116 protein-coding genes, 1 tRNA gene and 1 pseudogene (2 of these 118 cut by a window edge) are annotated in these 115,343 nt (G+C 38.8%); 46 read left to right on the plus strand and 72 right to left on the minus strand.

What is annotated here, in order from left to right; all coding sequences use genetic code 11:
- The 13 genes and pseudogenes from CCAL9328_RS01840 to bioD all read right to left on the minus strand — a co-directional run.
- On the minus strand, positions 1–231 hold the 5' end (the start) of the coding sequence (locus CCAL9328_RS01840) for a transaldolase (RefSeq protein ID WP_169971974.1). It extends 768 nt beyond the left edge of the window; only the first 231 of its 999 coding nucleotides appear in the window; it begins with the start codon at positions 229–231; its stop codon lies off the left edge, out of view.
- A gap of 2 nt (positions 232–233) precedes the next feature.
- On the minus strand, positions 234–860 hold the full coding sequence (serB, locus tag CCAL9328_RS01845) for a phosphoserine phosphatase SerB (protein WP_169999877.1): 627 nt from the start codon (positions 858–860) through the stop codon (positions 234–236).
- Between the two features lie 14 nt (positions 861–874).
- Positions 875–1,369: a chemotaxis protein CheW gene (locus CCAL9328_RS01850; protein ID WP_169936714.1), complete on the minus strand. Its 495-nt coding sequence runs from the start codon at positions 1,367–1,369 to the stop codon at positions 875–877.
- Positions 1,370–1,379: 10 nt separating this feature from the next.
- On the minus strand, positions 1,380–3,704 hold the full coding sequence (locus CCAL9328_RS01855; RefSeq protein ID WP_169936716.1) for a hybrid sensor histidine kinase/response regulator: 2,325 nt from the start codon (positions 3,702–3,704) through the stop codon (positions 1,380–1,382).
- Between the two features lie 8 nt (positions 3,705–3,712).
- Entirely contained in the window at positions 3,713–4,666 is a 954-nt protein-coding gene (locus CCAL9328_RS01860; protein ID WP_169971975.1) for a chemotaxis protein, read from the minus strand.
- Positions 4,666–5,388, minus strand: a complete 723-nt coding sequence (locus CCAL9328_RS01865; RefSeq protein WP_169999920.1) for a UDP-2,3-diacylglucosamine diphosphatase — start codon at positions 5,386–5,388, stop codon at positions 4,666–4,668. The genes CCAL9328_RS01860 and CCAL9328_RS01865 overlap by 1 nt, the downstream gene beginning before the upstream one ends.
- 17 nt (positions 5,389–5,405) lie before the next feature.
- The gene (gene argC / locus CCAL9328_RS01870; RefSeq protein ID WP_169999878.1) at positions 5,406–6,410 is read right to left on the minus strand and encodes an N-acetyl-gamma-glutamyl-phosphate reductase; all 1,005 of its coding nucleotides are present in this window, start codon (positions 6,408–6,410) and stop codon (positions 5,406–5,408) included.
- A gap of 2 nt (positions 6,411–6,412) precedes the next feature.
- A complete protein-coding gene (gene greA / locus CCAL9328_RS01875) occupies positions 6,413–6,901 on the minus strand; it encodes a transcription elongation factor GreA (RefSeq protein WP_169936722.1) in 489 nt (162 codons plus the stop codon).
- Between the two features lie 68 nt (positions 6,902–6,969).
- A complete protein-coding gene (lpxB, locus tag CCAL9328_RS01880) occupies positions 6,970–8,016 on the minus strand; it encodes a lipid-A-disaccharide synthase (RefSeq protein ID WP_169999879.1) in 1,047 nt (348 codons plus the stop codon).
- Positions 8,017–8,065: 49 nt separating this feature from the next.
- A complete protein-coding gene (locus CCAL9328_RS01885) occupies positions 8,066–9,646 on the minus strand; it encodes a peptide MFS transporter (protein ID WP_169999880.1) in 1,581 nt (526 codons plus the stop codon).
- A 37-nt stretch (positions 9,647–9,683) separates the two neighbouring features.
- Positions 9,684–10,838, minus strand: a pseudogene (bioA, locus tag CCAL9328_RS01890) (adenosylmethionine--8-amino-7-oxononanoate transaminase); the annotation flags it as partial.
- Positions 10,839–10,850: 12 nt separating this feature from the next.
- Complete coding sequence (locus CCAL9328_RS11250; protein WP_349304183.1) at positions 10,851–11,027, minus strand: hypothetical protein; 177 nt, start codon at positions 11,025–11,027, stop codon at positions 10,851–10,853.
- The gene (gene bioD / locus CCAL9328_RS01895; protein ID WP_169999881.1) at positions 11,020–11,703 is read right to left on the minus strand and encodes a dethiobiotin synthase; all 684 of its coding nucleotides are present in this window, start codon (positions 11,701–11,703) and stop codon (positions 11,020–11,022) included. The genes CCAL9328_RS11250 and bioD overlap by 8 nt, the downstream gene beginning before the upstream one ends.
- A gap of 116 nt (positions 11,704–11,819) precedes the next feature.
- On the opposite strand from bioD, the gene surE reads away from it, so the two are divergent.
- Both surE and CCAL9328_RS01905 read left to right on the plus strand, forming a co-directional pair.
- Positions 11,820–12,596 (plus strand): 5'/3'-nucleotidase SurE, encoded by a 777-nt coding sequence (gene surE / locus CCAL9328_RS01900; protein ID WP_169999882.1) that lies wholly within the window; start codon positions 11,820–11,822, stop codon positions 12,594–12,596.
- Positions 12,597–12,608: 12 nt separating this feature from the next.
- Positions 12,609–13,259, plus strand: a complete 651-nt coding sequence (locus tag CCAL9328_RS01905) for a tRNA threonylcarbamoyladenosine dehydratase (RefSeq protein WP_169999883.1) — start codon at positions 12,609–12,611, stop codon at positions 13,257–13,259.
- Here the strand turns inward: CCAL9328_RS01905 and CCAL9328_RS01910 are convergent, their stop codons facing one another.
- The 19 genes from CCAL9328_RS01910 to CCAL9328_RS02000 all read right to left on the minus strand — a co-directional run bounded on the left by CCAL9328_RS01910 (position 13,260) and on the right by CCAL9328_RS02000 (position 33,786).
- Entirely contained in the window at positions 13,260–13,829 is a 570-nt protein-coding gene (locus CCAL9328_RS01910; RefSeq protein WP_169936735.1) for a MotE family protein, read from the minus strand.
- Complete coding sequence (locus CCAL9328_RS01915; RefSeq protein WP_169936737.1) at positions 13,822–14,268, minus strand: flagellar export protein FliJ; 447 nt, start codon at positions 14,266–14,268, stop codon at positions 13,822–13,824. Before CCAL9328_RS01915 ends, CCAL9328_RS01910 begins: the two co-directional genes overlap by 8 nt.
- Positions 14,265–15,515, minus strand: coding sequence for an adenylosuccinate synthase (locus tag CCAL9328_RS01920; RefSeq protein WP_169936739.1), 1,251 nt, complete (start codon positions 15,513–15,515; stop codon positions 14,265–14,267). Before CCAL9328_RS01920 ends, CCAL9328_RS01915 begins: the two co-directional genes overlap by 4 nt.
- Positions 15,516–15,527: 12 nt before the next feature.
- Positions 15,528–16,391 (minus strand): ATP phosphoribosyltransferase regulatory subunit, encoded by an 864-nt coding sequence (locus tag CCAL9328_RS01925; RefSeq protein ID WP_169936741.1) that lies wholly within the window; start codon positions 16,389–16,391, stop codon positions 15,528–15,530.
- Between the two features lie 11 nt (positions 16,392–16,402).
- Positions 16,403–20,503: an EAL domain-containing protein gene (locus tag CCAL9328_RS01930; RefSeq protein ID WP_169999884.1), complete on the minus strand. Its 4,101-nt coding sequence runs from the start codon at positions 20,501–20,503 to the stop codon at positions 16,403–16,405.
- Positions 20,504–20,598: 95 nt separating this feature from the next.
- Entirely contained in the window at positions 20,599–21,624 is a 1,026-nt protein-coding gene (selD, locus tag CCAL9328_RS01935) for a selenide, water dikinase SelD (protein WP_169999921.1), read from the minus strand.
- Positions 21,624–22,223 carry a sulfurtransferase-like selenium metabolism protein YedF gene (gene yedF / locus CCAL9328_RS01940; protein ID WP_169999885.1) on the minus strand — a complete coding sequence of 200 codons (600 nt, stop codon included), beginning with the start codon at positions 22,221–22,223 and terminating at the stop codon, positions 21,624–21,626. Before yedF ends, selD begins: the two co-directional genes overlap by 1 nt.
- A gap of 57 nt (positions 22,224–22,280) precedes the next feature.
- On the minus strand, positions 22,281–23,369 hold the full coding sequence (locus CCAL9328_RS01945; RefSeq protein WP_169936747.1) for a methyl-accepting chemotaxis protein: 1,089 nt from the start codon (positions 23,367–23,369) through the stop codon (positions 22,281–22,283).
- Positions 23,370–23,483: 114 nt separating this feature from the next.
- Positions 23,484–23,669 (minus strand): sodium-dependent tyrosine transporter, encoded by a 186-nt coding sequence (locus CCAL9328_RS01950; RefSeq protein WP_169936749.1) that lies wholly within the window; start codon positions 23,667–23,669, stop codon positions 23,484–23,486.
- Between the two features lie 542 nt (positions 23,670–24,211).
- Positions 24,212–24,952 carry a winged helix-turn-helix domain-containing protein gene (locus CCAL9328_RS01955; protein ID WP_169936751.1) on the minus strand — a complete coding sequence of 247 codons (741 nt, stop codon included), beginning with the start codon at positions 24,950–24,952 and terminating at the stop codon, positions 24,212–24,214.
- On the minus strand, positions 24,945–25,724 hold the full coding sequence (gene fdhD / locus CCAL9328_RS01960) for a formate dehydrogenase accessory sulfurtransferase FdhD (RefSeq protein WP_169999886.1): 780 nt from the start codon (positions 25,722–25,724) through the stop codon (positions 24,945–24,947). Before fdhD ends, CCAL9328_RS01955 begins: the two co-directional genes overlap by 8 nt.
- Before the next feature lie 51 nt (positions 25,725–25,775).
- The gene (locus CCAL9328_RS01965) at positions 25,776–26,720 is read right to left on the minus strand and encodes a formate dehydrogenase subunit gamma (protein ID WP_169936756.1); all 945 of its coding nucleotides are present in this window, start codon (positions 26,718–26,720) and stop codon (positions 25,776–25,778) included.
- Positions 26,717–27,349, minus strand: a complete 633-nt coding sequence (fdh3B, locus tag CCAL9328_RS01970; protein ID WP_169999887.1) for a formate dehydrogenase FDH3 subunit beta — start codon at positions 27,347–27,349, stop codon at positions 26,717–26,719. Before fdh3B (CCAL9328_RS01970) ends, CCAL9328_RS01965 begins: the two co-directional genes overlap by 4 nt.
- A gap of 10 nt (positions 27,350–27,359) precedes the next feature.
- Positions 27,360–30,173 carry a formate dehydrogenase subunit alpha gene (locus CCAL9328_RS01975; RefSeq protein WP_169999888.1) on the minus strand — a complete coding sequence of 938 codons (2,814 nt, stop codon included), beginning with the start codon at positions 30,171–30,173 and terminating at the stop codon, positions 27,360–27,362.
- A 31-nt stretch (positions 30,174–30,204) separates the two neighbouring features.
- Complete coding sequence (locus tag CCAL9328_RS01980) at positions 30,205–30,378, minus strand: twin-arginine translocation signal domain-containing protein (RefSeq protein WP_169936762.1); 174 nt, start codon at positions 30,376–30,378, stop codon at positions 30,205–30,207.
- A gap of 54 nt (positions 30,379–30,432) precedes the next feature.
- Complete coding sequence (locus tag CCAL9328_RS01985; RefSeq protein WP_169936764.1) at positions 30,433–31,155, minus strand: TorD/DmsD family molecular chaperone; 723 nt, start codon at positions 31,153–31,155, stop codon at positions 30,433–30,435.
- Between the two features lie 340 nt (positions 31,156–31,495).
- The gene (nspC, locus tag CCAL9328_RS01990) at positions 31,496–32,638 is read right to left on the minus strand and encodes a carboxynorspermidine decarboxylase (protein WP_211436820.1); all 1,143 of its coding nucleotides are present in this window, start codon (positions 32,636–32,638) and stop codon (positions 31,496–31,498) included.
- Between the two features lie 42 nt (positions 32,639–32,680).
- The gene (locus tag CCAL9328_RS01995; RefSeq protein WP_169999889.1) at positions 32,681–33,295 is read right to left on the minus strand and encodes a non-canonical purine NTP pyrophosphatase; all 615 of its coding nucleotides are present in this window, start codon (positions 33,293–33,295) and stop codon (positions 32,681–32,683) included.
- Entirely contained in the window at positions 33,292–33,786 is a 495-nt protein-coding gene (locus tag CCAL9328_RS02000) for a tetratricopeptide repeat protein (RefSeq protein WP_169936772.1), read from the minus strand. The genes CCAL9328_RS01995 and CCAL9328_RS02000 overlap by 4 nt, the downstream gene beginning before the upstream one ends.
- A 97-nt stretch (positions 33,787–33,883) precedes the next feature.
- Here CCAL9328_RS02000 and CCAL9328_RS02005 point away from each other — a divergent pair, with 97 nt between their 5' ends.
- Genes CCAL9328_RS02005 through CCAL9328_RS02020 form a run of 4 tightly spaced genes read left to right on the plus strand, consistent with a single transcriptional unit; the run spans position 33,884 to position 37,101 of the window.
- On the plus strand, positions 33,884–35,185 hold the full coding sequence (locus CCAL9328_RS02005; protein WP_169999890.1) for an MFS transporter: 1,302 nt from the start codon (positions 33,884–33,886) through the stop codon (positions 35,183–35,185).
- A gap of 15 nt (positions 35,186–35,200) precedes the next feature.
- Complete coding sequence (locus tag CCAL9328_RS02010) at positions 35,201–36,340, plus strand: BaiN/RdsA family NAD(P)/FAD-dependent oxidoreductase (RefSeq protein ID WP_349304184.1); 1,140 nt, start codon at positions 35,201–35,203, stop codon at positions 36,338–36,340.
- Between the two features lie 10 nt (positions 36,341–36,350).
- Positions 36,351–36,812, plus strand: coding sequence for a ribonuclease domain-containing protein (locus CCAL9328_RS02015; protein WP_169936776.1), 462 nt, complete (start codon positions 36,351–36,353; stop codon positions 36,810–36,812).
- Positions 36,802–37,101, plus strand: a complete 300-nt coding sequence (locus tag CCAL9328_RS02020) for a barstar family protein (RefSeq protein WP_169936778.1) — start codon at positions 36,802–36,804, stop codon at positions 37,099–37,101. The genes CCAL9328_RS02015 and CCAL9328_RS02020 overlap by 11 nt, the downstream gene beginning before the upstream one ends.
- A gap of 45 nt (positions 37,102–37,146) precedes the next feature.
- Here the strand turns inward: CCAL9328_RS02020 and CCAL9328_RS02025 are convergent, their stop codons facing one another.
- Positions 37,147–38,343 carry a molybdenum cofactor synthesis domain-containing protein gene (locus CCAL9328_RS02025; RefSeq protein ID WP_169971989.1) on the minus strand — a complete coding sequence of 399 codons (1,197 nt, stop codon included), beginning with the start codon at positions 38,341–38,343 and terminating at the stop codon, positions 37,147–37,149.
- Positions 38,344–38,493: 150 nt separating this feature from the next.
- Between CCAL9328_RS02025 and yedE the strand changes: the two genes are divergently transcribed.
- Positions 38,494–39,555, plus strand: a complete 1,062-nt coding sequence (gene yedE / locus CCAL9328_RS02030) for a YedE family putative selenium transporter (RefSeq protein WP_169936782.1) — start codon at positions 38,494–38,496, stop codon at positions 39,553–39,555.
- Positions 39,556–39,596: 41 nt separating this feature from the next.
- On the opposite strand, the gene CCAL9328_RS02035 is transcribed toward yedE, so the two are convergent.
- Positions 39,597–40,031 carry a molybdopterin synthase catalytic subunit gene (locus tag CCAL9328_RS02035; RefSeq protein ID WP_169936784.1) on the minus strand — a complete coding sequence of 145 codons (435 nt, stop codon included), beginning with the start codon at positions 40,029–40,031 and terminating at the stop codon, positions 39,597–39,599.
- Between the two features lies 1 nt (position 40,032).
- Positions 40,033–40,260: a MoaD/ThiS family protein gene (locus CCAL9328_RS02040; RefSeq protein WP_169971992.1), complete on the minus strand. Its 228-nt coding sequence runs from the start codon at positions 40,258–40,260 to the stop codon at positions 40,033–40,035.
- 196 nt (positions 40,261–40,456) lie between these two features.
- Here CCAL9328_RS02040 and CCAL9328_RS02045 point away from each other — a divergent pair, with 196 nt between their 5' ends.
- Positions 40,457–41,671, plus strand: a complete 1,215-nt coding sequence (locus CCAL9328_RS02045) for a saccharopine dehydrogenase family protein (protein ID WP_169971993.1) — start codon at positions 40,457–40,459, stop codon at positions 41,669–41,671.
- A 29-nt stretch (positions 41,672–41,700) separates the two neighbouring features.
- Here the strand turns inward: CCAL9328_RS02045 and CCAL9328_RS02050 are convergent, their stop codons facing one another.
- The 3 genes from CCAL9328_RS02050 to CCAL9328_RS02060 all read right to left on the minus strand — a co-directional run bounded on the left by CCAL9328_RS02050 (position 41,701) and on the right by CCAL9328_RS02060 (position 44,231).
- The gene (locus CCAL9328_RS02050; RefSeq protein ID WP_194239574.1) at positions 41,701–42,195 is read right to left on the minus strand and encodes a low molecular weight protein-tyrosine-phosphatase; all 495 of its coding nucleotides are present in this window, start codon (positions 42,193–42,195) and stop codon (positions 41,701–41,703) included.
- Positions 42,196–42,229: 34 nt separating this feature from the next.
- Entirely contained in the window at positions 42,230–42,700 is a 471-nt protein-coding gene (locus CCAL9328_RS02055) for an MARVEL/CASP family protein (protein WP_169936790.1), read from the minus strand.
- 127 nt (positions 42,701–42,827) lie between these two features.
- On the minus strand, positions 42,828–44,231 hold the full coding sequence (locus CCAL9328_RS02060; protein ID WP_169936792.1) for a carbon starvation CstA family protein: 1,404 nt from the start codon (positions 44,229–44,231) through the stop codon (positions 42,828–42,830).
- Positions 44,232–44,439: 208 nt separating this feature from the next.
- Between CCAL9328_RS02060 and CCAL9328_RS02065 the strand changes: the two genes are divergently transcribed.
- Complete coding sequence (locus CCAL9328_RS02065; protein ID WP_169936794.1) at positions 44,440–45,267, plus strand: ABC transporter substrate-binding protein; 828 nt, start codon at positions 44,440–44,442, stop codon at positions 45,265–45,267.
- A gap of 33 nt (positions 45,268–45,300) precedes the next feature.
- Here CCAL9328_RS02065 and traT read toward each other — a convergent pair whose 3' ends face one another.
- Entirely contained in the window at positions 45,301–45,876 is a 576-nt protein-coding gene (gene traT / locus CCAL9328_RS02070; protein WP_169936796.1) for a complement resistance protein TraT, read from the minus strand.
- 157 nt (positions 45,877–46,033) lie between these two features.
- Between traT and CCAL9328_RS02075 the strand changes: the two genes are divergently transcribed.
- The 5 genes from CCAL9328_RS02075 to CCAL9328_RS02095 are packed head-to-tail and all read left to right on the plus strand — an operon-like array spanning position 46,034 to position 50,141.
- On the plus strand, positions 46,034–46,261 hold the full coding sequence (locus CCAL9328_RS02075) for a FeoA family protein (RefSeq protein ID WP_169936798.1): 228 nt from the start codon (positions 46,034–46,036) through the stop codon (positions 46,259–46,261).
- A complete protein-coding gene (gene feoB, locus CCAL9328_RS02080; protein ID WP_169999891.1) occupies positions 46,252–48,771 on the plus strand; it encodes a ferrous iron transport protein B in 2,520 nt (839 codons plus the stop codon). The genes CCAL9328_RS02075 and feoB overlap by 10 nt, the downstream gene beginning before the upstream one ends.
- 22 nt (positions 48,772–48,793) lie before the next feature.
- On the plus strand, positions 48,794–49,102 hold the full coding sequence (locus tag CCAL9328_RS02085) for a hypothetical protein (protein ID WP_169936802.1): 309 nt from the start codon (positions 48,794–48,796) through the stop codon (positions 49,100–49,102).
- 30 nt (positions 49,103–49,132) lie between these two features.
- Positions 49,133–49,951, plus strand: coding sequence for a DUF4198 domain-containing protein (locus CCAL9328_RS02090; RefSeq protein WP_169936804.1), 819 nt, complete (start codon positions 49,133–49,135; stop codon positions 49,949–49,951).
- A 49-nt stretch (positions 49,952–50,000) separates the two neighbouring features.
- Positions 50,001–50,141 carry a FeoB-associated Cys-rich membrane protein gene (locus CCAL9328_RS02095; RefSeq protein WP_169936807.1) on the plus strand — a complete coding sequence of 47 codons (141 nt, stop codon included), beginning with the start codon at positions 50,001–50,003 and terminating at the stop codon, positions 50,139–50,141.
- Between the two features lie 263 nt (positions 50,142–50,404).
- Here CCAL9328_RS02095 and fdh3B (CCAL9328_RS02100) read toward each other — a convergent pair whose 3' ends face one another.
- The 6 genes from fdh3B (CCAL9328_RS02100) to CCAL9328_RS02125 form a co-directional block, all read right to left on the minus strand.
- Positions 50,405–50,965 (minus strand): formate dehydrogenase FDH3 subunit beta, encoded by a 561-nt coding sequence (fdh3B, locus tag CCAL9328_RS02100; protein WP_169936809.1) that lies wholly within the window; start codon positions 50,963–50,965, stop codon positions 50,405–50,407.
- Positions 50,966–50,975: 10 nt separating this feature from the next.
- The gene (locus CCAL9328_RS02105; protein WP_169999892.1) at positions 50,976–53,927 is read right to left on the minus strand and encodes a formate dehydrogenase subunit alpha; all 2,952 of its coding nucleotides are present in this window, start codon (positions 53,925–53,927) and stop codon (positions 50,976–50,978) included.
- Positions 53,928–53,935: 8 nt separating this feature from the next.
- A complete protein-coding gene (locus CCAL9328_RS02110) occupies positions 53,936–54,142 on the minus strand; it encodes a twin-arginine translocation signal domain-containing protein (RefSeq protein ID WP_169936813.1) in 207 nt (68 codons plus the stop codon).
- Between the two features lie 475 nt (positions 54,143–54,617).
- A complete protein-coding gene (locus tag CCAL9328_RS02115) occupies positions 54,618–55,331 on the minus strand; it encodes an amidohydrolase family protein (RefSeq protein WP_169999893.1) in 714 nt (237 codons plus the stop codon).
- The gene (locus CCAL9328_RS02120; RefSeq protein WP_169999894.1) at positions 55,324–57,000 is read right to left on the minus strand and encodes a 4Fe-4S binding protein; all 1,677 of its coding nucleotides are present in this window, start codon (positions 56,998–57,000) and stop codon (positions 55,324–55,326) included. The genes CCAL9328_RS02115 and CCAL9328_RS02120 overlap by 8 nt, the downstream gene beginning before the upstream one ends.
- A gap of 149 nt (positions 57,001–57,149) precedes the next feature.
- The gene (locus tag CCAL9328_RS02125; RefSeq protein WP_169972000.1) at positions 57,150–58,664 is read right to left on the minus strand and encodes a flagellin B; all 1,515 of its coding nucleotides are present in this window, start codon (positions 58,662–58,664) and stop codon (positions 57,150–57,152) included.
- A gap of 193 nt (positions 58,665–58,857) precedes the next feature.
- Between CCAL9328_RS02125 and topA the strand changes: the two genes are divergently transcribed.
- From topA to pseH, 10 genes are all read left to right on the plus strand, one after another.
- On the plus strand, positions 58,858–60,966 hold the full coding sequence (topA, locus tag CCAL9328_RS02130) for a type I DNA topoisomerase (RefSeq protein ID WP_169999895.1): 2,109 nt from the start codon (positions 58,858–58,860) through the stop codon (positions 60,964–60,966).
- 16 nt (positions 60,967–60,982) lie between these two features.
- Positions 60,983–61,501: a YfcE family phosphodiesterase gene (locus CCAL9328_RS02135; protein WP_169999896.1), complete on the plus strand. Its 519-nt coding sequence runs from the start codon at positions 60,983–60,985 to the stop codon at positions 61,499–61,501.
- A 43-nt stretch (positions 61,502–61,544) separates the two neighbouring features.
- Positions 61,545–62,384 (plus strand): biotin synthase, encoded by an 840-nt coding sequence (locus CCAL9328_RS02140; protein ID WP_169936824.1) that lies wholly within the window; start codon positions 61,545–61,547, stop codon positions 62,382–62,384.
- Positions 62,385–62,399: 15 nt separating this feature from the next.
- Positions 62,400–63,575, plus strand: coding sequence for a cation:proton antiporter (locus tag CCAL9328_RS02145; protein WP_169936826.1), 1,176 nt, complete (start codon positions 62,400–62,402; stop codon positions 63,573–63,575).
- Positions 63,575–64,852, plus strand: a complete 1,278-nt coding sequence (locus tag CCAL9328_RS02150) for a citrate synthase (protein WP_169936828.1) — start codon at positions 63,575–63,577, stop codon at positions 64,850–64,852. Before CCAL9328_RS02145 ends, CCAL9328_RS02150 begins: the two co-directional genes overlap by 1 nt.
- On the plus strand, positions 64,846–65,628 hold the full coding sequence (locus tag CCAL9328_RS02155) for a 3'(2'),5'-bisphosphate nucleotidase CysQ family protein (RefSeq protein WP_169999897.1): 783 nt from the start codon (positions 64,846–64,848) through the stop codon (positions 65,626–65,628). The genes CCAL9328_RS02150 and CCAL9328_RS02155 overlap by 7 nt, the downstream gene beginning before the upstream one ends.
- A gap of 62 nt (positions 65,629–65,690) precedes the next feature.
- Complete coding sequence (gene pseC, locus CCAL9328_RS02160) at positions 65,691–66,821, plus strand: UDP-4-amino-4,6-dideoxy-N-acetyl-beta-L-altrosamine transaminase (protein WP_169972005.1); 1,131 nt, start codon at positions 65,691–65,693, stop codon at positions 66,819–66,821.
- A 1-nt stretch (position 66,822) separates the two neighbouring features.
- Positions 66,823–67,503 carry a pseudaminic acid cytidylyltransferase gene (pseF, locus tag CCAL9328_RS02165; RefSeq protein ID WP_169972006.1) on the plus strand — a complete coding sequence of 227 codons (681 nt, stop codon included), beginning with the start codon at positions 66,823–66,825 and terminating at the stop codon, positions 67,501–67,503.
- A complete protein-coding gene (pseG, locus tag CCAL9328_RS02170; RefSeq protein WP_169999898.1) occupies positions 67,496–68,365 on the plus strand; it encodes a UDP-2,4-diacetamido-2,4,6-trideoxy-beta-L-altropyranose hydrolase in 870 nt (289 codons plus the stop codon). The genes pseF and pseG overlap by 8 nt, the downstream gene beginning before the upstream one ends.
- On the plus strand, positions 68,347–68,811 hold the full coding sequence (gene pseH, locus CCAL9328_RS02175) for a UDP-4-amino-4,6-dideoxy-N-acetyl-beta-L-altrosamine N-acetyltransferase (protein ID WP_169936838.1): 465 nt from the start codon (positions 68,347–68,349) through the stop codon (positions 68,809–68,811). Before pseG ends, pseH begins: the two co-directional genes overlap by 19 nt.
- Positions 68,812–68,876: 65 nt before the next feature.
- Here the strand turns inward: pseH and CCAL9328_RS02180 are convergent, their stop codons facing one another.
- Both CCAL9328_RS02180 and CCAL9328_RS02185 read right to left on the minus strand, forming a co-directional pair.
- Positions 68,877–70,433 (minus strand): DUF3373 family protein, encoded by a 1,557-nt coding sequence (locus CCAL9328_RS02180; protein ID WP_169999899.1) that lies wholly within the window; start codon positions 70,431–70,433, stop codon positions 68,877–68,879.
- Positions 70,434–70,450: 17 nt separating this feature from the next.
- On the minus strand, positions 70,451–70,789 hold the full coding sequence (locus CCAL9328_RS02185; protein WP_169936842.1) for a hypothetical protein: 339 nt from the start codon (positions 70,787–70,789) through the stop codon (positions 70,451–70,453).
- Positions 70,790–71,156: 367 nt separating this feature from the next.
- Here CCAL9328_RS02185 and pseI point away from each other — a divergent pair, with 367 nt between their 5' ends.
- Complete coding sequence (gene pseI, locus CCAL9328_RS02190) at positions 71,157–72,185, plus strand: pseudaminic acid synthase (protein WP_169972009.1); 1,029 nt, start codon at positions 71,157–71,159, stop codon at positions 72,183–72,185.
- Between the two features lie 47 nt (positions 72,186–72,232).
- On the plus strand, positions 72,233–74,284 hold the full coding sequence (locus CCAL9328_RS02195; RefSeq protein WP_169999900.1) for a motility associated factor glycosyltransferase family protein: 2,052 nt from the start codon (positions 72,233–72,235) through the stop codon (positions 74,282–74,284).
- Between the two features lie 38 nt (positions 74,285–74,322).
- Here the strand turns inward: CCAL9328_RS02195 and pseB are convergent, their stop codons facing one another.
- Both pseB and dcd read right to left on the minus strand, forming a co-directional pair.
- Entirely contained in the window at positions 74,323–75,309 is a 987-nt protein-coding gene (gene pseB, locus CCAL9328_RS02200) for a UDP-N-acetylglucosamine 4,6-dehydratase (inverting) (protein ID WP_169936848.1), read from the minus strand.
- Between the two features lie 356 nt (positions 75,310–75,665).
- Positions 75,666–76,226, minus strand: coding sequence for a dCTP deaminase (gene dcd, locus CCAL9328_RS02205; protein WP_169936850.1), 561 nt, complete (start codon positions 76,224–76,226; stop codon positions 75,666–75,668).
- 67 nt (positions 76,227–76,293) lie between these two features.
- On the opposite strand from dcd, the gene CCAL9328_RS02210 reads away from it, so the two are divergent.
- From CCAL9328_RS02210 to CCAL9328_RS02230, 5 genes are all read left to right on the plus strand, one after another.
- On the plus strand, positions 76,294–76,500 hold the full coding sequence (locus CCAL9328_RS02210; protein WP_169936851.1) for a tautomerase family protein: 207 nt from the start codon (positions 76,294–76,296) through the stop codon (positions 76,498–76,500).
- An 83-nt stretch (positions 76,501–76,583) separates the two neighbouring features.
- Positions 76,584–77,285 carry a molybdate ABC transporter substrate-binding protein gene (modA, locus tag CCAL9328_RS02215; protein ID WP_169936853.1) on the plus strand — a complete coding sequence of 234 codons (702 nt, stop codon included), beginning with the start codon at positions 76,584–76,586 and terminating at the stop codon, positions 77,283–77,285.
- Positions 77,286–77,291: 6 nt separating this feature from the next.
- Positions 77,292–77,951: a molybdate ABC transporter permease subunit gene (locus CCAL9328_RS02220; protein ID WP_169999901.1), complete on the plus strand. Its 660-nt coding sequence runs from the start codon at positions 77,292–77,294 to the stop codon at positions 77,949–77,951.
- 64 nt (positions 77,952–78,015) lie between these two features.
- Positions 78,016–78,465 (plus strand): acetyl-CoA carboxylase biotin carboxyl carrier protein, encoded by a 450-nt coding sequence (gene accB, locus CCAL9328_RS02225; protein ID WP_169936857.1) that lies wholly within the window; start codon positions 78,016–78,018, stop codon positions 78,463–78,465.
- On the plus strand, positions 78,465–79,796 hold the full coding sequence (locus CCAL9328_RS02230) for an acetyl-CoA carboxylase biotin carboxylase subunit (protein WP_169936859.1): 1,332 nt from the start codon (positions 78,465–78,467) through the stop codon (positions 79,794–79,796). Before accB ends, CCAL9328_RS02230 begins: the two co-directional genes overlap by 1 nt.
- 43 nt (positions 79,797–79,839) lie before the next feature.
- Here CCAL9328_RS02230 and CCAL9328_RS02235 read toward each other — a convergent pair whose 3' ends face one another.
- A complete protein-coding gene (locus CCAL9328_RS02235; protein ID WP_169972012.1) occupies positions 79,840–80,664 on the minus strand; it encodes a peptidyl-prolyl cis-trans isomerase in 825 nt (274 codons plus the stop codon).
- Between the two features lie 76 nt (positions 80,665–80,740).
- Between CCAL9328_RS02235 and gltX the strand changes: the two genes are divergently transcribed.
- The 5 genes from gltX to CCAL9328_RS02260 all read left to right on the plus strand — a co-directional run bounded on the left by gltX (position 80,741) and on the right by CCAL9328_RS02260 (position 85,464).
- Positions 80,741–82,111: a glutamate--tRNA ligase gene (gene gltX, locus CCAL9328_RS02240; RefSeq protein ID WP_169936864.1), complete on the plus strand. Its 1,371-nt coding sequence runs from the start codon at positions 80,741–80,743 to the stop codon at positions 82,109–82,111.
- A 9-nt stretch (positions 82,112–82,120) separates the two neighbouring features.
- The gene (locus CCAL9328_RS02245) at positions 82,121–83,377 is read left to right on the plus strand and encodes a malic enzyme-like NAD(P)-binding protein (protein WP_169999902.1); all 1,257 of its coding nucleotides are present in this window, start codon (positions 82,121–82,123) and stop codon (positions 83,375–83,377) included.
- Positions 83,378–83,429: 52 nt separating this feature from the next.
- On the plus strand, positions 83,430–84,077 hold the full coding sequence (gene upp, locus CCAL9328_RS02250) for a uracil phosphoribosyltransferase (RefSeq protein WP_169936868.1): 648 nt from the start codon (positions 83,430–83,432) through the stop codon (positions 84,075–84,077).
- 160 nt (positions 84,078–84,237) lie between these two features.
- Complete coding sequence (locus CCAL9328_RS02255) at positions 84,238–84,786, plus strand: NAD(P)H-dependent oxidoreductase (protein ID WP_169936870.1); 549 nt, start codon at positions 84,238–84,240, stop codon at positions 84,784–84,786.
- A gap of 3 nt (positions 84,787–84,789) precedes the next feature.
- Positions 84,790–85,464: an MqnA/MqnD/SBP family protein gene (locus CCAL9328_RS02260; protein WP_169936872.1), complete on the plus strand. Its 675-nt coding sequence runs from the start codon at positions 84,790–84,792 to the stop codon at positions 85,462–85,464.
- 15 nt (positions 85,465–85,479) lie between these two features.
- Here CCAL9328_RS02260 and CCAL9328_RS02265 read toward each other — a convergent pair whose 3' ends face one another.
- The 9 genes from CCAL9328_RS02265 to CCAL9328_RS02305 all read right to left on the minus strand — a co-directional run bounded on the left by CCAL9328_RS02265 (position 85,480) and on the right by CCAL9328_RS02305 (position 93,521).
- Entirely contained in the window at positions 85,480–86,199 is a 720-nt protein-coding gene (locus tag CCAL9328_RS02265) for a thioredoxin domain-containing protein (RefSeq protein WP_169972014.1), read from the minus strand.
- Positions 86,200–86,259: 60 nt separating this feature from the next.
- Positions 86,260–88,080: a selenocysteine-specific translation elongation factor gene (gene selB, locus CCAL9328_RS02270; protein ID WP_169999903.1), complete on the minus strand. Its 1,821-nt coding sequence runs from the start codon at positions 88,078–88,080 to the stop codon at positions 86,260–86,262.
- The gene (gene selA, locus CCAL9328_RS02275; RefSeq protein WP_169999904.1) at positions 88,077–89,402 is read right to left on the minus strand and encodes an L-seryl-tRNA(Sec) selenium transferase; all 1,326 of its coding nucleotides are present in this window, start codon (positions 89,400–89,402) and stop codon (positions 88,077–88,079) included. The genes selB and selA overlap by 4 nt, the downstream gene beginning before the upstream one ends.
- 140 nt (positions 89,403–89,542) lie before the next feature.
- Positions 89,543–90,040, minus strand: coding sequence for a redoxin domain-containing protein (locus CCAL9328_RS02280; RefSeq protein WP_169972016.1), 498 nt, complete (start codon positions 90,038–90,040; stop codon positions 89,543–89,545).
- A 16-nt stretch (positions 90,041–90,056) separates the two neighbouring features.
- Entirely contained in the window at positions 90,057–90,740 is a 684-nt protein-coding gene (gene modB / locus CCAL9328_RS02285) for a molybdate ABC transporter permease subunit (RefSeq protein ID WP_169972017.1), read from the minus strand.
- The gene (locus CCAL9328_RS02290; RefSeq protein ID WP_169999905.1) at positions 90,733–91,599 is read right to left on the minus strand and encodes a sulfate/molybdate ABC transporter ATP-binding protein; all 867 of its coding nucleotides are present in this window, start codon (positions 91,597–91,599) and stop codon (positions 90,733–90,735) included. The genes modB and CCAL9328_RS02290 overlap by 8 nt, the downstream gene beginning before the upstream one ends.
- Positions 91,596–91,985, minus strand: coding sequence for a TOBE domain-containing protein (locus CCAL9328_RS02295; protein ID WP_169972019.1), 390 nt, complete (start codon positions 91,983–91,985; stop codon positions 91,596–91,598). The genes CCAL9328_RS02290 and CCAL9328_RS02295 overlap by 4 nt, the downstream gene beginning before the upstream one ends.
- Positions 91,982–92,734 (minus strand): molybdate ABC transporter substrate-binding protein, encoded by a 753-nt coding sequence (gene modA / locus CCAL9328_RS02300; protein WP_169999906.1) that lies wholly within the window; start codon positions 92,732–92,734, stop codon positions 91,982–91,984. Before modA (CCAL9328_RS02300) ends, CCAL9328_RS02295 begins: the two co-directional genes overlap by 4 nt.
- Position 92,735: 1 nt before the next feature.
- Entirely contained in the window at positions 92,736–93,521 is a 786-nt protein-coding gene (locus CCAL9328_RS02305) for a TOBE domain-containing protein (protein ID WP_169936891.1), read from the minus strand.
- A 158-nt stretch (positions 93,522–93,679) separates the two neighbouring features.
- Between CCAL9328_RS02305 and CCAL9328_RS02310 the strand changes: the two genes are divergently transcribed.
- From CCAL9328_RS02310 to CCAL9328_RS02320, 3 genes are read left to right on the plus strand one after another with little or no spacing between them, the layout of a single operon-like run.
- Entirely contained in the window at positions 93,680–94,381 is a 702-nt protein-coding gene (locus CCAL9328_RS02310) for an MlaA family lipoprotein (RefSeq protein WP_169999907.1), read from the plus strand.
- Position 94,382: 1 nt separating this feature from the next.
- Entirely contained in the window at positions 94,383–94,979 is a 597-nt protein-coding gene (locus CCAL9328_RS02315; protein ID WP_169999908.1) for an MlaC/ttg2D family ABC transporter substrate-binding protein, read from the plus strand.
- A 5-nt stretch (positions 94,980–94,984) separates the two neighbouring features.
- On the plus strand, positions 94,985–97,438 hold the full coding sequence (locus CCAL9328_RS02320; RefSeq protein WP_169999909.1) for an efflux RND transporter permease subunit: 2,454 nt from the start codon (positions 94,985–94,987) through the stop codon (positions 97,436–97,438).
- On the opposite strand, the gene CCAL9328_RS02325 is transcribed toward CCAL9328_RS02320, so the two are convergent.
- Complete coding sequence (locus tag CCAL9328_RS02325) at positions 97,435–98,010, minus strand: BON domain-containing protein (RefSeq protein WP_502707293.1); 576 nt, start codon at positions 98,008–98,010, stop codon at positions 97,435–97,437. The genes CCAL9328_RS02320 and CCAL9328_RS02325 overlap by 4 nt on opposite strands.
- A 79-nt stretch (positions 98,011–98,089) precedes the next feature.
- Here CCAL9328_RS02325 and CCAL9328_RS02330 point away from each other — a divergent pair.
- Positions 98,090–98,187: transfer RNA gene (locus CCAL9328_RS02330), tRNA-Sec, on the plus strand.
- Between the two features lie 17 nt (positions 98,188–98,204).
- On the opposite strand, the gene tsaD is transcribed toward CCAL9328_RS02330, so the two are convergent.
- From tsaD to CCAL9328_RS02365, 7 genes are read right to left on the minus strand one after another with little or no spacing between them, the layout of a single operon-like run.
- A complete protein-coding gene (gene tsaD / locus CCAL9328_RS02335; RefSeq protein ID WP_169999910.1) occupies positions 98,205–99,203 on the minus strand; it encodes a tRNA (adenosine(37)-N6)-threonylcarbamoyltransferase complex transferase subunit TsaD in 999 nt (332 codons plus the stop codon).
- A complete protein-coding gene (locus tag CCAL9328_RS02340) occupies positions 99,200–100,495 on the minus strand; it encodes a M99 family carboxypeptidase catalytic domain-containing protein (protein WP_249317981.1) in 1,296 nt (431 codons plus the stop codon). Before CCAL9328_RS02340 ends, tsaD begins: the two co-directional genes overlap by 4 nt.
- A gap of 2 nt (positions 100,496–100,497) precedes the next feature.
- Positions 100,498–101,736, minus strand: a complete 1,239-nt coding sequence (locus CCAL9328_RS02345; RefSeq protein ID WP_169999911.1) for a uracil-xanthine permease family protein — start codon at positions 101,734–101,736, stop codon at positions 100,498–100,500.
- Positions 101,723–102,820, minus strand: coding sequence for a 1-deoxy-D-xylulose-5-phosphate reductoisomerase (gene dxr, locus CCAL9328_RS02350; protein ID WP_169972024.1), 1,098 nt, complete (start codon positions 102,818–102,820; stop codon positions 101,723–101,725). The genes CCAL9328_RS02345 and dxr overlap by 14 nt, the downstream gene beginning before the upstream one ends.
- Complete coding sequence (locus CCAL9328_RS02355; RefSeq protein ID WP_169936903.1) at positions 102,814–103,545, minus strand: phosphatidate cytidylyltransferase; 732 nt, start codon at positions 103,543–103,545, stop codon at positions 102,814–102,816. The genes dxr and CCAL9328_RS02355 overlap by 7 nt, the downstream gene beginning before the upstream one ends.
- Positions 103,546–103,596: 51 nt before the next feature.
- Entirely contained in the window at positions 103,597–103,926 is a 330-nt protein-coding gene (locus CCAL9328_RS02360; RefSeq protein WP_169936905.1) for a hypothetical protein, read from the minus strand.
- A gap of 10 nt (positions 103,927–103,936) precedes the next feature.
- On the minus strand, positions 103,937–105,250 hold the full coding sequence (locus CCAL9328_RS02365; protein WP_169972025.1) for an NFACT RNA binding domain-containing protein: 1,314 nt from the start codon (positions 105,248–105,250) through the stop codon (positions 103,937–103,939).
- A gap of 168 nt (positions 105,251–105,418) precedes the next feature.
- Here CCAL9328_RS02365 and CCAL9328_RS02370 point away from each other — a divergent pair, with 168 nt between their 5' ends.
- The 6 genes from CCAL9328_RS02370 (at position 105,419) to CCAL9328_RS02395 (ending at position 111,598) form a co-directional block, all read left to right on the plus strand.
- Positions 105,419–105,964 (plus strand): YceI family protein, encoded by a 546-nt coding sequence (locus tag CCAL9328_RS02370; protein WP_169936909.1) that lies wholly within the window; start codon positions 105,419–105,421, stop codon positions 105,962–105,964.
- Positions 105,965–106,098: 134 nt separating this feature from the next.
- Positions 106,099–107,364: a 3-isopropylmalate dehydratase large subunit gene (leuC, locus tag CCAL9328_RS02375; protein WP_169999912.1), complete on the plus strand. Its 1,266-nt coding sequence runs from the start codon at positions 106,099–106,101 to the stop codon at positions 107,362–107,364.
- 70 nt (positions 107,365–107,434) lie between these two features.
- Complete coding sequence (locus CCAL9328_RS02380; RefSeq protein WP_169999913.1) at positions 107,435–107,995, plus strand: NTP transferase domain-containing protein; 561 nt, start codon at positions 107,435–107,437, stop codon at positions 107,993–107,995.
- Positions 107,992–108,975, plus strand: coding sequence for a phospholipase A (locus CCAL9328_RS02385; RefSeq protein WP_169999914.1), 984 nt, complete (start codon positions 107,992–107,994; stop codon positions 108,973–108,975). The genes CCAL9328_RS02380 and CCAL9328_RS02385 overlap by 4 nt, the downstream gene beginning before the upstream one ends.
- A gap of 119 nt (positions 108,976–109,094) precedes the next feature.
- Entirely contained in the window at positions 109,095–110,471 is a 1,377-nt protein-coding gene (locus CCAL9328_RS02390) for a GntP family permease (RefSeq protein WP_169999915.1), read from the plus strand.
- On the plus strand, positions 110,468–111,598 hold the full coding sequence (locus tag CCAL9328_RS02395; RefSeq protein WP_169936919.1) for a glycerate kinase family protein: 1,131 nt from the start codon (positions 110,468–110,470) through the stop codon (positions 111,596–111,598). Before CCAL9328_RS02390 ends, CCAL9328_RS02395 begins: the two co-directional genes overlap by 4 nt.
- A 132-nt stretch (positions 111,599–111,730) precedes the next feature.
- On the opposite strand, the gene CCAL9328_RS02400 is transcribed toward CCAL9328_RS02395, so the two are convergent.
- The 5 genes in view from CCAL9328_RS02400 to CCAL9328_RS02420 are tightly spaced (at most 55 nt apart) and all read right to left on the minus strand, a layout consistent with a single transcriptional unit that may run on beyond the window.
- On the minus strand, positions 111,731–112,612 hold the full coding sequence (locus CCAL9328_RS02400) for an AMIN domain-containing protein (RefSeq protein ID WP_169936921.1): 882 nt from the start codon (positions 112,610–112,612) through the stop codon (positions 111,731–111,733).
- A 5-nt stretch (positions 112,613–112,617) separates the two neighbouring features.
- On the minus strand, positions 112,618–112,896 hold the full coding sequence (locus CCAL9328_RS02405) for a septum formation initiator (RefSeq protein WP_169936923.1): 279 nt from the start codon (positions 112,894–112,896) through the stop codon (positions 112,618–112,620).
- Positions 112,893–114,143 carry a phosphopyruvate hydratase gene (gene eno, locus CCAL9328_RS02410; protein WP_169936925.1) on the minus strand — a complete coding sequence of 417 codons (1,251 nt, stop codon included), beginning with the start codon at positions 114,141–114,143 and terminating at the stop codon, positions 112,893–112,895. The genes CCAL9328_RS02405 and eno overlap by 4 nt, the downstream gene beginning before the upstream one ends.
- The gene (gene recA, locus CCAL9328_RS02415) at positions 114,143–115,195 is read right to left on the minus strand and encodes a recombinase RecA (protein WP_169936927.1); all 1,053 of its coding nucleotides are present in this window, start codon (positions 115,193–115,195) and stop codon (positions 114,143–114,145) included. Before recA ends, eno begins: the two co-directional genes overlap by 1 nt.
- 55 nt (positions 115,196–115,250) lie before the next feature.
- Positions 115,251–115,343 carry the end of a hypothetical protein gene (locus tag CCAL9328_RS02420; protein WP_169972029.1) on the minus strand. The gene runs 399 nt beyond the window's last position, so 93 of the gene's 492 nt are visible here — the last part of the coding sequence; its start codon lies beyond the right edge, outside the window; it ends in the stop codon at positions 115,251–115,253.

Below are 115,343 nucleotides of genomic sequence, written 5' to 3' on the forward strand. Positions count from 1 at the left end.
AATATCTTGAGTAGCCAATGTCTCGTAAATGCTTTTTGGATGGCGTTTATCACTTTTTAATATCGACTCTTTATACGCCTGTGAACTTGAAAAAGCGCTTTTAAATATCGCCGGGTTACTTGTAGCCCCGTTTATAATCTCCTTATTTAAAAGCTCTAAAAATTCATTATCCAAAAACTCACGTTCAATAAAATCACACCAAAGTGAAAATTTTACATTATTGTCATACATTTTTAATCCAATATCCTTAAAATTTCGCGAAGATCTTTTGTATCAACACAGTGTGTCGCACTCTTTTTTAAAATTTCTTTTGCGCAAAAAGCAACGCTAATACCGGCATGCTTAAACATCGAAGCATCATTTGCGCCGTCTCCTACGCACATAGTTTCATCTTTACTAACACCTAAAATTTTTTGCATACGCTTAATCATCTCGCCTTTTGAGAAACCAAACATCATTTCGCCGCCCACGAGCCCAGTTAAAACACCGTCTTTTTCATGCAAGATATTTGCAAAGCTCTCATCATAACCGATCTCTTCACGCATCAAATCAGTTGCTATATGAAAACCGCCGCTAAAAACGATAACCTTTATGCCACGCTCTTTTAGCCCTTTAACAAGCTCTTTTGCACCGTTCATTTGCTTTAAATTTGAACAAACTTCACTTACCAATGAAGTTGGCATGCCATTTAGCAAAGCCACTCTTTTACTCAAGCTTTCAAAAAAGTCAAGTTCGCCTTGCATAGCCTTTTTGGTTATCTCTTTTACTTTATCTCCTACACCGTAAGCATCGGCGAAAATATCTATCGTCTCGCCGTCCATTAATGTGGAGTCAAAATCAAAAACACAAAGCTTTATCAAATTTGACCTCTACTTTAAAAATCGCGCTTTAAAAGACTTTCGACCTTTAAGATCGTAAGGATGTTTTGATCTCTTTTACCGATACCATAAATCATGCCTTTATCTTTTATCAAAGTCTCAGGCGGCGGATCTATCCTGTTTCTATTTATACGAATAGCCTCTGTTAGCCTATCTATAACAAAGCCTGCGATATTTTCCTCATCCTTCATAACTATGTAGCGAGTACTAGCGCTTTGCTTACTTGCATTAAGCGAAAAACGCTTTCTTAGATCGATAAGAGGGATAACATTACCCCTTAAGTTAAACACGCCAAGAACATACTCAGGCACACTAGGAACTCTTGTAAATTCTATCGGTTTAATGATCTCTTGTATGTTTAAAATAGGTATCGCGTACTCCTCTTCACCCACTACAAAACCAACTAGCTGGATAATATCCTCACTACTTTTTGAAGGCTCGTCGATCTGCTGTTTTTGCCTTTGTAATACTTCGTTTAGTTTATTGCTCATATCATACTCCCTACGGCAACTTTATATTTTTTCTAACAACGCTTTCAAGATACTCAGAAGAGTATGGCTTAGTAATATACTCAGTCATTCCTACCTCAACACCTCTAAGCCTATCTGTTTTTGACGTCCTTGAAGTAACTGCTATAAGCGGTAAATTTCTATATTTTGAATACTTACGAATTTCACCGGCTAAAGTATAACCGTCCATTCTAGGCATTTCTATATCAATTAAAACCGCGTCAAAAACGTGTTCGCCTGATTTTATTAAAGTTAAAGCTTCAACACCATTAGTTGCCTCTATGACAGTTACTCCAGTTGGCTCTAGTGATTTTTGCATTATCGTTCTATCCATTTTTGAATCATCAACGATAAGGACTTTATAATCACTCGGTTGCTCCTTAACTTTTTTGGCTTCTGCGTCTATTTCGGCTCTTATGTTTACTTTTATATCTTTTGCCATTTCCATCATTGCAGCAACATCGATAATAAGAGTAACACGACCGTCACCTCTTATCGTAGCTCCCGCAATACCAGGGATATTTTGCAAATAATCTCCCATTGATTTAATAACAATCTCTTCTTGTCCGACAAGGGTATCTACTATGATACCGAGTTTTGTCTCGGCAACTCCGATTATAACAACATAAGTATGCTCTCCGCCATCAAACACCTTTCTAACGCCAAATACATCAGAAAGCCTAACCAAAGATAAAACCTCATCACGTAAACGAAGAACGTTTTTGCCGTCTATCGTATAGATGTCGTCTATCGGCACGCGAACGGTTTCAAGAACGCTAGCAAGCGGTATAGCATAATACTCCTCTTGCGTTCCAACAAGTAGCGACTGGATAATCGCAAGTGTTAGAGGAATTTTTAGTTTTATAACAGTGCCTTTTCCAACTTCGCTTTCGATGTCGATTATGCCGTTTAGTTTTTCGATATTTGTCTTAACAACGTCCATACCAACACCGCGTCCACTTACGTTTGTAACTTTTGCAGCAGTTGAAAATCCAGGCTTAAATATAAGACCAAATGCCTCTTTATCGCTCATTGTATCGGCTTCGCGCTCGGTTATTATGCCTTTTTCGATTGATTTTGCTTTTAACATATCCACATCAAGACCCTTACCGTCATCAACGATTTCGATAACGATATGGTTGCCTTCGTTATAGGCTTTAAGCTCTACTGTGCCTTTTTCAGGTTTGCCGGCAGCCTTTCTTATCTCAGGATCTTCTATACCGTGGTCGCATGAGTTTCTAATGATATGCACTAGCGGATCGCCTATCTCTTCAACGATAGACTTATCAAGCTCGGTCTCTTCACCTGAAATTTCAAGATCGATTTGCTTGCCAAGCTCGCGGCTAAGATCGCGTATCATTCTAGGGAATTTATTAAACACTTTTGCTATCGGAAGCATTCTTGTTTTCATAACGGCAAGCTGAATATCTGTCGTTACCAAGCTTAAGCTTGAAACTACTTGATTTAGCTCTTCAAGGAATTTTTCACCCTCGTATCTCTCTTCAACATCATCATAAATTTTAAGAAGTCTGTTTTTACCAAGAACAAGTTCGCCGATCAGGTTCATTAGGTGATCTAGTCTTTTAACCTCAACACGTATGGTTTGCTCTTGCGCAACTGTACCGCCGGCTTGTGCAGGGACTTTTTTGTCGGCATCTTCTTTTTTAGCAGCAGGTTTTGGCGCAGCAGCAGGTGCTGGAGTCGGAGCAGGAGTGCTTTGAGCAGCAGGAGCGTTTGTTTTTTTACTTGCTCGTCTGGCTTTGTCTTCGGCTTTTCTAACTTTTAAAAGACGCTCTATCTCAGCCTCTACTTCATCATCGCTTAGACTTGATAAATTTTCATCACTTATATCAAGTTCTTCTTCAGGCTGCGGGGCTACTTCAGGCTCAGGTGTTTGCTCAACAACAGGAGCTGCAACATGCGCTTCGCCTTCTGATATCACGGTTAATCTAGCACAAATATCTTTAATATCTATACCTACGTCTTTGTCGTTGCCGTAATCACGAATGCCGTGCAATAAACCTTTCATCATATCAACAGACTCAAGCACAACGTCCATAACATCAGGAGTAATTTTAAGCTCGCCTTTTCTAGCTTTATTTAACACGTCTTCCATGTGATGAGTAAGCTCGGTTAAAATATCAAAATTTAAAAAGCTTGAACTTCCTTTAACTGTGTGCGCAACGCGGAAAATTCTATTTAAAAGCTCAAGATCTTCAGGATTTGCCTCAAGCTCAACAAGGTCATGGTCTATCTGCTCAATAAGTTCGAAAGCTTCTATCAAGAAGTCTTCCATTATCTCTTTCATATCATCCATTTTTCACCTCATTTTGCAGATTTTGAGTGTGCTTCAATAACTTTTAGCACCTCTTGATAAAATATACTTGCATCAAATTTAGTAAGATACGCTGCACCGCCGGCTTCTTTGCTCTTGCCTTCGCTAAATTCATTACTTAAAGATGAATTAAACACTATCGGAATATCCTTAAATCTCTCATCATCTTTAATGTGTGCCGCAAAGTGATAGCCGTCCATTTGAGGCATCTCGATATCACTAAGTATCACGCGAACCTCTTTATTAATATCCTCACCGTATCTTTCGTAAAGCTCATTCATCTTCTCTAGGCCTTCAACGCCGTTTTTAGCCTCAACTATATTTAGACCCATTTTTTCAAGCGCGTCTTTAACAAGTTTTCTGGCCGTAGAGCTATCATCAAGAACAAGAGCTATACCCTTTATCTTTCTGTCTTCGTCGATGTCAACATCAAGTTTTGGAGAGTAAATTCCAAGCTCTTCAACTATACTTTCAAGATCAAGTATAAGTAAAACTTCGTCATTTTCTATCCTAGTTACGCCGGTTATCTTGCCTTTATCAAGCGCACCGGCACTGCTAGCAAAATTTGCTGGCTCTATGTCTTTCCAGTTGATACGGCGAATTCTCTTTGCCTCATGAACGATAAATCCAATAAGTATCCCGCTAAATTCTGCGATGATAACGCGAGGTTTTATAACGACCCCTGCGCTTGGCTCTACTATATTCATCCATCTAGCTAAATTTACGACAGGTATAACGACACCGCGCAAATCAAAAATTCCTTCAATATATTCAGGAACGCCCGGTAGTTCAGTGAGATTTGGCATTTTTATGATTTCACGCACTTTTGCGACATTAACGCCGTATATACCCTCATATACCTTGTCTTTTGCCTCTTTAAAGATACGAAAATCAACAAGTTCCATCTCGTTTGAACCCGTTTTTAATACGTTGTCTCCAAACATCAATGTCCTTTCAGACTCTTTCGAGCAAAATTTATTTTTTCGTCGCGGTATTCTACAATAAAATAACTTTGGTCGCACGCAAAAGCAGGAAGATTGACATAAATTTTATCGCCTATATCAAAAATTTCACCCTGATGATAGTGTCCCTCTATCACAATATCTGCGCTATAATGTCGCATTTTAGGGCTTATAAAGGCTTTGAAATTTGAAATTTTATAATCAAGCTTCTTAACGGTAAGTCTGTTTAAAATCCAATTTGAAATTTTAAATCCACACAAAATATCTATAAAATTCATAAACATTAAAAACCATTCAAGCCTCAAAAATAAAAGCGCGTATTTGCTAACAAATGGCAAAAAATTATCACCATGAGCTATCTGCACGCTTTGAGTTAACTCGGTTTTAAAATTTACCGGTTGGGCGCTGATAGGAAAAACTTTAACATTTTTAAAGAGTGAGGAGAGGACAAAGTCGTGGTTGCCTTCGATGTAAATAACCTCTGTTTTAAGCGCTATTTTGTTGATAAGCTCGATGTGCTTTTCATAAAATTTCACTGTGTTTTTTGCATGAGCAGCCAAGAAGTCAAACATATCACCCATCAAAAAAAGTTGCGGCGCGCTTATCTCACCTCTATCAAAGCTTTGTAAAAATCTTAAAAAATCATCTCGGTTAACGTTTTCATGGGCGTCAGAGATAAATATCGCACCGTTTTTTATTATCATTTCTTGCAAACGAGGTCCTAGCAAAATTGTGAAATTTTAGGCATGGCTAAATTTTCATCAAAGCCAAACATCAAATTTGCATTTGCTAAAGCTTGAGAACTTGCGCCCTTTAAAAGGTTGTCAATGGCTGAATTTATAAAAATTTTATCTTCCCAAACTACTGCAAAAATATCGCAAAAATGCGTTCCGGCAACATCTTTTACACTAATAGGGGATGTTTTAATACGGATAAATTCTTCATTTTTATAAAATTCGCGCAGAATTTCAAGCGGTTTTATCTCTTTGTTAAGCTTGGCATAAACGCTTACTAACATGCCACGAGTCAAAGGTACCAAGTGCGGCACAAACACTGTTGACATACTCTTTTGACAAAAATTTTCAAGGTGCATTTTTATCTCGTCGGCGTGGCGATGGATTAGCGGGTTGTAGGCGTTTAAATTTTCATTCACGCTTACAAAATGACTAGTCGCGCTTGGCTTTTTACCTGCGCCGCTTACTCCGCTTTTAGCATCTATCATCACGCCTAAATTTGTATCTATGTATGGCAAAAATGGAGTTATGGCAAGTAGCGAGGCTGTTGGATAACAGCCTGGGTTTGCCACAAGTTTTGCGTTTTTTACTTTATCGCGGTTTATAGGCAAAAGCCCATAAACTGCATGAGCTAAATTTTTATCATCCAAATGCGGACAGTAATTTTTCTCATAAAGCTCTTTATTTAGTCTATAATCAGCCGATAGATCAACAACCTTAACGCCAAGCTCTAAAAGCTCGCTCGCATATCTCATGGCCTCTTGATGCGGTAGGGCTAAAAAGACAAGTTTGCATTTTTGAGCGGCTTCTGTTACGTCAGCAACGCTTACTTCAAAGTCCAAAACGCCTCTTAGAGAGCTAAAAATTTCATCTATCTTGCCCTTTGAACTAGCTGCTAGATAGTTTATCTTAAATTCCGGGTGGTTTAGCAAAAGACGTATAAGCTCAAAACCGGTATATCCGCTAACGCCGATGACTCCGACATTTATCATTTCTAATCCTTAAAATTTATCGGTTTATAACATATAGAAACTATTTCTACGTCTATATTACCTTTTGGCAAACTTAGTCTAACCTCATCGCCCTCACTCTTGCCGATAAGCTGGCGCGCCAAAGGCGAGCTTATAGAGATAAGACCTCTCTCAAGGTCGCTCTCACTAACCCCGACTATCGTATAAGTATCCTCAAGCTCGGTATCAACATCAAGTATCGTAACATTTGAGCCAAATCTAACTTTATCATGCACATATGTGCTAGGGTCGATAACTTCGGCGTTTGCAAGAAGTGTGCTTAGCTCTGCGATACGAGCGTCTATGAAGCTTTGCTTCTCTTTTGCGGCGTGATATTCAGCATTTTCTTTTAAGTCGCCGTGACTTCTTGCGATATCTATTTCTATAACTATTTGCGGACGTTGAACATGCTTTAAATCTTTTAATTCCGCTTCTACTTTTTCATAACCGTAAATCGTCATCGGTTCGCTCATTACTTCTCCTTTTAATTATTTTAATAACAAATTATGATTTTTAAATTTAATTACAGATAATTTTGTAATCACTCTTGCCGACTTGGCATTAAAAATTTCGCTACATTTACACTTGAGCCGTGCTTTAGGTATGCTCTAAGTTCGTTACAGCCAGTTAAAAATTTATCTTTATCACAATTTTTGTAAGCATTTAGCAAATTTAAAGCACTTACTTGCTCTTGTATAAGCTCGTCATGAAGTGCGCCTTTGCCCATAAAGTCATACATAATGTTTGCAAGTCCTGCGTATTTTACTTTTACAAGTTTGCGCGCTAGCCAAACATCTATCGCTTTTGCCTTATAGCAAAGCACAAAAGGAGTGCCTATAAGTGCGGCTTCAAGTGTTGCAGTCCCGGAACACACAAAAGCAAATTCACTTTCATAAAGTGCCTTTGGAGCTTCATTTACTATGTTAAATTCGCTCACGTCACCGTAAAGCTCAGCTACCTTATCTATTAAAAAAGGAGGAATAACAAGAAGTTTTTCTTTATCTTTTATATCTTTTGCAACCTCACGGTAAATAGGCATCAACCTAATTATCTCGGAGCGTCTTGAACCTGGCAGAAAGGCGATCTTACTGCTATTTATCAGCTTTTCTTTTTTAAATTTAAGCTCATCTAAAAGTGGGTGTCCCACATAAACTGCGCGAGAGTAAAATTTTTCGTCAAAGGGTAAGATCGAGGCTAGATTATCACAAAATTTCTCGACTTTTTCCACGCGTTTTGGTTTCCAAGCCCAAACTTGCGGCAGTATGTAGTATGTGATCGGTGCTTTAACCCCGGCCTCTCTCATGGCTTTTGCTAAAGGCAGGTTAAAGGCAGGGCTGTCTATAAGTAGCACCGCATTGGCGGTTTTGGCTAGTTTTACCATCTGCTTTATGGCTCTTTTTGCTTTAAATATAAGCGGCAAAACCTCCACAAAACCCATCGCAGAAAATTCGGAACTTTTCATAAAAGGAGTACCGAATTTTTCATCAAATATGCCTAAAATTTCAGAGCCTAATGTGTGTTTAAGCACCTCGCCTAAATGCAAATTCGCAGACGGCTCAAGCGCTGAAACTAAAATTTTTCTACTCATTTTTATCCATAGTTTTTTAGTAGATTATAGCTTGTTTAACTTAAAAAATTTAACAAGCTCTCGCATTTGTCCTATCCATGGCCCGACAAATCGCAAAAAGCAACACTCCTGCACCAAAACAAAGTATAAAAAATAATATAAAAAAATGAAAAAGTGTTGAAATTTCATAACCAAAAATTTGAGGATACGAGCTTGGCAAGTTATTTGCCTTTAAAATTTCAAGTGTTACCTCTGAAATTTCAGCCCTTTGGTTTAAAATTTCTTTTAAATTTATACCAAGTTCGCTTGCTTTTATGAATTTGTCGGCTGTTGGAGGAAGAAGTGAGGCTAAAGTGCCAGATAGTGCGTAACCTGTGGCATTTGCAAGGTAAAATATACCAAAAATAAGTCCCAAAAGTCTCTTTGGGGAAAGCTTTGCTACAAGAGCAAAACCGATAGGTGAAACCAAAAGTTCGGCACAAGTATGCATAAAATAAAGCAAAATAAACCATCTTATATGAAGCAGCTCATCACCCAAATCGCGAACATTTAAAGCTATGATAAGATAGCTAACACCCATCAAGCAAAGCCCCAAAGCTTGCTTATAAAGTCCGTTTGGCTCCAAATTTTTACGTCCCAGCTTTATGTAAAATGCCGAGAAAACAAAACTGAGCACAAGCACAAAAAGCGGGTTAAACATACTTATCATAGAAGGAGGGATGTCAAAACCAAGCAAATTTCTATCCATTTGGTTGTTTGCTATAAATGTTAGCGACGAGCCTATTTGCTCAAAACTCGCCCAAAAAAAGACGATAAACACAGCACTTATAAAGATAGTGATGATATTTTTTCTCTCATCCTTACTGATGCTTTCATCAAGCAAAACATAAAAACCAAGTGAGATACCAAAGGCATAAATAGTCGGATAAAGGTAGCTTTTAACAATATTTGCACCGCTTGAAAAATAGCTAATAACCGCAAAAATAAGCACAAAGACAAATAACGAAACAAGTGCGTTTTTAAGATCAAATCTTATACCATCACTAACCTTTGGCGTGAAATTTTCATCATTTTTACAAAATACAACAAAGACCAAAAGTCCGATACTCATAGCAACAAAAGCCGACAAAAAGCCAAATTTAAATGCAGATACATCACGAACTCCGTTAACAACGACATCTCCAAAGTAAGGCACGATAAACGATCCAAGAAGTACGCCCAAATTTAAAAAGAAGTAGTATGAACTAAAAACAGCGTCCATACTTACGTTCCTAGGTGCTTTTATGCTTAAAAGTGCCGTTATACTAGGCTTAAAAAAGCCGTTGCCACACATAACCAAAACAGCACCACAAAGCGTAAGCCAAGCACCGCCAAAACTACTGGCATTTGCATAAAAAAACAGCTGCGCTACCGTAAGTAAAGCACACCCGATAATCACGCTTTTATGATATCCTAAAAATTTATCCGCCAAAAAACCGCCAATGATAGGAGTAAGGTAACTAAGAGCCAAAAAGGCACCATAGTATATGGCTGCATCTGTTTCGCTAACGGCTAAAAAGTGCACCAAAAAAAGTGCAAATATCGCGCGCATACCGTAAAAGTTAAATTTCTCCCACATCTCCGTAGAAAACAAAACCCAAATTTTTTTCAAACCTATCCCTTTAAAAAACAATACTCGTTTTTGCGTGTTATCCTAAAATTTCTCTTATGCTTTTTTCGCACAAAGCCACTGCTTTTTCACACTCTTCTTGTGTGATATTTAGCGGAGGGTTAAAATATATAACATCTCCCAATGGACGTAATAATAGTCCGTTTTTAAGAGCTTTTTTATAAATTTCATATCCAACTCGCCTGCTTGCCTTAAATGCTTGCTTCAGGCTTTTATCCTCTACAAGCTCGATAGCATTTATAAGACCTATTTGCCTTATCTCGCCGACATTTTTATGTCCTAGTAACACTTTGCTTAGTGTTTCGTTTAAAAATTTAGCCGTTTTATTTGCTCGTGTTAAAACATCATCGTTTTCAATAATATCTAGAACCGCTAAAGCCGCCGCACAACCAAGTGGGTTACCGCTATAAGTATGTGAGTGCATGAAAGCCTTGCCTTCACTATAAGGAGCATAGAATGCATCATAAATTTTTTGCGTAGTCGCAGTGATAGACATAGGCATATAGCCCCCCGTTAGACCCTTACTAAGTGTCATGATGTCAGGACTTACCCCGGCATGATCAAATGCAAACATCTTGCCCGTCCTACCAAAACCAGTAGCGATCTCATCGGCGATAAGAAGCACGTCGTAAGCGTCGCAAATTTCACGAAGCTTTTTAAGATAAAGCGCAGGGTAAATTCTCATGCCAGCAGCACCTTGCACTAGCGGCTCGATAATGATGGCGGCCGTTTCATGCCCGTGTTTTTCAAACTCCTCTTTTGCGTGACAAAAGCACTCGCAAGAGCAGCTTTGACGAGTTAGACCAAATTCGCAACGATAACAATCAGGCGACTTTATACGTATCACATCCATTAACATAGGTTTATAAATTTTTGCATACAAGTCCATAGTTCCCACGCTTAATGCACCTATAGTTTCTCCGTGATATCCCTCCTCAAGGCACATAAAACGGGTTTTGTTTGGTTTACCCGTTTGGTAATGATACTGAAAGGCCATCTTAAGTGCGCTCTCGACAGCCGAGCTCCCGTTATCGCTGAAATTTAACTTCACAAGCCCTTTTGGCAAAATTTCAACAAGTCGTGATGATAAATTTATCGCGCTTTCGTGAGTAAAATTTGCAAATATCACGTGCTCAAGCCTATCAAGTTGCACTTTAATTGCTTCATTTATGCGCTCGTTTGAGTGTCATAAAAGGTTGCACCACCAAGAACTTATGATGTCAATATACCTCTTATCGTCTTCGTCGTATAAAAATACACCCTTTGCTCTTTTTATAACTATGGGAGGCAAGCTTTCGTAGTCATGCATTTGCGAGCAAGGATGCCAGATGTATTTTAGGTCAAGTTTAGCTAGTTCACTCATATACCGCCGCCAATTTTTTAGAATTTATACAGTTTTCTTGCCCTTGTTTTGTGATAGTAAAAAGCACCGGAAGAGCGCAAAGCTCTTGTATCATAAATTTATTATCGATATGGATTTGGTTGCTTTCGTCAAATTTATTTAGCACAAAGCCCTTTTGCTCTATGCCCTCTTCACGCAGGTATTTACTTGTTAGCACTGCCGCATTGATACCGCCAAGTCCTGCATCGGCAACGATTAACACGGGACATTTTAAAGCTTTTATGAGATCTACTTGCATGATCTTAACTTCGTCGTATCTAAGCGGACAGATAGCACCGCCGCAACCCTCAATGCTTAGATACTCATACTCGTTTTTTAGTTCATCAAATTTAGCTAAAATTTTATTTAACTCAGGCGGACTGCCCTCAAATTTGGCAGCTAAGTGCGGAGAAAAAGCTCTTTCATATGCGTAAACATTCATGCTTGTTACATCTTGCTTGGCGCCTGAGATCTCTTTTACAAATTTAACATCACCTACTTCAAGCTCACCGCTAGATGTGCGTAAATTTCCGCTTGCAAGAGGTTTAAAATACCCCGCCTTATAACCCTCTTTAAGCAAAGCCTTTGTTATAAGTCCGCTCACGTAGGTCTTACCTACATCCGTTGCCGTGCCTGTTATAAATAAATTTTTACTCATTTTTAGCCTCTTTAGACTTTAAAAACCAAAATTCTATCAAAAACGTCTTAAAATTTTAAATTTAACCCGTGCTAAATAAAGATGTGATAAAATCGGCAAAATTTAAAAGGACGATATTGAAAGAAATTCTCATAACAAACGATGATGGATTTGAAGCAAGAGGGCTTCATGAGCTTGCTCTTGAGCTTAAAAAACTTCCTGACGTAAATGTAACCATAGTAGCGCCAAGTGCCGAAAAATCAGCCTGCGCACACTCTCTAACCCTCACAAAACCACTTAGATTTATAAAACTTGATGATGGATTTTTCAAGCTTGACGACGCAACGCCTAGCGACTGCGTATATCTTGCACTTCATGCACTTTATGCCAAAAAACCAGACCTCATAATCTCAGGCATAAACCACGGAGCAAATTTAGGAGAGGACATAACATACTCTGGAACGTGCGGTGCAGCCATGGAAGGGGTTTTGCAAGGTGTTAAAAGTATCGCATTTTCACAGTTTTATCAAAACGATAGCATAGATGTTTTAGGCTTTGACCTTGCAAGAGAAGTGGTAAAATTTATCGTTTCAAAGGTATTAAATAATGAAATTTCGCTTCCTCCAAGACAGTTTTTAAATGTAAATATCCCTGCCGTAAGCTCTAAGAATTTCAAAGGTTACGCTGTCGTTCCGGTTGGAAACCGCACCTATGCAACAAGTGCCAGTCTAAATCGCAACCCACGAGGAGTGGAGTATTACTGGCTTGGAAACGCCGCGCTTGATTATATAGACAGCACTCAAAAAACCGACCTAAGCGAGATAAATGCAGGTTTTGCAACCATAACTCCAATCATGCTTGATATGACGGCACACGATAGCCTAGAACACTTAAGAGCAAATTTAAATGTTTAAGCAAGGACAAAAATGGACAAGATAGATAGATTTACTCGCTCAAGATGGCTCTTTGGTGATGACTTTGAGAAGTTAAAAAATGCTAAAATTTTAATTTGTGGGGTTGGCGGAGTTGGCGGTATATGCGTTGACGCGCTATCTCGCGCTGGAGTTGGCAAGATAGTTATCATCGATAAAGATACCTTTGATATAACAAATCAAAACAGACAAATTTACAGCGAGGCTACAGGCGCTATAAAAGTAGATGAATTTAAAAAACGCTACGAATGCATAGAGGCGATAAATGAGCTTATCACGCCCGAATTTATACAAAATTTTGACTTTAGCGAATTTGACCTTGTTATAGACGCTATTGATGATATGAGCGCAAAAGTCGCCCTAGCGCTAAAGGTTGGCGATAAACTGATCGCTTCGATGGGAGGGGGCAAACGGATAGATGCCACAAAGGTTAAAGTAGCTTCGATTTGGAAAACAAGCGTTGATGCTTTGGCTAGAAAATACCGCTACGAGCTTAGGAAAGCCGGGTTTAACGGGGATTTTGAAGTGGTCTTTTCAACCGAAGAGCCGCGTTGTAAATCACTTGGAAGTTTTATGGGTGTTACGGCGGTTTTTGGACTAAATTTAGCCTCTCTCGCCATTAGAAAAATTTTATCAAAAGCCTAATTACTCGAGTAAGTTTCCAGCCGGTGCATCAAATTTAACATCCTTTGGCTCATCGACAAAGGGTGGTCCTTTTGTTAAAAGGATGGTGATCTCAGACGCAACTTTTGGCTCCATTTTAGCCATAACGGTTGAAATCTTTTTAGGCTCTAAAGCATACATTATCGTTGCGGCCTGAGCCCTACTCATCTGCGATAAAACATCGGCTGCAGACTGATCTTTCATCTTTGCATAAGACTCGCTTACTTTATCCGTAGTCATCGTGCGAAGCTCTTTTAAAATTTCCTCGTTTTGTGCAACTCTTTCATCGATCTCTCTACGTTTTTGATCAACTACTCTCATGGTGGCATTTATGTCCGCTTCTTTTTTGCTAAGTTTTGCCATGGAGCTTTCATAAGCAGCTTGCGTGCTAGCGCGAAACGCCTCAAGAGCCTGGCGCTCCTCATCTATACGCTCAACCTCTTTTAAAATTTCAGCCTTTCTAGCTTCAAAAATTTGTGTGCAATCAACAGGAATATCATAAGCAAAAGTAAATTTCAGACTAACAAAAACTACAAATAAAATCCTAAGCATCAACAACCTCTTTAATAGCCTCGTTTGACCTAGATGCAAATTTCATCACGGCAAACTCATCAAGAGCCGCACTTTGCTCTCTTTGAACTCTTTTTATCTCGGTCTTAAAGTCTTCTTGCTCAAGGTATTTCATTTTTTCATAGTCCAAACTCGCGTTTTTATGCTGGTGGTTTAGATGGATGAGCTCTTTCTTGGCTAGCTCCAAGCGCTCTTTTAGCCCCTTAAGCTCATCTCGCATTATCTTTAAAAGCTCTAAATTTTGTCTCAAGTCGCTTGCGCTACCACTTCTTGGCATGTCAAATTTACTTAATGTTTGAGTAGCAAACAATACGTTGTTCTCGCATGTAACGATATTTGACCTAGCCAGGACAAGTTTGGCTTCGATCTTGTCTAAAACCTGTTTTTTAACGCGAACGACTTGAGTAAATTTACTTTTCATCTGATGATAGTGTCGCTTCTTTCAGGGCTTGTAGAGATAAGTCCTACTTTAACACCCGTTAATGCCTCTATACGCTCGATATAAGCTATCGCATTTTTTGGAAGGTCTTCATATCTTGATATACCCTTAACACTGTCCCAGCCCTCAAGCTCTTCATATATCGGAGTTGCGTTTTCAAGATCTGTCGGAACATAGTCGATAGTTTCGCCGTTATATTGATATGCTTTGCAAATTTTAACAGTTTCAAATCCATCAAGCACGTCAAGTTTCATAAGTGCAAATTTATCTACGGCGTTTAGTCTTGCAGAGTATTTTACACTAACGGCGTCAAACCAACCGCAGCGCCTTCTACGACCGGTTGTAGTGCCAAATTCCTTGCCGATATCACACATATCATCTCCGGCTTTTGTCTTATCCTCGGTAGGAAACGGTCCAAAGCCAACTCTTGTCGTATAAGCCTTTATAACTCCTACAACATCGCCTATCTCTTTTGGGTTTAGTCCAAGTCCCGTGCAAGCGCCGGCACTTATAGTGTTTGAGCTAGTTACGTAAGGATATGTTCCGTGATCGATATCAAGAAGAGTTCCTTGAGCGCCCTCTAATAAAATTTTCTTACCTTCATCGATCGCTTGCCATATAATGCGGGTTGTGTTTGCGATATACGGCTCAAGCACCTCTTTGTATCTTTTTAACTCTTCCAAAAGCTCTTGTCTATCAGGAGTTTTGATACCAAGTGCGTCAAACACGTCTTTGTTTGCCTTAAAATCACGCATAAGCGCCTCACAAAGAGCATCCGGATCTCTTAGCTCACCAACCCTATGTCCCGTGCGGCTTATCTTATCGGCATAAGTAGGTCCGATGCCTTTACCTGTAGTTCCGATAGCCTTATCGCCTTTTAGACGCTCTTTTGCTTGATCGATTAGTCCGTGATGAGCTAAATTTAAATGTGCCTTATCACTTATGTAAAGTCTTCCTCCAAGTTCGTCAAATTGCGCCATTTCGCTTATCAAAACTTCAGGGCTTACAACAACGCCGTTGCCTATTATGTTTATGATATTTTTATGCAAAATTCCGCTTGGCATAAGGTGAAGAGCGTATCTTACGCCATCTACCCAGATCGTATGACCGGCGTTGTGACCGCCTTGAGAGCGACAAACCATATCGTAAGTTTGTGATAGCATATCAACTATCTTACCCTTACCTTCATCTCCCCATTGGATACCGACAACCAAATCAGCTTTTCTCATTTTCCGTCCTTTTTAATCAATTAATTGTTCTATCAATGCATCAGTATAAACAGCAAAGCCACTACTTTGAGCGCCGTCTATTTCGTAGTTTCCACCGCCGGCAAGTATCGAATTTTGGCTTAAAAACCTAAAGAATAACTTATCATAATATCTCATTTTTGAATAATATAGCGGAACTATTCTTAAATTTTCATATTCCGAAGCCTTTGCAAGTTCTTTTAAATTTGTAAGCGGCTTTACAAGCTCTTTTGGCACAATTTTACTTACCTCGTCGATCTCTTCGGGTGATTTTAAAAGAGCTAGGCGATTTAACCAATCAACATCTTGAGCCAAAATTTGCTCTATCTGCCCGCGCTCAAAAACATCTATGGATAAATTTAAAATTTCACATATCGTATGAGGAATTTCTATGTTGCTTACTTGTAATACCGGCTTTAGCCCAAGCTCGCCTAAAAGTTTTGCAACGATCTTTAAGCTGATAGAAAGGTCACTTTCTCCGATAAGTTCAGCACCTATTTGATAAATTTCAGAGCTTGGATAGCGAAAAACAGGCTGTATATAAAACCATTTCTTGCCTTTATCGCTTTTTAGCCTTCGAATCGCTATGCGCACTACGTCTACGGTGCTATCTGCACGCAGACTTATTTGGTGGTTGGCATGATCGCTAAATCTTAAAAGCTGTGTTGCATTTACGCTTAAGTGCTGGTGATAAGAGAAAAAGGGCGTTACCATCTCGCTAAAGCCCTCATCGGTCAAAATTTCACTTGCCTTTTGCTCTATCTCTCTCTTTACTTTTGCGCTTTTACCAAAATAAAGTCTACTTCCGATAGGAATTTCATGTTCATAGACATTTAAATTTTGTGTGTTTTCTCTCATTGCTTCCTCGTTTATAAATTTAAGTTCTCATCACATATTAAGCTTACTTCTTGAGCCAGTTGTATGGCGCTGGCTTCGTCGTTTGCTTCAAGCGCCGATATGAGTTTTTCTCTAATATCCATATAAATTTCATTTGTAGCTTTTAGTTTTTTGCTTATATCATCTTTTAAGATATCAAACTCAAAGTCACCCCTTATCGTCTCATCGCCAGTTAAATATAAGATGATATCGTTTGCATAACTTTTTAACTCAATATAATCCCTTAATCTTTCAAACTCACTATCGCTTATATACTCTTGTTTAACGTCATCGTCAAGTCCCTTAAATTCAAACCTCAACGCCTCATCAAGTCTTAACGGTTTTGTAAAGTAATTACCCTGGAAACACTCGTAGCCAAATCCTATAAGCGTTTCTAACATGCGTTTGTTTTCGATATTTTTTATAGTTACTTCGCGATGAAGCATATTTGAAATTTGTCTTACCATTCTTAAAATAACGATCGCACCTTTTGAGGCAAACATGCGAACAGTAAGTCTTTTGTCGGTTTTAAATCTCTCTATAGGCAATACACTCAAAGCTTCAAGCGAACTAGCACGAGAAGCAAAATCATCAAGCGAGAAATTTATCCCGTAACGCTTATATCTCTTTAAAATTTTAGAAGCTATCGGCAAATTCTCAACCGTGTTTGAGTCAACGATCTCGACTATAAGCATGCTAGTATCAAGCTTGTTGTCGCTTTCAACCAAGGCTTCAAATTTATTAAAAAACTCATCACTGCAAAGCTGCTCTATGCCCAAATTTACACATACTTTTATGTTTTTGCCGTTTTTATTCCACAGTGCGCAAGCATCTAGGGCTTTTCTAATGGCAAACAGCGCGATATCATCAAGGATGTATTGTTTTTTTATAAGAGGTAAGAAGCTATCAGGATAGCATATCTCGCCGCCGTTGTTCCAACGTATAAGCGCCTCATATCTTACAACTTGTTTTGTTTTGATATTAACTTCAGGTTGATACTCGATAAAGAATTCGTTGTTTGCAAGGGCTTTTGAAATTTTAAGTCCATCTTCGTATTGGTTTTTGAAATTTCTATCTTTTTTAACATCAAAGATATAATACCTGCCTTTTCCGGCAAGTTTTGCCTGATACATCGCCCAGTCAGCTTGCTCTAGCAAGTCATCTCCGCTTACGTTGTTCTCTTCGCTTCGCATGCTAACACCGATACTTGCGCTTACTTTTATATGACCGCCGTTATGTTCTATGTTTTCAGACGCGATACGAAGCATGTTTTGCACCATCTCGTAGACTTCGCCCTTTTTCTCATAAGGGATAAGTGCAACAAATTCATCTCCGCCTATCCTTGAGAGCATATCTTGATCGTCAAAAAGCTTGTTTATCTCGTTAGAAATTTCAAGCAGTAGCTTATCTCCTGTGTGATGACCGTAAGTTTCGTTTATCTCTCTAAAGCCGTCCATATCGATGTAGGCTACGGCTATATTTTTATGTTTTACATTCATCATCTCATCAAGTTTACGAGTGAGCAAAAATCTATTTGGAAGTTTTGTTAAAGGATCGTGATAAGCGATGTATTCAAGATAGTCTTTGTTTGCGGCAAAGTCATTTATAGAAGAGACGATCACAACATAACAAAATACATTTGCGTCATTATCCCTTAGTTCTGAAACATTGACGGTTTCAAGTCTATTTTCGCCGTTTTTATGTCTGCTCCAAATTTTACTCTGTATAGTTCCTTGAGCTTTTACAGCAGGTAAAATTCTATCCTTAAACTCAACCCCTTTTATCTCAGAGATATTTTTGCTAAGAACCTCTTCTTGCTCGTGTCCGGACATATTTAAAAACGCTTCATTGGCGTCTATGATGTTAAAATTTAGATCAATTATAGCTATGCCATCTTTTGCGTATGAAAAAACAGAAGACAACATCTGCTGATATATCAAGAACTGCTGGTCTTTCATGATATTTCTAAAGACGCCGTTTATGATAAGAGGCTTGCCGTCATCGCTAAATTCTAAATTTTTGCCTCGCATATTTATCCAAACTACGCTTCTATCTCTGGCATAAAATTTAATATCGCTCATATATGAGCCGTCTTCAAGCTTCATCTCGTCAAAAAAGCTTTCAAAATCATTAACGTAATCAACCGCAAGCTCTCTTATGCACTTAATGTCGATTATCCCCAGGTCGCTTTTAGAGTTATATCCTAACATCTTGGCGAATTCGTCGCTAGTTTGTATCTCCTTGCTTTGTGCATCATAAGTCCATGCCACCGACGATGAAGCCCAAAGAACATTTTTATATTTTTTTATCTCAAGCTCGTATCTATCTTGAAGTTGCTGTTCGTCCGTTAAGTCGCTAAAAGAGTAGACGATCTTACTAATGTCATTGTCGTCATCGAGTATAAATTTAGCATATACTTTAAAAAACAACTTTTTACCATCAGCTGTTATCACGCCCGTGTTTAGCCTTACGCTATCAGAAACATTTTTGTTTAACGTAAATAACCTAATACCTACCTCGATAGCGCTAACAAAATTCATCAAACTCTCTTGAGTGATAAAATTTCTAACATCAAACGAAAAGCTAAATTCCTTATCTTCTGCTATACCTAAAATTTTATTAGTATTATTTGTAAATTGTTTTATCACAAACGGCTCGCTTGCATCAGCGATCATCATCATATTTGGCGAGACAAATATATACTTTTGCAAAATTTCATTTATCTTGCTTTCGTTTTCTACACCGGTAATGTCTCTCATAACAGAAAATGCAAGGCGTTGGTTGTCTATCTCTATATTTGAAACAACCACGCTCATATCGCGTAATTCGCCGTTTTTAAGAAGGTGTTTTGTTTTAAATGGCTTTGAATTTTCTATACTGCTTCTTCTGTCATAAAGCATATCAGCAAATGTCGAGTATACAATGTCCCTGATATTTAAGCTAAGCATCTCCTCCATGCTATATCCGTAAACATCTAACGCCTTGTTGCTTACATTTACGATATCTCCCGTATATGCGTCATATACTATGATATTTAAAAAACTCTGTTCAAACACATATCCAAAGCGTTTTTTATACGCCTCAAGAGCCATCTTAGCTTCATCAAGCTCTTTGTAAAGATCCGTTATGCCGTCGTTTATGGCTAGGATATCACCTGTGATATTTTGCGTATCTAGCTTATTTTTTTTATTTGATAAAAACCTAACAAGTTCGCCCAGCGGGGCTAGAAAGTCATTTCTAATATACTTTATATCTTTTATCCACAAAAAGATAAAAGCAATAAAGCTTATAAAACTTATAGATAAAAGTATCGCTTGATAAAGTATCTCACCGTGTTTTGTAGATCTTGATATAACAAAAATTTTATACGCCTCGATATAGCTTATCGTTTCGTATCTCATCTGTGTTAGTGAAAATATACCTCTTGTGTTGCCAAATTCCTCGCCAAATTTTATATAAGCATCATATCTGTCTTTATCGTATGTTTGGGCAAAATTGCTTGTTAGTAAATTTCCGTTTCTATCAACAACATATGCTATATCGTTGCTTTGACTTAAAGCGTTATTTAGGCTTAAATTTAAAAGCTTTAGATCTATCTGAACGATAATCTTCTTGCCGTTATTTAGCTCGTATGAGGCATATACGGCCTCTAGCGCACCATCTTTATAAAATCTTCTTGAGAGAGAAAAGTATTGAAAATGCGGAAGCTGTATCCAAGGTATATTAAAGCTTTTTAAAGGGGTTGCATCTTCAAATTCACGCTTATACAGCAAATTTGCGTCTTCATCTATAATATAAAACGCGTTATAAAATTCTCGTAGAGTTTTATCGGTTATAAGACTATACTCTTTTTGAAGATCGGAATTTAGAATTTTAGCCTTCATAGCAAGGTCGTCTTCTATGACCCTAAAGTTTCTATTTATGGCGAAATTTATATCGGTGTTTAGCTTTTCAAGATCACGCGCGATATTGCTGTCTTTAAAGCTGATTAAGAAAAAGCAAAGAGCGACAAACGCAACCAATGCGAGTAAATTTTCGATATAAAGTTTTTTTATTACCTGCCAACTTGTTTTGCCGACTATACTTTTTTGCATAAACTTTAAAACCCTTCAGTATTTTAAGTTTGTAAGGATTGATTCTATCAAAACTTTACTTGTTTTAGCATAAGTTGCGCGCTTTTAGTGTCTTTTTAAACCAAATTTATCAGACTTTTCCCACTTTGTCTTGTTTTAACCTCACCAACCACGCTTGTGTAGTCATACCCTACATCCTTTAGTCTATCAAAGGCTTTATTTGCGTCTTTTTCATCCACTGCCAAAAGTAGTCCGCCCGAAGTTTGTGCATCATAAAGCAAAATATCCGCATCGCCGTTTACAAATTTACTTGCAAATTCACGGTTTTTATAGCTGCCTTCAGGCAAAAGTCCGATGTTTGCCATCTCGTAAGCACTCTTTAAGATCGGTATATTTTTAGTATAAATTTCAAACGATATATCATCTCTTCCCATTTCGCTCAAATGCCCCAAAAAGCCAAATCCTGTTACATCCGTAGCTGCATTTACACGAACTTCACTCATCGCACCAACTGCATAGAAATTTAAGTGAGCCATATGAAAAGCAGCCTCTTTTATCTGCTCTAAACCTAAAAATCCACCCTTTATCGCTGTGCTTAAAACACCCATACCAAGCGGTTTTGTTAGGATTAATACATCTCCGACTTTTGCGGTGTTGTTTGCCCAAAATTTCTTTGGATGAACCCTACCGGTAACGCTAAGACCATAATACATCTCATGAGTTGCTATGCTATGTCCGCCGACTATCACGCCACCACACTCTCTCACCTTATCGGCACCGCCGGCCATTATCTCGGTTAAAATTTCCTCGCTTAAGTTGCAACTATCAAAACCAACAATGTTTAAAGCATTGATCACCTGTGCGCCCATGGCAAAAACATCGCTTAACGAATTTGCCGCGGCTATCTGCCCGTAAATAAACGGATCGTTTACCACAGGCGTTATAAAGTCAAGCGTCTGAACAAGCGCCAGGTCTTCGCTTAACTTAAAAACACTAGCATCTTCATTGCTATTTGTTGATGAGATTAAATTTTCGTGAGCTAAATTTAGTGTGCCTATACTTTTGTTTAGACCCGCCGGGTCAAGTTTGGCAGCTCAACCCGCGGCACGAACAAATTTGGTCAGTTGTTTATCGTTATAAATCATAATTTTATCGTATCAAACCTACTTAGTAAATCAGAAACTTCAAAAGCATTTGTTATCTCACCTATGGCTAATTTATCAACTAATCTATAAGCTTCAAGGCAGCTTCCGCAACTAAGAATTTTAACCCCTGCGTTTTCTAGGTCTTTTAATACTTTAAAGCTAACATGTCCGCGATCAGTCGTCATTTTAACGGCGTTATTTACAAGTAAAACCGCATAAGGCTTAGTCTCAACCTGCATAAATGCACCTAAAAATTTTGACAATAAAGTTTCACCAACCGGTCCGCTACCTGTTCTATCTTCGTTAAGATAGATGACTTTTCCTGGTTTTTTACTTACGATCTCACAGCTGTATTCATCTAAATTTACGTCAGAAATTTCGCCGTTTTTTACGGTTTTTATAAGAGTTTCGCCGTTTGCAAGGTCGCTTAGGCTAAATTTTTGATTTTGGTTTTTTAAAAATCTCGATATATTTTCGCGTGGGGCAAGCGAATTTACCAAGATTTCAAGCTCTTCGCCGTCTTTTAAGCCTTCAATGGCATTTTTAGTTCTAATAACCGGCTCAGGGCACTCTAAATTTCTACAGTCTAATTGCATGTTTTTCCTTTAAAATTTGATTTATTCAAGACTTGAATCTTATTTGTATTTTTAAATTTATCTTCTAGTTTTTCTAACCGCTTCTAGTAAAATTTCAAACCCGTGCTTACTTGAATTTTCAACATCGGCAAGCACGCTAACACCATCTTTTTTGCTACTTTTGTCGCCAAAAAGCGTAACTGCTTTTTGCAACCCTTTATGCACGTTGTCATGATGTTTTGCCACTTCATCTATCACACGAGAGTTGTTTGATAAAATTTGCTTGATATGTTCGCTAAACCACCTGCCAAAACGGCAATTAACATGATCTGACATATCTACTTTTTCGCCGTAAAGAAAGTTCTTATATGCCGATAGTTTTAAATTTATATGATCTATCTTTCCGTTGCTGATATTTATCTCGTTTGTTACGTTCATGGTTTGATTTAGGATATCATCCGTGTTTGTTTTTACATCTTCGATATTGCTTTGAAATTCACCCAAAGTCGTTGAGACCTCTTGCGAAAGACTGATAAATTTCTCCGCTATCTCAGTCATGGAGTTAGCATTTTGTTTAAGTCCGTTTATGTTTACTTCAACCTCTTGAGTCGCCTTTTGCGTTCTTTCGGCAAGCTTTCTAACTTCATCGGCAACCACGGCAAAACCTCGTCCGTGTTCGCCGGCACGAGCAGCCTCGATAGCAGCGTTTAAAGCAAGTAAATTTGTCTGATCGGATATGTCTTTGATTAAATTTATTATCTCAACGATAGAGTCCACACTTGAGTTTAGACTAGAAACATTAGTGTGCAAAACATCGCTTGAGCCTTGCACATCTTGCATTGAATTTACAACCGTTACAACTCTCTCTTGAAGCCCCTTGGTCTTGCCGAAGGTTTCGTTATTTAGGCTATTTACACTACCTAGCATCAAGAGATTTTCCTCCATAGTGCCTTGCAGGAAATTTATACCGTCCGCATAGCTATTTATTAAAAGATCGATAATGTTTTGCTTTAACTTCTCTTTATCGCTTTGTTTATTATCTGCGCTTTTAAGGCTTGAAATTTGGGACTTTAGAGCATCTATTTCATGCTTTAAAGCACTGTTTTCTTCGTTTAAAAGACGCAATTTTTCATTTGTTTCATCCAGTCTTTTGCCACTGCCAAACATGCAAACCTCCTAGAAATTGATATATTTTTATGTATTTTACAATATTTTGTATAAAAGGTAGTATACGGGAGTAAATTTATAAGGATTAATCGGGTCTTTTGCGACCCGACGGGTTTATTTTACGAAATTAGCCTCAAGCCACTTTTGAGCAGCTTCATAGCTTTCAAATTTACCGCTTTTAGCAACTTGTGCAGCGCCTTCATAAAAGCGGATGCGGATGCCGTCTTGGACATTATCTATCTTGACTCTTGTTATGCGATCGGTGTTTAGATACACACGGTCATTTAGCTTAATAAACATACTTTCTCCTTTATATAAATTTCAAACTTATATTACATGATTTTATATATTTAAATGCTTATAAAGCTTGATTTTACGGTATTTGGCTTAAATTTGTTACGAATGTAAATTATGCATTTTAGGCATATAAATCCTGCCGTTTTAGCATAATTTTTAAAGAGTAAATTTAACCAAAATACAAATCATGACGCTACAATAAGCGCGCTGTTTGAAAGTTTACTTTACCTCAAAGCCAAAAACGTAAAATTTAACAGTAAAAAGCGTTAAGAACTGATGAGATGAACGTATTTCAAAAGCCAACGGCTTAAATTTTAACGTTTTTCAAATTATAGTTTTGCCGCTGAAAATGAGTTTCAAAAGCCAACGGCTTAAATTTGGTATCACTCTACCGAAGAATTGGTATTAAAAAAGCATTTTACAAACATCAAGATAAATTTAACTTTTGCGCAAAACTTAAAAATTTTGCCACAAGAAGTCACATTTAGAGCCTAAAAATTTTGAGTTTTCAAACCAGATTTATTGGCTTGGCTTAAAAATTTTAATTATTTTTTGCTAACTCTATCTTTTTGATCATTTAAAAACAGCTCTTTAAAGCGGTTATTTGCATAGTCTTCTATGTCTCTTTGAAGCTGCTTGTATGCATTTATAAGCTCATAAGCACGTGGATTTAACGTAGTTCCGGCACTTCCGCCGCCGCCTTGTTTTGTGTTTACAAGATCTTCGTCTAAATTTTTAGCCAAAATTTGCAAGTGAGTCCAGCATTTTTTATAGTTCATGCCTAAAATTTCAGCCGCTTTTACTATGCTGCCCGATTCCGCTATAACTTCAAGAACTTCAGTTTTTCCCTTGCCAAAGAGCAACTCGCCTTCGCTGTTTTCTATCCAAGTCTTTGTTTTTACGATCATCTTCTTTCCTTTTTTTTCTTTAAAGCAGCCAAGCTGACAGTATTTTACATCGATATTGTAATCACGCAAAGTTGAACGGATCTTTTTCATGCCAACGCCCTTTGCCGCGTCTCTAGCATCTTTGCAAGTTATACGACACTTCTCGTCAAGCATGGGCTGAAGGTTTTTGTATGCCATTACACTACCAAATTCCAAAGGCAACTTGCCAAACTGACCAAGCTCACAAGCGTCTATTTTTACACCCATTTGCGTTGCCGTATCTCCAACAAGAGCAACGTCTACTTGGAGCTTATCGGCTATTTTAAATGCAACTCCGCAGTCAAGCCTACCGTTTTTATTTTTAAATTTTTCTATATATTCTTGCACTTTATCAAGCATAGACACGCTCCGCTCCGCTATAAACGTTTAAATTTTCTCCTCTTACAAAACCGCAAAGAGTTAAGTTAAATCTTCTTGCGATAAGCACACCTAGACTGGTTGGAGCCGTTCTTGAAACAAGCACCGCAATAGAATTTGTAACAGCCTTTACTACCATTTCAGAGCTTAACCTTCCGCTTACCATCAAAATTCCATCTCTTAAATTTGCACCATCCATCACGGCCTTACCTATGGCTTTGTCTATAGTATTATGCTGGGCTATATCTTCGCCTATATAAAATTTATCCCCTATCATGAGTTTTGCGGTATGAACGCAACCTGTCTTTTCATAAAGGTCACACTGGGTGTAAAATTCACCCATTTGCTTTGAAATTTCAGAGTGTTTAAATTTTATATCATTTTGTATAACTTTGGCTTTCATGTTTGCAGGATTTACACTAGCAGTTACACTTCTACCACAACCGCTTATGATCACATTTTCCGTAGTTAAAATGTTTAAACTTCCCTCATCTATACGCGCGGTTATGTTTAATGCTAACTCAGCTTCGTTAAAATCTATATGTTCTATATCAGAGTAAGATTTAATTATATTTTCACTTAAAAGATAACCTATCCCAAGAGCTTCTACGTCTGTAGGTGTTGCCATCATAGAGCCTGCTTTGGCACCGTTAACATTTATATCAAGTTTGATCTCTCTTACAAGTATGTCATCGCATTCGAAACTATCGTTTGACTTAAATTTTGTTATCTTTGTAGTAAAAATAGGTTGCATATTTACCTTTTGAAGAAAAAAGGGCTTTAGAGTAAAGCCCTTTTAAGTGTTTTATTTTAGTTTATCGTAAACTTTCTCGTAGTCAGATACGGGAATTTTATTTTTAGAGACAAGCTCTTGATACCAGTAATGGTGAAGTACATATACCTCTTCTTCTTCTTTGTATCCATTTACCATAGACCAAATAGCTCCATGGATAGCAATAGCTGCCATATAGATGTGAACTAGGAAGAATACCGCACAAACGATACCCAAGATATTATGTATGATTACACTCCAGCGAAGAACTTCGATCTGTGAAATTCCAAGCCAGCCAGCTACCGGAACCGCTTTAAAGTCAAGAAAATACATCGCGGCACCTGTTGCTATCATAACTAAACCGCCAGGTATAGCAACCCAGTACCATGCCTTTTGACCGGCATTAAATTTACCTGCCGGAACAGGACGTTTTTTCTTAGACAAATATCCGCCTACTATGAACATCCAGCGGATATCATAAACCGCAGGAAGCATTCTAATAGTCCAGTAAAATATCATAGGAAATACTGAGATCGTAAAGAAAACAGTAGCGATAACGTGTAAATCTTGCATGAAATTTACAAATGCACCGCCGCCAAATGAGCTACCCCACATCATAATTATACCGGTAGGAACCAATATAACCCATGAAAGAGCAGCAATACCGTGAGAAATTCTCTCAACTATGTCAAACGCATAAACTTTTTTACCGTCGTGGCTAAAGTGTTTTGGACCGATGATTAAAAAGTGCAGGATAAATGCACCAATAACCGCCAAAATAATCGCTACAACGCCGTAAGCAAAGTAGTTATTTCCTTGGATGAATGTAAAAATTTCACCCATTCCGCCTTCGTAACCTTTTATGTTTTCAACTCTACCCGCAGCCCAAACATTACTGTCATACTGATTTGTTCCATCAGGTAAATGCAAAGCAAAAGCACTCATTACACAGGCAATAAAAGCTAATATTACTCTCATATTCTGTCCTTTGTATAATACGCGATTTTCCATGTCGGAGATTCTTTGATGTTTTTAACACCATATCCTCTTGCGCTGACCCGATCAAGATAAATCTGCTCTATTATATCAGATTCTCCCACAAGTAAAGCTTTTGTCGAACACATAGCCGCGCAAACAGGCACTTTTCCTTCTGCTATACGATTTTGACCATACTCTTCAAATTCATGCTCTGAATTTGTTTGGATATTAACACCGCCGGCACACATAGTACATTTATCCATGCTACCTTTTGCACCAAAAACACCCTCTCTAGGGAATTGTGGAGCACCGAAAGGACAAGCATATAAGCAGTAACCGCAACCTATACAAACCTCTTTATCGTGAAGAACGATACCATCAGGACGTATAACAAAGCAGTCAACCGGACAAACAAGCGAACAAGGCGCATCTTCGCAGTGCATACAAGCTATAGACGTAGATACCTCTTTGCCTATAACTCCTTCGTTTAGCGTAATAACACGGCGTCTTCTAACGCCGATAGGAAGCTCGTGAGCCTCATCACATGCGACCGCACAACCGTTGCAGTCAATACAACGGTCGTTGTCACAGTAAAATTTTAGTCTATTATTTTGATTAAATTCGCTCATCATAGTCTCCTTACGCCTTCTCTATCCTACACAAACCACCTTTTGTTTCAGGGATTTGAGTAACAATATCATATCCGTAATTCGCAACAGTGTTTGCACTCTCGCCTACGGCAAAAGGTTTAGTTCCATCAGGGAAATTTCCCGTCATATCAACGCCCTGCATAACACCCGTAAAGTGAAATGGCAAGAACACCATACCAGGAAGAACAGACGGAACAACACGTGCCTTGACTTTTATCTTCATGCCTTCAGGTGAATGTATCCATATCATATCGCCGTCTTTAAGATTATAATCTTTAGCCATATCAGGATGGATGTCGGCAAACATTTCAGGTGTTAGTCTTGCTAGGTATTTACTAGCTCTAGTTTCCATACCTGCACCACTCATATTTACTAAGCGAGCAGTTATTAAGTTTACAGGAAATTCTTTTGAGAAATCCTTGCTTAGCTGCAAGCTCTTGTATTGAGTATGAACACGATAGTGGTTTGGCTTATCTTCAAAGCTTGGATACTTTTGCGCTAGGTCATGACGTGGTGAGTGCAATGGCTCTCTGTGTTTTGGAATTTGATCGACAAATGTCCAAACAATAGTTCTAGCTCTTGCATTTCCATATGGAGCAATGCCCTTTTCCATACATTTTTTAGCGATTATACCACTTCCGTCAGTCGCCCATGTAGCGCCCATTGCTTCACGCTCTTCATCGGTTAGAGTTATGCCAAGCACTGCTTCGATATTTGCTTTTGTTATTTGAGGATAACCGCCGTTTACAACACCCCCAACAGGAGCAGAGCCCTCAGCTGCCAACTGGCTAACACCGTTGTGCTCTAGTCCAAAGCGATTTCTAAAGCCCATACCGCCTTTCATAACAGGAACATCTACGTTATATAGTATCGGGCTGCCTGGGTGATCTTCTGTCCAGCAAGGCCATGGAAGTCCGTAGTACTCTCCCTCAACAGGAGTTCCTGGTTTACCAAGAAGTGTTTTCTCGTCAAATTTATCCCAGTTTTCTTGGTGATTTTTTAGTCTTTCAGGCGTCCAACCGGTAAGGCCGATAGATTTTACTATTTTTGCTATTTCGCGAGTTGCTGCTTCAGGCCATTCAATGTTACCGTTTGCATCACGGATAGTGCGAGTTAGTTCATCATAGAATCCCAAACGCTTAGCTAGCTCAAATAAAATTTCATGATCCGGTTTGCTTTCATACATTGCGTTAGAAATTTTGCTTCTCCATTGACCGCTTCTGTTTGTAGCTACAACTGTTCCGCTGTTTTCAAACTGTGATGTAGCAGGAAGTAAAAATACATTATCTTTTTTGTTTGTTATAATTCCCGCTTCATTTACAAATGGATCGGCTAAAACCAAAAGCTCCAACGCGTCAAGACCCTCTTGAACCTTAACTTGTTGAGCAGTTGAAGTTATACCGTTGCCTATAACAACAAGAGCCTTTAGTGCATCTCCCGCATTTTCTATCGCATCATTTCCATCTTTGCCGTTTAATGCACCTGCCCACCATCTAGCTAGTGTAAAGCCGGGTTTAAACATCCATTCAGGTTTGATGTAATTTTTTTGTAACCATTCGTATTCTACGCCCCACATTTTGGCAAAATACTTCCAAGTTTCTTCATTTTTAGCATAATAACCAGGTAAGCTATCAGGAGCATTTGCCATATCGCTAGCACCTTGAACGTTATCGTGACCGCGAAGGATGTTACAGCCGCCGCCCTCTTTACCCATGTTGCCTATAACTAATTGCAAAATAGAAGCTATACGAGTATTTGAACTACCGATAGTGTGTTGTGTTAGACCCATTGCCCATACTACACATCCGGGTTTGTTTTTAGCAAAAGCTTCTGTTACTTCAAGTAGTTTTTCAGGCTTGCAGCCGGTTACATCCTCAACTACTTCAGGTGTCCAGTGCTCAGCCTCTTTACGAATTTCATCCATTCCATAAACACGATCTTCGATAAATTTCTTATCTTCCCAGCCGTTTTTAAAGATCAAATGCATCATACCATACATAAACGGTATGTCTGTTCCAGGACGAATTTGAGCAAAAATATCAGCTTTTGCCGCAGTTCTTGTGTATCTTGGTTCAACTACGATTAGTTTCGCACCGTTGTTTTCTTTAGCCTTTAAAAAGTGTCTAAAACCAACAGGGTGATTTACCGCTGGGTTTGCACCTATTATAAATATAGATTTTGAGTTTTGGATATCTCCAAGGTGGTTTGTCATCGCGCCATAACCCCACGTATTCGCCACACCGGCGACTGTTGCGCTATGTCAAATTCTTGCTTGGTGATCTAGATTATTTGTCCCAAACATCGCAGCAAATTTACTGATGTAGTAACTCTGCTCGTTGCTGTCTTTAGCTGAACCCAAAAACATTACTTGCTCAGGGTTTTTCTCGCGATATTTTTTTAGTTGTTCACCTATTCTATCAAGTGCTTCTGTGTAGCTTATACGCTTCCATTTGCCATTTTCTTTTACCATTGGGTATTTTACACGGCAGTGTGAGCGAACCATATCTATAACGTCGCTACCTTTACAGCAGTGTCCACCTGCACTAATTGGGTGATCTTGTGCTACCTCTTGGCGTACCCAAACTCCGTCTACGACTTCGCCCATTACACCACAGCCTACAGAGCAAATACTGCAAATCGATTTAACCATTTTTGAACCCGGATATGGGTTGCCTATCTCATGAGCCGTAGCTTTTCTAACGGCATCACTAGCAAATGCACTACCTGCACCGGCAATAGCACCCAAGGATGCCATTTTAAGAAAAGAGCGTCTGCCCACTAAAGGCGATGCATTTTCTCTCATTTCCTCTTCCTTTCCTTATTATTGTTTTTATCTATTTTGCTTGTTTATAGTAAAATTCCCAAGTTTTACTTCTTTTATATAAAACTTGCTTTGTTTGCTCGTCCTCTTTAACTTCGAGCGCCTTAGATCCAACAGCTACGGCACCCACCGCAGTTGTTCCTAACATAAGTTTTTTTATAAACTCACGTCTACTCTTTTTTTCCATAAAGTTTCCTTTCCGTGTTATAGCCACTCTTTTTTATTATCGTTCTTATTTCGTTTATACATCACTACTAAGCTCTCGCTCAAGGCGTTTAGCTCGTCTGTTTTGTTCTCTTCTTAAAACCTCTGAGCGTGATACTCCGTCTTGAACCTTTATCTTTCTATCTACGATAGGTTTTGGTGTTTCGTAAAAAATTCTTTCAAATTCTATAAAATTTTGTAGAATGATACAGGCTAGCGCATAAGCGTCTGAATTTTCATGCTCATAAACAGCATCTATGAAGTCATCTATGTTTGGATTTATAATAGTTTTAAAAAGCTGTGAGGCAAATTCTCCACTCTCTTCGTCATCTGAAATTTGAGAATTTAAAAACTCTTGCATAAGCGCAAAACAAAATCCAACATTGTCTTCATTCTCTTTAAAATCTACTTCATTTCTTCTGATCTTGGTTTTAGCAAGTATTTTTCTAACTCTAGCACACGCACTTCCGGTCTCATAACCCTCTTCATAAAAAGAAAAACTGTTGTGTATAGCATGTGGTGGAGCATGAAATATATCGTCGTATTCTTGCACGATATTTTCAAGGTTTTGTGTATTAAATTTTAATAAAAGGTTGTCTATTGCTTTGGCGCATTCATCATTAAGAGGGGACTGTTTTATGATATTTAAAAGGTCTAAAACCTTATCATAGCGATTTTGTTTATCTGTAAAAACAAAAAGTTGCGAAAATAGCAGATAATAAATTCGCCTAGCGTTTAAGACACTTTTTGTATCGCTCATTTTATTTCCTTATTTTAAGCTCCCTAAAGAAGCCATTTTGATAACTCAATATTATCCATTTTTGAAAATTTATCACAACTTTGCTTAGTAGCTAGTCTTAAAAAAATATAAGTTTTTAAAATTAAACGTTACTTAAATATGCCTTAATTGCATATTATAATTTTGATGTTTTTGTGCGATTTTCGTGTTAAAACTACATCGAAATCTTTTACAAAACTCACAGAAGATATAACAAAGTTGCCTTTTAAAAGCTATTTGCCCAATCCAAAAAAGTAAAAATTCTAAAAAGCAACTCGTTTTTCATATAAGCATATCCGACTTTTTGGTCAAATTTATAATTTTAATTTCTATCTCGGTAGCTCTCAAAGCCAAACTTCCTAAGCGTCTTTATCTCGCCGTTTTGTTTAAGCAGGAGCAAATCGGGCAGCATAATACCGTTAAAAGTCGTGTTTTTTACGATTGTGTAGTGAATTTGATCCTCAAATATTACCTTGTCGCCGATCTTTAATTCGTTCTCGAATTTATAGTCTGCATTTCCTGCATCTTGCCCTACGATATCTCCTGCTAAACAAGTGTTGCCTCCAAAACGATAACTAAATTTGCCATTTTTACTCTCGCCTCTTACGGCAGGGCGATAAGGCATGAGGATGGTATCTGGCATGTGCGCCTCGGCAGAAGTATCTAAAATGGCGATATTTTTCTCATTTTCTACTATATCAAGCACACTTGAGATCAAAAATCCAGTCTGCCAGCCAACTGCCTCTCCAGGCTCAAGATAAACCTCGACGCCGTATTTCTCATGGAAATTTTTAATAAGCGAGATGAGCAGATCTACATCATAATCATCTCTTGTGATATGGTGTCCGCCACCAAAATTTATCCATTTCATCTTTGGTATAAACTCTCCAAATTTCTCCTCAAACGCCATTAACACGGTCTCTAAGCTTTGCGCACTCTCCTCACAAAGTGCATGAAAATGCAGCCCCGTGATACCTTCCAGCATTTCAGGCTTGAAATTTGCCCTTGTGATACCAAGACGGCTAAATTTAGCACATGGATTATACATATCAGTTGGCGACGCAGAGCTCTCTGGGTTGAGGCGAAGCCCACAAACTACGCCGTTTGCTAGCGCTTTATCTTTAAATTTCGCCCATTGATTAAAGCTATTAAAAACCACGTGTTTTGAGATAGCCATTATCTCCTCAAAATCCTCATCTTTAAAGGCTGGAGAGTAGGTGTGGATCTCGCCTTTTACGAACTCATGAGCGAATTTTGCCTCCCAAAGTCCGCTACAAGTCGCTCCGTCAAGATACTCGCTAACAATATCCATAACTCCGCTTAGAGCAAAGCCTTTAAGCGCGACTAAAATTTTAGCCCCACTCTCATCTTTAACACGCTTTAAAAGCTCTAAATTTTTACGCAAAAGCGCCTCTTCGCAGACGTATGCCGGGGTTTTTATCGAATTTATTACATCATTTATCATTTTATTCCTTTATATTGCAAAAGTCGTTTTTGCGCTCTAGCGCTACTTAAATTTCTTTTTTAACGACTTTAATACAAATTTAATAAGCAAAAGCCCTTTTGAGCGATGTGAAATTTCAAGCTTCACATCATCTTTGAGCTCTCCGAGTGTATGATTAAAACCGTTTGGGATAAAAAGCGCGTCATATCCAAAACCGTTTTCACCTCTTTCTTCATCAATCGCCATTCCGTTCATAAAACCATGTGCGCTAAATTCACCGTATTTTGAAGCCACTGCGATACAGGCCGTATAATGCGCCTTTGAGCTTTTAACGTTTTTATTTTTTAGTCCTTCGATCAGCTTTGCACGGTTGCTAGCATCAGTAGCTCTCTCACCACTATATCTAGCCGAGTAAATTCCGGGCGCGCCACCTAAAACATCGACACTTATGCCACTGTCATCGCTTAATGCGATAAATTCATCTTGCAAATTTAACTCGCAAAGCTTCTTAAAAACCGCGCGAACTTTGATGAGTGCATTTTGCTTAAAGTCCTCTCCGCTTTCAACTATCTCAAACGGCGACATGATCTCGCTTAATGCGTAAATTTCATACTCTTTTAGAAATTCTCTTATCTCTTTTACCTTACCTTTGTTTGATGTTGCAAGTACTATTTTCATTTGTTTTGCTCACAAAATTCTTTATCGATCATACATGCTTTTTTATGATACTCGCTTGCTATACTTTCATCTTTTTTTATAACTTCACCCATACCAACCGTATGCAATCTAGCAAGATAAGCGCAAGATAGAGCATCTTGTAGTTCACACGCCTTTTTCAAAGCCTCAAAACCACCTTTAATATCTGAACTTCCCATTAAAAGTCGCCCTAGTTTTGCGCAAGCTAACGCATGATCAAACTCGCAAGCTTTGGTAAATCTCTTAATTGCCGATGGTTTATTTTGCGCATGCAAATAAAGCTGACCATCCGCATAACACGCCTGCGCATGGTTCATAGCGCACGCACTATCTACGTTTTTCTTAGCCTTATCATAGTCCTTAACTTTCATTGCCGCTTCAAAATTTTCAAAATGCTTTTGTGCGGTATCCGGCTTAGCGCAACCCACCAGCAAAATCATCACAAACAAAATCCCCGCAAAGAATTTATACATCCTCGCTCCTTAAAAAATAATACGGATTTTATCAAAAAACGCTTTAAATTTTAAGTCTTTTTAGTGTAAAATCTATATTTTTCAAAGGAAATTTTTAATGTTTAAAAGCGTTTTGCCTATATCTTTTATCATTGGTAGTAGATTTTTTGGTATTTTTATCATTCTTCCGGTTATCAGCCTTTATGCGCTTGAGCTTGATGGTTCAAACGAATTTCTAATCGGCGTTCTAATCGGTGTTTATGCGCTCATGCAGGTGATCTTCCAGATACCTTTTGGCTATCTTTCGGATCGTTTCGGACGCAAGGTTACACTACTTTTTGGACTTTTAGTCTTTATCGTCGGTGGATTTATCTGTGCGTGGGCGCAAGATATTTATACCATGATTCTTGGTCGTTTAGTCCAAGGCGTAGGCGCGATAGGTGGCGTGGCGACGGCACTTATAAGCGACAACACAAAAGAAGAGATGCGCGGTAAGGCTATGGCGATAATGGGTGGCTTTATCGGAGTTTCATTTGCGCTTTCAATGCTTATAGCTCCAGCAATGAGCGCTAAATTTGGACTTTCAAGCCTCTTTTATCTTAGTATCATGCTTACTTTTTTAAGCATTATCTTACTCTACACTCTAGTGCCAAAAGAGCAAAAGATAGAGTCTTTTCGTTCAAAAACTCCATTTTTCAAACTAATCTCAAATAAAAATTTATTTCTCATGAACACTACAAATTTTATGCAAAAGATGCTGATGTCTGTCGCATTTTTGATAATTCCTATCGTCTTAGTGCATGATTTTGGCTGGGATAAACAAGAGCTTTGGAAAATCTACTCCATTTCCACGGTATTTGGTTTTATGGCCATGGGCGTGGGCGGAGCGATGGGAGAAAAAAGAGGGCTTGGAAAGCAACTTTTGCTCATAGGAATTTTACTATTTATTGCGGCTTATCTACTTTTTGGCTTTAGCGCAAACGAGATCATGTTTTGTGCAGGGATCGTGATGTTTTTCATCGGCTTTAATCTCCACGAACCAATAATGCAATCAATCGCCTCAAAATTTGCAAAAGCAGGAGAAAAAGGTGCCGCACTTGGAGTGTTTAACTCTTCTGGCTTTATGGGGACATTTATCGGCGGAGTTGGCGCGGGTGCTTTACTCAAATTTTTCGATCTTGACGCTCTTTGCGGAGTCTTTATTCTGCTTTGCATAGTTTGGCTTATACTTTTAACAAGACTTGATAATCCCGCTTTATTTAAAAATTTATACCTAGAGCTTTCTAAGAGTCTAAATTTAAATGAAATTTCACAACTAAAAGGCATAGTTGAGTGCTATAAAACACAAACAAACTATGTGATAAAATACAACTCGCAAATCATAACCCAAGATCAGCTCAAAGAAGCACTAGGAATTTAAGGCATTAGCGATAAAGTGGATAAAATTTATGACGTTTTAATCATCGGTGCAGGCGCTTCAGGGCTCTTTCTAGCAGCAAATTTAAAAGCAAAAAACGTAGCTATCCTTGAGAAAAATCCATCCGCCGGAAATAAAATTTTAATCAGTGGCGGAGGTCGTTGTAATATCACAAATAGGCACATCAGCGAGCAAAACTACCTTACAGATAGTAAATTTATAAAAAAAGCCTTGAATGCGTTTAAGTTTAATGATGTTTTAGACTTTTTTAAAAATATCGAATTTAAAGAGCAAAAAGAGTCGCAGTTTTTTACAAAAAGCTCTTCCAAAAGTGTTTTAAACACGCTTTTACAAAAGATAAATGCTAAAATTTTTTACAACACCGAGGTTATAAACGCTAGTAAAAACGGTGAAATTTTTGAAATTTTATCAACAAAGGGCGAGAAATTTTATGCCGTAAATTTAGTCGTAGCAACCGGGGGTATAAGCTATAAAAGGCTTGGAGTAAGCGATATAGGGCTTAAAATCGCACAAAATTTCGGGCTCAAAACGATAAATTTCTCCCCTGCCCTAGTTGGCTTTAGCGTTCAAAAAAGCGAATTTTGGTTTAAAGAACTAAGCGGAATTAGCCTAAATGCTAAAATGTCTGTAGGTGATAAAATTTTACAAGGCGACATACTTTTTACACACAAAGGCATTAGCGGTCCTTGCGTGCTTAACGCCTCACTTTTTTGGCAAAAGGGGACAATTAGTATAAATTTCTTACCAAATTTCGAGCCTAAGAATTTAACCCAAGGCAAAAAACAACTAACAAGCGTCCTGCCTTTGCCAAAGAGATTTGTGCTTGAATTTCTACGTCAAAACAACCTACAAGACGCTGCTTTTAGCGAATATAGCAATGATGAAAAGGCTAAAATTTTAGAGCTTTTTAACTATCGTTTCGCACCTGCCGGGACATTTGGATTTAACAAAGCAGAAGTGTCTAAAGGTGGGGTTACTACTGCACAAATTGATGAAAATTTCCAGAGCAAGGATATTAAAAATTTATACTTTATCGGCGAAGTTTTAGACGTTACCGGCATGCTTGGCGGTTATAATCTCCACTTTGCTTTCACAAGTGCCAAAATCGTCTCAAACGCGCTTAATAAGGTATATTAACGGAATTCAAATGAACAAAAAAACGATTTTATCTCTTGTATTTTTACTTGCGGTATCTATAAATTTCTTTATAAATCAACCAAGCAACACGCCAAACCAAATCCAACAAACACAGACAAATATCGATAAAAACGGTGTTTATACAAGCAAAAAAGAAGTTGCTAGCTATGTCTTTTACTACAAACATCTTCCAAATAACTACATAACTAAAAAAGAAGCTTTAAAGCTTGGTTGGCAGGCAAACAAAGGCAACCTATGGGAAGTGGCCAAAGGTAAAAGTATCGGTGGAGATGTTTTTAGAAATTTTGAAAGAAAACTTCCCGAGGCAAAAGGTCGTATATGGCGCGAGGCGGATATCGACTACAAAGGCGGCAAGCGTGGCGCAAAACGCATAGTATTTTCAAACGACGGGCTGATATTTTATACCGCCGATCATTATGAGAGCTTTGAACAAGTAAAAAATGAAAAGTAAAGCTTCAAAACACACAAGATACGTCATCGACGCTAGTAAGATAACAGACAAACAAAGCTTACTATCTTGTATTCAAGTCGCTTTCTTTCCACATCTTAATGAATGCGCTAAAAATTTAGACGCGTTTTGGGATGAGTTAAACTCTTTGCGAAACGGTAAAATTTTAATAAAAAACGCACAAATTTTACTCAACACCAAAGATGACTTTGCACAAAATATGCTTACCTTTTTAAATGCCTTAAAAGATGAGGGCTGGAAGATAAAATTTAAAGAGGCAAAAGACGCTTGATGTTTGCATTTACCTCTCAATGCTAGTTTAAAACCCAAAGCCGATCTAAACCATCCTTAAAATTTCAACAACCTCGCCTTTAGCGATAAATTCCGTCTCTTTTGGCACTATCAAAAGTGCGGCTTCGTTGGTTAGGTTATTTACTATCGCGGAGCTTCCTAGCTTTTTACCGTCTAAATTTGCATAAATTTTACCATCTCTCACACTTAAATTTACAGCCGTAAATTCTAAAAATGGCGAACGTTTCGTGTAGTCTTCATCAAGTATCGCCGTTAGTTTTGGCTCGCTTACACCAAACCAAGCATTAAGCAAGACGCGCACGTAAAGCACGCACATAACCATCGCCGAGTAAGGAAAACCAGGAAGTGCAAATATGTATTTATCGCCTGAAGTAGCGACTTTTATATGACGTCCCGGTTTTATGCCCGCCCCATCTATAATGATATTAAAATTATCTTTTAGTGCCGCCTTTACAAAGTCATAGTCCCCCATACTAACGCCACCTGTAGTAATTAACACGTCAGCACTCTTAAGAGCGTTTACTATGGCTTCTTGCACGAGTTCTTTTTTATCGCGAACTATCTCGCAAACTATCGGCTCAGCTCCCATTTTTTGCATCATCATGGCCAAGGCGATATGGTTTGAACTTCTAATTTGTGCCGGATTTTCAAGTGCTTCACCAAGGTCTTTTATCTCGCTTCCGGTTGCAAGTATCGCGACTCTAGGACGGATAAAAACGCTTACATGAAATTCTCCAAGCTCGGCAAGAAGAGCGATCTCGGCATAACCTAGCTTAGCGCCTTTTTTGATTAAAATTTCTCCTTTTTTATAGCTTTCGCCTATTTCACGCACGGCAAAACCCTTTGGCACTTGTTTTTTAATTAAAATTTTATTGCCGTTTATTTCGACGTTTTCAACCGGTATAAGCGTGTCTGTCCCTTTGCTCATAAGCGAACCAGTAAAAGTTTTTATGCATTCATTTTCATTTATAACTAGCCCTTTATCGGTACCTGCGGGCAAATCAGTCGTTAAATTTAGTTCACTTAAATTTTGACTCCATTTAAAGGCGTAGCCGTCCATTGCCGAAAGCTCTCTTGAGGGATAGTTGTCTTTTGCGACTATATCGACGGCTATATAGCGGTCAAGCGCTTGCGTAATGGCTACTTTTTGCACATTACTCCAAGGCTTTACCGTTGATCTTAAAATTTCTAGCGTATCTTCATATTTTGCCCATTGTTTCACACTATTCTCCTATTTTAAAACTTTTAAATATGCATCATTGTAACATTTTTGCATTAAATAATCAGTATTATTTTATTTGTTTTTTATTTTATTGAGTGTAGAATTCGACCTTAGAAATCAGGTTGGTTTTATCTTAATTCAGGAAATTTCATGAATAATTTCAAATGGTATATAGTCGCTGGTGCGGCTTTGGGTGCTTTGGGTGCGCTTTTAGTCTATCTTGGCAATCCAGGAAACATGGGTGTTTGCGCTGCATGCTTCTTAAGAGATACGACAGGAGCTCTTGGTTTTCACAATGTAGCCACATTGCAATATCTAAGACCGGAGATCATTGGTCTAATTTTTGGCGGATTTTTAGCCAGTGTGTTTTGGACTAAAGAATTTACACCGACAACCGGTTCATCGCCTTTTACGAGATTTTTCTTAGGCGTTTTTGCAATGATAGGTTGCCTTGTATTTTTAGGTTGTCCATGGAGAGCATTTTTACGACTTGGTGGCGGAGATATGAGTGCGATAGCCGGATTTTTAGGTATCGCAGTCGGAGTTAGTGCCGGTATCTTCTTTAAAAAACGTGGATATGCTTTAAACGAGGGCGTAAAAATACAAGCCGCGATAGGAATTTTACCTGTTATCATGGCGGTTATTCTTCTTTTAGCTTTGATTTTTGGACTTAAAGTAGGCAACGGTGCGATATTTGCTTCCGAAAAAGGTCCTGGTGCTATGCATGCAAGCATACTTGTTTCGCTTGTTGCAAGCGTAATTATCGGTATATTTATGCAAAAAAGTAAATTTTGTAGCGTAGGCGCTTTTAGTAAAGCGTTTAGAGGTGACTTTTCGATGTTTTCCGGCATTATTAGCATTATCGTTTTTGCCACAATAGTAAACATTATCTTTGGTCAATACAAATTCGGTTTTGAAGGACAGCCTATCGCGCACAACCAATACATCTGGAACTTTTTGGGCATGATGTTGGCAGGTCTTTGCTTTAGCCTAAGCGAGGGTTGCCCTGGCAAACATTTAGTGCAGATGGGGACTGGAAATTTAAGCTCAGTGATCTTTGTTATCGGCATGATGGCAGGAGCAGCATTTGCTCACAACTTCATACTTGCAAGTTCACCAAAAGGTATAACGGACGCTGCGCCTTATGCGCTTTTGATCGGTTTTGCTTTTGCTGTTTATGTTGGAGTATTTAATAAAAAAGTAACAGCCTAATGGTTAAAGACGGGGTGAAATTTATCACTCCGTTTATCTTATCACGCCAAAAGTCCAGCACCGTTTATCGCCTGAGAGCGATCTTTGGCATAAATTCTCTCGCCATCTATCACATCGTATTTCCAAATCGGTGCATTTGCCTTAAAATCCTCGACAAATTCATTTATAAGTCTTAATGCAACCTTCCTCTGTGGGCTTACGACACCTGCTATATACGAGCTAGTATGCACTGCCACATCACCTTTTGAGTGAGCAAAAAGCACAAACGCTCCCTGTTCTGCCGCCCTTTGCTCCCAAGCGTTAAACCATTTTTTCAGTATAGGCTCATACACATCAAAGCTTAGCGCGCTTATGCCACCCTCTTCACGCACGATACCAGTAAAGGTAATGAGCGCTCCGCAGTTTTTATCTTTAACATCGTTATACCAACGATTTGTTATCTTGCAAACATCAAGACTTCCGTCGTAAAGTTCCATCTCAACCTCCGCAAATCGGTGGCAATATAGAAATTTTATCGCCATCTTTTAGAGGTGTATCAAGACTTGTTACAACATCGTCATTAACCGCTACCGCACAAATTTTAAGCCACTCATTTAGCTCAAGCTCGTTGCATTCGCCAAGTTTTTCTTTTACTTCACCCAAATTTGACGCTTGCATTTTGATATTTTGAAATTTAATAGGTCCTAAAAATTCGATCTCTACCATACAAATCCTTAACAATTTTATCTTCGTTCGTATGATAAAATAAAGGCGATTAAGCAAAGCTTAACAGCACTTGAACAAGAGAGAAATTACAAATTCATATCGTTAAAAACTCCGACATGACGCCTGATAAATATGTAAAGCCATAAATTTATATTAACTTTGATAAAATTAAGCTTTGAAAATTTAAGGAGCCAAAATGAAACATATTTTAATCATCGGGGCTGGCGGAGTAAGCCAAGTAGCGACCGTAAAATGCGCTATGAATAAAGACGTTTTTAGCAAGATAACCCTTGCAAGCCGCACAAAAAGCAAGTGCGATAACATAGCTAAATTTATAAAAGAGCGTTTGGGTGTCACTATAGATACAGCAAGCATAGACGCTGACGACACAGACGCGGTAGTAGAGCTTATCAAAAAAACGGGCGCGGACTTGCTACTAAACGTCGCACTTCCATATCAAGACCTAACGCTTATGGATGCGTGCGTGAAAGCCGGTATCCCATACATTGACACTGCAAACTACGAACATCCTGACACTGCGAAATTTGAGTATAAACTGCAATGGGCAAAGGATGAAAATTTCAAAAGCGCAAATACAATGGCGCTTCTAGGCTCTGGCTTTGACCCGGGTGTTACAAACGTATTTTGCGCCTACGCACAGCAAAATTTATTTGACGAGATTCACGAGATAGATATCCTAGACTGCAACGCAGGCGATCACGGATATGCATTCGCAACAAACTTCAACCCTGAAATCAACCTACGCGAAGTAAGCTCAAAGGGTAGATACTGGGAAAGTGGTAAGTGGATAGAAACCGAGCCTATGGAGATAGGATTTAAGTGGGACTACCCAAAAGTAGGCGTGAAAGACAGCTACTTACTATACCACGAGGAGCTTGAAAGTCTAGTGCAAAACATCAAAGGACTTAAGCGCATCCGCTTCTTTATGACATTTGGACAAAGCTATCTAACGCATATGAAGTGCCTAGAAAACGTGGGTATGCTACGCATAGACGAAGTCGAGCATAACGGCGTTAAAATCGTGCCTATACAGTTTCTAAAGACCCTACTTCCTGACCCTGCAAGCCTAGGTCCACGCACAAAGGGTAAAACAAATATCGGCTGCGTGATACGCGGACTAAAAGATGGCAAGGAAAGACAAGTTTACATATATAATGTATGCGACCACGAGGCTTGCTACGCCGAAACGGGAGCTCAGGCTGTTAGCTACACTACGGGCGTGCCTGCGATGATAGGCTCACTGATGGTAGCTAAAGGAATTTGGAGTGGCAAAGGTGTCTTTAACATGGAGCAGTTTGACGCGAAACCATTTATGGATGAGCTAAACAAACAAGGTCTTCCTTGGGAAATCATCGAGATGAACCCAGGCGAGAGATACGAGGTAAAGTAAATTTAAGGCGGATTTCCGCCTTTTTTGTTTTAAATTTTTTGCATTAAATACTCAAGTAAGCCTTCGCACGAACGGCTTATATCTTCATAGCATTTTTTAAAATCACGCGTATAATACGGATCGTCGATGATAAAATTCTTATGATCGGAAGCGTTTCTGCTTAAATTTTCTGGTGCAAATTCAAGCAGAAATTTTACCTTTTGACCAATATCTTCATGAGTGCCAAAAACTCTTTTTAAAGAGTGCATGTTTTCATCATCCATACAAAGGATCAGATCATGGTTTGCAAGATCGCAATGCGTTATCTGTGTTGCCTTGTGGTCTATAATGGGGATAGAGTTTTCACGTAAAATTCTAACAGTTTCATAGTATGGAGGCGAGCCGATCTCATCGGTATGCGTAGCTTTTGAGTCCACATAGATTTTATCATCAAGCCCATTTTGGCTGATTAAATTTTGCATAAATATCTGCGCCATTGGCGAACGGCAAATATTTCCATGGCAAACAAATAAAATTTTTATCATTTTTACTTCTTACTCGGTTTAAATTTAGTCCGTTTTAGGCTTGTTTTGAGTTGAAATTTTCAAGCTTCTCTTTGATAATACTTCTTATCTCATAGATTGATTTTTCATATATATTTGGCAAACTCGCATCACTCTCACCCGCATGATACATAAGTCCACGGATAAGTTCAAGGTCAAATTTGGCTCGACCAAAACTTACGACTAAAATTTCAACCCCACTCTTCTTTTCTACGATCTTCGTATAAACACCTTTTATATCGGCAAAGTAAAATTTAGCCTGCCTGCCTGCCTTTTTTATAACAAACCCGTCATTTTCTATCAAGATAAAACTCTCTTGAAATATCTTTTTCAAGCAAAACACAGCGCAAATCGCACTCACAACCATAGTAAATATCGCTGAAGCCCTGTAGTCGTAGTAATAATAAAGCACTCCGCCGATACAAAAAAGTATAAGAGAAGATAAAAGGTTGAGCTTAGCACCCCTTTTGTTTTCTAAAATTTTCATAAATGTTCCTTTTAGTGATTTAAAGGGGTGATTATATCAAAAAATATATGACGTTTAAATTTGATGTTTTATAAGCTAGGAGAAATTTGATCCCAAGGGTGGACCGCGCCACTCTTGGGACTACATTTTAGGCTTTGTTGCGTGGGATTTTAAGAAATGCTACCAAACAAGCAAACGAAACAACCACACCAATAGCGGTTGATACATTTAGCTCAAGCCCAAAACCTATCTTTGCATTTGCAAGATAAGTGGCAACTACAGCAGTCATAAACACAGCAGGTATCGTAGTGATCCAGTGAAATTTATTGGTTTTATAAAGATAAGCCGAAGCTGCCCATAGCATTATGGCAGCGGTTGTTTGATTTGCCCAACCAAAATATCTCCAAATGATATTAAAATCCTGAGTAGATACAAAGATACCAATGGCAAATAACGGCACAGCTATCATAAGCCTTTTAATTATCTCTTTTTGAGATAGCTTAAAAAAGTCTGCGATGATAAGACGAGCCGAGCGAAATGCCGTATCTCCAGAAGTTATAGGAAGTATAACGACACCCAAAACAGCTATGATACCGCCTACGCTACCAAGAAGTGCGATAGATATCTCATGAACAACACCGGACGGAGATCCTGCTGCAATAGCAGCACCTAAAAGCTCAGGACTTTCATAAAAGCTAAGTCCTAATGTGCACCAGATAAGACCGATAATACCTTCAAGTATCATCGCCCCATAAAATATCATGCGACCTGACTTCTCGTCTTGTATACATCTTGCCATAAGAGGTGATTGAGTCGCGTGAAAGCCAGAGATCGCGCCACAAGAGATAGTAACAAACAGTAAAGGCCAGATAGGCAGCCCTTTTGGATCGTAGTTAGTAAAAAAGTCAAGACCGACTGAGTAAAATTCCTTACCGCTAACTATAAGACCTATCGTAAGTCCAGCCGACATAAACAGTAGCAATGCCCCAAAAAATGGGTAAAATCTACCTATGATCTTATCAATAGAAACAAGCGTAGCAAGGATGTAGTAAGCAAATATGATAAATACCCACAAACTAACATCAAGTGAAGTAAGACCGGATAAAAGCTTAGCCGGACCAAGAACAAAAACCACTCCGACAAGAAGCAAAAGCACAAGCGCAAAGATATTCATAAAGTGTTTAGCCCATGTGCCAAGCCACTCGCCAACTACCGTAGGCACAGACGCGCCGTTGGCTCTAACGCTTAACATACCGGAAAAATAATCATGCACCGCACCAGCAAATATACAACCAAAAACTATCCAAAGCATAGCAACCGGTCCATAAAGCGCGCCCATGATCGGACCAAATATCGGACCAAGTCCTGCGATATTTAAAAGCTGTATCAAAAACACTTTTGGATTTGACATCTTGACATAATCCACACCGTCAGCCATCTGCATGGCGGGTGTTTTACGATCAGGGTTTATGACAAAGATCTTCTCAACTATCTTACCGTAAGTAAAATAGGCTAGTATAAGTAGCCCAACGCAAAAGAAAAACCAAATCATCGCTCATCCTTTGTTTTTAATTTTTATTAATTCTACTAAAATTTTATTTGGTTTTGGTAACAAAAACACTATTTTGTAAAATTTTCATACTCTTATCGGAAAAATTTGCACATTTCCATCTTGATCACACCTATAAATTTAAAAATACGCTCTTGTAAAATTTTGCAGATATGCTAAAATAGCATAATCTTAAAAATAAGGAGTTAAGATGAAAAAACTGTTATTGTTAAGTCTGCTTTTGGTTTCAAATTTCTACGCCGCAGAGTGTAGTAAAATTTACGGCAACGGCGCTACCGAGCTTAAACTAGCCACAGGAAGCCCTGGCGAACTTGGACTTTTAGAAGCTCTTGCAAACAGCTTTAACGCCAAAAATGATACAAAAATTTGCTGGATAAAAGCTGGTAGCGGTAAAGGGCTAAAGCTACTTGAAGACGGGAAAGTCGATATATCCATGACGCACTCTCCAAAAGAAGAAAAGGAGCTTGTTACAAAAGGTGCGGCTAAAAATCGAACGTTAATTGGGTCTAATGAATTTTACATCATAGGTCCAAAAGATGATCCCGCACAGATAAAAACCGCCAAAACCGCAGCCCAAGCATATACTAATATCGCAAACAAAAAGGCGCTATTTTATACAAGAGATGACAAAAGTGGCACTCACGTAAAAGAACTTAGCATATGGAAGCTTGCAAATATCACTCCTAGCGGCAAATGGTATAAGCCAAATCGTGATTTCATGCTAGCTACCTTACGCAAAGCCGATGAAACAAAAGGCTATTTTATGAGTGACTCAAGCACATATAAAAGTATCCAAAACGAGCTAAAAAACAGCGAAGTGCTATTTGCAGGAGATAAGGTGCTTGTAAATGTTTATGTCGCCATGAGTGCGAAAAATGCACCAAAAGAGGCTGATAAATTTATAGAATTTCTAAAAAGTGATGAAGCGCAAGAAATTTTTCAAAACTACGGCAAAAAAGAATTTGGTGTGGCGCTTTACGAAGATGCCTCTTACGCACAAAAATACTTCATTCCTTAAAACTAAACAGGGGCAAACTAGCCCCTTTTCATCTTAAAATTTATAAAAAAACGCAACGATCTGCTCTGCTAGACGCTGTTTAAAAAACGGCCAAATATAACTTGGCGAGTAAGTCGAACCGCCATGCGATAGCGTTATCATCGTGCTTTTATCACCATCCTTACTCTTAATCAGCACACTTGCATTTAAAACATATATATAGCTATTTGTGTAGAAGTCATCATCATAATATCCAAGCGGAAAGCCTAAACCAAATGCACCAAAAGGCCTTCGTCCAAAGCCATATCCCATGTAAAATCTAGCCCTATTTTCATCTCTTTTTGTAAATCTATCAAAGCTTTGAACATCGCCGATCACAACATAATCAGCCGTTTTTGCCTCACTACTTACTCTAAAACCGCGCTTTATAAACTCCGTAGCGATATCTGAGTTTACGCTCATATCGCCGCTTGCGCTATTTTTAAAATTTATAAACACACTTTGGTTGTTATCGCTTGTTTGGATAAATAACGCTTCGCTCGTTTTAGAAGAAATTTTAGGAGTGCCACTTGAGGCGCATCCAAAAAACATAAATGCCACAAATAAAACGGATAAAATTTTAAATTTCATTTTCTTCTCCTTGAAATTTGCCTATTTTAGCACAAAAAATCAAACCGTAAAGCAAAGGATTTGTTTTTATAAAACCGTTTTATATTATATTAAAGAGCAAGGTTATATAATTACTTCTATAATAATTATCACTTTTATAGTGTGCAGGGGTATTTTTATGAATTTAGACGAAGTAGCGACAGGGCAAACATATAAAATAGTATCCATAAATGCCAACGGAAAGTTGATGCAAAAACTTCTTGACATGGGATTTGTTATAGGAGCGCAGATAGAAGTTATAAGAGAAGCTCCACTATCAGACCCGATGGAGATAAAAATACACAGCTATCTTATCTCGCTTAGAAAGAGTGAAGCAATGCTTATCAAGGTTGAACAATGTCTATAAAAGTAGCTCTTGCAGGTCAACCAAACTGTGGCAAATCAACGATATTTAACATGGTAAGCGGCATACGCCAGCATATCGCAAACTATCCAGGTGTTACGGTAGATAAAAAGTCGGGGTATTTTAGCGTAGGTGATATCGACATCGAGATGGTTGATCTTCCAGGCACTTACTCTTTTAGTTCATACTCTCTTGAAGAAAAAGTTGCAAAAGAATTTATCATAAACGAAAGTCCCGACATCATCCTAAACATAGTCGATGCGTCAAATTTAAAGAGAAATTTATATCTTACCTTTCAACTTCTTGAGGTTGGGGTGCCGGTTGTCATAGTCTTAAACATGAGCGATGTGGCAAATCGTCGCGGCATAATCATCGATGCTAAAAAAATGAGTGAATTTTTAGGTTGTCCCGTGATAGAGGCAAGCGCCGCAAAGGGGCAAGGTAAAGATGAGATACTAGAAATTTTAAGAAAGACAAGTGAATTAAAAGAAAATTATCAAGAATTTCGCGCCAACTACGACGAGCTTGAAGAGTATATCTTAGAGCTTGAAAATGAAGTAAATTTAGAAGATAAAACAGCCATTAGCAAAAGATGGCTTTGCATAAAGGCACTTGAAAAAGACCAAACCATACTTGAAATACTAAAATCCACACACAAAGATATAAATTCAAAAATAACCGCCTTAAGAGAGAAATTTAACTCCAAACTTGGTAAGAATATCGAGACTTTTTTGGCATCATTTAGATATGAAAACGCTGATATTATATTTAACGAATGCGTGAGTGAAACCAAAAAAGGCGAACTAACTACGACAGATAAAGCCGACAAGATCATCTTAAACAAATGGCTAAGTTTTCCTATCTTATTTTTGATAATCTTCATCACATACGAGCTAAGCATCGTCTTTGGCTATCATCTTACAAACTATACCTGGCCTGTGCTTGCAGCTATTAAAAATTTCATAATAGATATATCTCCATCGGCTGATATCGCACGTATCCCTTTAATAACCGATATGGCAGTTTGGCTTGCAAATTCTACAATAGCGCTCTTAAACTATCTGCCGATATTTTTTATACTTTTTGCATTAATCGCCATAATGGAAGACGTCGGTTACATGCCTAGAATGGCGTTTATCTTAGATAAGTTGTTTAGAAAATTCGGTCTTCACGGGCAAAGCACGCTACCATTGGTGCTTGGTGGAGCATTTGTAGGAGGTTGTGCGGTACCTGGAGTAATGAGCACAAAAGGTATATCAGACGATAGAGCCAGGATGGCAACCATCCTTACTGTTCCTTTAATGAACTGTCTTGCTAAAGTGCCGTTTTACACCTTGCTTCTTGGAGCGTTTTTCCCGACACAAATGAGCATAATGCTCTTTTATATATCTACAGTTACCGTTCTAGCAGCACTTTTGATAGCCAAGCTCTTAACCTCAACCGTTTTAAGAACAAGAGAGACAGCGCCATTTGTTATGGAGCTGCCGCCATATCATATGCCGACCTTTAAAGGTGTGATACTAAGATCTTGTGAGCGTGTTTGGATATATATAAAAAAGGTCTGTACTATCGTTGTTGCCGTAGCCGTGATACTTTTTGTCCTTTTACAATTTCCTGGACTTTCTAAAGAAAAGCAAGAACACTACACAAACGAAGAGCAAGTGCTACTTGCAAGCTTTGATAAAGTCGTTAAAAAATCAAGCTACTACTCGTTGGTTGATAGCAGAGAAGAGGTGGCTTCGCTTTTAAATTTCTATGACGGATACCGAGCCAAAAAGATGAGCGGTAGTAAAGGCGTAGACGAGAAATACCAAGAGGATAATCCGGAATTCTATAAATTTCTAGTTCCTAAAAACGATAAAGACGCAAAGCTTATAAACGGAGCTCTTAGAAAGCTATCAACCGGAAGAAATAAAATTTTAAGAGAGCAAAAAAACGACAAGATAGAAAGCTCGTTACTTGGCATGGCTGGTCGTGCACTTGAGCCTATATCACAGTTTGCGGGATTCGACTGGAAGATAAACGTAGCCTTTTTAAGCTCATTTGCAGCACGCGAATCAGCAGTCGCAACGCTTGGAAGTATATATGAGTCAAACAAAGACTCAAGCTCGATAGCAACCGTAAGTGACGATAGCAATACAACCAGCTCAACGATAGCCGATGAAAGCAGCTTAAGACCTGAAGAAATGATGGCTAAAAACAGCGGTTACACACCGCTTCATGCGGCTTCTATCATTATCTTTATGCTTTTAACGCCTCCTTGTATCGCAACCATGATTGTGGTTAAAATGCAAACAAACAGCTGGGCATGGATGTGTTTTGGGATATTCTTCCCGTTTGGCCTAGCTCTAGCCGTAGCCTCGCTCTTTTTTACCGTTTCAAGCATATTTGGCATTAGTGGTTTAGAGGCGATTAGCTGGTATTATTTCACGCTTTTATTTGCAGTTTTAGTGCTTTGGTTTTTACCTGAAAAGAGGAAAAACTGGAGTGGCGGCATAGTAAAAAATAGATAATAAATTTTAAAAAGGAGAGAGAATGAAAAAACTTTTATTTTCATCATTTTTAGTTGCTCTTATGAGCCAAGCAGCCCTTGCACATACGGCTCTTATGAGTTGTTTTGACAACGGAGACGGCACTATCACTTGCGAGGGTGGTTTTAGCGACGGCTCAAGCGCGGCTGGAGTTGAATTTAAAGCTATTCAAGGCGATAAAGTAGTTGCAGAGGGCAAATTTGATAAAGATAGTGCTTTTACTTTTAAAAAACCAGAGGGCGAGTATAAGGCTAGAATGTTTGCCGGCGAGGGTCACGAGGTTGTTATAAATTCAAAAGACATAGCAGAGTAAATTTCAAATCAATTCATCAAAAGGATAAAAATGAAAAAAATTCTTACTTCTTCGGTAGTTGCGGGGTTATTGGCTAGTTCGGCATTTGCGCACTTTCAAATGCTTTACACTCCAGAGTCGGCTCTTGAAAAAGGTACAAATTTAAATTTGAAATTAGTTTTCACTCATCCATTTGCAGATGAACACACCATGGATATGGGTCTTCAAGAAGATAAAAGCAGAGCTAATGTAGTTGACTTTTATGTAGTCCATAAAGAGAAAAAAACCGACCTAAAAGACAAATTAAAAGAGATAAAATTTAAAGGTAGCCACAACGAAGGTATAGGTTATGAGGCGGCTTACCAGGCAAGAGGCATGGGAGACCATGTGTTTGCGCTAACTCCTGCACCGTATTTTGAAGCCAACGAGGGCTCTTACATACAACAAATTACAAAAGCGGTAGTAAACGTTGCAGGACTTCCTACCAACTGGGATGCAGAACTAGGTCTAAAAGCCGAGATCGTGCCTTTAACAAAACCTTACTCTATCTGGGCTGGAAGCACTTTTACAGGTATCGTTAAGTCAGAGGGTAAGCCTGTTCCTTTTGCAGAAATAGAAGTTGAATACCTAAACCACGATATAGACGTTAAGAAAAACATGACAAACAAGACTGCAAACGTAGAAGCTCCTCAAGATAGCTTTGTAACACTTGGTATCAAAGCCGACGCTAACGGAGTGTTTACATTTGGTATCCCAAAAGCCGGTTGGTGGGGATTTGCAGCGCTTGGAGTAGGTCCTGATAACGAGTATAAAGGCAAAGAATTAAGCCAAGATGCTGTTATTTGGGTTCAAGCCAAGGATATGAAGTAAAATTTATCGGGCGAGCTTTCTCGTCCGAATTTAACCAAAAGGACAAAAGATGGCATGGTATGAATCAGTTATCTTAATAGCAATCGCCGTAGCCGCAGGGTATTATCTTTACATAAAAGAATTTAAAAAAAGAGACTGTGGATGCGGAAATGGTAAAAACTGCCAAACTAAAACTAAAAAATACGACTAAATTTCACACTTATTTCATTCAAATTTAGGAGCGTTTAGCTTCTAAATTTATATTTATTTGTCTATAAATTTTATAAATAAAAACAAATTCACATTACAAAACGGTTCTTATCAAAAAGAAATAAAAATGATAAATATTATCTTTAAAATCTATGAAATTTACTATAAATTTTATAGTTAGTAGGTTAAATTTACCGCTGGATGGTTAAAGAAATTTTGACAAGGTTAAACGACTTTTATCGCCTAACCCGTCAAATTTATATATTACAGACCAAGACCTGTGTTTCTTGTTAGAACACGTTTACGATAAACGTTTGAAACTTCGGTTGCGTCACCTACCAAAAGTGCATTTGTCGCACATATGGCAGCGCACATAGGCACTTTACCCTCTGCTATGCGGTTTTGTCCGTATAGTTCAAGCTCTTCATGAGAGAAAGTCTCCTCAGGACCACCAGCACACATTGTGCATTTATCCATCTCGCCCTTGATGCCAAAAGCGCCGTCTCTTGGAAACTGTGGCGCTCCAAAAGGACAAGCATAAAGACAGTAACCACAACCTATACACTTGTTTTTATCATGAAGCACGATACCGTCTTCGCGGATATAAAAGCAGTCCACCGGACAAACTTGCTCACAAGGTGCGTCCGTGCAGTGCTGACAGGCTATGGAAGTAGAGATCTCTTTGCCATGCACTCCGTCAAAGAGTGTAATAACCTTACGGCGGAAAATCCCTACCGGAACTTCGTGAGCCGAAGAACAAGCGACTTGACAACCAAAACAGCTTATACATCTGTTATTATCTACGTAAAATTTCATTCTTGCCATTGCTTGCTCCTTACTTTGCTATCTCATCTAAGAAATTTGTCTTAAAGCCCATTGCATCGGCTTTTTCTATACGACAAAGTCCCGCGTTAAACTCTGAAATTTGAGTAACAGGGTCAAAACCGTAGTTTACGATCGTATTTGAAGATTCGCCTATGACATACGGCTTAGTGCCTTCAGGATAGCGGTCGCTTATATCCACACCTTGCATGATACCGGCAAAGTTATACGGAAGACAAATTCTATCCGGTGTAACAGTCTCGTTGTGGTAGCATTTTACTTTTATCTTAGTGCCTTGCGGGCTGTGTATCCACATCATATCGCCGTCATTTATGCCTTTATCCATCGCAAGCTCAGGATGAACATACGCAAACATTTCAGGCGTTATCGCAGAAAGATATTTGCTCGTTCTTTCTATCATACCTGCGCCGCTTAAATTTACTAAGCGCATAGAGCTGATGATAGTAGGGAAATTTTTACTCCAGTCTTCTTTTTGCTGTTCACCTTTAAATTTAACCTCGACACGGAAATTTCTCTCCTGATCATCGATAGCAGGGTATTTTTGAACTAGATCCCAGCGCGGTGAGTGGATAGGCTCGCGGTGTTTTGGAATTTGATCTATAAATTCCCAAACGATCGCTCTTGCTCTTGCATTTCCGTAAGGTGCAACTCCTGCTTCACGACATTTTGCAAGGATTATACCGCTGTAGTCTGTCGTCCAGTCATCACCCATTTTAGCCTTTTCCTCTTCGCTTAGAGTTATGCCAAGAACAGCCTCAATGTTTGCTTTAGTAATCTGCGGATATCCGCCCTCTACCTTAGCTCCTTTTATGGTTACGGTTTCATCAGCAAGCTGACTTACGCCGTTATGCTCAAGCCCAAAGCGATTTCTAAATCCGCTTCCGCCCTCCGTATACGGCACATCAGGACGATAAAGGATAGGAGTTCCAGGGTGTTTTTCATCCCAGCATGGCCATGGAAGTGAGTAATACTCGCCTTTGACATCCCCGCCTATACCCTTAAGCGTATCTGGATCGAAATTCTCCCAGTTAGCTTGGTGACGTTTTAAGCGCTCAGGCTGCCAGCCTGTAAGTCCGATAGAGCGACCCATCCTAGCCATTTCACGAGTTGCGTCCTCAGGCCATTCAAATTTATCTTTTACTACTTTTAGTTCCCCGTCAACAACATCCATCATTAGTGACTTCGTATACTCTTCATAAAAGCCCCATTTTTTAGCAAAAGCGAACATAACTTCATGGTCGGGCTTACTTTCAAATAACGGATCAACCACCTTGCTTCTCCATTGACCGCTTCTGTTTGTTGCTACGACCGTTCCGCTATTTTCAAACTGCGTTGCAACAGGCAGGATATAAACACCGTCTTTTCTATCGCTTAGTATCGCGACTTCGTTTACAAACGGCTCTGCAACAACTAGCAGATCAAGCTTATCAACGGCTTCTTGAATTTTTGTTAGGTGGGCCATCGATGTTATACCTGTTCCTTGCACCCAAAGAACTTTAAGCTCACCACTTGAGAAAGTTTTCTCCTCTTTCAAGACGCCTTGCCACCATTTTGATAGTGACCAACCTTTTTCATTTCTCCAATTTCTATCTTCAGGATTTTTTGGGTTATGATAAAAATACTCTGTAAATTTTGTTCCTTTTACAGGTGCTCCGCCTTGTTTTGGCTCTTTAACAGATACCGCAAAGCGTTTTGTAAATTCATCAAAATCAACACCCCAGCCTTTACAGAAATATCTCCATGCTTTATCGCCAAGACCATAATAAGTAGAAAGCGTATCGGCTAGGTTACCCATATCGGTTGCGCCTTGGACGTTATCGTGTCCACGGATGATCTGGCAACCGCCGCCCGGTTTTCCAATATTTCCTAATACCAACTGTAAAATAGATAAAATTCTTGTATTTGAACTACCTACAGAGTGCTGTGTGATACCCAAAGACCAAGCTATACAAGCAGGCTTTGTAGTAGCAAAAAGTTTTGTTACCTGTATAAGCTGCTCAGCTGGAACTCCCGTAACATCCTCAACCTCCTCAGGCGTCCATTTTGCCGCTTCTTCGCGGATCTCATCAACACCATAAGATCTGTGTTTTAAAAATTCTTTATCTTCCCATCCGTTTTTAAATATCAGATGAAGCATACCGTAAACAAAAGCTATATCCGTTCCCGGACGAAGACGCACATAATGATCGGCTTTTGCCGCTGTTTTTGTAAATATCGGATCCACGACTATAAGTTGTGCGTTGTTTCTATCTTTTGCTTGTATGAAGTGCTTCATGCCACCTACTGGATTTGCAACCGCAGGATTTGCTCCAAAAACCATTATAGCTTTTGAATTTGCCGCCACGTCTCCAAAGTGGTTTGTCATCGCGCCATAACCCCAAGTATTCGCCGCTCCGGCGACTGATGCGCTATGTCAAATACGTGCAACGTGGTCTATATTGTTTGAACCCCAAAATGCTGCAAATTTTCTAAAATACCAAGCTTGTTCGTTGCTAAATTTAGCCGAACCTAAAAACTCAACGCTATCTGGACCATGCTCTTTACGAATTTCAAGCATCTTGTCGCCGATCTCATTTACGGCAGTCTCCCAGCTTATGCGTTCCCATTTGCCGTTTACCTTTTTCATCGGGTATTTTATGCGTTGTTTGCTTTTTGTAAGATCGATCTGATCTATACCTTTACAGCAGTGGCTTCCTTGTGAAATCGGGTGTGCAACCGCCATATCCTGGCGCAACCAAACACCGTCTTTAACCTCGGCTTCTATACCACAGCCGGCTGAACATATCGAGCATATCGTTCTAACTCGTTTTGAGCCGGGATATTGCTCGCTTAAGCCGTCTGCTTTTTTAAGAGTATAATTCTGTGCTCCAAACGCCATAGTGCTACCGGCACCAAGGGCTGCGAGCTTTAAGAATGAACGTCTTGCGACTCTTACATTACTCATCTCATCTCCTAGTAAGCGACTTTATAGTATTGTTCCCACATTTGGGTTTTGCGGTAAAGAACTTCTTTTTTATTTGATTTTCCTTTTACCACGCCGTTACCATCTGCATCATTTGGCATTTTTGAACTTGCTATAAGCGAAGTAGCCGTAAGTGCAGTAGCTGCCGTTGTTGCTTTTAAGGTTTTTTTGAGAAATTCTCTTCTGTTTTGTTTCATCTAAACAACCTTTCTAAATGAATTATGTAAATTTTGCATATTTTATAATTTGCCTCAGCGCATACACAAACATAAATATATAAAGTTACATAACAACAAGCCCTTGTTTTAGGGCAACTCCATTATTTTAGATATTTTATTTCAATATGCTAAAATTCCATATATGTAAATTTAGCACAATAAGTAGAAAAGTAAATTGATAATTATTAATTAGATATTATTTTTTATATTGTTTTAATGATATTTGATCTACTTTGTATAAAATTTATACCAAAATATCGACTTTTGATAAAATTTATCCTTTAAATTTACTCAGGTTACGAAAGTGAAAGATTTTTGTAAATTTTCTGGCAAAACAACCAAAAAAGCATTAAATTTAATTTGAGACAGCCTTAAACCTTAAAAGGCATTATAAAGAATTTAAAAATGGAGATGAGGCTTAAATTTAAGCCCCTTTTCTCCTAAAAGGCAAGTGCTAAATGGTGCTAAATTCTTCCCAATGTATTTTAGACTTAACTGTAGGCATTTTAGTTTTATACGGCTTGCGTCCAAGTGCCGCTTGTGCGGGAGTTTGCACGCTTTGGTCTATCACAGGAGCTTCTACGCCTTGCATAGAGCGCTCTAAAGCCATAAATGTCTCTAAGATCACAGCAAAAAATTTAAAGAATTTAGCCTTTTCATGCTCTAATATCATCTGTGTAAATTCATCTACAAAGCCGTTTATCACGCGCACAAAAAGTTCATCAGCAAGACTCTCTTTGCTGTTACTATCAGCTTCATCGCATAAAAATGTCATCATAAGGAAAAATACAAATCCAACAAAATCCTCACTATCAGGGCATCTTAAAAGATCGCGTCTATACTCGCTTTTCTTTAAAATTTCTATCACTCTAAGTCTAGCAGCACCCTCATCCCTGCCCTCTTCATAAAAGCTAACGCTTAAAGGCACGTTTACATAACTTAGGTCAAAAAGTACTGAATTTTGCTCGTCCTTAAATTCATCAAAGCTTATCTTTTTTAGCTCATTAAATGCGTCTTCACACTCTTTTGAGAGTGGATTTTTAGCTAGTTCATTTAGCTGCTCTTGCCAAATTTTAAATTTCTTATCGTTTTCATAGAAAAAAAACGGCATAGCAAAAAATTCGTAGTAATACGACCTAGCTTTTAAGATATCTATGTTTTTATTCATAAATTTTTCCTTCGTGGGCTGCTGCGATCTGCGCTTTTATCATCACTTTAGCTTTACAGTCGCTACAGCAATAAAGCGTCTTTATTTTGTCGGGTTGATTAGCAAAACGTGGGGTCATAAGCGCTGCGATCTTCTCAACTGCTTTTTTAGTAGCAAATTCTTTACCGCACTCTACACACTTAAATAGCTCATCCTTTGCAAGCTCACTATACTCAAAGGTTTTTGGCGCAAGCTCGATCTTGCCACGTTTTAGCACGATAGTGTCCTTTTCGGCACAGCTTACCTCGCAATACCCGCAAGCCGTGCAAATGCTTGGGTTAAATTTTATAGAGTTATCAGATTTATCGGCGATTAGCGCATTTACGTTACAAGCGCCTACACAACTTAGACAAAGCGTGCACGTATCGCGGTTTATCTCGACAGTACCATACTCTATCGCATCATCGGCATATACCGTGCCTAAAGTATCCTCGCCTACTAAAGCTTGAAGACGATTAGCAAAAATTTCACGTTTAGCAAGAGCGTATTCGCTTACGCTTTGCTCGCTACCTTGGATAAATTTCGCCTTTTCTAAAGCGCTTTTTAACTCATCTTGGTTTTTAGCTACATAAACGGCTTTTTCTTTAAATTTTAGCTCGTAAATTTGGTTTAGCATGTCAACCGCAGAATTTAACGCCCTACTTCTTGCATTTGAGTAGATTATCAAATTTGCGCCACTTTCTTGAAGCAGGGTTAAAAGGTGTGTATGACTTAAGAATTTATCCGCTTCTACGGCAAACGGAACTACGTTTTGCGGTAGTGATATGTTTAAATTTTCAAGCGACATAGAGCGAGGGATGATTAAGGGAATTTTACCTTTATACATGCGAGCTAGCTCTATAAACGCCATGCGTGGCATAACAGAGTAGTCGATAGCGCCACTAGGGCATATACTCACACACTCTCCGCAGTTTGTGCAGTCGATATGTGAAAACACGAGATGTTTTTTCTCGTCCTCTTTTAGTATCGCTACCGTTGGACAGGCGTCGGCACATTTGGCGCAAATTTCAGATCTTCTCTCATGATACTGACATATACTTGAGTCGTAGTTTATAAAGCTTTTGTAAGGATAGTTTGGTGTGTGTGAAGTAAGAAAGTCTAAAATTTCATCATCGTTTTTACCTGATATCTCCATACAGCCACTTTGCTTAAGCATGTAGTCACGGGCATTTTCTACCAGAAAAAAGTCGCACTCTATATCAAATTCTCCCTCTTCTTTAAGCACGATAGCATTTAGTTCTCCAACCGCACCATATACAAATTTGATCTCAAAATGTGCAAGTTCGATAACCTTAAAGTCATTTTGTCTTAGTTTATTTGCCAGAGCTTCGCGTCCTGCGTTGCTTACGATTATGACGTTTTTACCGACTTTTTTGTCATAGTCGATATCCTTTGCCGTATCAAAACAAGTAGCTCTAGCCTCATAAAGCATAAGTGTGTTTTTAGCCTTATCAAGCACACTATCGGTTGAATTTTTTATATAAAAGTCTATCTCGGGTGCGATTATATCGGCGTTTAGCCTTGATGAATTTGCAACTAAAAAGTGAGCATTTTCGTCTTTTGTGATCTCAATCTGCTCATTTAGCATAATACTTTCGTCTGTTTGGTTATAAAAACCGAATTCTTTCATGTTTTCGCCTTAAAATTTGAAAATTATCAAAATACTACTCTTTTTGTCTTTAAATAACAGTTAAGTTCAGAATTTAAAAATTTGATTTGATTTTATGAGGATAAAAGAGATATCCCCCGCGGGTGCGAGGGATATGGGAGCGCCTAAAATTATTGAAGTAATTTAAGCACGTTTTGTTGAACGCTGTTTGCTTGGCTCATAGCGTAAGCGCCTGATTGTGCCAAGATGTTGTATTTAGAGAAGTTTGCACTCTCTGCAGCGAAGTCAACGTCTCTGATCTGGCTTTCTGCTGATTTAACGTTTACTTGAGTTACTGTGATGTTATTTACAGTAGATATAAGTTGGTTTTGAACAGAACCAAGGTCAGAGCGGATAAGGTCAAGTGTTTTTTGAGCACTTTCAGCGATATCCATAACAGCCATAGCACCGCGTAAAGTCATAACGCCTGCTGCTTGGTTTGATGTTAGAGCAGCTATACTCATTCTTTGGAAGCCCATAGCTGTAGCTAGGGTTTTGTCTATCTGTCCTCTTACTTGTCTTAAAGACACAGACTCACTTGCTCCACCTTTAGCAGAGAAAACGCCTACAGAGAAACCTTTTCCACCACCTGCACTAATCTTAATATCACGTCCATCAAGACGAACTAGGTTTAGACGACCTACGAAACCATTTTTAGAGATTGATAGTTTGGTATCAAAGCCAAGTGCTTGAAAGCCAGTATTATTATTGCCGCCACCAAAGCTTATAGCACGACCGTCACGGCTAGTAAGAACTAGTTTACCACTTTCGTTAGTAGATGCCTCTACACCTGTTTGGTCTTTTACAGCATTGATAGCATTTACTAAAGCGCCGTTACTGTCTCTTTCTGCTAATGTTAAGTCACCGATCTTAACGCCGTTGATAGTAAAAGATACCAGCTTAGTGCCTGCCGCTATATCAGTTGCAGCTATCATAGTAGTGTCAAATGTAGCGCGAACACCTGTTTTGTCTGAAAGTTTGTTAATATTTTCAGCTAGAGCGCCTACGCCTTGACCTAGACCTGTGCCGATAGTAGCGCCTGCTACTTTAACGTTATTTACACCGTCAACATTTAGGAAAGTTAGAGTTACTTTACCTGAAGCTGTTAGAAGCTTAGAGCTTTCAAAACGTGTAAGACCTATCTTGTCAGATGTAGTAGCACCGATACTTGCTTTAACGGTTTGGTTAGAGTAAGCGCCTATTTGGAATTCTTTGTTAGAGAATGTTCCGTTTAGAAGCTGTTGACCGTTGAAAGAAGTTGAGTTACCGATGTTATCTAGCTCTTCCATAAGGCGAACGATATCAGCTTGTAGTGCTTGACGAGACTGAGTAGTTTGACCGTCTTGAGCTGACTGAGTAGCTTTAACTTTGATAGTGTCAAGAATTTTTAGCTGCTCGTCCATAGCTTTATCAGCTACTTGGATGATACCGATAGCGTCGTTACCGTTTGCGATAGCTTGACCAAGAGCGCTAGCTTGGCTTCTAAGGCTGTCTGCGATAGCAAGACCTGAAGCGTCGTCAGCTGCTGTTTGGATCCTAAGACCGGAACTTAGCTTGCCAAGAGATAGAGAAAGATCTCTGTTGTTGCCAACTGCGTTTGCGTGTGAATTCAACGCGTTAATGTTAGTGTTAATACGAAAACTCATTGTAAATCCTTTTGTTTTATTTAACGACATCATGTCGTATGAAAACTATATCGGAAGAAGTAAAAAAAAGTTTAGGGGTAAAAAGTAAAAAATAAAATTTCATATAAATTTGAGATCTTTTATCTTTACATATTAGTATAGTGTTAAATTTTTCTGCTACAATTACGTCAAAAATTTTCAAAAAAGGCTACAAATGAAAAATCTAATCATTGTAGAGTCACCAGCAAAAGCAAGAACTATAAAGAATTTTTTAGGCAAAGACTACGATGTTATCGCTTCAAAAGGACATATAAGAGATCTTCCTAAAACAAGCTTTGGCATAAAGATAGAAAATGATGAATTTAAACCAGAATACCGTGTAAGCATGGATCACTCAAAGATAGTAAAAGAGATAAAAGAACTAGCCAAAAATGCCGATAAGATATATCTAGCAACGGATGAGGATAGAGAGGGAGAGGCGATCGCCTTTCATATCGCAAACGCTATCGGCAAAGAGGCGACTTCACTACCTCGCATAGTCTTTCACGAGATAACTAAAAGTGCGATAGATACGGCACTGGCAAATCCAAGAACTATAAACATGGACAGTGTAAATGCGCAACAAGCCAGACGTCTTTTAGACCGTATAGTCGGATACAAGCTAAGTCCTCTTTTAAATTTAAAGATACAAAAGGGGCTAAGCGCGGGTCGCGTGCAAAGTGCCGCACTTAAAATCATAGTCGATAGAGAAAGAGAGATAAGAGCATTTAAGCCCGTAGAATACTACAGCATAGATACGGTGTTTAAAAAAGATCTTGAAGCGGAACTGATCAAATTTGAAGACCAAAAGATCGAAAAGCTAACCATAACAAACCCGGATCGCGCAAAATACATAGTGCAAAATTTAGCAAATGAAAAATTTAGCGTAAGAAATATAGAAAGCAAAGACAGAAAAACGCAACCAAGTCCGCCGTTCATGACCTCAACACTTCAACAAAGCGCATCAAACGCACTTGGCTTTAGCCCTAAAAAAACAATGATGATAGCGCAAAATTTATACGAGGGCGTGCAAACTCATGAGGGCTTTATGGGTGCGATAACCTACATGAGAACAGACAGCCTAAACCTTGCAAAAGAGGCTATAGAGGCCGCAAGAGAGAGGATAATAAGCGAATACGGAGAGAAATATCTGCCAAGCAAGCCCGTGCTTTACGCAACAAGCTCAAAGGGAGCACAAGAGGCTCACGAGGCGATAAGACCTACAAATTTAGACTTTACACCGCAAATCGCAGCGAAATTTCTTGAAAAAGACGCGCTTAGGCTTTATACACTTATATACAACCGCTTCTTGGCGTGTCAGATGAGCGCTTGCATAAGCCAAACACAAAACATATACGTCGCAAGCCAAAAAGGGGAATTTAAGATAAGCGGAAGAAAGGTGCTTTTTGATGGATTTTATAAAGCTTACGGCGACATGGATAAGGATAAAATTTTACCAAACGTAAATGTCGGCGATGAGATGAGCTTGCAAAGCATAAAAGAGGAGCAGCACTTTACTGAGCCTCCCGCAAGATACTCTGAAGCTGGACTTATCAAAAAGCTTGAAAGCCTTGGCATAGGAAGACCAAGTACCTATGCGCCGACCATATCACTACTAACATCGCGCGAATACGTAAAGATCGAGAAAAAACAACTCATACCTTGTGAAGTGGCGTTTAGTATGATAGGTGTTTTAGAGGAGCATTTTAGCAATATCGTAGATAGTGAATTTACTTCTCAACTAGAAGAAAAGCTTGACAAAATAGCCGAAAACGAAGCCGACTGGCAAAGAGTGCTAAGCGAGTTTTATCATCCTTTTATGGATAAAATTTCAAGCGGTAAAACAAATATAAAGAGCCTAAAAGTAACTGTCGCTATCGGAGAAAAATGCCCAGAGTGTAGTGGAGAGCTGGTAAAACGCAAAGGACGATACGGAGAGTTTATCGCGTGCGGAAATTTCCCAAAATGCAAATACTCAAGAAATATAAAAACACAAACAACTGATGAACAAACGACTAATGATCAAAAGCCAAAAAGAGAGCTTAAAAAACTTGAAGTCCCATGCCCAAAATGCGGCGGCGAAATAGTCGAGAGATTTTCAAGGCGAGGGAAATTTTACGGATGTGGCAACTATCCAAAATGCGACTTTATAAGCAACTATGAGCCAGTAGCTCAAAAATGCGACGAGTGCGGCGGAGATATGGTAAAAAAAGAGCTCAAAAAAGGGACTTTTCACGAATGCACAAAATGCAAAAAAAAGGTGCAGGTATCAGACGCAGAGTAAAAATTCTATTTATAAAATGATAAAAGTCGGTATCATTTCAGACACTCACCAAAAAAGTAAAATCGCCCGTGAGGCGATAGAAATTTTAAAAACGCAAGGTGCTAGCTTGTTGCTTCACGCAGGAGATATCGAACAGATACAAACGCTTGAAGATATGAGGGATAGCAAAGTTAAATACATAGCGGTTTTAGGAAACAACGACTGGCATTTAAAATCCGAGTGCGATAAATTTGAGCTTTTTAACGAGCCGTATAAATTTGAATTTAAAGGCATAAATTTTAAGCTCATGCACCATCCTAGGTTTTTAGAAGCTGATAGCGATGTGATAGTATTTGGTCATACGCATAGCTTTACGATAGGGGCTAAAGACGGTTGTCTTTTTATAAATCCCGGTGAAATTTGTGGAAGAAAATTTGAAAATTTTACATTTGCAATGTTGGAATTTAAAGATAATAGTCCAAAGGTATATAAATTTATAAAAGCGCCAAACGAGGCGGAATTTAAAAAGATAGAGGTTACAATTCAAGAGTTTTGACAGATCAAAAAAACTCAAGATAAGTTATAAAAAGGGGAATTTGATGAAAACTATAATGCTATGCGCTATCTGCTCGGTAAGCTCGGGCAACTGCTCCGAGGACTGTGCCTACTGCACCCAAAGTGCAAAAATAGACGCAAGTATAGAAAAATACAAGATAAAAACAGTTGAGCAAGTCGTAACGGAAGCTAAAATGGCAGCAGCAAATCACGCGCTTGGCTTTTGTTTAGTAACCAGCGGTGCTAGACTAAATGATAAAAAAACCGAAGAGATCGCGCGTATTGCAAGAGCCGTTAGCAAGGAAGTGCCACAACTCATGCTTATAGCTTGCAACGGCATGGCAAGCCTAGATCAGCTTAAAGAACTTAAAAATGCCGGCGTTTTTAGCTATAACCACAACCTTGAAACATCGCGTGAATTTTTTCCAAAAATTTGCTCTACACATAGCTGGGACGAGAGATGGCAGACAAATTTATATGCCAAAGAGGCTGGACTTGAGCTATGCACGGGAGGAATTTACGGTATCGGCGAAAGCCAAGAGGATAGAACAAGCTTTAGAAAAAGTTTGTGTGAGCTTAAGCCTTTTTCAAGTCCGATAAATTTCTTCATACAAAACGAGGCATTAAAGATAAAACAACCGCGTCTTAGCGTAGAAGAGGCACTAAAGATAGTTGACGACACGGTAAAGGCACTCCCTGGAGTTCGCATAATGATAGCCGGAGGAAGAGAGGCGGTTTTAGGCGATAGACAATATGAAATTTTTGATCACGGCGTATCGGCTGTAGTCATAGGCGACTATCTAACAACAAAAGGCGAAGTCGCGAGTCGCGATATCGAAAATTTCAAAAAAATGGGCTTTAGCTTCGCTACAAAATGCCATTAAATTTAGGAACTATACTTGCAAACAGACGGAACAAATGAGCTTGGCATACTTGTAACTTTAGCTTTTATTATATTTGCCTCGCCGTATTTTTCAAGAATTTTACGCATACCTATAGCACCTATAGAGATCACGCTTGGCGCCGTGGTTGGGTATTTTGGATTTATCGGGGAGAATGAAATTTTTAAGCTCATCAGCGAGGTCGGCTTTTTCTTTTTGATGTTTTTAGCAGGTATGGAGATCGATCTTAGAATGCTTATAAACGCAGATAGAAAAATTTTAAAACTAGGGATGATCTATATCTCTTTGCTTTATATCTTCTCTGCGATACTGACATTTAGTTTTAACCTAACTCCGCTTTTTATCATCATAATCCCACTCATGGCGGTCGGCATGATATTTACACTCTTTAAAGAGTATGGCAAGGATAGGGAGTGGCTAAATTTAAGCATGCTTATCGCCGCTATCGGGGAGTTAGTAAGTATCGTGCTTTTAACCTTTGCGGCGGCTTATTTGCAGTTTGGTGCAGGTCTTGAGCTTTGGGTAACGATATCATATCTTATAATATTTCTTGTGCTTAGCGTGCTTGGCTTTAAATTTCTTAATGTTTTATTTTGGTGGTATCCAAGCATAAAACTCCTACTTATGCCACACTACGATAAGGACGAGAAGGACATACGTTTAAGTATCGCGGTGTTTTTTGTGATGATAGCGCTTATGGTCTATCTACATCTTGAAGTTGCCTTTGGTGCGTTTATAGCGGGTATGTTTATCACGACATTTTTTGACCATAAGAAGGATCTGCCACATAAATTAGCAAGCTTTGGATTTGGGTTTTTAGTGCCTACATTTTTTGTGTATATAGGCTCGACGTTTAAGCTAAACAACCTTTTTATCCCAGAAGTGCTAAACAACGCCGCTTTCATCGTTGTTTCGATGATAGGCTGCAGGCTTTTGGCTAGTTTAGTGTTTTTAAATATCTTAAAACTTAAAAACACCGTCCTTTACGCACTTAGTCACTCGATGCCGCTAACACTTTTAATCGCAGTTGCTACCATAGCATACAAAACAGGCAATATAGATAAAAATTTTTACTCCTCTTTCATACTAGCAAGCCTAACACAAGCTATAATATCACTCATAAGTATTAAAATTTTAATCAACATAAAACCTAAATTTAAAAAGGATAGATAATGGCAAATACAGCAACACTGACCGATAACCGCAATGGAAAAAGTTATGAGTTTCCTATCTTACAAGGAACAATGGGTCCGGATGTGATAGATATATCGACCCTTTTTTCTGACACGGGCATGTTTACCTTTGACCGTGGATACACCTCAACGGCGATGTGCAGATCGCAAATAACTTACATAGACGGTCTTAAGGGCGAGTTGATGTATAGAGGCTATGATATAGCGTATCTAGCCGAGCAAAAGACATTTCTTGATGTAGCTTATCTGCTTTTAAACAAAGAGCTTCCTAATCCCGATCAATACGCGGCTTTCAAACTAGAACTTAAAAAACGCTCGTTTATCCACGAGGGTATGTTAAAAATTTTTGACGCATTTCCCGACAAAGCACATCCGATGGCTATACTTCAGGCTTCAGTTTCGGCTCTATCGGCATTTTATTCAGACCACCTAAACATGGATAAACCTGAAGAGTATCACGAAATGGCTATGCGTATTATCGCTAAAATTCCGACTATCGCAGCATTTAGCTATCGCTACTCACGCGGTCTTCCTATCATATATCCAAATTTAGATCGCGGATTTACAGAGAATTTCTTGTATATGATGAGAAGCTACCCTTACGAGCACGTCGATCTAAAACCGATAGAAGTTAAAGCACTTGATACGGTGTTTAGTCTTCATGCCGACCACGAGCAAAATGCTTCTACTACGACAGTGCGAACTGTCGGATCGACCCACGCACACCCTTATGCTTGTATCGCAGCCGGTATTGGCGCACTATGGGGCTGGGCTCACGGGGGAGCAAATGAAGGCGTTATACGCCAACTTGAAGAGATAGGATCGGTTGATAAGGTAGATCACTATATCGCAAGGGCTAAAGACAAAAACGATCCATTTAGGCTTATGGGATTTGGGCACAGGGTGTATAAAAATTTCGATCCAAGAGCAAAGGTGCTTAAAAAGATGCGAGACCAGCTAATTGATGAGATCGGTATCAACTCAGAGCTCATCAAGGTCGCAAACCGCATAGAAGAGATAGCACTAAACGATGATTACTTCGTATCTCGCAACCTATATCCAAATGTTGATTTTCACTCAGGACTGATCCTAAAAGCACTTGGAATTCCAAATGATATGTTTGCGGTTATCTTTGTCATCGGCAGAACTCCTGGTTGGATAAGTCAGTGGATAGAACTAAAAGAGCAAGACACGATAAAAATAGTTCGTCCAAGACAACTTTATGTCGGGGAGACAAACCGAACTCCAAAATGCTAGAAAATTTAATAACCCTAGCCAAAAAAGCGGCACTTGCGGGCGGAGCGGAAATTTTAAAACACTATGACGACTTTAGCGTCAGTATCAAATCCGACAACTCTCCAGTAACAAGTGCCGACTTAGCTTCAAACGAAATAATATGCAAAATTTTAAGCGAAAGCGACTTGCCGATATGCTCCGAAGAAAACGAGCTAAAAGATACCGACTTAAAGAAATTTTGGCTTATAGATCCACTTGACGGAACAAAAGAATTTATCGATAAAAACGGCAACTTTTGCGTATGTATCGCACTTATCGAAAATTTACGACCTTCTATCGGGGTTATTTATATACCAACTAGCGATGAACTTTTTTACGCAAGCAGACTGGGAGCTTTTAAGCAAACAAAAAACGGAGTAGTAAATTTAAACAAAGAGCGTCAAAATGGCGGCGATCTAGTGCTTTTTAACACTCGCAACCAAAACAAAGCTCTAACAACCGTCATCTCAAAGCTAAATTTAAAAAGCAAGGATGTCGGCTCCGCGATAAAATTTTGTCGTCTTGCAGAAGGCAGCGCTGGAGTTTATATGAGATTTAGCCCATGTAGTATTTGGGATATAGCCGCAGGAGACGCACTGATAGAATTTAGCGGTGGGGTGATGTGCCAAGCCTATGACGGCAAAGATATAAAATACAACCTAAACAGCCTATCAAGTCCCCACTTTATCGCCCTTAGCAAAGAAAAAGCCCCTATCCTACAAAAGACACTTAATATCATAGAAAACGAGAAAAAGTAACAACTCGCCGCCTAGTCTGTGATATTATGATAAAATCACATAAAACTTTTGTGGGAGCATTCATGATACCTTACAGCAGACAACAAATCACAAGCGATGACATCACCGCAGTTACCGAAGCGCTAAAAGGCGACTTTCTAACAGGCGGGGCAAGAGTAGATGAGTTTGAGACGGCACTTCAAAACTACACTGGAATTAAGCATGTTATCGTGATGAATTCCGCCACTTCCGCACTTCACGTGGGGTATTTGGCTCTTGGACTAAAGGCGGGCGATGAAGTGATAACTACGCCTATAACATTTGCGGCAACAGCAAATGCGTCACTAATGTGCGGTGCAAACGTGAAATTTTGCGATGTGAAATTTGACGGAAATATCGATGAGAAAAAATTATCAGAGCTAATCGGCCCAAAGACGAAAGTGATAACGCCTGTTGATTTTGGCGGAAACGGCGTAGAGATAGAAGAGATAATTAAAATCGCCAAAAAGCACGGTATAAAGGTGCTTGACGACGCTTCACACGCACTAGGGAGCGAAATAAATAGCGTAAAGATAGGCAATCACGCAGACGCGACCGTCTTTAGCTTCCACGCTATTAAGCCCATAACCACCTTTGAAGGCGGCGCACTAGCCACAAACGACGATGAGATCGCACGTCTTGCTAGGCTTTACCGCTCACACGGTATCAGCAAAAAGCGCCTTTGGGATAGCGATATGAGCCATCTTGGATACAACTATCGCCTAAGCGACGTTGCGTGCGCCTTGGGCACGAGCCAGCTAAAAAGGCTTGACGAGATGATAGAGGTGCGTGAGAAGATCGCTAAATTTTACGATGAGAAATTTGAGAAAAACCCGTATTTTAGCACGATTAAGATCGCCGAAAACAAAAAGAGCGCACGCCACCTTTATCCGATTTTGCTATTTTCAAATTTTTGGTGCGCTAAAGAGGATATTTTTGAGGAGCTTCACAGGCGCGGTATCGGCGTGCAGGTGCATTACAAGCCGACATATCAGTTTAGCTTCTATAAGCAAATTTACGGCGAAATGGCTCTAAAAGTTGCGGAGGACTTTTATAGAGCAGAGCTTAGCTTGCCGTGTCACCAATCGATGAGTATGCAAGATGCCCGATTCGTCGCTACAAATTTGCTCGAAGTTCTAGCCAAATTTGACACTTCAAAAGAGTGTGGAGTTTAAAATGAAAAGCCTTTGTGTCATCCCGGCTCGCGGCGGAAGCAAGCGAATCCCGCATAAAAATATCAAGGATTTTCTAGGCAAACCGCTCATCGCATACAGCATCGAAGCGGCGATAAATTCGGGTGTTTTTGATGAGATAATAGTAAGCACCGATGATGAAGCTATTGCCAAAGTCGCAAGGGAATTTGGCGCAAAGACGCCATTTATGAGAGAGCTCGCACTAAGCGACGACTACGCAACAACAAGTGCGGTGATAAAAGACGCTTGTATGAAAATGAGTGAAGAATTTAAGTGCATTTGCTGTCTTTACGCTACAGCTCCGCTTTTAACGGGTGAAATTTTAAAGCAAGCGCACACAAAATTTATGGGCGAAAATCCGGAGTTTTTATTCTCGGCTTGTGAGTTTTCTTTCCCTATTCAACGCGCGATAAAGCTTGATGAAAATGGACACGTGAGTATGTTTTATCCGCAGCACTTAAAAACTCGCTCGCAAGACTTAGAGCGTGCGTATCACGATGCGGGGCAGTTTTACTTCGGGCGACGTGAGGCGTGGCTTGAAGATAAGGCGATATTTGCACCGCATTCACGGGCGTTTGTTTTAGAGCGAAATTTGGTCTGCGATATCGATACGATGGATGATTTTGAATTTGCTAAAAAGCTTTATAAAATAAACTATGTTTGAAAAACCCTCACACCTAAAAACACTTATTAGAGCCGATAGTAGCGCTACTATCGGGCACGGACACATCAGGCGTGATTTGGTGCTTGCAAGCCATTTTAAGGATATTAGCTTCGCATGCGTGCGACTAAATGGCGATATCTTTGATGAGATAAATTACCCCAAATTTGAGCTTAAAAGCTCTAATATAAAATACCTTATAAATTTAATAAATGAGCAAAAATTTAAGCTTCTTATCATCGACCACTACGGCATAAACGCAAAAGATGAGAAGCAAATAAAAGAGCAAACTGGAGTTAAAATTTTAAGCTTTGACGATGAGTACAAGGAGCATTTTTGCGATATTTTACTAAATGTTAATACTTTTGCCGACCCACAAAGATACGAAGCTCTCGTGCCAAGGGAGTGTGAAATTTGTTGCGGTGAAAATTTTATGCTTGTTCGTGATGAATTCTACAAGGAGCGTGAAATAAAACGTGAGAAAAAATTTGACTTTTTCATCGCATTTGGTGGAAGCGACGTGATGGATCTTAGTTTTAAAACTGCTCAAATTTTGCTTAGTAAAGGACATAAAATCGCCGTTATCACGACATCTGCAAATCCAAATTTAAACGCACTTAAAGAGCTAGCTAAAAAAAACTCAAATTTAAGCCTTTTTATAAATTCAAAGCAGATCGCAAGGCTTATGAATGAAAGCCATGAACTAATAATTTCGGCAAGCTCTTTTGCCAATGAGGCTTTAGTTTTGGGCGCAAAATTTAGCGCCGTAAAGGTCGACCAAAATCAAGACGAAATCTACAAATGGCTTGTTAAAAAGGGCTTTAAAGCTTTTAGCGGAGAAGAGATATGCAAGAAATTAGCCTGATAAATTTTACCGATCTAAATGAGCAAGAAAGGATGATGATCCTAGCTTGGCGAAACGATGAGCGAGTGGCTAAATTTATGAAAAACAGAAGCGTTAGCCAAGAGGAACATTTGAAATTTATAGAAAGCTTAAAAGAACGCGGGGATAAGCGGTATTTTTTGGTAAAAGAGGGTGAAATTTATATCGGCGTGATAGATTTCATAGATATCACAAAAGACTCTTGCGAATTTGGAATTTACGCCAACCCCAAGCTTAAAGGCAAGGGTCAAATTTTAATGCAAACTATTATAGATTACGCCACCAAAGCACTTAAAATCAAAGAGCTAAAATCGTGCGCTTACAACGAAAATGAAAAGGCGACTAATCTATACCGCAAATTTGGCTTTGAAATTTATGATAAAGATGAGCAAATGAGCTATATGTCGCTATATTTAAATTTGGCGTAAATTTACCACATAAACTCATATGCTCTGATCAAAACGAGCTAGCGCATTTGGTAGCCGTCGCTTGTTTAATACCTATATCTTAAGCTCAAACGAACTTGTTGTGCACTTTTTACAGCTCCAGGAGTTTTATCTACATCCATAGGCGTTCCCGTCCATCCAAAAAATGTGTCGCTACCGGTGTAGTCATAGTCTATGTAAGCATAACTAAACCCTGCGACCAGGTTTTTGCCTGCGATCGGTTTTGTGTAATATGCCTCATACGCATTACCTCTAGCTGCAAGCTTAGAGCCTATCAAAGTATCTTCGCCGTAAGTAAAGCTTCTCCAGTATTTACTTCCGCGGTTATACTCTAAGCCAAAGCGATCACCTTCAAAAATTCCGGGAGTTTGTAAACCTAGATATATAGATGAGCCAAATTTACTATCTTGTGATCCCAACATCCCAGACATCGGACTTATGGTTCCCATAGGAGTTATAGCGCCTAGTTTATTTGAGTTAGGGTCTGTTTTGCTAAACGCATAAGATGCGAAAAATATCGTATCATCTAAAAAGTCGCTCCAGCCATCGCCTATGCCATTTACTTGAAGAGATAGCGCACCGCCACTCATGTCGCCGACATCACTAAATTTAAAGTTTGGACCAGTAAGACCCATGCCGGTAATATCCATATCCATCAAATTCTTAGCTATGAAGTAATTACCCATGAGTTTATACTGTCCGTTATCATAAAGCTGTAAGATCAAGCCTGCTAAGTCCATGTTTGGATTTTGGTCTGCATTGATATAGCCAGGATTAAAGCCCATAGTGCTCATGTTCATAGAGTATGCACCCGTGGTATCCGAAAAACCTCTACCTAGACACAATTTCGCATAAAAGCCGGGGATACCGGTTATCTTATCAAGATCAAATTTAAAGCTAGCGCCGTCAAATTCCATATTGATATTATGCCCTATAGGAGATTTTGGCTCAGCATTATCGGCACGTAAATTTGTTAAAAAACCATCCGTTGACGGGCGCCTTCCAAAGCTAACAGTATAAGGCATATCCCCGACTTCGTTCATATATAAAAAATACGCCTCTCTTAAACGAATGGCATTATCGCTTGGTTTTTGAGTACCATACCAGTCAAAATTCTGAAAATATGAATTTTGAGCCACGTTATTTTGCCCATAAATTTTATAAGCACCCAACGCCCCTCTAAACACTAAGTTATCTATCGGAGAAGCCGACATTCCCAGTATTAGCTTGTTTGTCCAAACTCCGTTATGCTTATCTCCTACACCATTTATCTTGTAGTCGAGATTATCGTAAGCTGTTCTAAAGTCGATATCCCATTTGACATTATCTCCTGCCGTATGTTTTTTGATATCGCCTACTTGTTTTTTTAGTAACGTTATATCATCGGCATTTTTCGTAACACTAACCTCTTTACCATCACCCATAGTAGAATTTGATAAAGATGCTTGCAAAGTACTAATCTTGTCTTGATTTGCCTTTAGAGCTTCTATCTGCGCTTGAAGCTGTTTTACTTGGAGCTCTAAAGTCTTGAGCGCGTCTGTATCGCTTTGCGCGAAAGATACAGAAAATACCGCTCCCAAAAGTAACGGATGGATGAATTTCATTTTATCTCCTTATGGTGTTAGCAAGAAGGGACTTTACCGCTATCAACGGCGTATTCGATACAAAAATCCTTAATATGGGTCATAGACTTTGGAAATTTGTCACTTTTTAGAAAATCTTGCAAAGCTGGATACTCTTTTGAGTATTTTTCTACAAACTTAGTCGCATCGCCCTCAAAAAGCTCTTGCCAGCCTGCTTGCGTTTGAAGACGAGCAAACTCGGCACCATTCATACCTGTGGCAGGTTTCATGAATTTAAGGTAGTATTTTTGACCTTTGGCGGCGTCCGCAAATGCGTTAGTGCTCACAAGGTTAAGCATTAAAAATGCACCTAAAACAAAAGAAAGTAACTTTCTCATATTAATCTCCTTTAAAATAGAATTGTAATTTTATATTTTAAGTTTCGAATTATAGTTAGTAATCTATCTTCTGTCTGCAACAAAGTCACATTTGTATTTATAAAAAGAAATAGCGTAAAAATACAAAAAATTATAAATCATACAAAGCTTAAACATCGCAAGACTATTTTTAAACGCAAACCTGCTATAATATGGCTAAATTTAAAAGGGCTTTTATGCAAGATATCACGCAAGCCATAGTGATAAGCAGCGATGGAAGTTTTATGACTAAACGTGCATTAAAAGCCGTGTCACGTCATATCATATTTGGTTGATAAGGGCCTGGTTTTGATATTAGAAATTTATAAAGAAAACATTTGGATAATTTATGAAAATAGCAAATTTTGACACAAGCAAAAATGTCTTTATCATCGCCGAACTTTCCGCAAACCACTCTGGAAGTTTAGAAACCGCGATTAAAACCATAAAAGCGGCAAAACGTGCAGGAGCAAACGCCATCAAGCTTCAGACATACACTCCAGATAGTCTTACGCTAAACTCACGCAAGGAAGACTTTATGATACGTGGCGGACTTTGGGACGGGGCGAATTTATATGAACTCTACCAAGAAGCGCTAACTCCAAGAGAGTGGCACGCAGAGCTTTTTAGAGTCGCGCACGAAGAGGGACTCATCTGCTTTTCAAGCCCGTTTTGCAAAGACGATGTGGACTTTTTAGAGCAGTTTAACCCGCCAGCATATAAGATCGCAAGCTTTGAAGCGAACGATCCTGAATTTATCCGCTACGTGGCGAGCAAAAACAAGCCAATGATAATCTCAACAGGCATAATCACCGAAGATGAAATTTACGCTGCGGTATACGCTTGCAAAGTAGAAAACAACCATGATGTCGCGCTTTTAAAATGCACCTCAAGCTATCCCGCACCACTAAATGAGATGAATTTACAAACAATTGCGGCGATGAGAAATAAATTTAGCGCAGAAGTTGGCTTCTCCGATCACACGCTTGGTATCGTTGCGCCCGTGGTTGCCGTTAGCCTTGGCGCACGCATAATCGAAAAGCACTTTATCTTAGATAAAAGCGTGCGAAGTGTCGATGAGGCGTTTAGCCTTGATGAAAGAGAATTTAGTGAGATGGTAAAAGCGGTAAGATATGCCGAAGCACTATTGGGCGAAGCAAAATTTGAGCTAAATCAAAAAGAGATAAAAAACCACAAATTCGCCCGCTCACTATACGCAAGTGCGGACATAAAAAAAGGCGAAAAATTCACGGAGCAAAACATAAGAAGCGTCCGCCCCGGATACGGCTTGCACCCTAAATTTAAGGCTGATCTAATAGGCAAAACAGCCAAACGCGATATAGAATTTGCAGACAAAATAACAAAAGAGGATTTTTAACCACCAAATCGGTCTAAATTTCAAAAGACAACCTAAAGGATAGAAAAATGGCTAACAAGACAAAGAATTTTACATTAAAAAATCCAAGAATAAACACTTTGAAAACTTCTCAAAAAGAACAGATGAGCGAGCAAGATATATCAAATCCGATATTTAAAAAAAACTTACAAGCCCTCTTTCAACAAGATGAGGTGCTAGCTGCCAGACTTTGGGCTATGACCGAACAAGATAAATATGAAATTTTTATCGGCAAAGACCCTATAGACATCAATCTTATAGACAGACAAACGTTCGAGTATATTTATGAAAAGCCTGTCAGCGATATAAACAATATGCTTCAAGAGATAGAGAATCAATACAAGCGCTATCCTATACTATACTTCTATGGGCTTGGCAACGGCATACTTTATAAAGCACTACTTTTTAACCCGACACATAAACGCATAGTAGTGCTAGAGCCGGAAATTGAAATTATATACTCGGTTTTAAATTTAGTTGATCTTTCAGAAGAGCTGGCTAGTCAAAGACTTACACTTTTTTATTCAAAATTTGCCACATATACACAGCTTTACTACATCGTGGCAAAAAATGAATTTCTAATGTATGCTAAAACCTATACACTGCAAATACACACACATTTTTATGATAAATTTGAAGAGGATATCATAAGAATAAACAAGGAATTTTCAAAAGCTATTTCTCAAACCGTAGTTAGTCAAGGTAATAGCATAGATGATATGCTAACAGGCATTTCTTATCATGTCAAAAATTTACCGACAATGATAACTAACTATGCTTATGCTGATCTAATTAAAAAGCGTCATAAACTTATGGATACCGCAGTAATTGTATCCACGGGACCAAGTCTTGATAAACAGTTAGATACACTTAAAAAATTTGCCCCATATGTTACAGTTATAAGTCTTGATGCATCATATCCGATACTTCTAAAACATGGCATTAAACCCGACTATGTTACATCAATAGAGCGAGTTAGCGCCACATCTACTTTTTTTGAGCACAAAAACAAAAAAATAGACGAAGATATATACTTCATCGTAGCTTCACTTACTCACGAACAAACCATCAAAAACATCTTGCCTCGTCGCCTTGTTCTCACCATGCGTCCACACCCAACAGAAAGGGCATTTAAACTAGACAAATACGGCTACGTAGGTGTTGGGCACAGCACCGCAAACCAAGCATATCAAATAGCCTACGCACTAGGACATAAAAATATCGTGCTTATCGGTCAAGACCTAGCTTTTGCACCGGACGGCAAGTCTCATGCCACAGGACATGCCTTTGCTCAAGCAGATGAATTTTTATATGTACCGGCTTATGGTGGCAAAGGTGAAGTAAGAACAACATACATCTGGGATAAATTTAAAAATCAATTTGAAGCAGATATCACTCAGTCCATGCTAAACGATATCAAAAGTTACAACTGCACCGAAGGTGGAGCAAGGATAGAAGGGGCTATAGAGCGTCCATTTTTAGAAGTTATGAGTGAATTATGTGAAGGCAAAAAGCCTAAAATGTTACCAAATATTACCAAACCAAGTGAGGCAAAAATAAACGCTGCACTTATAAAAGCATATAGCTTTCTTACTAAAAAAGTTAAAGTTCTAAGCTCGACACAGGATAAGATAGAAAAGCTCTTTTTATCTATTGTCCCACAAATAGATAAGATAACCAAACTAAAAGAAGGAGGAAAAATTTCTGAGGATATGTTTCCGCAGCTAATTAATATTTCCGACAAAATAGATAAAATTAAAAATTTACTAACTAAAAAATCAGTCGGCAGATATTCTGACGCCATCATTACAATGTCGGTATATTTCCAAGAGTTGGAACTTGCTAAAATTTCAGTCGCTCCAAGCGATACCGCACTTGAAAAGACTAAAAAGCTAATCGACTGGGTTGAGATACACAAGTATTGGCTATTCTCAGCCGCAGGTGGGCTAAACGCTGATATACAAACAACCCAAAAAGCATCAGAAAACCTAGTAAAAGAGCTTAAAAAGCGTAGTCTTATTACCAAAAACGAGATAGGCAAACCAAAGGATATTTTCCGATTCAGCAAAGAAGATCTATAAAAACAAACAAAAGAGACGAGAAATCGTCTCTAAAACTATCAGCCTATCATATCCAAAAGATCGTTTCTGTCAAGCCAAATTTTGTTCTTATCCGAACTATATTCAAATTCTTTTTCGACCGGCTTGCCTTTTTCACCGATAGAATTTACCGCAAAATTTTGAGCCGTAGTAAATTGGATCGACGGGCTAATCACATAATGATCGTCAAATTCGTAAGTCAAGTGCGCATCATCTTTGCCAACCATCACTTCATGCATCTTTTCACCAGGACGTATCCCTATGATCTTTATGCCAAGTTCTGGCGCTAAAGCACGAGCTAGATCCATCATGGTCATGGATGGAATTTTAGGGATGAAGATCTCTCCGCCTTTCATTCGCTCAAAATTCTTAAGCACGAAATTTACGCCTTGCTCTAACGTTATCCAAAATCGCGTCATATCAGCATGCGTTATCGGAAGCTCTTTTGCGCCCTCTGCTATCAAGCGTTTAAACAGTGGCACCACCGATCCGCGAGAGCCAACGACATTGCCGTATCTTACGACACTAAAGCGAGTTTTTTTACTACCTGCGATGTTGTTTGCCGCAACAAAAAGTTTATCGCTAGCTAACTTTGTAGCACCATATAAATTTACAGGGTTGCAGGCCTTGTCGGTTGACAGTGCAATGACTTTATCAACTCCGCACTCAAACGCCGCATCAATGACGTTTTGCGCACCGTTTATATTAGTTTTTATGCACTCCATAGGATTGTATTCTGCGATCGGCACATGCTTCATAGCAGCCGCGTGTATTACATAATCAACGCCGTTCATGGCAGTTTTTAATCTTTTCTCATCTCTTACATCTCCGATGAAGTAACGCATCGCTGCAGCATTAAAAACCTGAGCCATCTCGTATTGTTTTAGTTCATCGCGAGAGTATATGATGAGACGTTTTGGATTAAATTTCTTAAGTAGGATTTCTGTGTATTTTTTACCAAAACTTCCCGTTCCACCGGTGATCAAAATGTTTTTGCCGTTAAACATCGTCTTTATCCTTATTTGTGGCTTCTATTTTCCGCTATACTGCGTTGAAAATTCGCTCATCTGCGGTCATTACCTATATGACAACTCCCTTGCTTTGCTCATTTTCGCCTTGTCTTGCAAAAAACAGTTCGCCTTTTTATATTATTTTTAAAATTTAAGCAAAAAATATACCAAATTTAATAACAAGAAAAACAATAACAGAGAGATTGCGAAGTATTTAATAAAGATAAAGAAAACGTAAAACGCGAAGTATCGCAAAGTTAGACTAGGCGAAATTTAAAAATCAAACGGAGTGTATATGTAATACGTGAGTATTGATTTTTAAATTTCAACAAAGTATAACAAAGCGAGATAAGCTACTTTAATATTCTAGGAAGTGTTATCCCCTCCTGTGCTTGATACTTGCCTTTTTTATCCGCATAAGTTACCTCACATGGCTCATCACCCTCGATAAAGAGCACCTGCGCGATACCTTCATTTGCATAAATTTTAGCAGGAAGCGGCGTCGTGTTTGAGATCTCTATCGTTATGTGTCCCTTAAATCCCGGCTCAAACGGCGTTACGTTTACGATGATACCGCATCTTGCATATGTGCTTTTACCCAGACAAATTGCCAGCACGTTATCAGGCATATTGAAATACTCAACCGTTCTAGCTAGTGCAAATGAATTCGGCGGCACAATACAAACATCGCCCACAAAATCCACCACGTTTTTCTCATCAAAATTCTTTGGATCGACTACCGTTCCGCCGATATTTGTAAAAATTTTAAACTCGTTTCCGACCCTGATGTCATAGCCATAGCTTGACACACCATAGCTTACTACGCCCTTGCCTACTTGTTCTTCTGCAAAAGGCACTATCATTTTTTCGTTTAAGCTCTTTTCTCGTATCCATTTATCGCTTTTTAAACCCATTTTTCACTCCTTTTAAATTTTAGACCAAATTTTAGCTAAAATAGACTGAAATTTAAAAGGAGTGAAAATGCCTATCATAAAAGTAACAATGACAAAAGAGGACGGCGGACTAAGCGTAGGGCAAAAGGAAACTTTGGCTAAAAAGCTAACCGATAGCTTCGTAGAAGTCGTAGGTCGAGGCGAAAAAACATGTGTCGTTACCATAGACGAAATTTCGACCGACAACTACGCAATAGGTGGCAAAACAGTAAGTAAAATCAGACAAGAAAAGTAGCTAAATATAAAAAAATATCTTTTATAAATATATAAGAATATATTTAATATCATTTGCCAACATTAAATTTAAAAGGATAGATGATGAAAAAGATAGTTCTTTTGTTATTTACTACGGTTTTTATGCTAAGTGCCGATAGCTTGCTAGTAGGCGCCGGCGGTGGATATAAAAAGCCAATTAGCGCCGTGATAGATAATCTTAAAAAAGAAGGCGCAAACATCGACGGTGCCTTTGCAAATTTAGGACAGATAGCTATCCAAGCCAAGGAAGGTAAGATGGCGATAATCGTTGGCGACGAGGCATTTTTAAACAAAACCGACCTTGATATCAAAGGATATGAGCGTATCGGAAAAGGTGCTTTGGTGCTTGTAACTCCCAAAAACAAGACTATAAAAGACGTTAACGATCTTAAAAATTTAAACCGTATCGCCATGCCTGACCCCAAAAAGGCTATTTATGGAATTCGTGCAACCGAGTTTTTACAAAACGCGAATTTAAAGAACAATCTTAGCGCTAAAATCTTACCCGTTGCAGGTGTGCCGCAAGTAGTTGCTTACGTGATCAACAACGAAGTTGATGCAGGTTTTATCAACTCAACTGAAGCAAAAGCCAGAAAGGACGAATTTGGCTCGATTATTTACATTAACGAAAGTCTTTATAATTATGTTTATATCTCTGCCGCAAAGCTAAAAGCTTGCGAGAACAATGCCCTGTGTGAGAAATTTATAAACGAACTAAAAAGTGATCGTTCTAAAGAAATTTTTGCCAAATTCGGACTTAAGTAGTTAAATTTGAACGAGCTAAATTGGCTTATCCATCCGCTTATCTTAAGCACCAAAACGCTTGGGACAAGCTTTTTGCTTTTTATCCTTATAGGCACACCAATCGCTTATTTGTTGGCATTTTACAATGGTAAATTTAAAGCCTTTTTTGAAACGATAGTCATGTTTCCGCTTATTTTCCCTCCTATTGCAACTGGGTTTTTGCTGCTTTATCTACTTGGACGAAACGGGATCATCGGAAAAGCTCTAAATTTAGAGATCGCCTTTAGCTTTAATGCCCTTATCTTGGCTTCTTTTTTGGCTGGATTGCCGTTATTTGTAAAGCCCGTTGCAGCCGCACTTGAAAACTTTCCCAAAACTCTCATCGAAGCCGCACAAAGCCTTGGTAAAAACAGAGCCCAGATCGCCCTTTTTGTAATGTTTCCAAATATTTTTAAAAGCGTTTTAGCTGCTCTTATCTTAGCTCTTGCACGCGGACTTGGAGAGGTTGGCATAACGCTAATGCTAGGCGGAAACATTGTCGGTAAAACAGATACTGTTTCACTTGCGATATTTAACGCTGTGTATGACGGCGAGAATGAGCAAGCGTTAATCCTAAGCCTTATTTTGGTAATTTTAAGCATTATAATGTTTGGCATAATAAATTTTTTAAACAGCCGCCGAAAGTAATTTGGCTGTTTATTAGTAAAATTTTGATACAATATAAATTATTTAAAATTTTTAGGAGAATTTTATGAAAAAAGAAGACATCAAGGAATTGATTGAATTTTTCAACGAAATGGATATGAATAAGATCAAGATAAAAGATGGGGATTTCGAGATCGAACTTGAGAAATTTGCAGACTGCTGCGAACTACCTAAGCCAACCCCTGCTCCAATAGCTCCGGCTCCAACTCCGGTAAATGTTGTAGTAAGCTCTGAAGTAAAAACATCTAATACACCTAAAAATACGATAAATTCACCTATGGTAGGTACATTTTACGCAGCTCCAAGTCCAGGCGCAGCTCCATTTGTAAAAGTCGGACAAAGAGTTCGCAAAGGTGATGTCATCGGTATAATCGAAGCAATGAAGATCATGAATGAGATAGAGGCTGAATTTGATTGTCAAATAACAGAAGCACTTGTTGCAGACGGACAGCCTGTCGAATTTGCTATGCCGTTATTTGGCGTGGAGAAGATTTAATGCAAATCAAAAAAGTTTTAATCGCAAACCGAGGCGAAATCGCACTCAGAGCTTTGCGAACGATAAAGGAGATGGGCAAAGAGGCGATCGTGGTTCACTCAACCGCCGATCAAGACGCACTTTATGTTAAATACGCAGATGCTTCAATTTGCATCGGTGCACCTCGATCAAGCGACAGCTATTTAAACATACCTGCGATTATTTCAGCTGCCGAAATTAGCGGAGCAGACGCGATATTTCCTGGATATGGCTTCTTAAGTGAAAACCAAAATTTCGTTGAAATTTGCTCACATCATAAAATAAAATTTATAGGACCAAGCGTTGAGGCTATGGCCTTAATGAGTGATAAAAGTAAAGCAAAACAGATGATGCAACGCGCAGGCGTGCCTGTTATCCCTGGATCTGACGGTGCTATCAAAGATATAAAATTTGCCAAAGATTTAGCTAAAAAGATCGGTTATCCTGTTATACTAAAAGCAGCTGCGGGCGGTGGCGGTCGCGGAATGCGCGTGGTCGAAAAAGAAGAAGATCTTGAAAAGGCATTTTGGTCTGCCGAAAGCGAGGCAATGAGTGCATTTGGTGATGGAACGATGTATATGGAAAAATACATCCTAAATCCACGCCACATTGAAGTTCAGATCATCGGCGATAGCCATGGTAATGTCCTACACATCGGCGAGCGCGACTGCTCTATGCAACGCCGCCATCAAAAGCTAATAGAAGAAAGCCCCGCGATCTTACTTAGCGACGAGATACGAAAAAAACTTCACGAAACCGCCATTCGCGCAGCAAAAGCGATAGGATACGAGGGTGCGGGAACGTTTGAATTTTTAGTAGATAAAAATTTGGATTTTTACTTTATCGAAATGAACACACGCTTGCAAGTTGAACACTGCGTAAGTGAGATGGTAAGCGGACTTGATATTATTGAATGGATGATAAGAGTAGCGCAAGGCGAGGCACTACCTAGCCAAGACAGCATACAGTTAAGAGGTCATGCGATCGAATGCCGTATAACAGCCGAAGATCCAAACAGCTTTACTCCATGTCCAGGCAAGATCACAAAATACGTCTGCCCAGGTGGACGCAATGTGCGCATGGATAGTCATATCTATCAAGACTACTCTATACCGCCGTTTTATGACAGTATGATAGGCAAGCTTATAGTTTGGGATGAGGATAGAAATAGAGCCATCCATAAGATGAAAGTAGCGCTTGAGCAACTTGTTATCCAAGGGATAAAAACAACTCGTGATTTCCACATCGCAATGATGGATAACCCGGACTTCATAAACAACAACTACGACACAAACTATCTTTCAAGACATTAATATGTCACTTATGGGCTAAATTTGAATTTAGCCCATAAAAAATTTATCTGATTATATTGATTTTTGCTTTTGCGCGAAGTTTTTCAAAGTAGTCTTGCATAACTTTTTGTTGTTCAGACTCGTAGAGAGAGTTCATGATCTGCTCTTGAATTTGCTCAAAGCTTGGAGTGTATTCGCCGATTTTGTTTTCAACCAAAAACATGTCAAAGCCACCTTGTCTGGCTAAAATTTGAGTATATTGACCAACTTGTGTATTGGCGATTATTGCTGCTAAGCGCGGATCTATCCTTGAGTAATCAAAAGAAATTTTTTGTGCCTCTACGCCTTTTAGTGTCTTTTTGCTGCTTTGCTGATCTTGCAGTTGTTTTTCGCTATTTGCTCTAAATATCGTAACTTCTGCATTTTGAAATACGCTAAATTGATGTTTATTTGCCTCATAATACGCTCTTGCTTGCTCAGGTGTTAAATTTTTACCTACTTCAGAAGATATGCGCTTATAAAGCTTTTCTTGCAAAAGCTTCTTTTCTATATCATTTTTAAAGTCGCTATAGCTTATGCCTTCTGCGGCAAGTGAGTTTAAAAATTGTGAATTTGTCATTTTGTTTTGAGCGATAATAGCGTCGATTCTCTCTTTTATCTCAAATGCCGAGGCGCTAATTGATAAATTTTTTATCTCTGCTTGCTCCAAACGGTCTCTAATAAGTAAATTTAAAGCCTGTCTTTCATCGGTATTAAACTGCTCTTTTATATTATAAACTTCAAAGAGCGTTATCGGCTCGTTTTCTACGATAGCTGCGATACCGTTAACCATCTGCGCATTTAGGCAAATTCCACACACTAAAGAAGCAAAAATAGCTCTTTTAAACATGACAAAACCTTTGTTTAAGTAATTAATAAATATAATTTTATCCAATTATAACATAAAAATTTTTTAAGGTAAAACGATGATAGTTACTAGATTTGCGCCCTCTCCGACAGGGTATTTGCATATCGGTGGTCTTCGAACGGCGCTTTATAGTTATTTGTATGCCAGAGCTAACGGTGGTAAATTTTTACTTCGCATAGAAGATACCGACCTAAAACGCAACTCCGAAGAAGCAACGATCGCCATACGCGAGGCGTTTGACTGGTGTGGGCTTGATTATGACGGCGAGGTTACATATCAGTCAAAGCGCTTTGATGTATACAAGGAGTATGTTAAAAAGCTACTTGATGAAGGCAAGGCGTATAAATGCTATATGAGCAAGGAAGAACTTGATGAGCTACGCGCCCAGCAAGAAGCTCGTAAAGAACGCCCAAAATACGACAACCGCTACCGCGACTTTACAGGAACTCCACCCGCCGGAATTGAGCCTGTTATTCGCATAAAAGCTCCTATGGAGGGAGAAATAGTTATAAAAGACGGCATCAAAGGAGAGGTGAAATTTAAAGTCGAAGACATACTTGACGACTTTATCATCGCCAGAAGCGACGGCACGCCAACATATAATTTTACAGTTGTCATAGATGATGCTTTAATGGGTGTAACTCACGTTATACGCGGCGATGATCACCTTTCAAATACACCAAAACAAATCGTTCTTTACGACGCTCTTGGCTTTAAAAAACCGGAATTTTTACATGTAGCTATGATAAACGGAGAAGACGGCAAAAAACTAAGCAAGCGCCACGGTGCAACCGACGTAATGGAATACAAACGCATGGGTTATCTGCCTGAAGCGCTTTTAAATTTCCTTGTGCGTCTTGGTTGGAGTCACGGCGATGATGAAATTTTTAACATGGACGATATGCTTAAATTTTTCGATCCGCATGATATAAATAAATCATCAAGCACATATAACGCCCAAAAACTTGACTGGCTAAACGCGCATTATATTAAGACATTGCCTTACGAGCGCTTAGCTAAAGAAATGAAAGAATTTGGCGTTGATTTTAACTCTCACGCAAAAGGCGAATTGTTGCTAAACATCCTAAGAGAGCGTTCAAAAACCCTAATAGACATGTCAAAAGCGGCGAATTCTATCATAAATGCACCAACAGAATATGATCAAAAAGCTTATGATAAATTTATAACCGTGCAAACAAAAGAGATACTGGCTAAATTTAGTGAAATTTTGACATTAAATTTAGACGCAAAAGGCTATGAAACGCTAACAAACGAGTTCTTGCAAGCTAACGAGGTAAAACTAAAAGACCTAGCACAAGCACTTAGAGTGGCACTAACAGGTAATAGCGTGAGTCCCGGTATATTTGAAGTATTAGAAGTGCTTGGAAGTACCGAAACAAAAAACAGAATAACAAAAATTTTAAATTAAGGAGAAAAAATGAGTAAAGTTACAAAAGAAGAAGCATTAGCATACCACTTAGGCGGTAAGATCGCTATTAGCGTTAAGACACCTTGCGAAAGCGCACGCGATCTATCTATGGCATACACACCGGGTGTTGCCGAGCCATGCCGCGAGATAGAAGCTGATAACGAATTAGCTTACAAATACACAAACAAAGGCAACCTTGTAGCCGTTATCACAGACGGAACAGCAGTTCTTGGTCTTGGTGACATAGGAGCAGTAGCAGGCAAGCCTGTAATGGAAGGTAAAGCTGTTTTATTTAAAAAATTTGCAAATGTCGATGCTTTTGATATCGAGCTTGATGAAAACGATCCGGATAAAATCGTCGAGATTTGTAAAGCACTTTCACCGACATTTGGCGGTATAAATTTAGAAGACATTCGCGCTCCAAAATGTTTTGAGATAGAGCGTAAACTTCAAGAAGCGGTTGATATCCCTGTAATGCACGACGATCAACACGGAACCGCGATGATAACAAGTGCAGGCATGATAAATGCTATGGAAATTTCAGGCAAAGATATTTCTAAAATCAAGATCGTAGTTAGCGGTGCCGGAGCCGCAGGAATAGCTTGCGCTAAAATGTATAAAGCTCTTGGCGCAAAGCATATCGTAATGTGTGATAGCAAGGGTGTTATCCATAGCGAAAGAACCGATCTAACTCCTGAAAAGATAGAGTTTGCACTAAAAACTGACGACAGAACACTTGCGGATGCAATGAGAGGCGCTGATATGTTTTTAGGTCTATCAAAACCGGGCGTACTTACAAAAGAGATGGTTGCCTCTATGAATGCAGAGCCGATAATATTTGCTCTTGCCAACCCTACTCCTGAAATTTTCCCTGAAGAAGTTGCAGAGGTTAGAAGTGATGTCATGATGGGAACAGGAAGAAGCGACTATCCAAACCAAGTAAACAATGTCCTTGGCTTTCCATTTATCTTCCGTGGCGCGCTTGACGTGAGAGCTAAAAAGATCACCGAAAACATGAAAATGGCAGCCGCAAAAGCACTTGCTAATCTAGCAAAAGAGCCTGTTCCTGCTGATGTTTGCGCTGCATTTGGTGTAAAAGAGCTAAAATTTGGTAAAGACTACATCATACCAAAACCTTTTGATAAGCGCGTTTTAACAGCCGTTGCTCCAGCAGTAGCACAAGCTGCCGTAAATGACGGAGTAGCAAGAGTTAAAGACTTTGACGTAAAAGCTTATACTAAAAAACTTGCAGAAGGTATATTTTAATGTAAATTTTACGGGGCGTAAAAGCTCCGTAAAAACCAAATAAGGAAAGCAAATGGCTCATCAAATAGATAAAAATAACATCAAACTTATATCTCACCCGCTAATCGAGCACAAACTATCAATATTACGAGATAAAAAAACTGAACCATTTCAATTTCGTATGATAGTTGATGAGATTAGCCACCTAATGATCTTTGAAGCAACAAGAGATCTTGCTTTACGCGAGATCGAGGTGCAAACACCGGTTGCAAAAACAAAAGCTAAAAAACTAGCCACTAAGATCATGATATGCCCTATCTTGCGTGCAGCACTTGGCATGCTTGATAGCGTATTTACCATCATCCCGGATGCTGCGGTAGGTTTTTTGGGATTTCAAAGAAACGAAGAAACCGCGCAAGCCGAATTCTTCTACGCAAAGCTTCCGCCTGACGCATCTTCACGCATGGCTATTATCATAGATCCGATGTTTGCCACAGGTGGCACAGCGATAGATGCTGTCAAATTTCTAAAAGATAAGGGTGTAAAAAATATAAAATTTATATCCATCATAGCGGCTCCCGAGGGCTTAGCTCGTTTTAATGAAATTTATCCTGACGTCGAGGTTTATACGGCTGCAATTGACGAGAGATTAAACGAGAAAAACTACATAGTTCCTGGGCTTGGCGATGCCGGAGATAGAGTATTTAACACACTTTCGTAATTAAAAATTTAAAGCTTTTCGTTTTTTATAAATCAGAAAGCTTTAAATTTACAAACTCAATATCTTACTAAAACCTACCAAATATTACCAACCGCTCGAATTTAAGGTGTTTAAGTTTAAATTCACTGTATAATTACTAAAATCACAAAAGGAGAGTGCAATGAAAACACTTATCATAGCTTCACACCCGTATTTTGAAAATTCAAAAGCCAATAAATTTCTACTAAATGCAGCAAAAGAGGTGCCTGACGTAAAAATTCGTCATCTTGAGGATATCTACGGCACTAATACCAGAAATTTTGATGTTGCCCTTGAGCACTCTTTAATAGAGGAAGCGGATCGTATTGTGCTTCAGTTTCCTATGTTTTGGTTTAGTGTTCCGCCTCTTTTAAAAGCATATATTGACGAAATTTTCACTCACGGCTGGGCTTATGGTTCTGACGGCAACGCTCTTGTAGGCAAAGAGCTTCAAATCGTCGTAAGCACGGGAAGTTCGATAGACAAATACTCAAGAGAAGGCAGCATAAAACACTCGGTAGAAGAAATTTTATTACCTCTTAACCTAACCGCGAATTACTGCGGCATGGTGTTTAATAAAGTCTTTATCGTCGATGATGTTTTATCGAATATAGATAGTGAGAAATTTGGATTTTTAGCGCAAAAATACATAAAACTACTCAAAAATGAAATAGACGAAGAGGAAGAGTAGAATTTGATATTTGGCAAGATCGACTATCTTAATTTACTACCATTTCATGTCTTTTTAAAACGTAGCCCGCTTAAGAGCTACGTAAAAAAAAGTATAGAATTTAAAAAAGGTGTGCCAAGTAAGCTAAACTTGGCACTTCGTAAGAACCGCATAGATGCAGCTGTGATCTCAAGCGTAGAGAGCCGAAGAAAAATTTATAAAAAACTAGACCTAGGCATAGTTGCCAAAAATGATGTTAAAAGCGTTTTAGTGCGCAAAAATAGCACCTCAAGCCTTGACAATGCCAGTGCTAGCTCAAACATGCTAAGTAAGGTTTTAGGACTACAAGGCGAGGTAATCATAGGGGATCGTGCACTAAAAGCCTATCTAAACGAAGGTGAAGATAAATTTCACGACATGGCTAGCGCATGGCACAAAAAGACCAACCTGCCGTTTGTATTTGCTCGTTTTTGCTATAGAAAAGATGGCAAGATGTATGAAAAACTTACCAAGAATTTCTTACGCCAAAAGGTTAAAATTCCAAACTATATATTAGCCCAATATGCAAAAACAAGAGAAATTAGCCAAAACGATATAAAGTGGTATTTAAATTTTATAAGTTATAAGATCGGCGCAAAAGAGAAAAAAGCTCTTTTTATCTTTTTAAATCGCGCCGCAAAATTAAATTTCAAGCCTTAAAACAAGGCTTGAGTGTTATTTTTTAGTAAGTGCTGCTTCGTCTATATAAAACGGAACGCTTCTAAGTCCTGCACTTAAGTATTTTTTCCTTAGTTCGTCCATTTTTGCAATCTGCTCGTCAGTTACGCTTTTTGCAGGAACTTCAAATTTTTCGGCGAAGTATTTTCTTAGGATTTTAACCTTTTCGCTATCGCTTTTTGCTGTTTTTGTATCCTTATAAGCTAGATAACTTTTCTCAAGCGCGCTTCTATCATGCACAGGAGTTAGGATGATTTTTAAATTTTCTTTTTCAAGGACTTTCTCTATATTTGCAAGCTCATTTCTGCAGTAAGGGCACTCAGGATCACTAAATACAACCTTTGTAGGCTTTTTGCTATCGTTGCCGATTTTTATGATATTTTCGCTCTTTTCAGAGTTATAAACTTCAGCAAGTTTGCCAACTAGCATCTTCTCTTTAAAGTCGTTTTTATAGCTTTTACCTGTCTTTAGGTCAAGAACGTCGGGCAAAAGCAGATCGCCTTGAGTAAACACTATCTCATTTTCGCTTACTTTTCCGTCGCTTAGTTTTATAATAACGCCTTCAAAGTCGGGGTGATTTTCAAGCTTTTCGCGAGAAACTATCTCAGCGCTTACTCCTTGTGGGATGATTTGGTTGTAAAAACCTAAAATTTGATCATTTGTAACAGCAAACATCGAACTTGCCGCAATAACGCTTGTAAGTATTATCTTTTTCATTTCTATCCTTAAAATTGATTTCTTGCGATTATATAAAAATATTTTCAAACAATAGTTAAATCATGACTTTAACATGCGGTTCATGCCATCTTTTATGATATCGTTTGAACGATCAAGATGTTCAAGATATGCGATGATGTATTTTCTGCTTAGTCCTAGCCTATCTTTTGCATTTTGAACATTAACAAGACCTTGCTCTTTGATTATATCTCTAAGTTTAACCTCAGCTTCTTCAAGTGCTTTTGTTGTGACAAAAAGATTATGCGCCAAACGTGCAACACAACCTTGCGAGGTCAGTTTTTTTAAGGCGTTATCACCGCTTACTCTATCGACTTCAAGCTCATCGTAAATATTATAAGGAGCATCGGGAGCAAGCTTGGCGCTATCTAAAATTTTATAAATTTCATCCTCTAGCCTGACTTTTAACTCACTAAGATCAACTCCTGTTTTTGTATAAACACCGTCATTTTTTGTTATAAGCCTAGCCTCTTCAAGCTCGTTTAAAGCCGTAACCACGAGCTTCTCGCTCGCCCAACCGAGCTTAAGCGATATACTAGCCGGAGAAAATATCGCAAATTGGTTTTTCTCAAGGATAAATTTTGTAAAGCCTTTTACACGCTCTATTGCCGATATATCATAGATATTTAACATAGCCTCATCGACAAATGCGTTTTTTAAACTCTTTGCGATATTTATCGCCTCTTCGTGTGTTAGTCCAAAGCGCTGAAATGCGCTTATGATACCAAAGCCGTTTTTATGCGTATCTTTTAAAATTTCAAATGCGGTTTTAAAGTCAAATTTATTTAAAGCATTTAAAAAGAGAACTTTACCTTGCTTTTTCATAGGCTCGCTGATAGGGTTTAACACACGTCCACCACCTATAACACGCGCATTTGCTATCAAAACAAACGGCTCATTAAATTTCAAAAACATCTCTTTATCAAATTTAAATGTAGCAAATATACTTCCGTTTTCTTTACTTAAGATAAGTGCTTTTGCGGCGCATTGTTTGCTTCCTACGCAAAAAGTTACATTTTCATTATGCGATAAATTTTCGCTAAAAACTACAGCATCTGCCTCTAAAAATCCTCTAAAAAAGCCCTTTTTGCTTAACAACTGTCCCTTTTTAAGCTCACTTAGCTCTGCACCCGTTAAATTTAACGCCACACGGTTGCTAGCTTGCGCACTCTCTACAAAGCTATCATGCACTTGCACACTTCTTACCGTAAGCTCTTTGCCAAGATCGTAGTTAAAGACTTTTTCATTCTTACGCACGCTTCCTTCGATAACACTTCCTGTTACAACAGACCCAACGCCTTTTATACTAAAAACACGGTCTATATAGTAGCGAAAAACACCGTCTACGGGGCGAATTTTTGGCTTTATGTTAAAGAGATAATTTCTAAGTTCATTTATGCTATTTTCATCTTTTATGCTTGTGTGAAAAACTTCAAGAATTTGTAAATTTTTAAACCCGGCTATATACTCATGAATTTCATGTTCACGTTCCAAAAGCTCGGTCCTACTTACAAGATCACTCTTGCTAATTGCAACAACAATGGAATTTACGCCAAGTAAATTTAAGACATTTATGTGTTCTTTGGTTTGCGGCATTATACCGTCATTCGCAGCTACTACAAGCAAGCACGCATCAAAGCCAAACGCACCACTTATCATGGTTTTAACCAAGTTTTCGTGTCCCGGAACATCGATAAAAGCGATATTTTCATCGCCTCTTTTTAAATTTGAAAAGCTGAGATCTATCGTGATACCTCGCTCTTTTTCTTGCTTCATTCTATCGCCTTCAAAGCCGTTTAAAGCCTTGATGAGAGCTGTTTTACCGTGGTCAATATGTCCTGCGGTGCCGATTATCACGCTCATTTTGCTACCTCGTTTATTATTTTGATTAGTCTATTAACATCCTTATCTAAAACACTTCTAAGATCAAGTATAAATTTATCATTTTCTATACGTCCTATCACGCGTTTAGCACGAAATTTAGCCTCATTTTGCATGGCATCACCCTCAAAACACAAAGCAACGCTAGGTATGTTTTTATTTGGCATAGTTCCGCCGCCCACAAAGGTACTTGTGTGATAAATTTCAAGCTCTTTTTTCAAGCTTTTATTTATAACATTTGCTAAAATTTCAAGCTCATGAGTGCTTTTATAAAGTTGATTTACGGTAGGGATTAGGGTAAATTCTTTATTTATATAAGCCTTTATGCTTTCACAAAGCAAAGAGATGATGACTTTATCCACGCGAAGCATTCTTAAAAGCTGGTTTTTACGAAGTTTTGCGATAAGCTCCTTTTTACCCAAGATCACGCCGCACTGAACTGAGCCAAAAAGCTTATCCCCGCTAAAGCTCACAAGACTAACTCCGCTTTGCAAGACCTTACTCACATTTGGTTCGTTTTTGCCAAGATTATAAGGCAGCTCGCCCACATATCCACTTCCAAGATCGTAATAATCAAGCAAATTTTTCTCGCGTGCAATCCTAGCTATCTCATCTATGCCAACATCTTCGCTAAAACCCACTATATCAAAATTTGAGCGATGGACTTTTAAAAGCATTTTTGTGTTTTCGTTTAAGGCATTTTCATAATCACTCAGCTTTGTTTTGTTTGTAGTGCCGATCTCTTTTAGGCTAGTTCCAGAAGCGCTCATCACGTCAGGCACTCTAAAACTTCCGCCTATCTCTACTAATTCACCTCTGCTAACTACCGTTTCGCCACCCTTTGCAAACGTGTTAAGCACCAAAAAAACAGCACTCGCGTTGTTATTTACTATAAGCGCGTCTTCGCTGTTAAAAAGCGCCGATAAAAGGCGACTTATGTGGTCGTAGCGGTTGCCTCTTTTGCCTAAATTTAAGTTATATTCCAAGCTTGAATAAGAGCAAACAAGCTCTTTTGCCCGGTCGTAAATTTGCTCATCTATAACGCTTCTTCCTAAATTTGTATGTATAACGACACCTGTTGCGTTTATAACGCCTACAAAGCCGCTTTGTTCGTATTCGCGGTATTTTTGTGCTATTTTTTCGATTATCTCATCTTTACTTAGACAAGACGAAGTCTGCCTTAAAAGTTCCCTTTGTTCATTTAAAATTTCTCTTGAAATTTCACTTAGTATCGGTTTTACGGCGTCATGAAAGCGCTCTAAATTTAATATCTTATCAACTTGTGGCAGATTTTGAAAGCTCATATTGTTCTCCAAGCAATTTTGTTTTACTTTTTATATTTTAACACAAAATTTTTACATTTGAATTTACTTTACCTGCTTGGAGTATTTGGCTTTACAACAAACAACGACGACGGTTATAAAGCCAAATTTATAAGAAGCTATTAGCGGTTTAAATTTTTGATGAACTCAAGAGTTGTTTGTGCGTCGTTTGCGACGTCTGTTACGATTTTTTGACTTATTATCTCGCCATTTTTTATAACAAAAGTTTGGCGAAAGTAAAATTTCTTACCATCAGGAGTGTAGAAGCTTTTAAGTCCTAAAGCCTCCTCTAGCATGAAATTTTCATCGTTTAAAAACAGATAACTAGCCTCTATCTCGCTCTTAAATTTAGCCTGTTCGTCTGCGCCGTGTGTTCCGATGCCGATAAGACTAAAGCCTAAAAGCTCAAATTCATCCTTCAAGCACTCATACGCCTTGCCCTGAGGTGTGCAGCCCACAAGTCCGTTTGTGTTTTTATACTCCTCTTCAAGAGCCTTGCCACTTTGACCCATTTTTGGATAAAAGATCAAAACACAATCGTTTAGCTCGCAGAATCTAGAAAGCTCAAATTCTTGATTTTGGTGAGTTTTTAGCGTAATGTTTTGTGGAAATTTACTCATACCTATCCTTTAAATTTTAACCATTATAGCCTATTTTAGCGTGTTTTGCATTTAAATAATAAACCATAAAAAGCACACAAAAACTAACAGCCAACATGAGCGCGGCGTATACATGCGCCTTTGTATAATCAAGCATTTCAACCGCCTCAAATATCGCTATACTAGCGACCTTTGTTTCACCCTGCACGCTTCCACCGATAAGCAAAACCACGCCAAACTCGCCCATCGTATGCGCAAAGCTAACCACGATAGCTGTTAGTAAATTTGGCTTTATATTTGGCAAAGCCACATGAAAAAGCGTTGAAATTTTACCCTTGCCAAGGGAGTAACTTGCCTCAAAAAGACTAGGCTTTAAGCTGTTAAAGCCTGCATAAAGCGGCGAAAACATAAACGGAAGCGAGTAGATACAGCTAGCAACAACAAGCCCCGTGAAATTAAACACAAGCCTAACATCAAAAATACGCTCGATAAAGCCTCCAAGCGGAGAATAAGGCGATAAAAATATCAAAAGATAAAAGCCAAGCACACTTGGCGGAAGCACTAGCGGAAGCGATACAAGTCCTTCTAAGAGCGGTTTTGTTTTAAATTTAACCCTGCTCATCACATAAGAGAGTGGAAGCGTGATAAAAAAGAGGATGATAGTCGAAACAAAGGCTAGTTTAAGCGATAGAACAAACGGCTCAAAATCGATATCAAACATCTTTTACCTTTTTTAAATTTATACCAAAAGCCTTCGCGCTTACGATAACCTCATCAGCGACTTTTAAATTTAATGCCTCTGCGTCACTTAAAACCACTTCGCAAAGCTGTCCTGCGACCAAAACCAAAACCACGAATATCGCATCTTGACGCTTTATATCCAAAACTTTACCACTAAATGCAAATTTTTGCGAACCGCTTTGTCTTAAAAATATTTCCGCACTGCTTCCGCTTGAGATGATTTTGCCCTTTTCAAGCACGAAAACTTTCGAGCAAAGCTTGTAAATTTCGCCCACGTCATGACTTACAAGCACCACGCTCATGCCAAATTCCTCGTGAAATTTCAACAAATAATCCTGAAGCTTTACTCGCATATCGTTATCAAGCGCACTTAATGGCTCGTCAAGCAGTAAAATTTCAGGCTCTCTCATAACGGCACGAGCCAGAGCTACGCGTTGTTTTTGTCCGCCCGAAAGCGAAGAGATGGAGGCATTTTCAAGCCCTTTAAGCTCGCAAATTTCTAAAAGTTTGCTAGCTAAAGCGTGGTCGTTTTTAGCAAAAAGTAGATTTTTAACTACATTCATATTGTCAAAAAGCGCGTAGTCTTGAAACAAAAAGCCGATATTTCTCTTTTGAGCAACCAAATTTATATCCCCATCAAAGAACGTCCGACCCCCGACCTTGATAAAGCCGCTATCTGGCGTTTCAAACCCTGCAAGCATACGCAATATCGTGGTCTTACCGCTTCCGCTTTTGCCATAAAGTGCGACAAATTCGCCCTTTTGTATGTTTAAATTTACATCCAGCAAGAACTTTCCATTTGCACCGTTAAGCTCCTTTTTACACGAAATTTCTATCATATTACCTCGCTTATATGAAGTGAGGTTGACTTAACATAGGCAAAAACTCGCTCACCAACCTTTAAATTTAGATCTTTACAAGAGCCGGCGGTAATGATACTTTCAAACTCAAATTCATCAAATTTCAAATGAATCGCGCTTAAGATTTCTCCCGCTGAAATTTTAGTGACAAGGGCTGGAATTTTGTTTTTAACCGAACAAGCTTCAAGCTCTTTTGTGGCGATTATCACGTCAGAACTCTTAAAATTTAACATCACATCCCTACCCTCAAAAACTCCATCTATCCTATCAAGAGAGAGCATAAAAAGATAAATTTGAGCTGCTTGAAATTTATACAGACTAACTCCATTTTTGGTTGTTATGTTTAAAATTTTAGCTTTTATCATTTCTTTGGCACGTTATAACCGAATTTCTTAAAGATATCCGCACCGTTCTTGCTTAACACAAAGTCGTAAAAAGCCCTTGCTTCGTCGTTATTTTCGGCACGCTTAGTTATAACGATGCCTTGGTCGATCGGCGTATATAAAGACGGATCAACAAAAGCGTAGTTTACGCCCTCTTTATACTTTGACATCTTTACATCATAAAGCGCGCTAGCCGCGATAAAACCGACATCGGCAGCACTAAGTGCTTGAGAAAGAGTTTCTGAAATTTTTTGTGTGTAGACTATGCTTTTTTCTACCTTATCAAATAAATTTGCATTTTTTAAAGCCTCTATGCTCGCCTTGCCGTAAGGAGCGGTGTTTGGATTTGCTATAGAGATTGATTTTAGGTTGCTAAGCGCATTTAAACCCTTTGAGAAATCAACATCTCTAATGCTAAACATCGCTAAAGCACCTTGCGCGTAAACAACCGGTCTAGTCGCACTAAAACCGCTCTCATCAAGCTTTCTTGCAAAGTCCATATCTGCAGCCATGAACACATCGGCAGGAGCCGAGTTTTGTATCTGCGTTACAAGAGCTCCACTAGCCCCAAGTGTTACGCTGATCTTGGTTTTAGGATTTGCCTTGTTAAACTCGGCTATAAGCTCAGGAAAGGCATAAGTCGTATTTGCCGCAGCAAATACATTTACCTCACCGCCAAACAGCGCGCTTGCTAACACCGCACTAAGTGTTAATGAAGAGAGAAATTTCATTTTAAACTCCTATTATGATTTGTGATGATTTTATTACAGCATTAAATTCATCTCCGACACCTACCTTAAGCTCCATAGCACTATCTTTTGAGATGAGAGCGGTTATGGTTTGCCCCATCGAGATGTCCATAGTTATCTCGGCATTTACGGCTCCGATCTTAGCCGATACAACCTTGCCTTTTAGCAAATTCGTCTCACTTAGCTTTAGCTCATCATCAAGACTACAAAGCATGACCGAAGGCGCTTTAAATATAAAAATAACCCTCTTGCCGACCTTTAAATTTAAATTTTTCTCGCTTTCGCAAGTTATACTTGCATGTAGTTTTTTCCCGCTATTTAAGCGAGCTACGACCTCGGTGTTTACCGCACCTGTGTTTATCTCTACGATCTCGCAAGAAAGCTGGTTTCTAGCGCTAAGGCTCATACTCATGTGCCCTAGATTTACGATATCAAGCTCTTCTATATCCATGCTTTGGCAAATTTTGTTTAGATACTCTTTTTGAGTATTAAGCAGCGTTTCAAAAAGCTCGATCATCTTATGACCGTATTGACTTAACTCCGAGCCACTGTTTTTCTTCTTGCCGTCAGCACGGATAACTAGCGGCTTATGACTTTTGTTATTTATAACATCAAGGCTATCCCATGCGTTTTTGTATGAAATTCCAACCACCTGTGCAGCTTTTGTGATGCTTTTAGTATCGCGTATCGCCTTTAGCAGCTCAATATGCTTTGCTAAAATTTGAATGTCATTTCCCAAAAACAGCTCTAAACTAATATCTGCCCTCATAAATTCCCTTAAAAATAAATAATATATAAAAAAATAATTTAACAAGTATATTAAATAACACATATACTTTAGCTTAAACCCAAACAACGAAATTTAATTTTTTCAAAGTTATAAAAGAGTAAAATCAAAGGTTTTACATTTAATATCTAGGGCGTTTTATGAGATTTATTTTAGCTATTTTTTTTAGTGCTGCGTTACTTTTTGCAAATACAAATCAAAGCGAAACTGACGAATTTGATGTCGAATTTGGCACGCAAACAACGACATTTGACCCTCTTAGCGGATATAACCGTGTTATGACAAGCTTTAACGACTTTGTCTATGTAAACATGCTAACCCCGGCAGCCAGAGGCTATGCCTATGTCGTGCCAAAAACCACTAGAACGGTTATTTCAAATTTCTTTGATAACCTCATGTTTCCCATCCGTTTTGTAAATAATTTACTCCAATTTAAATTTAAAAATGCCGGCGAAGAGACGCTTAGGTTTTTAGCAAATACAATAATCGGCTTTGGCGGACTAACAGACAGCACAAAATACTACGGTCTTGAAAAACATGACGAGGACTTTGGACAAACACTTGGGACTTGGGGTATCGCGAGCGGTTTTCATGTGGTTTTACCGCTTCTTGGACCATCAAATTTAAGAGATATGGTAGGTATGGCGGGGGATTATTTTGCTAATCCTATAAGCTACATCGAAGATGACTGGACGGCTTTTGGTATCAAGACGTTTGCTTACTTTAATGAGTTTTCCCACGATCCTTTAGCCTATGAAAATCTCAAAAAAGACGCAGTCGAGCTATATCCGTTTTTGCGTGACGCATACGAACAAAGACGCGAACATCTAATAAAGGAATAAAATGAAATTTTATAAAATTTTACTTGGAATTTGTCTATTTTTAAACTCGGCTTTTGGAATTAACGAAAACGAGATAAAAGACGAAGTTATCAAAAAAACAAATTTAGCTATAGAGGTTTTAAAAAACAGCGAACTTGACAATGAAACAAAGTCAAAAGAGCTGTTTAAAATTTTTGATCCACTCTTTGACTATAAACAAATGGCAAAAATCAGCCTTGCAAAGCGCTATAACTCGTTAAGCAAAGAGGAGCAAGAGAAATTTAATATCGCTTTTGAGCAAAAACTTAAAAATTCATACATCGATAAACTCCTAAGCTACACAAACCAAGAGGTCATCATACAAGACGCGACAAGACCGCAACCCACAAGATATTGGCTAAATTCACAGCTCATAAGCGATGGTAAAACGTATGATTTCGTATATAAATTTTATGACGCAAAAGAACGTGGCTGGTTGATTTACGACCTTGATATCATCGGAGTTAGCGTCATACAAACTTACCGCAGTCAGTTTGGCGATATGCTTGATAATGCTGACTTTGAGACACTTTTAACAAAGCTAAATCAAGCAAATTTACCAAGCCAAGACGATAAATAGCATTAATGCGCCGAGTTTTTAAATTTATACTAAATTTCAACAAGCTTGTCATCGCCTCGGTGATGATAGCTTGTCTTGCGTTTGCGTATCTTAGCACCAAGCTTAGCATAGATGCTTCGGCCGAAACCCTGCTTATCGAAAACGATCCCGATCTTGACGCATGGCGTAAAATTTCACAGCGTTACATTTCGCCGAATTTCCTTGTCATCGCCTACACTCCAAAAACCGATCTTTTTGATAAACAAAATTTAGAGCTGATCAAAAATTTAAGCGACGAGCTAAAGCAAAACAGCATGATAGATGGAGTTTTATCCATACTTACCGTGCCATTACTTCAAAGCGTAGAGGGCGGTCTTAGCGGGATTTTAAAACACACGCCGACACTAGCGGATAAGGATATAAATTTAACCAAAGTAAAGCAAGAATTTCAAACAAGTCCGCTTTATAGTAAAAATTTAATCAGCCAAGACCTAAAAACAACCGCCATAGTTTTACATCTAAAAGACGATGAAAAATTTAACTCGCTTTTAGGCAAAAGAAATGATTTTTTAATAAAAGAAAAGGAAGTCGGTTTAAACCCAAAAGAACTTCAAGAATTTGAAAAGATAAAAGGCGAATTTAAAAGATACAGAGATGAGCTTCGTATCAAAGAGCATGAAAATTTAGAGCAGATAAAAGCAACGATAGCCAAATTTCACAGTGATGAGCACAAGTTATTTTTAGGCGGAGCAAACATGATCGCTGACGATATGATAAGCTTTGTGCGCTCAGACCTTTATATATACGGCATAAGTGTGGCGTTGCTACTAGCCTTTAGCCTATGGATGTTTTTTAGACAAATTCGCTGGGTTGTCTTACCTGTATTTATATGCGTCACAAGCGTTATCTTTACGACAGGTATATTTGGACTTTTTGGCTGGGAAGTAACTGTGATAAGCTCAAACTACGTTGCCCTTCAGCTTATTATAACCATATCGACTGTCATACACCTCATCGTAAGTTATAGGGAATTTTTCATAAAACATCCGAATTTTAGTCAAAAGCAGCTTGTGTATCTTACTTTAAGAGATAAATTTAGCCCATCTTTTTGGGCGATATTTACGACGATAGTCGGCTTTAGTTCGTTAATGAGTGCGGAGATAAAGCCTGTTATCATGCTTGGTGTGATGATGAGTTCCGGTATCGCCATCTCGCTTGTAGTCGCGTTTTTATTATTTGGCTCAGTTGTTGTAAATTTAAGCAAACTTCCTCCCGTTAGGACATTTGAAAACAAATTTCATCTTACAAAACAGTGTGCCTCTTTAGCCATAAACTCACGCAAAGCGGTATATCTTATATGTGCTTTTATCATTATTTTTGGAATTATAGGCATAAGCAAACTACGAGTAGAAAATAGCTTTATTGGGTATTTTAAAAAAGATACGCAGATATATCAAGGCATGGAAGTCATAGACACACAGCTTGGAGGCACGATACCCGTTGATGTTATAGTTACATTTAACGAAGCCAAAGAGGAGACAAAAAATGACGAAAAAGAGGAAAAAGACGAATTCGAAGATGAGTTTAGCCAGCAGGCAAATGATGCAAAATACTGGTTTAACAGCTATCACACGCGTATAGCCCAGAAGATACATGAACATTTGTTAGAACAAAATTTCATCGGACATGTAAGCTCTCTTGGAACTCTTATAAAAGTCATGAAAGACCTAAACAACGGCACTCTTGATGACTTTTTGCTGTCTGCGATGTATAGTGAGCTCCCTGATAAATACAAAAACATCCTGCTAAGCCCTTATGTTAATGTCGAGCACAACCAGCTTAGGTTTAGCATGAGAGTTGTTGATAGCGATAAAAATTTACACCGCGATGAATTTTTAAAAGAGCTTGAAAGCGGTGTTAAAGAGCTTGTTAAAAACGACAATGTAACAGTGCAAGTCGTTGGCATGATGGTGCTTTATAACAACATGCTTCAAAATTTAATAAGCTCGCAAGTGGATACATTTGCACTTACCATACTTTTACTATTTTTGGTATTTTGCTTTATATTTAAAAGCATAAAACTTGCAATGATAGCCATTACGGCAAATTTAATCCCCCTTTGCACGCTTTTTGGCGTAATGGGAACGCTTGGTGTACCGCTTGATGTCATGAGTATAACCATAGCGGCGATTAGTATCGGTATCGGCGTTGATGATATCATACACTACGTCCACCGTCTTCGCGAAGAACTAGTAACAAAGCCGATCATACAAAGCATAAAAGCAAGCCATGCAAGCATAGGATATGCGATGTATTACACCTCTTTTACGGTGTTTTTGGGCTTTAGCGTAATGACAACAAGCAACTTTATCCCGACTATTTATTTTGGTCTGCTAACAGACCTAGTGATGGCGTTTATGCTACTTGGGGCATTAGTGATACTACCAAGCCTTGTTATAAGCTTTAGCAAGAAAGGTTAGCGAGAAAGTTTTAAAAACGAATACACATCGGCAACTCCGTCGATGTGTTTTGCATACCAAATAGCGTGTTTTTCTTGCTCCACACTACTTACAACTCCACTAAATACGACATCGCAACCAACAACGCTAACTCTAACGTTTGTGCCCTCCACCACACTATCTTTAAATAAATTTGTCTTTAAATCACTAAAAATTTTAAGACTATCGCAGTTATATTTATCTTGTTTTATCTTTATATATGTGTAAATTTTATTTACGCCATCGGTGTTTTTAGCGATATTAATAAGCTTTTGTCTCATATTTTCATCAGCAACTACGCCGATGAGATAAACTTCGCCGTAAAAGCACTCGATCTCTATATCAACCACGCTAAGTCCGCTCGCAAATAAAATTTTACTTTGGATTTTACTTTGGATAAATTTATCTTTTGTTATGGAGGATATGTCGCGTTCATCTCGCGAGATAGAATATGCATCATATACGTTTAACACACCAGTAGCCGGCGTAAGCCCGCCAACACAGCCTGCAAATACAAAAACAAACAGACAAATCACAAACGGCTTAAATATCACACATCCTTATAATTTTTATCGATTTTAATAAATTAGCACTAAAATTCATATAAATTTTGATATAATGAGTTATTCACACGGAGGATAAAGTAATCTGGTGGTGCTCACGGACTTCAAATCCGATGGCGGGGCGGTTGACCGTCTTGCGGGGAGTTCGATTCTCTCATCCTCTCGCCAACTTTCAACCTTGAAATTTAAGCCCTATCTATCTCGCTTCTAGGCTTTATCATCAGTTCGTTGTGTTTTACAAATTCACCTCTTAGGTATTTTTCTCGTCCGACGCGAGCTATCATAGCGGCATTGTCCGAACAAAATTTAAGCGGCGCTAAAAGCAGCTCACACTCGTGTTTTTGACACAGTTTTTCTATGCGTGAGCGAAGATTTAAATTTGCGCTAGCTCCACCCACTATGCCAAATCTCTTAAATTTATGCGCCTCAAACACTTTTGTAAGTTTGTCCATTATATGCAAGCATGCAGTGTTTTCAAAAGCATAGCAAATATCAGCCATATCATCTTCATTTAAATTTGCAAGCTTTGAAATTTCAACTCTAACTTGGTTTTTTAACCCCGAAAAGCTATACTCAAGCCTTTTGTCATGAAGCAATGGCACGGTAAATTTAAATCTCACTTTGTTTTGTGATCTTAGAGCCAGCTCTTGCACGACCGCACCGCCTGGATAGCCAAGCCCTAGCATCTTTGCTACCTTGTCAAAACTCTCGCCAAAGCTATCATCACCGGTGCTTAAAAGCAAATTTATCTTAGCGCTCTCGTCTATATCAAGAACCATCGTATGTCCGCCACTCACCAGCAAAACCCCAAGTGGAAATTTCGCCTCCTCGTTTAAAAACAGCGAATAAATATGGCCTATTAGATGATTTACAGCTATTAATGGCACCTTAAGTGCGATACTTAGCGCCTTTGCCATGCTAACACCACCTATTAGGCTAACACTAAGCCCGGGCTCGTTTGTCACGGCGATAGCTTTTATCTCTTTAAATTTGGGTTTTATCTCCTCTAAAAGCATAGGCAAAGCCTTTGTATGAAGGCGAGCTGCAAGCTCTGGCACAACTCCGCCATACAAACTATGTTCCATCTCTTGCGAAATTTTTTTGTGATAGATAAGTTCTAAATTTTTGATATCCAAAAGTGCGACCGAACTATCATCACAGCTACTTTCTATGCCTAAAATCATCTAAATTCCACCAATATCATACCGGCAAATTTATCTTTGCCCTCTTGTTTTTTATAAAATTCCACACGATAAACATTACCTTCTTTATCTATGGAAAAACTTTTTAGCATGCGGTTTTTTGTGATATTTTCACCAGCTTCATCGATATTTTTTGAGTTATAACCGATGACATTTGTGCGAATTTCGCTCTGTTTTGCGATGTTAAAACTATTTTTTACACTTATCTTATCTCCGCTTTTGGCATTTAAATTTTTGCCGTCCACGATCAAACTAATATCTTTTAAAGGCTCAATATGTTCAAAATACTGCGGATTTAAACGCGTGACAAAGCGGTTGCCGTATTGGACTTTATAACCGTTTTGCTCTTTTATAACGGCGATTAGCGGGTTGGACGAGGAGTAATTTATCTCGCCTTTTTTTAAAGGAACGAAATTTAGTGCTCCTTTTAGGTTATGGATATTAAGCACAAAAGCATCATCATAAAAACTTAGGCGAATTTCCTTTTCTATGGCCTTTTTTACATCCTGAACGGTTAGCTTAAACGGACGCGTAAACTCAATCCCTACAACACGCATATACTCTTCAATCGCCAAAAGGTGATAATACGTTCTTTGCTCGGCGTTTAAATTTTTACTAGCTTCGTTTGCAAAGGCGGACTTATCTTGTGTAACGGCGTAGTAGGTAAGACTTTTTAGCATCTCCAAGTCACCCTTTGCCGTTTGCGTGTTTTTGATAAAATACGTATGTTTTTGGTTTAAAATATTCTCATTTATCTTATCTTTAACGCGAGTTGCTATAGCGTTTAAGTCCGGATATTTCGCACCTTCAAGACGTTCTTGGTCTATTATGCAAGTATTTCCCCATTTGCGCGGATTTTCATCTTCGTTTATGTAGTTTGGTCTATAAAAACCGCTTCCATCATGTAAATTTAGCACAAGCGAAACATTTTGATCAGCGATTACTTTTTTGATATTAGTTACGGCTTTAAAGTCAGGATCATCTTGGTCTATATGCCCAAATTTACGGTTCATATCGCCTTTTGTGCCGCGATTTCTCTGGATAATGCTTGGAAAATTTAAGTTAGGCACGACCCAAAGACTACCCTTTGTGATGTTATAGTCAGTCGCCACTATCGACGCAGCCAAAAATCCGCCCGGCTCATCTCCTTGGATACCGCCTATGACAAGCATGGTATTATCGTCTTGAATACCTTTTTTAATAAGAGCGTATTCTAAATTTGAACCAAAGGCTAAAACCGCAAAAAACGGTAAAATTTTAATCAAAAATTTCAAGCCTAATATCCCTCGTAATGCTTAGCGCGAGGAAGCAGTAAATTTAAGACTATACCGACTATTGCACCAAGTCCTATACCCGAAAAACTAACAACACCAAAGTCAAGCACCATGCCGCCTATAGCAAATACAAATATCAAAGCAACGATTATCATATTTCTAGGGTTTGCAAGGTCTACGTGATGTTTTACCAAGGTCTCCATACCCACGCTTGCGATTATGCCAAAAAGTAGCAACATGATACCGCCGATAACGGGAGCCGGTATAGTAGAAAGCACAGCGCCTAGCTTTCCGACAAAAGCAAGCACGATAGCTGTTATCGCAGTCCAGGTCATGATGGCCGGGTTGTAAGCTTTTGTGATACTAACCGCGCCCGTTACTTCAGAGTAGGTTGTGTTTGGAGGTCCGCCAAAACAAGCGGCAAATGAAGTTGCGACGCCATCACCTAAAAGTGTACTTTTAAGACCGGGGTTTTTAAGGAAATTTTCTTTGGTAACATTTGAGATGGCAAGCATATCGCCTATATGCTCTATTGCAGGAGCAATCGCGATAGGTACCATATAAAGTATCGGATCTAGCTCAAAAACAGGAGCCGTAAATGCCGGGGTCTTAAACCATGGAGCGTCCATTATAGGAGCAAAGTCTATCATACCAAAAAAATAAGACGTAATATAGCCGACTAATATACCGCACAAAATAGGTATCAAACGAAACATTCCTCGACCTAACATCATAACCAAGATCGTAGCTACAAGCGATACGCCTGCTACAAGCATAGCTTCATTTTGAGTATAGGCGGTGACATTTTTACCCATAGCCATATTTACGGCAGCAGGAGAGAGTATCAAACCTATAGTCATGATAACAGGTCCCACGATAACTGGCGGTAACATCTTATGTAAAAAGCTCTCTCCTTTTACCCTAACAATAAAGGATAAAACAACATAAAAAAGTCCGGCAAATACAAGCCCGCCCATAGTAGCGGCGAACCCCCACTCTTTTACACCAAAACTAATAGGCGCGATAAACGCAAAACTACTAGCTAAAAATATCGGCGGAACATTTTTACGCGTGATGAGCTGAAAAAGTAGCGTACCTGCACCTGCGGTAAAAAGTGCAACATTTGCGTCAAGCCCTGTAAGTAGTGGCACAAGCACAAGCGCACCAAAAGCTACGAACAAAAACTGAACGCCTACAAGACTCTCTTTAAAGCCAAATTTATAACCTTCATATTTTTGCATTTAACTCCCTTTTTGCAAACTCTCTAACCTCTTTATCAAGTTTAAAAATTTCATCTTCGTTTAGAATTTTAGCATCCCTAAATTTCTTAGCAGCCTTCAAAACTATGCGTGAAATATCTAAAAATCCGCATTCATTCTTTAAAAAAGCAAAAACTCCAACTTCATTTGCGGCATTTATCACAACACCGATATCAGGTGTATCTAAAACCTGCTCTTTCAAGGAAAAGATCGGATATTTTTTTAAGCTTATGTCGTGAAATTTTATACTTTTTAGCTCTAGTAAATTTGCATGAGATATAATTGTTTCATCTACGTTTTCAAGTACGGCATGAGAGATGGCTAGCTTCATGTCAGCACGCGAGATATGCGCACTCGTTGAACCATCCACAAATTCAACAAGCGCGTGGATCATCGAAGTAGGCTCTATGAGTGCTTCTATGTGTTTTATACCGTAAAGCCAATACGCCTCCATAACTTCAAAAAGTTTGTTTGCCATAGTTGCGCTGTCTATAGTTATCTTTGCGCCCATGCTCCAGTTGGGATGTTTTAGTGCGTCTTTTGCCGTTGCCGTTTTTAAGGATTTAAGAGGTGTTTTATAAAAAGCTCCGCCGCTAGCGGTGATTATTAAACGGCTTGGCTTTGTTTTATTTTCAAGTAAAAATTTAAGCCCAAAGTGTTCGCTATCTATCGGTAAAATTTTACTCGTATCTAAAAATTTACCGCCTACAACCAAGCTTTCTTTGTTGGCAAGTGCTAGCTTTTTACCTAGCTTTTGTGTTTTTAAACTAGGTCTAAGTCCCGCAAAACCAACCAAAGAATTTACTACTTTTTTACTATTTGAGACCTCAAGCATATCAAGCAACCCCTCTTGCCCTATAAAAATTTTATCTTTTGATATGCCTTTTACTTCGCCTCTTAGCTTCTCGTCCCCAACGCAAACGAATTTAGGGCTGAAATTTGATATTTGTTCATTTAAAAGTTCGACATTTTTACCGCAACTTATCGCTTCGACATTGATATTATGTCGCTTGCAAAGCAAGAGTGTATTTGTTCCGATGCTACCTGTCGAGCCTAATACTACCACGAAAGCGTCCAAAGAAGAGCTACAACACCAAACAAGTATCCGTCAACACGGTCTAACATACCGCCGTGTCCGGGAAAGATATTGCCGCTATCTTTGACATCGGCAGAGCGTTTTAGATAACTCTCAAACAAATCTCCCCATACGCCAAATATGCTTAAAAGAAAACTCGCGCAAATTATCTGCAAAAATCCTTCCATAACAAAACTTCCGCAAACTATACCAACAGCCGTTCCCGCGGCTATACCGCCTGCAACGCCTTCAAGAGTTTTGTTTGGCGAAGCGATAGAAAATTTCCTCTTACCTATGGCTTTACCGACAAAATACGCCGCGGTATCACTAGCTGCAACACCAAATATCAACCAAACCAAAAAGCCGATACCGTATTCAGAGTAAAGCATCCACATCATAAATATCGGAGTTGCAGGATATATAAACGGCAACACCATGCGAAGATCAGGGCTTTTAATGTGAGCCAAAACAGAAGCAACCAGCATAATAGCAAGTATGGCTATGAAGATTGGATTTGTAAAAAATGTCAAAACATAAAACACAAGCGCAACATAAACAAGCTTGTCGTGTTCGATATTATAAAGCTTTAAAGACTCATTAAACGCAAAATAAAGCACGGCGCCCAGCAAAATAAAGTTAAAAATATAATTGTTGATAAAAAACACAACCAAAAGCACGGCGATCATAAGAACTCCGGTAACGATACGTGCACCCATCTTCTCCCCTTTAAATTTCAAGTTCAAATGTTGATTTTATCTAAATTTTGCTTATATTTGTATATTTAGACGATGTCCCGGCTCTCCCTCAAGAGGTTTTTGCTCCTCTTCATCGTCATCGTCTTTTACGAAAGGCTTGCCTGGCTCACTTTGAGCATTTTGCTCTTCGCCCTTTTGTCTTTCGTGTTCGTGTTCGGGGTCGATCTTGTAGCTCTCTTCTGTCGGCCTAACTTCGGCTACTTCGTTTGCGTCATCGTCTAAAACGGTAGAAGCTAAAGCACTTTGCATATCAAAACGAGCTTGCTGGTTAGCACTAACAAATGATGCGACCGGCGCATTTTGGTTGATAAAATTTACATTTCCCAGAGGCGTTACAGACATTTTAACTCCTTTACTTTACAACTACTATCGTCCTAAAATCAATATAATTTACATTTGCACCGTTTGAAATTTTGACATTTTGCCTTTTTGTGTAATCAACCTCATATCGCCCTGCTCCGCTAACGCTGAAATTTACACAAATTTTAGCTGCAAAATTTAAAATTTCCTCATCTAGTTTGGTTTTGTTTGTTTTTATTATCACATGGGCACTAGGAATATCTTTTAAATGCAACCAAATATCATCTTTTTTGGAATTTTTTAGCAGCTCGATATTGCCTTTTTCGTTTCGTCCTATTGAAATTTTAAACTCTTTGATATAAAAATTTTGTATATTTTCGCTCTCGTTTTTTTGAGTCTTTTGGATATTTGCACGTTTTGGATACAAAATTTCAAGCTCATTAAGGCTTTTTGCATTTTCAAGCATCTCCTCTAAGCTAAGATAAAATTTTATCTTTTCGTTTAAATTTTCTCTCTCAAGCTTAACTCCATGTGCCTTTTGTGTTAAACGCTTAGCCTTTGTAAAATACAAATTTGCACTGACTTTAGGAGTATCTTCAAGGGTAAAATTTATCTTTTGACCACCAAAATCACTAAGCTCAAACTCTCTTTGAAACTCATCTAAATTTGATAAATTTGCAAGTAAAACTCCTGCCTTTTTACGAAGGTCTTCGCTCTGAGATTTTAAACTTTCTTCGCTCTCAAGCGCCTCTAAGCTAGCTTGCAATGCTTGCAACTTCTTTTGAACTTGAGCCATTTTAACGGCTCTTAAATTTTCTAAATTTTGCCTATTAAGCCTATTAAATTCACTTTTAAAAAACTCGTTAAAGTCCAAAATCTCATCGCACGGCTTTTCTTTTATAGCAATCGCCTCAAGCTGTTTTAACACTCTGCCAGGTTTTATCTGCCTAAAATTATTTTCGATATGTCTAAGTGCATCTATTATCACGCCGTTTTCATCCGTGATGATCGCATTAGTAAAGCGTCCCGTAAATTCGAGATAAAGCTCACTTTTTATACTTTTATACGAACCGTCAAACGAGGTTGAAATTTGTAAAATTCTATTATTTTCAAGACATTTTATTTCTAAAATTTTTGAACTTTTTAGACGCTTTTTAAGCGCGTTATCAAATGGAGCGTTATACGTTTTTATCGCTTTAAATTCGCTGTTTTGATATATCGCCGAGCCCGATTTTGAAAGGTCGAAAAATATATCGTTACCGTCAAAATTTATAAGCAAAAGCATATCGCCGACTCTTTTAATGTCATTTATCTTTTTAAATTTAGAAAAGTATTTTGCCAATGTTTGTAAGTGTGCGTATTTCATAAGCGGTATTATACTTTAAATTTATTTATTTTTTCGTGTGCTAACCCGACTTGCTTTAAATATTTCGCCTAAAAACTTGACCCTAAAACGTAAAATATTATTAAAATATTATTGTTATGTTTGTTAATAATCTCTATAATCACATCAAATTTAAACACAAGGAAAAAAATGAAAAAACTTAAATTTTCACTAGCACTCGCACTTCTTGCGACTTTTGCAAATGCCGCAGTTTACGAGCTAGACCCCATTCACTCAAGCACAAGCTTTAAGATAAAGCACCTTAGCATAAGTAACGTCGTGGGAAGTTTTAAGTCATTCAAAGCAACTGCCGATATGGACGGCGAAAAGTTAAAAAGTCTAAGTGCAACCATCAAAACCGACTCTATCTTTACCGATAATGACGCTCGCGATAAACACCTTCGTTCGGCTGATTTTTTCGAAGTAGAAAAATATCCTGAGATAAAATTTGAGATGACAGGCATTAGTGGCGATGATATAAAAGGAAATTTAACCATCAAAAACGTAACAAAACCTGTAATACTTGAGTATGAATTTGGCGGAAAAACAGTCGGCCAAGACGGTAAAGCAAAGGTTGGTTTTAGCCTTGAGGGCGAGATAAAAAGAAGCGACTTTGACTTTGCTCCCAACACATCAACAGTAACCTTAGGAGATAAGATAAAGATAGATATCGAAGTTGAGGCGGTAGCAAAATAACTTAAAGGCTCGACTTTGAGCCTTTTACAAATTTACTTCACTTAAATACATTTTCGCTTACATTTTTTACTAAAAATAAAGATTTTATATATTTTTTGTTAAAATCAGACAAATTTCAATCCAAAAGGCAAAAGATGAAGCAGACTATAACAGAAAAGATTTTTTCCGCTCACACAGGCGAAGAGGTAAGCGCGGGTCAGATAGTGCAAAGCCCTATAGATATGGTTATCGGCAACGATATAACAACGCCGATTTCAATTAAACAATTTGAAAGAAGCGGAGCACAAAAGCTAGCTAATCCCGACGGTTTTGCCATCGTAATGGACCACTACATCCCGGCAAAAGATATCTTAAGCGCAAATCAAGCCAAAATTTCACGCGACTTTGCATACAAACACGATCTTAAAAACTACTTTGATGAAAAAGATATGGGCATAGAGCACGCCTTGCTTCCTGAAAAAGGACTTGTTATCCCAGGTGATGTCATCATCGGTGCAGACAGTCATACCTGTACGCACGGCGCTCTTGGAGCGTTTGCGACAGGCATGGGCTCTACCGACCTTGCTTATGCAATGATAACAGGCAAAAACTGGTTTAAAGTGCCTCAAACCATAAAAGTAGTCTTTAACGGAAAATTTGGCGAGCACATATACGGAAAAGACTTGATACTTGAGGTTATTCGCCGTATAGGTGTGGACGGGGCACTATATAAAGCGCTTGAATTTACGGGAGAGGCGATAAGCTCACTTGACATGGACGGACGCTTTAGTCTTTGTAACATGGCGATAGAAGCCGGCGGTAAAAGCGGTATCGTAGCGTATGACGACATAACAAAAGAATTTTTAGAAGGTAAGAATTTACGCTCAAAACCTGTAATCCACTACTCAGATGAAGGCGCAAAATATGAAAGCATTTTAGAGATAGATGTTAGCAAGCTTGATCCTGTTGTCGCTTATCCATTCTTACCAAGCAACGGCAAAAGCGTAAGAGAGGCCGTAAAAGACGATATCGCGATAGATCAAGTATTTATCGGCTCTTGCACCAACGGACGCTTAAGCGACCTTAGGATCGCCGCTGAAATTCTAAAAGGAAAACGTGTATCCAAAAAAACACGCCTTATCATCACTCCTGCAACGCAAAAGATAGCAAGAGAGGCTGAAAAAGAGGGTCTGATAGAAATTTTCATCGAAGCCGGAGCAGTCGTAAGCAACCCTACATGTGGCGCATGTCTTGGCGGATATATGGGAATTTTAGGCAAGGGCGAAAGATGTGTAAGTACAACAAATAGAAACTTTGTCGGCAGAATGGGCGATAGAACGAGTGAAATTTACCTTGCAAGCTCTTCAGTAGCGGCGGCAAGCGCGATAGCTGGAAAGATAGCTGATCCAAGAGATCTATAAATTTAAAGGCATTTTGAGGGATAAAAGAATTTTAAATCTCTTTTATCCCCAAAAACACAAAGGATAAAATTTGAAAACCTGCGTTATCTTAGCCGGAGGAAAAAGCTCTCGCATGGGGCAAGACAAGACGCTTTTGCCCTTTGGAGAGTTTAACACACTTACGCATTTTCAATTCAATAAATTTAGTAAAATTTTTACTAATGTTTTTATAAGCTCCAAATTTGATAAATTTATACCCCCTCTTCCGCTGCTAAAAGATATTTCACAAGACTATTCGCCTATGCTAGCTCTTGCTAGCGTGCTAGCAAATTTTAAAGATGAAAAAATTTTTATAATCCCCGCCGACATGCCATTTGTAAGCAAAGAGTGCGTAACAAAACTTTACGAATACAGCGATAAATTTGATATCGTCATAGCACAAGATAAGGAATTTAGCCATTCGCTTTGTGGCTTTTTTAACTCAAATATCAGCAAAAAGGCGCTTGAGCTTTACCAAAACGGCGAACATAAAATCGGGCTTTTGCAAAATTTTTATAACGTCAAAAAGGTTAAATTTGACAATGCCGAGCAATTTTTTAACGTAAACGACCCATCTCAATACCAAATCGCCCTCAAAATGAAGCAGATATGAAAAAATTTCTCGTTTTTGTATTTTGCTTTCAAATTTTACTCCAGGCCAATGAAACGAGTGAACTTTTTAAAAAAGCTCAAGAATTTGAAAATATCGGCGATACGGTAAATGCTATGAGACTCTACAAACAAATCGCCCAAAATTCGCTTAATCAGCAAAACCAAATTTTAAACAACAATGATACAAACACAACAGTTGCCATAGTTAAACCCGAACAAAATTTAGAAAAACTTATCTTGCAAAACTCGCAAGAGCCAAAAGATGACGAGATACAAAATATCCTTGGTTTACGACTTTATCACCTAAACTATCTTTTACCTGTTTCATACTCGCAAAACAGACCCACAAACGGCAAGAGTAGATTTGAAACCAAATTTCAATTTAGCGTTCAAAAGCCGCTTATGACAAATGCGTTTAAGCTAAACGAAACATTAGGAATTGCCTACACTCAAACATCTTGGTGGCAAACCTCAAGCGACTCTGCGCCTTTTAGAGAAAGCAACTATAAGCCTGAAATTTACATAGACTTCGACACTCAAAATAGCCTAAAAATGCTAAATATCTCCAATATAAGAGCCGGACTTTTGCATGAGTCAAACGGCAAAGACAAAGAGAATTCAAGGAGCTGGAACAGGCTTTATACGCAGGCTAGATTTGACCTTGGAACACTTAGCGTGACACCTAGAATTTGGAGTATCGTAGGCGACACTAATGATAATAAAAACATAGAAAACTACATCGGAGTTAGCGACGTAAATTTCTCTTTTGCGTTTAAGGATCACATATTAAACACAATGATAAGAAACAACCTGCACTTTGACAAAACAAATCGCGGTGCAGCCCAGTTTGACTGGCTTTTTCCTATATTTTCTACTGGGATTTACGGTTATGTTCAGTTTTTTACAGGATATGGCGAAAGCTTAATTGATTATAATAAACACACAAATAAGATAGCAGTCGGTTTTACCCTACTTAGATAGGCAAATTTCGCTGTTTTCGTTAAAAATTTAGATTTTTAGTAATTAGTATTATTTTTTAAGATTTTATAAGGAAAATTTGTTAATATATCCCTAAAAAACTTTAATCTAAGGAGCTTTTTATGAGCGGTATTTCTTTGATTATTAGTTTTGTAATCGCCATAGTCATAATGATATGGATGATCTCAAAGCTAAAGGTTCATCCGTTTTTGGCATTGATGAGTATATCTCTTATCCTTGCTATCGTTGCAGGAATTGATCTTGCTAAAATCCCAGGCATTATCGGTAACGGCTTTAGCGGTATATTTAAAAGTATCGGTATCGTTATTATCTTTGGTGCACTTATCGGAACAATCCTCGAAAAGACCGGTGCAGCGCTAAAGTTAGCCGACATGGTCGTAAACTGCGTTGGTCAAAAACGCCCTGAGCTTGCTATGCTTATCATGGGCTGGGTAGTAGGCATACCTGTGTTTTGCGATAGTGGTTTTGTTGTATTAAACCCTATCCGTGAAGCACTTCGCAAAAAGATCTCGGCAAATCCGGTAGGCATGGCTGTAGCGCTTAGTGGCGGTCTTTATGCAGCTCACGTGTTTATACCGCCTACTCCTGGACCTATCGCGGCTGCAGGAGCACTAGGACTTGGAGGGAATTTATTGCTTGTTATCGGCATGGGTGTAGTTGTTTCTATACCTGTTTTGATCGGTGTTTATATGTTTGCTAGACGCATAGGCGATGAAGTTAGCATAAGCGACGAGGAAGCAAATGCTATCATATCTCAAAGCTACGAAGATCTAATCAAACAATACGGCAAACTTCCTGGTGGATTTTTAAGTGTTGCACCTATTTTCATGCCGATTTTATTCATGGCTCTTGGCTCTATCGCTAAAATTTTAGGCATAAGCGGAGCATTTGGCAACCTGCTTGCTTTCCTAGGTAATCCTATCATGGCTCTTGCTATCGGCGTTGTTTTTGGCATATTGCTACTTGCTGATACAAACAAACTACCTGCATTTAACGACATGACAAATGAAACGCTAAAAATAGTAGGCCCGATACTATTTATCACAGCCGCGGGTGGTGTTTTAGGCCAAGTTATAACATCTGCCGGCTTTGTTGACTATATAAAAGAAAATGCAGCAGTCATTAGCGCAGCGGGAATTTTCTTCCCATTCTTGATCTCAGCTATACTAAAAACAGCACAAGGAAGCTCAACTGTAGCCATTATCACTACAGCTTCTATCATGGGTGCATTTAATGCCGACAACTCACTAATGATGGCTCTTGGGCTAACTAGCGAGATAGCTGCTGCCCTATGCGTCATGGCGATCGCTGCGGGTGCAATGTGCGTATCACATGCTAATGACAGCTACTTCTGGGTCGTTACTAACTTTAGCAAAATGACACCTCAACAAGGTTACCGAACACAAACCATGATGACATTTATCATGGGTATCGTTGGCATTGCTAGCGTTTATATCTTGTCATTGGTTCTACTATGAAGGTATTAGTCGCGATTGACTCTTTTAAAGGATCGCTAAGTTCGCTTGAAGCGGGCCTAGCGGTCAAAGAAGGCATAAAAGATCTTTGTGAAGTTGTAGTAAAGCCTGTTGCAGACGGTGGTGAGGGTAGCGTAGAAGCGCTTTGCGATGCTCTTGGGGGAAGATATATCGACATCATGGCTCAAAATCCACTCGGCATACAAATTTTAGCCAGATACGCTATAGCAAATGATCTGGCAATAATGGAGATGGCTAGCACTTCAGGTCTAACGCTGATCCAAAAAGAGCAACGAGATCCTTTAAAAACGAGCACTTATGGTTTTGGCACTATGATAAAAGATGCTATAAATAAAGGTGCGCGTAAATTTATAATCGGTATCGGCGGTAGCGCAACCAACGATGCCGGCACCGGTATGCTAAGTGCACTTGGCTTTGAATTTTATGACGAGAGTGGAAATTTATTAAAAGGTGTTGGCGAGGATCTTATAAAGATCTCTAAAATTTCAACAAAAAATGCCATGCCTACACTAAAAGAGTGTGAATTTCTAATAGCTTGTGATGTTGATAACCCACTATATGGTAAAAACGGTGCAGCCTATGTTTATGGTCCACAAAAAGGAGCCGATGGCAAAACAGTCAAAAAGCTAGATGAGGGATTAATAAATTTCGCAAATGTCGTCTCAAAAGAATTTGGATATGACTTTAGCGCGCTAGAGGGCGCCGGGGCTGCCGGCGGTCTTGGATTTGGTTTTGTGAGCTTTTTAAGTGCCACTCTAAAATCAGGCATACACATCATCACAGAAGAGATAGGCCTTGAAGAAGAGATCAAAAAAGCCGACCTGATCATAACAGGCGAGGGTAAAATGGACTTTCAAAGCTCAATGGGCAAAACCCCTACAGGCGTAGCAAAGTTAGCCAAAAAATACAACAAGCCCGTTATCGCTTTTGCAGGTAGTGTATCTCCGTGTGCAAAAGAGTGCAACAGCAACGGCATAGATGCTTTCTTTGGGATACTGGGCGAGCCTATAAGCCTTGAAGAAGCAATGAGAAAAGACATAGCATCACAAAATTTAAAGCTAACGAGCAACCAAGCTGTTAGGCTTTTCATGTTAGCACAAGCTAAATAAAATTAAGACGGTTTGGCTAAAAGCTTTGCCGTCTTTTATAGTTTAAATTATTTGATCAAATTTGCACGCAGAAATTTACATAATGAAGACTTCAAGTCAAAGCATATTTGAAGCTATTAGCTAAATTTATTATCATTTAACTCTAAGCTCATAGCCTTGCATAACTTTGCCGATACTATATGTTCGTTTTTTATCAAGCTCTACAACAACTCGGTAGAAGTCGTCATGCCAACCCACGGTTATGTTTTTAAATACCGCAGAATTTACTTTTATATATTTTGTTCTAAAACTTTTTGGAGGATTATCAAAGTCAAGAACTATCTTGCTATTTTCATGACTAAAATATTTTATATTTTTGTCTTTTGTTATGATTTTTAGGATATTTTTAGAGCTATCTATCTCAAACATATCCGCAAATTTCAGCGAGCTTGGCTGCTTTTTTGGCTGAATTTTTGGTTTATTGGTTGTGACTTGTTTGCTTTTTGGTTGTGTTTTAGCTTTTACAGACAAACCTACTTTGCTCTTGTTGGTATCTAAATTTATAGTCGTTACGGCAGGTAAAGTCGTTATAGCCTGCTCTTGCCTTGTAGATTTAACGCTTTTGCTTTGCGTAGTTGTATTTGTGTCATTTTTATCGTGACTTATAGTTTGTATTATTGTTTTAGCTGTAGGATTTGGCATGGTTACTGAAACATCAAGCTTTTGTGTAGTTAAAGGCTCTGGATTTTTTAACTTTAAGATAGCATACTCTTCTTGCCAACTGATAGTTTTATTTATATCGCTTAGCACCTTTTCTTTTATACTGCCATCTCCTGCGCGATATCTAACGGTAACGCCCAACAACAACCTAGCGTCGCTTGGAAATTTAATATCTTGCGTATCAAATTCGCCAAATTCCTCTTTTAAATTTGTCGTCATTACGCTTGCATTTAGTTCACCAATAGGCGTAAATGGGTTTTCTCTAGCATAAAGCACGCTTGCCATCAAACAAAATATAATACAAATTTTTTTCATTTTAGCTACTTTTTACCGGTATCGGGCTCAAGTTCTTTCAGCTCGAAATACTCTTTTTGAAGTTTTGCGTTACGTTTTTTTAAAATTTCCACATCTTCGGCAAGGCGTTCTTTTTTGCTCTGTAGACTGAGCATAACATCCAAAGAACGCTTGCCAAACATCATATTGCCGATATAGATCGCAAACGCAATTACGCATACTATAACGACAGTATGTCTGAAAAATGATTTAAAAAAGTATGATCTTTTTGATTTTTTATCATACTCTTCTAAAATTTCACTCAAATACTATCCCCTAAAAACTCACCGGCCTCAAGCTCTATCTCAAGCAGACGGTTGTATTTGGCATTTCTTTCGCTTCTGCTTGTAGCTCCGGTTTTTATCTCGCCCGTATTTAAAGCAACTGCAAAGTCTGCTATAAAAGCATCTTCGCTCTCGCCGCTTCTGTGACTCATAACGCAGCGATAGCCGTTTCTTTGAGCAAGGCGAACTGTTTGCATAGTTTGACTAACAGAGCCGATTTGGTTTGGTTTAATCAAAATAGCATTACCAATGCCTTTTTCAATACCTTCACGTAAAATTTTCTCATTTGTAACAAAAAGATCGTCGCCTACTAGCTGAACCTTATCACCAAGACGCTGTGTTAAGCTCTTCCAACCATCCCAGTCATCTTCACTAAGTCCATCCTCTATAGAAAATATCGGATACTTATCGCAAAGTTGCGCGTAGCGCTCTATAAGCTCTTCTGAGCTGAATTTTTTGCCCTCAAGCTCGTATTTGCCATCCTTATAAAGCTCACTAGCTGCTACGTCAAGAGCTAGTTTAATCTGGGAACCGGCCTCATATCCTGCTAATTTTATCGCCTCCATAATAAGCTTTAGCGGCTCTTCATTGTCTTTTAAATTTGGAGCAAAACCACCCTCATCACCAACGGCAGTACTATGTCCTGCTTTGTTTAAAATCTCTTTTAGTTTATGATAAATTTCTGTTGCTGCTCTTAATGCATCGCTAAAATTATCAAATCCAAAAGGCATTATCATAAATTCTTGAAAGTCTACACTGTTGTTTGCATGCGCTCCGCCGTTTATAATATTAAACATCGGAACAGGTAAGATACTAGCATTTGCCCCACCCAAATAGCGATATAGAGGAATTTTAAGGCTATTTGCCGCAGCTCTAGCAACAGCCATCGAAACACCAAGAACGGCATTTGCACCTAAATTTGAGTAGTTGTTTGTGCCGTCTAACTCAAGCATCTCATCATCAACGGCTTTTTGGTTATACGCATCAAGTCCGATAATGGCTTCTGCTATGCGCTCATTTACGTTTGCAACAGCTTTTAAAACACCTTTGCCTGCATATCTAGCATCTTTATCACGTAGCTCAAGAGCCTCACGCTTACCGGTGCTTGCACCACTTGGTACGATAGCACTTGCCATTGTGCCGTCGCTTAAAGTTACAACTGCGCGAACGGTCGGGTTACCCCTACTATCAAGAACCTCATGAGCTACAACATCTTCAATATAAACCATTACTCTTCTCCTGATTTGTCGTTATTTTTATCATCGTCGTCTTTGTCGTTACTTAAAATTCCAACAACGCCCATTGAGCCTTTTATCGTCGCGATAATCTCATCCGCAACATCTTTATGCTCTTTCAAATAAGCTTTTGAATTTTCTCTACCCTGTCCGAGTTTACTAGCTTTATAGCTAAACCATGCACCGCTTTTGTCGATAACATCAAGCTTTACGCCATAGTCGATTATCTCACCCTCTTTGCTTATGCCCTCGCCAAACATCACGTCAAATTCTGCGACCCTAAACGGAGGAGCTACCTTATTTTTAACAACTTTGACTTTAACGCGGTTACCGATGCTCTCTTCGTTTTGTTTAAGAGTAGCTATACGGCGAACATCTATACGCACAGACGCATAAAATTTAAGGGCATTACCGCCTGTTGTAGTCTCAGGCGTGCCATATCCAGTCGCGCCTATCTTCATACGAATTTGGTTGATAAATATAATCGTCGTGCCCATTTTATGCACAACGCCCGTGAGCTTACGAAGTGCTTGACTCATAAGTCTTGCTTGAAGTCCAACATGTTGGTCGCCCATATCGCCTTCTATCTCACTTTTTGGAGTAAGAGCAGCGACGCTGTCTACTACGATAAGATCGACCGCACCGCTTCTAGCTAATGTCTCTACCATATCAAGTGCTTGCTCGCCAAAGTCAGGCTGAGAAACGTAAAGATTATCCGTATCAACACCTAAATTTGAAGCATATTTCACATCAAGTGCGTGCTCGGCGTCGACAAACGCACAAATTCCGCCAGCCTTTTGACACTCGGCAATAATGTGAAGCGTAAGTGTTGTTTTGCCAGAGCTTTCAGGACCATAAACCTCTATAATCCTACCTTTTGGCACACCGCCTATACCAAGAGCAAGATCAAGTCCGATCGAGCCGGTAGGGATGCTATCTATCGGCTCGACTTGCTTGTCGCCAAGCCTTATCATCGCGCCCTTGCCGAAGTCCTTTGTGATCTGTTTTAAAGCCAGATCAAGGGCTTTTTGCTTTTCTGCGTTCATATACTACCTTATTTGAAAATTTTCTGATTTTATCAAAAAATGTGTGAATTTTACTTTAATCATTCACGCCGTTATCACACAAAATGATATTTTCATTTAGCTTATCAGCCAAATTTACAAATCCTAAAATTCTATTTTCATCTTCTAA

It is taken from the genome of Campylobacter sp. RM9328, from assembly GCF_012978615.1.

What these genes read in the sequence shown, in the direction of transcription:
- greA (WP_169936722.1), bottom strand. Translation starts at nt 6,901, where the DNA reads ATGAGCGAACCGATGACGATTTACGGTTATGAAAAAGTAGAAGCGGAA.
- feoB (WP_169999891.1), top strand. Translation starts at nt 46,252, where the DNA reads ATGTCTATAAAAGTAGCTCTTGCAGGTCAACCAAACTGTGGCAAATCA.
- fdh3B (WP_169999887.1), bottom strand. Translation starts at nt 27,349, where the DNA reads ATGAGCGAATTTAATCAAAATAATAGACTAAAATTTTACTGTGACAAC.
- CCAL9328_RS02185 (WP_169936842.1), bottom strand. Translation starts at nt 70,789, where the DNA reads ATGAGAAAGTTACTTTCTTTTGTTTTAGGTGCATTTTTAATGCTTAAC.
- modB (WP_169972017.1), bottom strand. Translation starts at nt 90,740, where the DNA reads ATGTTTGATATCGATTTTGAGCCGTTTGTTCTATCGCTTAAACTAGCC.
- pseF (WP_169972006.1), top strand. Translation starts at nt 66,823, where the DNA reads ATGAAAAGCCTTTGTGTCATCCCGGCTCGCGGCGGAAGCAAGCGAATC.
- CCAL9328_RS02045 (WP_169971993.1), top strand. Translation starts at nt 40,457, where the DNA reads ATGAAACATATTTTAATCATCGGGGCTGGCGGAGTAAGCCAAGTAGCG.
- CCAL9328_RS02355 (WP_169936903.1), bottom strand. Translation starts at nt 103,545, where the DNA reads ATGGGTGCACGTATCGTTACCGGAGTTCTTATGATCGCCGTGCTTTTG.
- CCAL9328_RS02310 (WP_169999907.1), top strand. Translation starts at nt 93,680, where the DNA reads ATGAGATTTATTTTAGCTATTTTTTTTAGTGCTGCGTTACTTTTTGCA.
- pseG (WP_169999898.1), top strand. Translation starts at nt 67,496, where the DNA reads ATGTTTGAAAAACCCTCACACCTAAAAACACTTATTAGAGCCGATAGT.
- CCAL9328_RS02305 (WP_169936891.1), bottom strand. Translation starts at nt 93,521, where the DNA reads ATGAGGGCAGATATTAGTTTAGAGCTGTTTTTGGGAAATGACATTCAA.
- CCAL9328_RS01995 (WP_169999889.1), bottom strand. Translation starts at nt 33,295, where the DNA reads ATGAAAATAGTACTTGCAACATCAAACAAAGGTAAGGTAAAAGAGATA.
- CCAL9328_RS02370 (WP_169936909.1), top strand. Translation starts at nt 105,419, where the DNA reads ATGAAAAAACTTAAATTTTCACTAGCACTCGCACTTCTTGCGACTTTT.
- CCAL9328_RS01985 (WP_169936764.1), bottom strand. Translation starts at nt 31,155, where the DNA reads ATGAGCGATACAAAAAGTGTCTTAAACGCTAGGCGAATTTATTATCTG.
- CCAL9328_RS01905 (WP_169999883.1), top strand. Translation starts at nt 12,609, where the DNA reads ATGGACAAGATAGATAGATTTACTCGCTCAAGATGGCTCTTTGGTGAT.
- CCAL9328_RS02050 (WP_194239574.1), bottom strand. Translation starts at nt 42,195, where the DNA reads ATGATAAAAATTTTATTTGTTTGCCATGGAAATATTTGCCGTTCGCCA.
- CCAL9328_RS02015 (WP_169936776.1), top strand. Translation starts at nt 36,351, where the DNA reads ATGAACAAAAAAACGATTTTATCTCTTGTATTTTTACTTGCGGTATCT.
- traT (WP_169936796.1), bottom strand. Translation starts at nt 45,876, where the DNA reads ATGAAATTTAAAATTTTATCCGTTTTATTTGTGGCATTTATGTTTTTT.
- CCAL9328_RS02180 (WP_169999899.1), bottom strand. Translation starts at nt 70,433, where the DNA reads ATGAAATTCATCCATCCGTTACTTTTGGGAGCGGTATTTTCTGTATCT.
- CCAL9328_RS01920 (WP_169936739.1), bottom strand. Translation starts at nt 15,515, where the DNA reads ATGAGAAAAGCTGATTTGGTTGTCGGTATCCAATGGGGAGATGAAGGT.
- CCAL9328_RS02040 (WP_169971992.1), bottom strand. Translation starts at nt 40,260, where the DNA reads ATGGTAGAGATCGAATTTTTAGGACCTATTAAATTTCAAAATATCAAA.
- nspC (WP_211436820.1), bottom strand. Translation starts at nt 32,638, where the DNA reads ATGATAAATGATGTAATAAATTCGATAAAAACCCCGGCATACGTCTGC.
- pseH (WP_169936838.1), top strand. Translation starts at nt 68,347, where the DNA reads ATGCAAGAAATTAGCCTGATAAATTTTACCGATCTAAATGAGCAAGAA.
- recA (WP_169936927.1), bottom strand. Translation starts at nt 115,195, where the DNA reads ATGAACGCAGAAAAGCAAAAAGCCCTTGATCTGGCTTTAAAACAGATC.
- pseB (WP_169936848.1), bottom strand. Translation starts at nt 75,309, where the DNA reads ATGTTTAACGGCAAAAACATTTTGATCACCGGTGGAACGGGAAGTTTT.
- CCAL9328_RS02000 (WP_169936772.1), bottom strand. Translation starts at nt 33,786, where the DNA reads ATGTATAAATTCTTTGCGGGGATTTTGTTTGTGATGATTTTGCTGGTG.
- CCAL9328_RS02090 (WP_169936804.1), top strand. Translation starts at nt 49,133, where the DNA reads ATGAAAAAAATTCTTACTTCTTCGGTAGTTGCGGGGTTATTGGCTAGT.
- CCAL9328_RS01945 (WP_169936747.1), bottom strand. Translation starts at nt 23,369, where the DNA reads ATGTTTGGCAGTGGCAAAAGACTGGATGAAACAAATGAAAAATTGCGT.
- fdh3B (WP_169936809.1), bottom strand. Translation starts at nt 50,965, where the DNA reads ATGGCAAGAATGAAATTTTACGTAGATAATAACAGATGTATAAGCTGT.
- CCAL9328_RS02290 (WP_169999905.1), bottom strand. Translation starts at nt 91,599, where the DNA reads ATGATAGAAATTTCGTGTAAAAAGGAGCTTAACGGTGCAAATGGAAAG.
- pseI (WP_169972009.1), top strand. Translation starts at nt 71,157, where the DNA reads ATGAAAATAGCAAATTTTGACACAAGCAAAAATGTCTTTATCATCGCC.
- CCAL9328_RS02035 (WP_169936784.1), bottom strand. Translation starts at nt 40,031, where the DNA reads ATGGAACTTTACGACGGAAGTCTTGATGTTTGCAAGATAACAAATCGT.
- CCAL9328_RS01860 (WP_169971975.1), bottom strand. Translation starts at nt 4,666, where the DNA reads ATGTTTGGAGACAACGTATTAAAAACGGGTTCAAACGAGATGGAACTT.
- bioD (WP_169999881.1), bottom strand. Translation starts at nt 11,703, where the DNA reads ATGAGTAAAAATTTATTTATAACAGGCACGGCAACGGATGTAGGTAAG.
- CCAL9328_RS02395 (WP_169936919.1), top strand. Translation starts at nt 110,468, where the DNA reads ATGAAGGTATTAGTCGCGATTGACTCTTTTAAAGGATCGCTAAGTTCG.
- CCAL9328_RS02065 (WP_169936794.1), top strand. Translation starts at nt 44,440, where the DNA reads ATGAAAAAACTGTTATTGTTAAGTCTGCTTTTGGTTTCAAATTTCTAC.
- CCAL9328_RS01925 (WP_169936741.1), bottom strand. Translation starts at nt 16,391, where the DNA reads ATGAGAGAAAACACACAAAATTTAAATGTCTATGAACATGAAATTCCT.
- yedF (WP_169999885.1), bottom strand. Translation starts at nt 22,223, where the DNA reads ATGCAATTAGACTGTAGAAATTTAGAGTGCCCTGAGCCGGTTATTAGA.
- CCAL9328_RS01850 (WP_169936714.1), bottom strand. Translation starts at nt 1,369, where the DNA reads ATGAGCAATAAACTAAACGAAGTATTACAAAGGCAAAAACAGCAGATC.
- CCAL9328_RS01980 (WP_169936762.1), bottom strand. Translation starts at nt 30,378, where the DNA reads ATGGAAAAAAAGAGTAGACGTGAGTTTATAAAAAAACTTATGTTAGGA.
- yedE (WP_169936782.1), top strand. Translation starts at nt 38,494, where the DNA reads ATGAATAATTTCAAATGGTATATAGTCGCTGGTGCGGCTTTGGGTGCT.
- leuC (WP_169999912.1), top strand. Translation starts at nt 106,099, where the DNA reads ATGAAGCAGACTATAACAGAAAAGATTTTTTCCGCTCACACAGGCGAA.
- CCAL9328_RS02280 (WP_169972016.1), bottom strand. Translation starts at nt 90,040, where the DNA reads ATGAGTAAATTTCCACAAAACATTACGCTAAAAACTCACCAAAATCAA.
- CCAL9328_RS02265 (WP_169972014.1), bottom strand. Translation starts at nt 86,199, where the DNA reads ATGAAAAAGATAATACTTACAAGCGTTATTGCGGCAAGTTCGATGTTT.
- CCAL9328_RS02365 (WP_169972025.1), bottom strand. Translation starts at nt 105,250, where the DNA reads ATGAAATACGCACACTTACAAACATTGGCAAAATACTTTTCTAAATTT.
- CCAL9328_RS02140 (WP_169936824.1), top strand. Translation starts at nt 61,545, where the DNA reads ATGAAAACTATAATGCTATGCGCTATCTGCTCGGTAAGCTCGGGCAAC.
- fdhD (WP_169999886.1), bottom strand. Translation starts at nt 25,724, where the DNA reads ATGCAACCTATTTTTACTACAAAGATAACAAAATTTAAGTCAAACGAT.
- CCAL9328_RS02315 (WP_169999908.1), top strand. Translation starts at nt 94,383, where the DNA reads ATGAAATTTTATAAAATTTTACTTGGAATTTGTCTATTTTTAAACTCG.
- CCAL9328_RS01965 (WP_169936756.1), bottom strand. Translation starts at nt 26,720, where the DNA reads ATGAGAGTAATATTAGCTTTTATTGCCTGTGTAATGAGTGCTTTTGCT.
- CCAL9328_RS11250 (WP_349304183.1), bottom strand. Translation starts at nt 11,027, where the DNA reads ATGAGTGAACTAGCTAAACTTGACCTAAAATACATCTGGCATCCTTGC.
- CCAL9328_RS01865 (WP_169999920.1), bottom strand. Translation starts at nt 5,388, where the DNA reads ATGATAATAAAAAACGGTGCGATATTTATCTCTGACGCCCATGAAAAC.
- topA (WP_169999895.1), top strand. Translation starts at nt 58,858, where the DNA reads ATGAAAAATCTAATCATTGTAGAGTCACCAGCAAAAGCAAGAACTATA.
- pseC (WP_169972005.1), top strand. Translation starts at nt 65,691, where the DNA reads ATGATACCTTACAGCAGACAACAAATCACAAGCGATGACATCACCGCA.
- CCAL9328_RS01915 (WP_169936737.1), bottom strand. Translation starts at nt 14,268, where the DNA reads ATGAAAAGTAAATTTACTCAAGTCGTTCGCGTTAAAAAACAGGTTTTA.
- CCAL9328_RS01930 (WP_169999884.1), bottom strand. Translation starts at nt 20,503, where the DNA reads ATGCAAAAAAGTATAGTCGGCAAAACAAGTTGGCAGGTAATAAAAAAA.
- selB (WP_169999903.1), bottom strand. Translation starts at nt 88,080, where the DNA reads ATGAGCGTGATAATCGGCACCGCAGGACATATTGACCACGGTAAAACA.
- accB (WP_169936857.1), top strand. Translation starts at nt 78,016, where the DNA reads ATGAAAAAAGAAGACATCAAGGAATTGATTGAATTTTTCAACGAAATG.
- CCAL9328_RS02095 (WP_169936807.1), top strand. Translation starts at nt 50,001, where the DNA reads ATGGCATGGTATGAATCAGTTATCTTAATAGCAATCGCCGTAGCCGCA.
- CCAL9328_RS02115 (WP_169999893.1), bottom strand. Translation starts at nt 55,331, where the DNA reads ATGAATAAAAACATAGATATCTTAAAAGCTAGGTCGTATTACTACGAA.
- CCAL9328_RS02245 (WP_169999902.1), top strand. Translation starts at nt 82,121, where the DNA reads ATGAGTAAAGTTACAAAAGAAGAAGCATTAGCATACCACTTAGGCGGT.
- CCAL9328_RS02020 (WP_169936778.1), top strand. Translation starts at nt 36,802, where the DNA reads ATGAAAAGTAAAGCTTCAAAACACACAAGATACGTCATCGACGCTAGT.
- CCAL9328_RS02075 (WP_169936798.1), top strand. Translation starts at nt 46,034, where the DNA reads ATGAATTTAGACGAAGTAGCGACAGGGCAAACATATAAAATAGTATCC.
- dcd (WP_169936850.1), bottom strand. Translation starts at nt 76,226, where the DNA reads ATGGGTTTAAAAAGCGATAAATGGATACGAGAAAAGAGCTTAAACGAA.
- CCAL9328_RS02150 (WP_169936828.1), top strand. Translation starts at nt 63,575, where the DNA reads ATGGCAAATACAGCAACACTGACCGATAACCGCAATGGAAAAAGTTAT.
- CCAL9328_RS02055 (WP_169936790.1), bottom strand. Translation starts at nt 42,700, where the DNA reads ATGAAAATTTTAGAAAACAAAAGGGGTGCTAAGCTCAACCTTTTATCT.
- CCAL9328_RS02295 (WP_169972019.1), bottom strand. Translation starts at nt 91,985, where the DNA reads ATGATAAAAGCTAAAATTTTAAACATAACAACCAAAAATGGAGTTAGT.
- eno (WP_169936925.1), bottom strand. Translation starts at nt 114,143, where the DNA reads ATGGTTTATATTGAAGATGTTGTAGCTCATGAGGTTCTTGATAGTAGG.
- selA (WP_169999904.1), bottom strand. Translation starts at nt 89,402, where the DNA reads ATGAGCTTTCAAAATCTGCCACAAGTTGATAAGATATTAAATTTAGAG.
- lpxB (WP_169999879.1), bottom strand. Translation starts at nt 8,016, where the DNA reads ATGAGTAGAAAAATTTTAGTTTCAGCGCTTGAGCCGTCTGCGAATTTG.
- CCAL9328_RS02135 (WP_169999896.1), top strand. Translation starts at nt 60,983, where the DNA reads ATGATAAAAGTCGGTATCATTTCAGACACTCACCAAAAAAGTAAAATC.
- CCAL9328_RS01855 (WP_169936716.1), bottom strand. Translation starts at nt 3,704, where the DNA reads ATGGATGATATGAAAGAGATAATGGAAGACTTCTTGATAGAAGCTTTC.
- CCAL9328_RS02400 (WP_169936921.1), bottom strand. Translation starts at nt 112,612, where the DNA reads ATGAAAAAAATTTGTATTATATTTTGTTTGATGGCAAGCGTGCTTTAT.
- argC (WP_169999878.1), bottom strand. Translation starts at nt 6,410, where the DNA reads ATGATAAATGTCGGAGTCATCGGCGTTAGCGGATATACCGGTTTTGAG.
- CCAL9328_RS02235 (WP_169972012.1), bottom strand. Translation starts at nt 80,664, where the DNA reads ATGTTTAAAAGAGCTATTTTTGCTTCTTTAGTGTGTGGAATTTGCCTA.
- CCAL9328_RS01955 (WP_169936751.1), bottom strand. Translation starts at nt 24,952, where the DNA reads ATGCTTGATAAAGTGCAAGAATATATAGAAAAATTTAAAAATAAAAAC.
- CCAL9328_RS02360 (WP_169936905.1), bottom strand. Translation starts at nt 103,926, where the DNA reads ATGTCTGTAACGCCTCTGGGAAATGTAAATTTTATCAACCAAAATGCG.
- gltX (WP_169936864.1), top strand. Translation starts at nt 80,741, where the DNA reads ATGATAGTTACTAGATTTGCGCCCTCTCCGACAGGGTATTTGCATATC.
- CCAL9328_RS02195 (WP_169999900.1), top strand. Translation starts at nt 72,233, where the DNA reads ATGGCTAACAAGACAAAGAATTTTACATTAAAAAATCCAAGAATAAAC.
- CCAL9328_RS02320 (WP_169999909.1), top strand. Translation starts at nt 94,985, where the DNA reads ATGCGCCGAGTTTTTAAATTTATACTAAATTTCAACAAGCTTGTCATC.
- CCAL9328_RS02255 (WP_169936870.1), top strand. Translation starts at nt 84,238, where the DNA reads ATGAAAACACTTATCATAGCTTCACACCCGTATTTTGAAAATTCAAAA.
- CCAL9328_RS02385 (WP_169999914.1), top strand. Translation starts at nt 107,992, where the DNA reads ATGAAAAAATTTCTCGTTTTTGTATTTTGCTTTCAAATTTTACTCCAG.
- CCAL9328_RS02005 (WP_169999890.1), top strand. Translation starts at nt 33,884, where the DNA reads ATGTTTAAAAGCGTTTTGCCTATATCTTTTATCATTGGTAGTAGATTT.
- CCAL9328_RS02110 (WP_169936813.1), bottom strand. Translation starts at nt 54,142, where the DNA reads ATGAAACAAAACAGAAGAGAATTTCTCAAAAAAACCTTAAAAGCAACA.
- CCAL9328_RS02210 (WP_169936851.1), top strand. Translation starts at nt 76,294, where the DNA reads ATGCCTATCATAAAAGTAACAATGACAAAAGAGGACGGCGGACTAAGC.
- upp (WP_169936868.1), top strand. Translation starts at nt 83,430, where the DNA reads ATGGCTCATCAAATAGATAAAAATAACATCAAACTTATATCTCACCCG.
- CCAL9328_RS02085 (WP_169936802.1), top strand. Translation starts at nt 48,794, where the DNA reads ATGAAAAAACTTTTATTTTCATCATTTTTAGTTGCTCTTATGAGCCAA.
- CCAL9328_RS01910 (WP_169936735.1), bottom strand. Translation starts at nt 13,829, where the DNA reads ATGCTTAGGATTTTATTTGTAGTTTTTGTTAGTCTGAAATTTACTTTT.
- CCAL9328_RS02120 (WP_169999894.1), bottom strand. Translation starts at nt 57,000, where the DNA reads ATGAAAGAATTCGGTTTTTATAACCAAACAGACGAAAGTATTATGCTA.
- tsaD (WP_169999910.1), bottom strand. Translation starts at nt 99,203, where the DNA reads ATGATTTTAGGCATAGAAAGTAGCTGTGATGATAGTTCGGTCGCACTT.
- CCAL9328_RS02060 (WP_169936792.1), bottom strand. Translation starts at nt 44,231, where the DNA reads ATGATTTGGTTTTTCTTTTGCGTTGGGCTACTTATACTAGCCTATTTT.
- CCAL9328_RS02390 (WP_169999915.1), top strand. Translation starts at nt 109,095, where the DNA reads ATGAGCGGTATTTCTTTGATTATTAGTTTTGTAATCGCCATAGTCATA.
- CCAL9328_RS02230 (WP_169936859.1), top strand. Translation starts at nt 78,465, where the DNA reads ATGCAAATCAAAAAAGTTTTAATCGCAAACCGAGGCGAAATCGCACTC.
- modA (WP_169936853.1), top strand. Translation starts at nt 76,584, where the DNA reads ATGAAAAAGATAGTTCTTTTGTTATTTACTACGGTTTTTATGCTAAGT.
- CCAL9328_RS02345 (WP_169999911.1), bottom strand. Translation starts at nt 101,736, where the DNA reads ATGCAAAAATATGAAGGTTATAAATTTGGCTTTAAAGAGAGTCTTGTA.
- CCAL9328_RS02125 (WP_169972000.1), bottom strand. Translation starts at nt 58,664, where the DNA reads ATGAGTTTTCGTATTAACACTAACATTAACGCGTTGAATTCACACGCA.
- modA (WP_169999906.1), bottom strand. Translation starts at nt 92,734, where the DNA reads ATGAAATTTCTCTCTTCATTAACACTTAGTGCGGTGTTAGCAAGCGCG.
- CCAL9328_RS01950 (WP_169936749.1), bottom strand. Translation starts at nt 23,669, where the DNA reads ATGTTTATTAAGCTAAATGACCGTGTGTATCTAAACACCGATCGCATA.
- CCAL9328_RS02155 (WP_169999897.1), top strand. Translation starts at nt 64,846, where the DNA reads ATGCTAGAAAATTTAATAACCCTAGCCAAAAAAGCGGCACTTGCGGGC.